Source organism: Klebsiella ornithinolytica, assembly GCF_030505655.1.
GTDB classification, from domain to species: Bacteria; Pseudomonadota; Gammaproteobacteria; order Enterobacterales; family Enterobacteriaceae; genus Klebsiella; species Klebsiella ornithinolytica.
In genome coordinates, this window is the sequence record NZ_CP130153.1 from 1656799 (window position 1) to 1772141 (window position 115343).

Sequence of the window (115343 nt, forward strand, 5' to 3'; positions counted from 1 at the left end):
TGGCGTAAGGGGATAAACAGATGGTTGACCAGGGTCAGCGCCGTATAGCTATGGCTGCGCTCTTTGATCCACAGCCGTAAACGGTGGTAGCTGCCGTCGTGGAGATACCCCAGCAGAATCTCCTGCTGCTCCCGCCAGCCGTCTTCCTCTCCACTCGTGTTGTCGTTAAGCAAGGTTTTGACCTTACTCACCTGAACGCCGGAATCAATCCAGCGCTTAATCTCGCGGATTCGGTCAATTTCCTGCTCGTTAAACAGGCGGTGCCCTCCGTCGGTGCGCTGCGGTTTCAGCAATCCGTAGCGTCGTTGCCAGGCACGAAGCGTTACGGGGTTAATGTCACAGAGCTGAGCCACTTCACCAATCGTATAAAGCGCCATATATCCTCTCCCGCAAAGTCTCCCCTATAACTGTAGAAGCTGTTTACGGAAGAGGAAATATTCGCTCATTTTTTGTTCGTTTAAGTGACGGGAGGCGGGCAAGAAGTGTGATCCTGACCATGATTTGTGATTTTCTTGTAGTGCTTCAAAGAAAGTGATGACCCGGCAGTGTATGTTACGCGCTTTCGAGTGAAGCGTGGTCTGTGGGTATGTACGAGTTTGATCTGGTGTTGCTGCTGCTTCAGCAGATGTGCGTGTTTTTGGTCATTGCGTGGCTGATGAGCAAGACACGGCTGTTCATCCCGCTGATGCAGGTTACCGTTCGTCTACCGCATAAGCTGCTGTGCTACGTGACCTTCTCCATTTTCTGCATTATGGGGACCTATTTCGGTCTGCATATTGAAGACTCGATCGCCAATACCCGCGCCATCGGCGCCGTGATGGGCGGCCTGCTCGGTGGCCCGGTGGTCGGCGGCCTGGTGGGGCTGACCGGCGGGCTGCACCGCTACTCGCTCGGCGGTATGACGGCGTTAAGCTGCATGGTTTCCACTATAGTCGAGGGGCTGCTGGGCGGCCTGGTTCACAGCGTGCTGGTCAAGCGCGGGCGGCCGGATAAGGTCTTCAGCCCGCTCACCGCCGGGGCGATCACCTTCTTTGCCGAGCTGGTGCAGATGATGATCATTTTGCTGATCGCCCGGCCATTTCAGGACGCGCTGCATCTGGTGCAAAGCATCGCCGCGCCGATGATGGTGACCAACACCGTAGGCGCCGCGCTGTTTATGCGTATCCTGCTGGATAAGCGGGCGATGTTTGAGAAGTACACCTCGGCTTTTTCCGCCACCGCCCTCAAGGTGGCGGCCTCGACCGAGGGGATCCTGCGCCAGGGATTCAACGAAGAGAACAGCATGAAGGTGGCGCAGGTGCTTATTCAGGAGCTCGATATCGGCGCGGTGGCCATTACCGATCGCGACAAGCTGCTGGCGTTTACCGGTATCGGCGACGACCACCACCTGCCGGGCAAACCTATCTCTTCATCCTATACGCAAAAAGCGATTGATAGCGGCGAAGTGGTGTATGCCGACGGCAATGAAGTCCCCTACCGCTGTTCCATTCATCCCAACTGCAAGCTGGGGTCGACGCTGGTTATCCCGCTGCGCGGTGAAAATCAACGGGTGATCGGCACCATCAAGCTGTATGAAGCGAAAAACCGCCTGTTCAGCTCCATCAACCGCACGCTCGGAGAGGGGATCGCCCAGCTGCTGTCGGCACAAATCCTCGCCGGGCAGTATGAGCGGCAGAAGGCGCTGCTGACGCAATCGGAGATCAAGCTGCTCCACGCGCAGGTGAATCCCCATTTTCTGTTTAATGCGTTGAATACCCTGAAGGCGGTGATTCGCCGCGACAGCGATCAGGCCGGGCAGCTGGTGCAGTACCTGTCGACCTTTTTCCGCAAGAATCTGAAGCGGCCGTCGGAGTTTGTGACGCTGGCGGATGAGATTGAACACGTGAATGCCTATCTGCAAATTGAGAAAGCGCGTTTCCAGGCCAATTTACAGATTCAGATGCTGGTGCCCGACGCGCTGGCTCACCATCAGCTGCCGGCGTTTACGCTGCAGCCGATTGTTGAAAACGCCATTAAACACGGCACGTCGCAGCATCTCGGGGTAGGGGAAATTACCATTCGCGCCAGCCAGCACGAGCGCTGGCTGCAGTTAGATATTGAGGATAACGCCGGCCTGTACCAGGACAATCCCAACGCCAGCGGGCTGGGAATGAGCCTGGTAGATCGCCGTTTACGGGCGCGCTTCGGCGCCGACTGCGGCATTACCGTGACCTGTGAAGCGGAACGTTTCACCCGCGTCACGCTGCGACTGCCTCTGGAGGAGAACGCGTGTTAAAAGTGTTGATAGTTGATGATGAACCGCTGGCACGAGAAAATCTGCGTGTTTTACTGGAGTCCGCCAGCGATATTGAGATCGTCGGGGAGTGCGCGAACGCGGTTGAAGCGATTGGCGCGGTGCACAAGCTGCGCCCGGACGTGCTGTTTCTCGATATTCAGATGCCGCGGATCAGCGGCCTGGAAATGGTCGGGATGCTCGACCCTGAACACCGGCCTTACATCGTGTTTCTGACCGCTTTTGACGAGTATGCGGTGAAGGCGTTCGAAGAGCATGCGTTTGATTATCTGCTGAAACCCATCGAAGCACCGCGGCTGGAGAAGACGCTGGCGCGTCTGCGCCAGGAGCGTAGCCTGCAGGATATCTCGCTGCTCGACGATACCCAGCAGGCGCTGAAATATATTCCCTGTACCGGCCACAGTCGAATCTGGCTGCTGCAGATGGAGGATGTCGCCTTTGTCAGCAGCCGGATGAGCGGAATTTATGTCACCGATCGTGAGGGGAAGGAGGGGTTTACGGAGCTGACCTTACGCACCCTTGAGAGCCGGACGCCGCTGCTGCGCTGTCATCGGCAGTATCTGGTGAATATGGCCCATCTGAAAGAGATTCGCCTTGAGGAAAACGGCCAGGCGGAGCTGCTGATGCGGGCCGGGCAAACGGTGCCGGTGAGCCGTCGCTACTTAAAAAGTCTGAAAGAGGCGATTGGTCTGTAAAACGACGGAATCATGGTAGACTTAGCGCCAGCATTTTTCATCATGAAGGCATTATGATCAGTAACGATATCTTACGTAGCCTGCGCTACACCCTGAAAACCAATAATAACGACCTGGTGCGCATTTTTGCGCTGGGCGATTCCGTCGTCAGCGCAGAGCAGCTGGTACCGTGGCTGAAAAAGGAGGACGAAGAGGGCTTCCAGCGCTGCCCGGACATTATGTTGTCGATCTTCCTCAACGGCCTGATCTATGACAAACGCGGGAAAGATGAGGCGGCCCCGCCGCTGGCGGTTGAGCGTCGGGTGAATAACAATATCGTGCTGAAAAAGCTGCGCATCGCCTTTTCGCTGAAGAGCGATGACATCCTCGCCATTCTGACTCAGCAAAAGTTTCGCGTTTCGATGCCGGAAATCACCGCCATGATGCGCGCGCCGGATCATAAAAATTTCCGCGAATGCGGTGACCAGTTCCTGCGCTATTTCCTGCGCGGTCTGACCGAGCGCATCCACGGCAAAGCGTAATCTTCCTCTCCTGTTTTGCCCGGTCGGCGCTGTGCCGGCCGGGCAAGTCCTCTGTGCCGCCCCGGATCTGCGAGACCTATTTCACCTCTGTAAAACCCTGTTCGGCGAGGAGCTTCTCGGATACCGACATCGACACCTCCTGCAGCGCGCAGTTGGTCACCATTGAGCCGGGCAGCTTACACAGTTCGCTCATGTTAGCCCGGGTAAAATCCACGCTGAGATGTTCCAGCGCCTCGCTATCTTTGTAATCGATGCTCTGTTCCACGCCTTTAACGTCGAGATAAACGCTTCTCATCGGTTCAATTAACGCCCGCGCCTGCTCCTGATTCGCCGCGCCGATGGTCTGATAGGGAATGGTGTTATTAGATTCCTGACGCAGGACTTTGTCACCGACATAATGGTAGGTAAACACCAGCCCGACGCCGTTTTCCATCCGGGTAAAGGTTTTGCTCTTTTCGTCGGGGTTATCGCAGCCTGCGAGGCCGACAATCACAAGCGAAGCCGCCAGAGCGGTAACCATCCTGCGGTAAATGTTCATCACGGTCCCTTGGTTGATAGTGAATCACGTACCGGTTTTTCAATCGGCAGACAGGTTGATTATTGTCAGGATTGCCGTAGCGCGCAACGCACAGAAAAGGCAGCAGGGGGCTGAATGGTCCGACGGTGGCGGCGCGGAAGAGAGGGCGGAAGGGACAAAAAAAGCGCTGCCGGAGCAGCGCTTGATGCGGGATTATTTTACCTGCTGACCCGGCTGGGCGCCGCTGTCAGGGCTTAACAGGAAGATATCCTTCCCGCCAGGGCCCGCAGCCATCACCATCCCTTCCGAGATGCCGAAACGCATTTTACGCGGCGCCAGGTTGGCCACCATCACCGTCAGGCGACCAATCAACACCTGCGGATCCGGGTAGGCGCTACGAATGCCGGAGAAGACGTTACGTTTCTCGCCGCCCAGATCGAGGCTCAGGCGCAGCAGCTTGTCAGAACCATCAACAAATTCGGCGTTTTCAATCAGCGCGATGCGCATATCCACTTTGGCGAAATCGTCAAAGGTGATGGTGTCCTGAATCGGATCGTCCGCCAGCGGACCGGTAACCGGTGCGGCGGTGGCTTTCACCTCTTCTTTCGACGCGTCGACCAGGGCTTCAACCTGCTTCATCTCGATGCGGTTGTACAGCGCCTTGAAGGTGTTGACCTTATGCGACAGCAGCGGCTGCTGGATAGCATCCCAGTTCAGTTCGCTGTTGAGGAAGGCTTCGGCGCGGGCGGTCAGCTGCGGCAGGACCGGCTTGAGCCAGGTCATCAGCACGCGGAACATATTCAGGCCCATGGTGCAGATAGCCTGCAGATCGGCGTCGCGGCCTTCCTGTCTGGCGACGACCCACGGTGCCTGCTCGTCAACGTAGCGGTTAGCCACGTCGGCCAGCGCCATGATTTCACGGATGGCTTTACCGAACTCGCGGCTGTCCCACGCTTCGCCAATGCTTGCTGCCGCATCGGTGAAGGTTTTGTACAGCGCCGGATCGGCCAGCTCAGCGGACAGCATGCCGTCGAAACGCTTATTGATAAAACCGGCGTTGCGCGAGGCGAGGTTTACCACTTTGTTGACGATGTCGGCGTTCACGCGCTGTACGAAATCTTCCAGGTTCAGGTCGATATCATCGATGCGCGAAGAGAGCTTGGCGGTGTAGTAATAACGCAGGCTGTCGGCGTCAAAATGGTTCAGCCAGGTGCTGGCCTTGATAAAGGTGCCGCGTGATTTGGACATCTTGGCGCCGTTGACGGTGACGTAACCGTGAACGAACAGGTTGGTCGGCTTGCGGAAACCGCTGCCTTCCAGCATCGCCGGCCAGAACAGGCTGTGGAAGTAGACGATATCTTTGCCGATAAAGTGATACAGCTCGGCGTCGGAGTCTTTCTTCCAGTAGGCGTCAAAGCTTTCGCTATCGCCGCGTTTGTCACACAGGTTCTTGAAGGAGCCCATGTAGCCGATCGGCGCATCCAGCCAGACGTAGAAATATTTGCCCGGCGCGTTGGGGATTTCGAAGCCAAAGTACGGCGCGTCGCGGGAAATGTCCCACTGCTGCAGACCGGACTCGAACCACTCCTGCATTTTGTTCGCCACCTGCTCCTGCAGCGCGCCGCTGCGGGTCCACGCCTGCAGCATTTCGCTAAAGGACGGCAGGTCGAAGAAGAAGTGCTCGGATTCACGCATCACCGGGGTCGCCCCGGAAACCACCGATTTCGGGTCGATCAGCTCGGTCGGGCTGTAGGTCGCGCCGCACACTTCGCAGTTATCGCCATACTGATCCGGTGATTTACACTTCGGACAGGTGCCTTTCACGAAACGGTCCGGCAGGAACATCCCTTTTTCCGGATCGTAAAGCTGAGAGATGGTGCGGTTTTTGATAAAACCGTTCTCTTTCAGGCGGCCGTAGATCAGCTCAGACAGCTCGCGGTTCTCGTCGCTGTGCGTCGAGTGGTAGTTGTCGTAGCTAATATCAAAGCCCGCAAAATCGGTCTGATGCTCCTGACTCATTTCGCCAATCATCTGCTCCGGAGAGACGCCAAGCTGCTGAGCTTTCAGCATGATAGGCGTGCCGTGGGCGTCGTCAGCACAGATGAAATTGACCTCGTTGCCGCGCATTCGCTGGTAACGGACCCAGACATCAGCCTGGATGTGCTCCAGCATGTGGCCGAGGTGGATTGAGCCGTTAGCGTACGGCAGCGCGCACGTTACCAGAATTTTCTTCGCGACTTGAGTCATAGTGAGCATTACATCTTCTGTTGTAAAAAGGGCTTTTGATATTACCAAAAGGGCACTGGGTGCGCCATAAATGGCTGACCATATATGGATAATCCTCAGCTGTGATAAACTCAATGATTACTGAAAGCCTCTCATAACAACAAAGGAGTCGGGATGAATTCGCAATCCCAGGCCAAATCCCCCGAACGTCTACGTGCGATGGTCGCCGGAACGTTGGCTAATTTCCAGCACCCCACTTTGAAGCATAATCTCACCGCGCTGAAGGCACTGCACCACGTCGCCTGGCTCGACGATACCGTGCATATCGAGATCCAGATGCCGTTTGTCTGGCACAGTGCTTTTGAAGATTTAAAAGAGCAATGTAGCGCCGACCTGCTGCGCATTACCGGCGCGCAGGCGATTGACTGGAAGCTGTCGCATAACATTGCCACGCTGAAGCGGGTAAAAAATCAGCCGGGCGTCAACGGGGTCAAAAATATTATTGCCGTCAGCTCCGGCAAAGGCGGGGTGGGTAAATCCTCCACGGCGGTGAACCTGGCGCTGGCGCTGGCCGCGGAAGGGGCGAAAGTCGGGATCCTCGATGCCGATATTTATGGTCCGTCGATTCCCACCATGCTCGGTGCGGAAGATCAGCGTCCCACCTCGCCAGATGGCACCCATATGGCGCCGATCATGAAATTTGGCCTCGCCACCAACTCCATCGGCTACCTGGTGACCGACGATAACGCCATGGTATGGCGCGGTCCGATGGCCAGCAAGGCGCTGCTGCAGATGCTGCAGGAGACGCTGTGGCCGGATCTGGATTATCTGGTGCTGGATATGCCGCCAGGCACCGGCGACATTCAGCTGACTCTTGCGCAGAATATCCCGGTCACCGGCGCGGTAGTGGTGACGACGCCGCAGGATATCGCGCTGATCGATGCGAAAAAAGGCATCGTGATGTTTGAGAAGGTGGACGTTCCGGTCCTCGGCATCGTCGAAAACATGAGTATCCATATCTGCAGCAACTGTGGTCACCATGAGCCGATTTTCGGCACCGGCGGCGCCGAAAAGCTGGCGGAGCAATACCACACTCAGCTGCTGGCCCAGCTGCCGCTGCACATCAATTTGCGTGAAGATCTGGATAACGGTAAGCCGACCGTGGTTGCCCGTCCGGAGAGCGAGTTCACCGAAATTTACCGTCAGCTGGCGGGACGCGTGGCGGCCCGGCTCTACTGGCAGGGGGAAGTGATTCCCGGTGAGATTGCCTTCCGCGCGGTGTAGCGTCGGCGGATAGCACAACGCCCTGGACTTTTCTGATCCGCAGCGGACAGCAAAAGGACAGGGCGTTTTTGTTGGTCCGTCAGCCGACGGACCGTCAGCCATTAGTGCTGATAGAAGATTTCGCCGTCGTAAATTTTGACAATTTTACCTTCGGTATCGGTGATCAGCACGTAGCTGCCGCCCATATAGGTGTAGTGAGTACCGGCGTCCGGCGCGGGCAGGTTACGCTGCTGCCACTGTTTAATGGTGTATTCTGGCGTCAGATAAAGCGGCGGCACGGTGTCGCCTACGCGAAACTGCGTGAAGTCTGCGGTGAAACCATCAAGTTCATATTTTTGTACGCCGCTGGTGGATGCTGCCCAGACGGTACTGGTGCTGGCCAACAGTACGCCCAGAAGCATCATTTTTGTTTTACGCATAATTTCCTCATTATTATCCTGGATTACCCTGGACACAAAATCGCAGCCTCGTATCATTCCTGAAGCATGGCCGGGAAGGCAAGCGTTGGTTGCGTTAAAAATGTAAGAAAACGATGGGCCGGTTGCCGGATTTGGCGTCGAGCGGCGGTTTTGAGAACAATCCTGGTAGCAGGATTCGGGAGTCAATATGTTCAGACTGGAAGATCTGACGCTATTTGTTCGTGCGGCGGCGCTGGGGAGTTTTAGCGATGCGGCGCGGGAGGTCGGGCAGCAGCCGGCGCAGGTGAGTGCGGCGATTAAGCGCCTGGAGACCACGCTCAATATTCGTCTTTTTGCGCGCTCTACCCGCAGCTTACGTCTGACGCCCGAAGGGGAAACCTGGCTGCCCTATGCCACCCAGATGCTGGATACGCTGCATGCCGGGCTGCAAAAAATTCAGGTGCCGGACGACGAGGTCCGCGGGACGTTGCAAATTGCGGTACCCTCCGATCTGGGGCGTAATCTGCTGCTGAACGTCTTCCGCGCCTTTCGCCAGCGACACCCGGCGCTGAAGCTGCGCATTCTCTTTTCCGACCATCGGACCGATGTGTTTAAAGATCCGGTCGATGTCGCCTTTCGCTACGGTGACAACGACGATGCTTCGTTTATTTCTCTCCCCGTCGCGCCGGAAAACCGGCGGGTGCTGGTGGCTTCTCCGCAGTGGATTGCCCGGCACGGCGAGCCGCAGACGCCGGAGGCGCTGGCGCAACACCCTGCGCTCCTGTACGTACTGCGCGGCAGGCAGTTCGATCGCTGGACCTTAAGTCTCAACGGCGTGGTTGAACATATGCAGGTTTCCGGCGACATCATCAGCGACGACGCCGAGGTGATTCGCCGCCTGGCCATTGCAGGGGAGGGGTTTGCCTATAAGTCAGCGCTGGATGTCAGCGATGATATTCGCGCAGGACGCCTGCAGATTCTGCTGCCGCACTATCAGGGCGACAGAGTCCCGCTCAATATGATTTGCCCGCACCGCAAGCAGCTTTCTGCGGCGGTGCGGTTACTCTATGAAGAGGTCAAAGCGCACTGTGAAAAGGTGCAGGCCGACGCGCTACGCGGGCCTGTGGACGTTTAGTGCCTCACCAGGGTGGCGAAATAGTAGACCAGCGGAACGGCAAGGATCCATAAACCCAGCGGGATTTCTCGCCACTTTCCGGCGACCGTTTTAATCATGATGTAGAACAGCAGCCCGCCGGCGATACCGGTACCGAAGCTGTTGGCGATCAGGGTGATCATCACCATCATTAATACCGGCAGTCCGTCGGTGAAGCTGGAGAGATCGACTTTGCGCAGGCCGCTAAACATGTTGAGACCAATCAGGATCAGCGCCGGAGCGGTGGCCTCTTTGGGGATCATCAGGGCGATCGGCGTAAACAGCAGCATCAGCAGGAACATAACCGCCGCGGCCAGCGCGGTGAGCCCGGTTTTACCGCCCGCTTCGGCGGCGGCGGAAGACTCAATCAGCGCGGTCGCCGCCGGGATCCCCAGCCACGGGCCGAGGGCTGCCGCAATCGAGTCGACCATAAACGGCCGGTTAATGTGCGGCATATTGCCCTCTTCATCCAGCAGTCCCGCTTCGCCGCCCACCGCCAGCGTGGTCCCCATGGTGGAGAAAAACTCAGAGGCGAAAAAGACAAACAGGAACGGCAGGAAAGCGATATTCAGCGCGCCCAGCATATCGACGTGGCCGAAGACCGGCGCCAGCGAGTGCGGCATCGCGATAAAACTGTCCGGCAGACGGGTGACCCCCGCCGGAATCCCCACCAGGGTGGCAAACAGAATCGCCCATAAAATGGCGCCCGGGATGCGCCGCGCCTGCAGCGCAATCGCCAGAAACAGGCCGCACAGCGCCACCAGCGCGCCGGGAGATAAGAAATCACCCAGCATCAGGGCATTGGTTTTGGCATTCGCCAGCACCAGGCCGGCATTGCGAAAACCGAGCACCGCCACGAACAAACCGATTGAAGCCGTCAGTCCCAGCTTGATGGACTGGGGGACCGAACGGGTGACCACTTCACGCAGGCCGAATTTGGTTAACAGAAAGAACAGAATACCTGACCAGCAGGCGATGCCGAGGCCAATTTGCCAGCCGATCCCTTCGCTACCGGCCAGGGTGACGCCCACCAGCACCGAGCCGCCGATGCCTGGGCCGACGATAAACGGCAGGTTAGCGTAAAACGCCATCAGCAGCGTACCGGCGACGAAGACCAGAATCGTGCCCGTGGTGGCGGCGCCTTTGTCCATGCCGCCCACCGCCAGCAGGCCGGGGATGACCACCAGCAGATAGGCGGCCGCAAGAAAGCCGGTGATCCCCGAGAGGCACTCGGTACGCAGCGTGCTGCCGCGGGAGCGCAGGGCAAAACGGCGCTCCAGCCAGCTTCCTTGTGTTGAGGTATGCAGTGTGTTGTCGGCCATGCTCAGGCTCCCCGGAGATTATTGTTGTGAGGGTCGGTGGCCGGGGTTTCCCGGCAGTCTATCAGCGGTTCGACAATCTGGCGGGTGGTGCCGTCGGTCAAACCTAAATCGGTCAAATGTGGTCCGGCATTGCAGGCGAGGCAGGTGCCTTCGATGGCCTTAAATACCCGGTAGGGCGGCTCCCAGTCGGCGATTTCTGCGCTCAGGTCGCGTAATTCGCGGAACTGCCGCGCGAGTTCTGCCGCCGGCAGATCGGAGAGCATGCCGGCAATCGGCATCGCCACGTGGGCAAGAATATCCCCCTGACGGGAGAGCGCCATCCCGCCGCCGGAGGCAATCAGCCGGTTGGCGGCCAGCGCCATATCCTCAGCGTTACGTCCCAGCACCACCAGGTTGTGTGAATCGTGCGAGTAGCTGGTGGCGATAGCGCCGCGCAGCTCTCCCCAGCCTTCGAGCAGGGCGATTTGCGGCGTCGCCTGATGACGGCCGTGGCGATGCTTCACCCAAATCAGGCTAAATCCAGCGGGCAGCTGAACTTCGCCGTGGCGTACCTGCACCTCGACTTCTCCCCACTGCGTAAAGCGCGCGCCGCGGATATGTCGCAGGCGGGCAACGCCGTGGACAATACCGGGGACCCGCAGCACAAAATCCTCGGTATTCAGCGGCGCCAGCTGCAGCGTATTGCGCGGCGGAGTGACACCCTCTGCGGCTGGAATGGGCTGGAGCAGCGCGCCGTCGCGGGCGACCAGTTTCCCGGCGACGTACACTTTCCGGGCCTCAAGCCTTTCCAGTGAATCAAATACCACCAGGTCGGCGCGGCGGCCGGCGGCAATCAGCCCTGAATCGTGACGCTGCAGGCGAATGGCGGCGTTGAGGGTGGCGAAGCGCAGGACGTCGGTGGCGGCGAGACCGTGTTCAATCAGCAGGTTGAGCAGGGCGATAATGCCGCCTTTTTCCAGCAGCATATCCGGCGGGACATCGTCGGTGCACACCGTGATCTGCGAGGAGAGATGCGGCAGGGTTTTCAGGGCCTTGACGATATCCGGCAGCAGATAGGGGTGCGAGCCGCGAATTTCGAGGGTCAAACCGGCGCGCAGCTTTTCCAGCGCGTCTTCCGCGGAGGTTAGCTCATGATCGGAGGTGACGCCCGCCGCGAGGTAGGCCTGGAGATCGGCGCCGCTCAGGCCGCGGGCGTGGCCTTCAATCAGCTTGCCGCTGTCGAGACCGGCCTGAACAATCTCCTGCATCCGGGCGCTGCCGTTGAGCACGCCGTGCATGTCCATCACTTCCGCCACGCCGCGCACTTCCGGCCATGCCAGCATGGTCGCCATCTCCGCTCCGGCAAAATCGGCGCCGGACATTTCCAGCCCCGGCGTCGAGGGTACGCTGGAGGGGGCGGCGACCATCACCTGCAGCGGCAGATGGCGGCTGGCGGCGACGGCATAGCGCACGCCTTCGACCCCGAGGACGTTGGCCAGCTCATGCGGGTCCCAGAAGACCGCGGTGGTTCCCTGGGCGAGGACAATTTCCGCGTAGCGTTCGGGAGGGAGGTGGGAACTCTCGAGATGGACATGGGTATCCATCAGCCCCGGTGACAGGTAGGCGCCGTCCAGCGCATGGCGTTGGTGGGCATCGGCGCGGCTGCCGCGCGGGTGCACGCTGGCGATCATCTCGCCGGTGATGCCGACATCGGCTTCGCGGACTTCACCGGTGACCATGTCGACTATCTGCGCCCCGGTCAACAACAGGTCAAAAGGTATTTCGCCCCGGGCGGCCATGACGGCGCGGCGGCGGTTTTCAGCATTGCTGGACATAACAACTCCGGCACAAGGATAATGGGGGTACTCTAGGGGCACAGCAAACGTTTGCCCAGATGAATAAATTTATCACCCGATAAGCTCGGGTTATTCTGCCCGATTACCCTTAGCGAAGAATAAGATGACCGAACCGTGGCAGCGCCTGCCTGCGCTTTCTCTTAAACAGCTACAGTACTTTGTTACCCTGGCGGAGCTGCGTCATTTTACCGATACCGCCAACCGTCTGGCTATCAGCCAACCGGCGCTGAGCAGCGCCCTGCGGCAAATCGAAACGGTGCTGGGCGGCAAGCTGGTGAACCGCACCGCCTCGTCGGTCACGCTGACCGAACTGGGCGCCGCCATTCTGCCGCACGCCCGGCGCGTGCTGAGCGTGGCCCAGCTGGCGTTTCATGACATGGAACAGATTGTCGCGGCCGGCGGCGATGGTACCGTGCGTATTGGTCTGGTGCCCTCGGTGAGCTCGCTGCTCTTTCCGCTTCTGCCGCAGGTGCTGGCGCAAACCTTTCCCCGGCTGCGGGTCGAGTTTCACGATCAGACCAATGATGCGCTGGTGCGTGAGCTGCAAAGCGGGCAGATTGATTTCGGTATCGGCGCCATCGACAGCTCGCTACCCGCCGCGCTACAGGTCTACCCGCTGCGTGAAGATCCGTTTGTGGCGGTGCTGCACGGTGACGATCCGCTGGCAGACCAGCCGCACCTGCCGTGGAAACTTCTCGCCGGACGCGATATTGCGGTGTTCTCGAAAGGGAACATTCAGCGACTGGTTGGCGCGCTGGCGGAAAGCCATCGTCTGACGCTGAACACGCGGTTTCAGGTCGACTATATTGAAACGCTGTATGGCCTGGTGCGCTCGCGTCTGGCGATTGCTATTCTGCCCGAGCTGTATACCACCCATCTGCAGGATCCGGTGCTGAAAATCGCGCAGCTCCAGCAGCCGGCGTTGGCGCGGACGGTGGCGATAATGCGTGGGCCGCAGCCGCTGCCGCCGCTGATTGAGCAGTGCTTTACGCTGCTGCTCAATTCGCTACGCGAGTCGTCGGCGCGGCTCAGGGCAGATGCCTGATCAGCACGTCTATCGTCAGATGATTAATATACTCCAGCGAATGAGATGCCATGACTCCCAGCAGGCGGTTGTGATGCCCGGCGATAATCAGGTCAATCCCCCGCTGGTTTACGCAGGCTTCAACATCTTCAAAACGGCGGGTGGTGACCAGCGACAGGGTTTGCACCGGCAGCGAGACGCTGGTCGCCAGCTCATTGAGCAGCACTTTCGCCTGGATCACCTCCTGAGACACATCGTCGTTCAGCAGGCTGTCGGAGACGTAATTCAGCGCCCGATAATCGGTGCTGATATGGGCGAGCGTGATGCGCATAGCGTTCTCTTCCGCCATTCTGGCCGCATGCTGGAGCAGCGGAACGCCGTCCTGGCTGCTGTTAATCAGCACCAGGGCATGGTGATAAACGGGCATAGCCGTACCTCGGATGATTATCTGCGGAAAACAGTATTCCCACGGCTAATCTTGTGCCCGGGGAGCGGGGAAAGCAAATCTATGTGTGCGCAGAGAGGGCGGAGAAATCTGGGCAGGGGGGCGGGGAAGATCTTTATCCAGGCGTAAAGGCTATGGGTGGTGATACCGAGACGTATTGCAACGTTGGAAACTGAATGACCGCGATTTGAGAAGTATCTTACGGATGTCAGGCCTACGGCGCTAAATGGTTTTTGTTGCCTAAAATCAGAGCTTTCCCGGAAAAAAATCTTTCCTCTATCCGATTGTACGGGAGTACGATAAATAACCAGTTCAATTACAGAGTAGAGGGATTTTGAATGCCTGTAAATGAGAGGATTAACGTAACATCGGGAACACCTATTAACCCCGGAGGCGTGAGACTTATCACAATGGGTGAGATCGCGTTAGCAAGATCACTTTATGGCTATGGCCTCAGATACAATCAAATTTGGGTGCATCGGGAAAGCTATTTACCGTTCAACCTACAGCCTGTTGATGTTGCTATGAGCCCAAATGGTGAAATGTGGTTTAGGGAAGACACCTATTCTCACGATTTCTCGATGGAAGCGGACGTACAGAAAAAACATAGATTCATGCACGAGATGATGCACGTATGGCAAGCACAGCACGGAATGTTTGTTCGAACAAGAGGATTATTCTCCCGTTTTGCTGATTACAGCTACAGCTTAGATAAAGCTGATATTCGTCATTACAGTTTAGAACAACAAGCCTCTTTAGTTAGTGATTATTGGTTATTGCAAACTTATGGCTTTAGAAAATACATGTATCTTCCTGCGCTACGAGATTACTCTCCTGAAGAGCCTGATGACTCATTGCTCCAAAGATACAGAAGTGTGATGAAAGGATTTCCAGCATGAAGAGATTAGCTATTCTACCTTTGCTTTTCCTTCTTTCCGGTTGCCCTGGCGGTAATCCTGCACCACACGCAAGAACTACATTTATCAATGGCGAACATCTTTGTTTCAGTGCAGATAATAAAGATGTATTGAACTATTACACTGTTGATACAAGTGAAAACGGTAAAATAGAAACAGTAGTTAGCTCTGGTTATAATAAGTTAAACTCGTCTTATCCGGCTAATTGTATCGATGTTAAATGGAAAAATAATCACACCTATGTGGTCAACTATGGGTTAAATGATAAAAAGTACGTTCACGAATTTTTTATTGACGCCAATGGGAAGTTAATCAAGTAAGGAGATCGAAATGTCATTGCCAGCTTATTTATTCCTTTACGATGAAAATGGAATGCAAATTACAGGTGATTGTCTGGCGTCAGGCCGTGAGGGTGCTATTGAGATCATGAATAGTAGCTACGGTGTAAGACAAGGCGTAGATAGCTGCACGGGAAGCATGACGGGAGCACGACAGCATGATCCCGTGACCATTCATAAGCAGCTGGACAAAGTGAGTCCGTATCTTGCTATTGCTGTATGTGAAGGTAGACGCTTGCAGAAAGCAGTGATCAAATACTATGAAATAATCGAGGCTGGAATAGAAACAGAAATTTATAACATTACTCTTGAAAGCGTTGTTATTTCCTCCGTTGATTTCTCACATGTTTATTATCCTGGCAGTACATCTCCAAACATGCACGAGGTGGTGGGGCTTCGATTTCGTGGGATTGAATGGAATTATGTCAGAGGGAATATTAAATACGATGACGCATGGATGAAAGCAAAGAAAGAAGAGCAGAAGATACAATAAAATAAGCCTGAATGGTGATTCGCTATGTAGTTCTGCAATATCACTCGATAACGGCAATACGCCAGCGTATACGCTGAATCCTATATTCAATCTGAATCTTGGGGCATCCTTGCCGCTCATCATCGTCAGCGATTCAGCGGTCACTTTTCAATACGTGGATGAGATAAAGGTACTTCGGCTCCTTTTTCCAGTTTGGTGAGGGGTCAGATACCTTTTTAAGGTGAAGAAGCGATAACCACAAGGGCGCGCTTGCATCAGCAAGCCACTTCCCCTAATCTGGCAAAAGTATAGATACTCAATCTACATGACTCGGGGTGCCCTTCCTGGTGAAGGCTGAGAAAGACCCGTACCACCTGATCTGGATAATGCCAGCGTAGGGAAGTCAGAGACCAAAGGGTCGTTGCTTCTTCATCGCCTGGCTGGAGCAAACGATGCAAGCTGAGCCTCTCAATCCCGCGCATATTGCGCATCTGCAACATCTTTTTCGCCGTCATTCCCCCCTTGTTCACTGCATGACTAACGATGTGGTACAGACCTTTACTGCCAACGTACTGCTGGCGGTCGGCGCCTCGCCCGCGATGGTGATCGATCCGCAGGAAGCGAGCCAGTTTGCGGCGCTCGCGGATGCGCTGCTGATTAACGTCGGAACCTTAACCGTCGACCGTGCGCAGGCGATGCGCGCCGCGGCACTCAGCGCGCAAAACGCGGGCAAACCGTGGGCGCTGGATCCGGTGGCGGTCGGGGCGTTAACCCTGCGCAGCGCGTTTTGCCATGAATTGTTGAGCCTGCAACCGGCCGCCATTCGCGGCAATGCGTCTGAGATTATGGCGCTGGCCGGAATGAGCGCCGGCGGACGCGGGGTCGATACTACCGATACCGCGGCGGCGGCGCTGCCCGCCGCACAGGCCCTGGCGCGGCAGATCAATACCATTGTCGCGGTGACCGGCGAAGTAGATTACGTCACCGACGGCCAGCGTACGCGTGCGGTCAGCGGCGGCGATCGGTTGATGACCCGGGTCGTGGGGACCGGCTGTGCGCTTTCGGCGGTGGTGGCGGCCAGTACCGCCATGCCTGGCGATCGCCTCGAAAACGTTGCTGCCGCCTGCGGGCTGATGAAACAGGCGGGCGGCGCGGCGGCGCGCGGCAGAGGGCCGGGCAGTTTTACCCCGGCATTTCTTGACGCGCTGTACGGGGAGAACAACGGATGAAACGAATTAATGCGCTGACTATTGCCGGTACTGATCCCAGCGGCGGCGCGGGGATCCAGGCCGACCTGAAAACTTTCTCTGCCCTCGGGGCCTATGGTTGTTCGGTGATCACCGCGCTGGTGGCGCAAAACACCCGCGGCGTGCAGTCGGTCTATCGCATCGACCCGGATTTTGTTGCCGCACAGCTGGATTCGGTATTCAGCGACGTCCGTATCGATACCACGAAAATTGGCATGCTGGCGGAAACGGATATCGTGGAAGCCGTGGCGGAGCGTCTGGCGCGCTATCAGATTGACAACGTTGTCCTGGATACGGTCATGCTGGCGAAAAGCGGCGATCCGCTGCTCTCGGCTTCGGCGGTGGCGACGCTACGCACCCGCCTGCTGCCGCAGGTTTCGCTGATCACGCCGAATCTGCCGGAGGCGGCGGCGCTGCTGGATGCGCCGCACGCGCAGAGCGAGAAAGAGATGCTGGAGCAGGGGCGGGCGCTGCTGGCGATGGGCTGCGGCGCAGTGCTGATGAAAGGCGGTCATCTCGACAACGCGGAAAGCCCGGACTGGCTGTTTACCCGCGATGGCGAGCAGCGCTTCACCGCGCCGCGGGTCCAGACTAAAAATACGCACGGAACCGGCTGTACGCTCTCCGCGGCGCTGGCGGCGCTGCGCCCGCGCTATCGCGACTGGGGAGAGACGGTTGCCGAGGCGAAAGGCTGGCTCTCTGCGGCGCTGGCGCAGGCGGATTCGCTGGAGGTGGGCCACGGTATCGGGCCGGTTCACCATTTCCACGCGTGGTGGTAAGCCTGATATACTGGCGTGAGAATTCTGCCAGGAAAAGATAAATGGAACAGGCGCATACCCGGTTAATTAGCCAGCTTGTTGAACGGATTGCGGCGTCGGATAACGCGCCGCTCTATCTGAAGTTTGCCGACACGATTAAGGATGCCGTGCGCAGCGGCTGGCTGGAAAATGGCAATATTCTTCCCGGTGAACGCGATCTCAGCCAACTGACCGGCGTGTCGCGCATCACCGTCCGCAAAGCGCTCCAGCTGCTGGAAGACGAAGGCGTGGTGACCCGCTCGCGGGGTTACGGGACGCAGATCAACAATATCTTTGAATATTCGCTGAAAGAAGCGCGCGGCTTTACTCAGCAGGTGGTTTTACGCGGCAAGAAGCCGGATACGCTGTGGGTGAATAAACGCGTTGTCAAATGTCCGGAGGAGGTTGCCCGCCAGCTGGCAATCGCGGTGGGCAGCGATGTGTTTATGCTCAAACGCATTCGGTATGTTGATGAGGACGCGGTCTCGCTCGAAGAGTCCTGGGTGCCTGCGCATCTGATCCATGACGTCGATGCGATCAGCGTCTCGCTGTATGACTACTTTCGCAGCCAGCAGATTCTGCCGCAGCGGACCCGCTCGCGCGTCAGCGCCCGGATGCCGGACGCCGAATTTCAGTCGCATATTAAGATGGACAGCGCCATCCCGGTGCTGGTGATCAAGCAGGTTGCCCTCGATCAGTACCAGCACCCCATTGAATACAGCATCAGCTACTGCCGCAGCGATCTATACGTTTTTGTGTGCGAGGAGTAGCGCTTCGCGGTGCGGGGCGCAATCGCCGCCCCGATGGCCCACGACCCAGGCCGCAACGGCATTCCCCAGCGTCACCGCCTCCCCCAGACTCCAGCCGGCGGCCAGCCCGGCAAGCGTACCGCCGGCGTGACTGTCCCCGGCGCCGATCGTATCGACGACCGTGGTCGGGAAAGGGGCGGCGAGACCGCTCTCCTGCGGGCTGAAATAGCAGGCGCCTTCTTTATCCAGACGCACAATCAGCGGTGCGGCATATTTCTTCAGCCAGGCGGCGCCAAATGCGCTGACCTCGGGCGAAAATCCGTGCGCTTCAGCCGCGATGACGGCTTCCTGGCGGTTGACGGAAACCAGTGGCTTCAGGGCCATCAGACGCGTCATCAGCGTTTCGGGAATATCGGCAATCCGCGGGCCAAAGTCGATAAAGGCGCTTACCTGCGGCTGCCGTTCCAGCCAGGAGACCAGTCGTTCGCCGCTGGCGGATGCCAGCTGATAGCCGGAAAGATAGACCAGGCTGCCGGAGGGGGCATGCACGCGTTCGAGCCACGCATCACACCACTGATTTTCCACACCGCTGAAGGACATAAAGGTCCGCTCGCCGTCCGGCTCTACCAGCGCCAGGCACCAGCCATTGTCGCCGTCTGCCTGGCTGATGACGCTGGTTAACCCCTCTTTGGCGAGGCGCTGGCGGATAATTTCCGCCCACACGCCCTGGCCAATCGGCAGCGCATTTTGTGCATCGATCCCCAGCCTTTTTAAGGTCACGGCGATGTTTAACGCGCAGCCGCCGACATTGACGCTCTGTTGCTGCAGTTCGATATCACATCCGCGCCAGGGCAGAGCATAGGCGTCGGCGATCACGTCAATCACCGCGGCGCCGAGGACGGTGACCGGACGTTGCGCCTTCAGCGTGGCCAGTTTATCCGTTAACTGTTGGGCATTCATTCGGCCTCCCGCTGCTGACGATAGTGCATCAGGGCATCGGCGTAGCGCGTGAAGTCCAGCTTATTGACCTCGTCCAGGCGTGCCTTGAAAGCGCTATCGATGGCGGAAACCCCGTGTAACGCGCCGCAAATCGCCGTCGCCATGGCCCCGATGGTATCGGTATCGCCGCCCAGATTGGCGCAGAGAATGGCGCAGCGGTTAGGGTCGGTACCGGCCAGTTCCACCATCGCTATCGCGCACGGGACGGATTCAATGGTGCTGGTTCCGGCGCCAATCAGCTGATAAAGCTGCTCGCTGGCGGACTCGAGGCCATCTGCCTGGCGTACGGTGCGTAACGCCAGCTCAATACGCAGCGCCAGCGAGGCGCTAAAGGTTGTGGTCTTCTGTTCCTGCGCGTGGCGCGCCACGGCCGGCAGGGCGTCAACAATCGCTGGCCAGCCGGCGCCGTCAACGGCGCGGGAGATTGCCCAGGCGATAACCGTCGCGCCGGCGATGGCTAAATCCGATTTATGCGTCGGGCTGGAGGCCGCGGCCACGTCGCTGATAAATGCATCAAGATTGTCGCCCGGCAGCAGGCAGCCCAGCGGCGAGGCGCGCATCGCCGCGCCGTTGGTCACGCCGTTATTGTCCAGTTCGCTTACCGGTTTGCCGTTGCGAATCGCGTTGAGAGCAATTTTCGATGTCGGTCCTAAGACGTTTTTATTAAATGCATCAAAGCCTTCTGCCCAACGCAGAATATGTCGGCCAATGACATCCGGGACGATCTGCCCGTCGCATTCGATAATGGCGTCAGCGAGGCACAGGGCCATCGAGGTGTCATCGGTAAATTCCGCCTCGGCAAAGTAGCAGGCGGCGTTATTCTCCGCCGGGCCCGGCAGGAAGCGGTCGATCCAGCCAAAATGGGCTTTCACCCGCGATCGTGGCCATAGCTCTGACGGCATGCCCATCGCATCCCCTAACGCCTGCCCGTAAAGAGCACCGAGAATACGTTCTGCTTTCATTTCACTTCCCCTTGTTTAAGCTCAGCATTTTCTGTATCGACGTCGATGGTCGTAATTTCTTTGTCCGATTCCCGGAAAAACACCATGAACAGCACGGCGATAATCGCAATCATGATGGCGCCGAACGTCCACATGCCCGCCCAGTTGAAGGTGAGCCCGTTGACGGGTTGCGGGTAGGCGAACATTTTTTCCATCATCACGCCGCCGAGGCGGTAACCGAGCAGGCTGCCAAAGCCCTGGCAGCAGAGCGTAATTAACCCCTGGGCCGCATTACGCATCGATACCGGCGCCTTCTTATCAACGTAGATATAGGCGGTAACGTAGTAAAAATCGTAGCTGACGCCGTGCAGCAGAATGCCGAGGAACATCAGCGTATAGGTGAAATAGTTCTCCGCGCCGCCGAAGACAAAAAAGCCATAGCGAATGGCGGCGGTGATCAGACCAAGTAACAGAACCTTTTTAATACCAAACCGTTTAGTAAAGAACGGCAGAGCCAGCATAAAGAAGATTTCAGAGAACTGGCCGAGGGTCATCCATCCGGTGGCGTGCTTCATGCCGGCTTCGGTGAGGTAGCCGTTGGCGAAGATGTAATAGAAGGCCAGCGGCATGGCAAACAGAAAAGAGCAGAAGAAAAAGACGAGGAAGTTTTTATCGCGCAGCAGGATTAACGCATCCAGCCCCAGCATCACTTTCAGGTCCAGTTTTCCACGGCTTTTCGGCGGCGTGTCCGGCAGGAACAGGGCAAAGACGCCGAGCAGCGCAGAGCTGCCGGCGGCAATCAGCAGCGGGACATTGGTGGGCGAAATGTCGCTCAGACCGAACATCTGCGGTAAAAATCCGCATACCAGCCCGGAGCCGATCCAGCCGATCGTCCCCATCACCCGAATCCGCGGGAAATCGCGCTCAACGTCCGCCACGTTAGAAAAGGCGATGCTGTTGGTCAGCGCAATGGTCGGCATGTAGGTTAGCGAGTAGGCGAGCAGGAGCGGGAAGAAGCCGCCGAAGGTCGTCTGCTGCGCGGCGAAGTACATCAATATCGCCCCGGCGAACATCAGCACCGCCAGCACTCTCTGTGCGGAAAAGAAGCGGTCGGTCAGCGATCCCACCAGGATCGGCGAAAGAATCGCGGCGATGGCGGTACAGGCGTAGGACCAGCCGATTTCACCGGCGCTGAAGCCGCTTTTACTCAGCCACAGCCAGAGAGGGACAAACCAGGCCCCCCAGATAAACCATTCAACGAACATCATGAACGACAGCTTTGCTGTAGTTTTCATCTTTAGATCCTTCATGACAGGTAGGGTACGCCTTTAAGATACCACTTGATAATACCTTTAAAATACCTTTGAGCGGATTGTTTGAGCAGGCTAACACTTTTTGTCCCTGAATCGTGCCAGCTGAAATGGCTGAAAAGTGCGATTCCGGCTGGAAAATATGCTAAGACGGTACCAGGCTTAACCTGCCCAAATAAGTGGGTCAGGATAATACATGCCGGCTGCGGCCGGCACTTACGGGAGCATAGCTATGACTGATATTACGCAGTTGCTTGGCAAAGATGCCGACAGCCTTTTACAGCACCGTTGTATGACCATTCCAGCCGACCAGCTTTATCTGCCGGGGGCGGATTACGTTGACCGGGTCATGGTGGATAACAATCGTCCGCCGGCGGTGCTGCGTAATATGCAGACCCTGTACAATACGGGGCGCCTGGCCGGAACCGGATACCTTTCCATCCTGCCGGTAGACCAGGGCGTGGAACACTCGGCGGGCGCCTCTTTTGCCGCCAACCCGCTCTACTTTGATCCGAAAAATATCGTCGAACTGGCTATCGAAGCCGGTTGTAACTGCGTAGCGTCCACCTATGGCGTACTGGCCTCGGTATCGCGTCGGTATGCGCACCGCATTCCCTTCCTGGTGAAGCTAAATCATAACGAGACGCTGAGTTACCCGAATACCTTCGACCAGACGCTGTACGCCAGCGTTGAGCAGGCCTTTAATATGGGGGCGGTGGCGGTGGGCGCGACGATCTACTTCGGTTCCGAAGAGTCGCGTCGGCAGATTGAAGAGATCTCCGCGGCGTTTGAACGCGCGCATGAACTGGGGCTGGTGACCGTGCTGTGGGCCTATCTGCGTAACCCGGCGTTTAAGAAAGATGGCGTCGATTATCATGTGTCGGCCGATTTAACCGGGCAGGCTAACCATCTGGCGGCCACCATTGGCGCTGATATCGTGAAGCAGAAAATGGCGGAAAATAACGGCGGCTATAAGGCGGTGAACTTTGGTTACACTGACGATCGCGTCTATAGCAAGCTGACCTCGGAGAATCCTATCGATCTGGTCCGTTATCAGCTGGCGAACTGCTATATGGGACGCGCCGGGTTGATTAACTCCGGCGGCGCGGCGGGCGGTGAAACTGACCTGTCGGATGCCGTACGTACGGCGGTCATCAATAAGCGTGCGGGCGGGATGGGGCTGATTCTCGGTCGTAAAGCGTTTAAAAAATCGATGAGCGACGGCGTGAAGCTGATCAACGCCGTACAGGATGTTTACCTCGATGGCAAAGTGACGATCGCCTGATCCTGAATGCGGTAAAAAAATCGCTCTGTCGGGCGTCATGCTGGCCACTTAAGGTGACCAGCATTTTTTTTGCTTTATCACCGGCGAGGACAGCCTCGCCTGCAGACGTGTTGAAAACCTGACAGCGCCGCATAAAAAACCGCCAATCTCTGTGAGGTGACGGATTCTTACACCTTTGCCGGATCGGTCAGCCGACCCGTAAACGATCGGCATTACTCTCTGTCGGGAAGGGGTTTTTATGCTCAGGAGACGCTCGTTTTCAGCGCGACGGCGACGGAGGGGCGGGTCACGCCCGGCTGCTCGACGCGAATATAGGCGCAGAGGAAAAAGGCCAGCACATACAGCGCGGTGTACGCCACCACCACCCCAATCGTACTGAAGTACGGCAGCAGCACCACCGCAATCGCCGGCGCCAGGAAGTTGGACAGCCCCGCCGACAGGTTGTAGACCGAAATGGCCGCCCCTTTATGCTGCGGCTCCAGCGCCGGGAAGACCGCCGCCATCGGCACAAACGCCGCCACGAAAATCCCCAGCGCAATCGCCGGCACCAGCGCCATGGCAAAGTTATGCCCGAAATGCTGCGGGATGTAGTAAAACGCCAGACTCGACAGCGCCATCCCGATACAGCCAAACCAGCGAATCACCTTCATCCAGCCCATCTTCTCCGCCACGATCCCCCAGAAAACGTTAGAGAAAATGGTGGTGAAGAAGAAAGCCGCCCACACCTGGAGCCACTCGGAGGTGGTAAAGCCCAGCTCATCGACAAACATCAATGGCATGATCACCGCAAAGCCAAACAGCGACAGGGTGTTGATGATGCGCACCATGCTGGAAAGCAAAATATTACGGTTGGTGTAGAGCAGGGTGGCGGCGCGCCCCAGCTCGGCAAACTTCTCGCGGGTGGTGAGGTTCTGCATATGGCGCGGCGTCTGAATGTGGCGCAGCGAGACCAGGGCGATAATGCCGCCGGTGATGCAGAACACCAGCGCCAGCCACAGGGTGCCCAGCTCGCCGATATGCGGGATGGTAAAGCTCGGGATATAGCTGCCGAAGACGCCAATGCCGACCGAGTAGACCGCCCAGAACCAGCCCAGCGCCGAGCTGGCGCTGTCGCTTTTCACGTTGTGCACGATGGCGACGATAAAGGAGTAGAGGAACAGCGGGTAGGCAAAGCCGCGAATACCGTAGAACAGCAGGATCAGCGGGTAGTTGGCGTGGCCGAGGCCAAAAATCAGGAACAGCACGTGGAACACGCACCACAGCACAAAGCCGATCAGCATGGTTTTCTGCGGGGTGATGATCTCGGCGACCACGCCGGAGATCCACGCCGACAGGGCGGCGGCGAGGCCGTAGAGGGTAAAGGCGAAAGAAGCCTGGGCCGGGGTGAAACCCAGCTCCTTGATGTAGTGCGAGAGAAAAGCCAGCTCAAAGCCGTCGCCGGTCATAAACACGGCGATGGCGATGTATCCCCAGATCAGATTCAGCGGCAGACCGAACCACTGTTTGCTATTCACGGACATAATGACCTCGTTTTCAGGGTACAGGAAGACACTCCGGTGTCGTCACCGGAGGTTTTTTTATTATTAAAAGAGTGGGGCAGAGCCTCGGGACGCTACTCCCGAATCAGCCGGGCGGCCTGTTGCAACGCCAGGTAAGCTTCGTAGCGACGCTGATGAAGCGCTTGATATTGCGTCGTACAGCGGTAGGTTTTATCTACCCGGGTGAATTGCTTCATCGCTTCCGGCAGCGAGGCGGAAACCCGGCCGGCCACGGCGCCCAGAATGGCCGAACCTAACAGCACCGGTTCGCTGCATTCGGTGCTGACAATCGTCATACCGCAGGCATCGGCCAGCAGCTGGCGCACCAGCGGATGCTGCCCTGCGCCGCCGCTGATGACGATATTCTCGCTGTTAATCCCGCAGGCCTTTTGCGCGTCAACAATCTGCCGCAGGCCGTAGCCGATACCGCATAATCCCGCGACGTAGAGCGCCAGCAGATTATCCAGATCGCGCTCCATGCCCAATCCGGCAATGACCGCTTTGGCATCCGGGTCCGCCAGCGGCGCGCGGTTACCTAAGAACTCCGGCACCACGTGCAGTCCGGCGGCGAGTCCGGCGGCCTCGGAAGGGGTCGCCACCTGGGCCAGCACCCGATCGGCGAGATAGACCGGCAGCGGTACGCCCGCTTCCTGTGCCAGCTCGCGTGCCTGCGCCGCCGCAGGATGGAAACTTAACAGCTGGTCGATGGCGGCGCCTGCCGCGCTTTGCCCGCCTTCGCTCAGCCACAGGCCCGGTACCATGGCAGAGTAGTAAGGCCCCCAGACGCCGGGCACGAAGACGGCGTCTGGGGTGGTAGTCATGGTGCAGGAGGAGGTGCCGAAAACATAGGCCATGTTGCTGACCGCGCCGTTGAGAACCCCCACGGTGCCGATACCGCCGGCGTGGGCATCAATCATGCCCACCGCTACAGGGGTACCGACCGGCAGGCCCATCTCGTGCGCCACTTCTGCGCAAAGGCCCTGACCGCACGGCGTTCCCGGGTCGACAATACGCTGGCCAATGCGCGCAAAGTTATCTTCGGCCAGATCTCCCAGACCAATCTGCCGGAAGTAGCCGGCATCCCAGCGCTGCTCATGGGCCAGGTAGGTCCATTTGCAGGTGACGGTACACACCGAACGAGCTAAGTCGCCGGTGGCGCGCCAGGTCAGGTAATCGGCCAGGTCGAAAAAGTGGCGCGCCTGCTCATAGATATGCGGGCGGTTCTCCTTGAGCCAGAGGATTTTCGGCGTTTCCATCTCCGGCGAAATCCTGCCGCCGACATACTGCAATACGGCATGTCCGGTGGTGTTAATCTGCTCCGCCTGGCCGATGGCGCGGTGATCCATCCAGACGATGATGTTGCGGTCCGGATCGTCGGAAGGCCCGACCGCCAGCGGCTCTCCGTTTTCACCAACCACGACTAACGAACAGGTGGCGTCAAAACCAATCCCGGCGACCGACTCCGGCGGCATGCCGGAGTGCGCCACGGCGGTTTTAATACACTCGCAGACCGCCTGCCAAATCTGGCGGCTGGATTGTTCCACCTGGTTTCCCGCGCTGCGAAACAGGGTGATTTCCCGCGTGGCATGGGCAAGCAGCTTGCCCTGAAGGTTGAAGATGCCGGCGCGCACGCTGCCGGAGCCGACATCAACGCCAATAATGGTTTGGGTATCGTTATTCATAAAGCCGTCCTTAAGCCTCCCGGGTTAAATAATCACAGATCGACGCTGTTAGGCAGGATAACGAGATCGCGTACGGTCACGTTTTTCGAGCGCGTTACCATAAACAGCACCGACTCCGCGACTTCAATCGGCTGCATCAGGCTGCCGTTGGCCAGCGCCTCTTCCATTTTTTCTTTCGGCCAGTCGTCAAGCAGGGCGGTTACTACCGGGCCCGGTAAGACGGCACCGACGCGCACGCCGTGCTGCGAAACCTGGCGGCGGGTGGTGTGTACAAAGGCCTGTACGGCGAATTTTGAGGCGGTGTAAATCGGTTCCCAGATGACCGGCACGACGCCGGCGATGGAGCTGGTAAAGATGATGTCACCGGACTTTTGCGCAATCATGTGCGGGAGTACGCTGCGCACGCAGCGGAAGGCGGCGTTGGTATTGAGATGCAGGACGCGATCCCAGACGTCCGGGTCGCCTTCGGCCACCGGTCCGCCGATGTAGGCGCCGGCATTAGCATGGAAAATATCCAGTCGCCCGGTGAGATTGAGAATGCCGGCCAGAATATTATCGACCTGATCGGCCTGCATTAAATCCACCTGCAGCGCGAAGGCGTTTTCGCCGAGTTCAGCCACAATCTTAGTGAGTTTTTCGCCTTCCCGGTCGATCAGCACCACTTTGGCGCCCGCCGCGAGCAGGGTTCTGGCGCATTCGAGGCCGATACCGGATGCCGCACCGGTGACGGCGGCGACTTTACCATTGAGAGAAGTATTCATAGAGGATACAGAGTGGTTCATTTTATAATCCTTCATTGAGTCTGTTTGGTCAGTCGATCTGGTCCTCGATAAGCATGGGCCAGCGTTGATGTTATGCATGAAAAATTGTTAAGGTGTTGAATCAAAGCGTTATTTATAAATATGCGCTGAAAACTGAGCGATGAATAACGTCATTCGCCATGGAGCATAATGGTTGCTCAATCGATGAAGCTAATGTTGCGCCAGCTTCATCGATTGAGCAAGTGGGGAAATTAACAGCGAAATGAATTTGTGACGCAAGTTGGGAAAATGAAAAAAATCACTATCTACGATCTGGCGGAATTGTCCGGCGTTTCGGCCAGCGCGGTCAGTGCAATCCTCAATGGCAACTGGAAAAAACGGCGTATCAGCGCCAAACTTGCGGAAAAGGTGACGCGGATTGCTGAAGAGCAGGGCTACGCGATAAACCGCCAGGCCAGCATGCTGCGCAGTAAAAAATCGCATGTGATCGGCATGATTGTTCCCAAATACGACAACCGTTACTTCGGCTCCGTTGCGGAAAGCTTTGAAGAGATGGCGCGTGAGCGCGGTCTGCTGCCGATTATCACCTGTACCCGTCGTCGCCCTGAGCTGGAGATCGAAGCGGTGAAGGCGATGCTCTCCTGGCAGGTGGATTGGGTGGTAGCGACCGGGGCGACGAACCCGGATAAAATTACCGAGCTTTGTCAGCAGGCGGGGGTGCCTACCGTGAATCTCGATCTGCCGGGGACGCTTGCGCCGTCGGTCATTTCGGACAACTACGCCGGCGCCCGAGCGTTGACGGATAAGATCCTCGACAACAGCGCCAGGCGTCACGGCAGGCTGGCGCCGCTGACCTTCGTCGGCGGGCGCAGCAGCGACCACAATACCCTCGAACGTCTGCGCGGCTTTCGCGACGCGCACCAGGCGCGGGGCCTGAGCGTTCCCGATGAGAACGTGCTGGCTCCCGGTTATTCAAAGGGCAAAGTCGAGGCCTGTATGCAGGCCCGGTTCAGTACCCCGGAGGAACATCTGCAGGGGCTCTTCGTCAACTCGACGATTTCGCTGGAAGGAGTGGTCAGATGGCTGGCGCAGCTGGGATTAACCGGCACCGAGCAGCCGCCGATGGGCTGCTTCGACTGGGACCCGTTTGTCTATCTTCTCGGTCACGACATCGATATGGTGCAGCAGAATGTCCCGGCGATGCTGGAGGCGGTGTTCAGCATTATTGATGCCGGCGAGGCCCGCCAACAGCTGGTCGAGATCCCGCCGCTGCTGATCGGTAGCCGCGAACACCTCTGAGTCGTTGAGCGCGGCGGCGGCATGGCCTGCCGCTAGCGCGTCAGCAGCCAGCGGGCGGTGTGCTCATCCGTGACCAGGCCATTGATCCAGCCCCCCTTCAGCGCCGCCAGAATCGCCGGACGTTTATATTCTCCGCAGGCCACCGCAATGCGCGGGCACTGATTCTGGCGAATATCGTAGCTGGTGATCATCCGGTTGATATTACTCTCCACCACGCCGCCGTCGGCATCAATGAAGCGGCCGAGAATTTCGCCAATCCCGCCCTGGGCCGTCAGCTCATCCAGCTGCGCCTGGTTGATAAAGCCGTCTTTAAAGATGGGGCTGTTGGTGCCAAGCGGGCCGATGCCGACGAAAATCACGTCCGCCTGCTGCGCCACGCCTGAGACGTTGCGGAACAGGCGGCTGGTGCACCACATTTCATGTTCATCTACGGTTTGCGCGTAGCGCGGCGCGGGCCATTGATAATATTTGGCCTGGATTTTTCGCGCCAGCAGCAGAGGAACATCGTCGTAATAGTTGCACTGGCCGTCGGCGTCCATGGCGCTAATCAGCGCCACGCAGCGCGTATTCAGGCTGTCGAAGTCGATCCGCTGCATGGTCTTTTTCAGCGTCAGCCCGGAGCCGATGCCGATAATTTTCGCTTTATCATCCTGCAGATAGCGGGCCATCAGCTGGTAACAGCCGAAAGAGACGCTGTCCAGCGTGCTCTCTTCGCTCCACGCGGGAACGATATTGCAGTCGACCAGCCGGTATTTCTCCTGCAACAGCTGCGCGTAGTCGAGGCAGTTGGCCACCGGATGGTGAAGGCCGATCGAGACGATTCCCTCTTCTTTAGCGGCGGCGATCATTCGCTGTACCACCGGCCTTGAAGTCCCCAGCTGGCTGGCGATCTCGCTTTGATTCAGACCGGCAATATAGTACATCCATGCGGCGCGGACCTTCTGATCCAGCCTGATATCTTCTTCTTTACCCATGATTCCCTGCCTTAAGCGTATGGTCATAAACAGGCCCGGCCTCATTCGATCCGATAAAGGGTTCCCGCGGTCTCTGGCGTCAGGAGTCTGCATGGCGAATGATTCAGGTGATAGCCGCATTCTCGCCGCGGTTTTTAAATCAGGCAAGCTTTTGCTCTTATTTGGTCATTTGTAATTTTATTGGGTAATTGCTCTTTTGTGATCTATGGCTCTTATTTGGAACAAATGATCATCTACAGTGAGTCCCATCACTCAAGGAGATCAGAATATGAATCAGCAATTCACATGGCTTCACATCGGTCTGGGTTCATTTCATCGTGCGCACCAGGCGTGGTATCTGCATCGTTTGATCGCATCCGGCGATACGCGCTGGCATATCGCGGCGGGCAATATTCGTCAGGATGCCGAGCAGGTGGTTGAGGCGCTTATCGCCCAGAACGGGCGCTACGTTCTGGAAACCGTCAGCCCGGAAGGGGAGCGCGAATATGAAGAGATCGCCTCGATTCAAAAACTGCTGCCGTGGCAGAACGGACTGCAGCCGCTGATTGACGAAGGGGCAAACCCGCAGACCAAAGTTATCGCCTTTACCGTGACGGAAGGGGGGTACTACCTGAATACCAGCCATAAGCTGGAGACCAGCAATGCGGATTTAATTAACGATCTGCAGGGGGGCTGCAAAACCATCTACGGCACCATCGCACGCATTCTGGAAAAACGCATGGCGGATAACGCCGGACCGCTGACGCTGCTCAACTGCGATAACGTTCGCCACAACGGCGAGCGCTTTCACGACGGGCTGGTGGAGTTTCTCCAGTTAACCGGCAAGCGGGCGGTAATAGCATGGCTGGCGGCGAATGCGACCTGCCCGAACACCATGGTGGACCGCATCACGCCGCGGCCAGCGGCCGATCTGCCGGAGCGCATCAAGGCGCAAACCGGTATTGACGATAAAGCGCCGGTGATGGGCGAGACCTTTATTCAGTGGGTGGTCGAAGATAATTTCCGCGCTGAGCGTCCGAACCTGGAGGCCGTCGGCGTGGAGATGGTTGACTCGGTTATCCCTTACGAAGAGGCTAAAATCCGCATTCTGAATGCGTCGCACAGCTGTATCGCGTGGGCCGGTACGTTAATGGGTCAACGCTATATCCACGAAAGCACGTTGACCGATTTTATTTACGCTATTGCCGACCGCTACGTCACCGAAGATGTGATTCCGTGCCTCGGCGACAACGGAATCGATCTGGCGACCTACCGCGACGTGGTCCTTAAGCGCTTCACCAACCCCTATATTCAGGACACCAACCAGCGGGTTGCGGCGGATGGGTTCTCAAAAATCCCGGCGATGATCGCCCCGACCCTACAGGAGTGCTATCAGCGCGGCGCCCGCCCGGAGGCGACGGCCATGCTGCCCGCGCTGTTCTTTGTCTTTATGGAACAGTGGCACAAAGGCACTCTGCCTTACGAATACCAGGATGGCATTCTCGATGCTCAGGCGGTCCATGAAATGTTTGAATCCAGCGACCCGATTGCGCTTTATGCCAAAGATCGGGCGCTGTTTGGTTCCCTGGCTGAACGGGCTGATTTCCTGGCGCTGATGCGCGAGAAGATTGCCGCCGTCTATTCCCTGATTCAGTAGGAGCGGGCTATGTACTTAGGCATCGATCTTGGCACCTCGGAAGTAAAAGCGCTGGTTATTGATGAGAATAATGCGGTTGTCGCCAGCCATAGCGCGCCGTTGACTATTCAGCGGCCTCATCCGCACTGGTCAGAACAGGCGCCGCAGGCGTGGTGGGAAGCCACGGAATATCTGGTCGCCACGCTGCGGGAAAAATGTGGCCATCACTGGTCCGCGATTAAGGCCGTTGGCCTCTCCGGGCAGATGCACGGGGCGGTACTGCTGGATAGCGGCGGGGAGGTGATCCGTCCGGCCATTTTGTGGAACGATACGCGCTGTGCCCAGGAGTGTCGTGAGCTGGAGGAGAGGGCGCCTGAGCTGCATCAGGTCGCCGGAAACCTGGCGATGCCGGGCTTCACCGCACCAAAACTGCTGTGGGTGCGCCGTCACGAGCCGGCAAACTTTCAGCGCACGGCAACGGTGATGCTGCCGAAGGATTATCTGCGCTACAAAATGACCGGTAAAAAAATCTCCGATATGTCGGATGCCGCCGGGACGCTGTGGCTGGACGTGGCGAAACGCGACTGGTCCGATGCGCTGCTGGATAAGTGTGGCCTGTCGCGCAGTCAGATGCCGACGCTGGTTGAAGGTTGCGAGGTGTCCGCCACCCTGGACCCGCAGGTTGCCGCGCGCTGGGGACTGAATCCCTCGGTGGTGGTGGCCGGCGGCGGTGGCGATAACGCGGTCAGCGCGATCGGCGTCGGCGCGGTCTCGCCGGGCGATGCATTTATCTCGCTGGGCACTTCCGGGGTGTTGTTCGTGGTGACCGATGCCTATCGGCCGGCGCCGCAGTCGGCGGTGCACGCCTTCTGCCACGTCTTACCGAACCTGTGGCATCAGATGAGCGTGATGCTCAGCGCCGCCAGCTGCCTGCAGTGGTTCTGCCGTTTAACCAGCACCACCGAAGTGGCGCTGCTGGAAGAGATTGCCCAGTTGAGCGAGGAAGAGAAAGCCAACGCACCGTTCTTTCTGCCCTATCTTTCCGGGGAACGTACGCCGCATAACGATCCGGACGCGCGCGGAATGTTCTGGGGGATGACCCATTCCAGCCTACGTGCCCAGCTGGGTTACGCGGTGCTGGAGGGGGTGAGTTTCGGTATCAACGATGGCTTGCAGGTACTGAAAGAGAGCGGCACGCGGATTGAACAGTGTTCGCTGGTCGGCGGCGGCGCCCGCAGTCCGTTCTGGGCGCAGCTGCTGGCGGATATTCTTGCTATGCCGGTTGTGACCCACAAAGGCGGCGAAACCGGCGGTGCGCTGGGGGCGGCGCGGTTGGCCTGTCTGGCGGCAGGGAAACCGCTGGCTGCCGTCTGCGAAAAACCAGAGGTCTACCAGACCTGGCGCGCCGCGCCTGAACGCCATCACATTCTGATGCAACGCTATGCGCAATTTAAAGCGCTATATCTCAACGACCTGAATTACCGACATCACTGATTTTAATAATAAAAAATCCTCCGGTGGTTGCACCGGAGAGTCTTCCTGCACCCTGAAAACGAGGTCATTATGTCCGTGAATAGCAAACAGTGGTTCGGTCTGCCGCTGAATCTGAGCTGGGGATACATCGCCATCGCCGTGTTTATGACCGGCGACGGCTTTGAGCTGGCTTTTCTCTCGCACTACATCAAGGAGCTGGGTTTCACCCCGGCCCAGGCTTCTTTCGCCTTTACCCTCTACGGCCTCGCCGCCGCCCTGTCGGCGTGGATCTCCGGCGTGGTCGCCGAGATCATCACCCCGCAGAAAACCATGCTGATCGGCTTTGTGCTGTGGTGCGTGTTCCACGTGCTGTTCCTGATTTTTGGCCTCGGCCACGCCAACTACCCGCTGATCCTGCTGTTCTACGGTATTCGCGGCTTTGCCTACCCGCTGTTCCTCTACTCCTTTATCGTCGCCATCGTGCACAACGTGAAAAGCGACGGCGCCAGCTCGGCGCTGGGCTGGTTCTGGGCGGTTTACTCGGTCGGCATTGGCGTGTTCGGCAGCTATATCCCGAGCTTTACCATCCCGCATATCGGCGAGCTGGGCACCCTGTGGCTGGCGCTGGTGTTCTGCATCACCGGCGGCATTATCGCCCTGGTCTCGCTGCGCCATATTCAGACGCCGCGCCATATGCAGAACCTCACCACCCGCGAGAAGTTTGCCGAGCTGGGGCGCGCCGCCACCCTGCTCTACACCAACCGTAATATTTTGCTTTCCAGCATGGTGCGCATCATCAACACCCTGTCGCTGTTTGGCTTTGCGGTGATCATGCCATTGATGTTTGTCGATGAGCTGGGCTTTACCACCTCCGAGTGGCTCCAGGTATGGGCGGCTTTCTTCTTCACCACCATTTTCTCCAACGTACTGTGGGGGATCCTCGGCGAGAAACTGGGCTGGATGAAAGTAGTGCGCTGGTTTGGCTGCATCGGGATGGCGCTGTCGAGTCTGGCGTTTTACTACATCCCGCAGCATTTCGGGCATAACTTTGCCATGGCGCTGGTGCCGGCGATTGCGCTGGGGATTTTCGTGGCGGCGTTTGTGCCGATGGCGGCGGTCTTCCCGGCGCTGGAGCCGCAGCATAAAGGGGCGGCCATTTCGGTCTACAACCTGTCGGCGGGGCTGTCCAACTTCCTGGCGCCGGCGATTGCGGTGGTGCTGCTGCCGTACTTCAGTACGATTGGGGTGGTGGTGGCGTACACCGCGCTGTACGTGCTGGCCTTTTTCCTCTGCGCCTATATTCGCGTCGAGCAGCCGGGCTTTACCCTGAAGCCTGTGCCTGCGCGCAAAAGCGTTGAGTTTTCCTGACACAGTTCCCGGGCTGACAGGCGAGCCCCGTCAGCCCGGTTTGAGGTAGAAGATGAGCATCAAAGCGGTTATTTTTGACATGGATGGGGTGATTATTGATTCAGAAGCCCTGTGGCGGCAGGCGCAACGGGAGGCGCTGGCCAGCTGGGGGGCGACGGTCAGCGAGGAGGAGTGTGAAACGCTGACGAAAGGTAAACGACTGGACGATATTGCCCGCGTGTGGTGTCGGCACTGCCGGCTGGCGATTGCGCCACAGCAGCTGGAAGCGCTCATTTTACAACGCATCGTTGGATTAATTACCGCCAAAGGAGCGGCGATGAGCGGCGTCAACGAGACATTGGCGCATTTTCGTGGCCTGGGTTACCGGATTGCGCTGGCGACCTCCTCATCTCACCAGGTGATTTCCGCGGTACTCGATAAGCTCTCTCTGCGCTCCTGTTTTGATGTGATTTCCAGCGCCGATGATGAGGCGTGGGGCAAACCGCACCCGGCGGTCTACCTCTCGACCCTGGGCAAGCTGGGGCTGAGCGCCGGGGAGTGTCTGGTTATCGAGGACAGTTTTCATGGCTTTTGCGCGGCGCAGGCGGCGGGCATTGCCACGGTCGTGATTGCGCCAGACTGCCAGCATCCGCGTTTTGCCGCCGCCGTCGCCCGCCATCGCTCGTTACCGGAACTGCTGCAGACGTGCTCTGAACCTGCTCTGGCCCTCGGGTAACGACCTTATCGGTGAGCGCAGAAGCCCTGGAGATGTAAACGGTCTTTTAATCTCTTCGTTCTGCGCTCACTTTCCACCTGGTATTATTTCAGCAGCGCGCAGTCCGGCGGCAGGCGGCAGCGCAGGGCGCCCGGGAGAATTTCCATGCGGAAATGCTTACCGCTCAGCGGCTCGCCATCGAGGTTAAAGGTCATCTCGTGCGGCGCGGTGATTTCAAACCACGATGACACGCCGTCCACCAGGTTAGGGGAGTTGTCGGGGTTCGCCAGGGTAGTAAACAGCGCGGGGAGCAGCTCTTCGCCGGTAAAAACCCGCAAATGCAGCAGACCATCGTTAATCAGGGCCTGCGGGCAAAGCTGCTGACCGCCACCGGCCTGACGACCATTACCGATACCAATAACCAGCGCGTTTCCGCTCCAGCTAAAGTTTTCGCCGCGGATTTCGCAGCGGTCGGGTTTCAGGGTGTCCATACGCATCAGGCCATGAATCAGATAGGAGACGCCGCCCAGCGCGGCTTTGAGTTTTTCCGGCGTTTCGGTGGTGATCCGGGTGCCGAAGCCACCGGTTGCCATATTAATAAAGCCGGTTTTGTCATTCACTCGCGCCACGTCTATGGCGATATCACGGCCGACGATCGCCAGTTTCAGGGCGCTGGCGAGATCTTGCGGGATCCCGACGCTGGTGGCGAAATCATTGGCGGTACCCAGCGGCAGAATACCGAGCGGCACCTGGCTCTGACGTTGGACCAGCGCCGTGGCGACCTCATTGATGGTGCCATCGCCGCCGCCGGCAATCACCGTCCCCACCTTAAGCTGCAGCGCTTCATCGACAAAACGGACGGCATCGCCTTTTTCCCAGGTCACACGGACATGGATGTCGACACCTTCCTCGCGCAACAGCGCGATCGCTTCGCGCAACTGCGGCTCGTTAGCTCCTTTGCCATTGAGAATCAGTAAGCTGGCTGGAAACACGGGCATAGTTATGGCTTCCTTTTTGTACGAGATGCAGAAAGTGTACCCCATGAAGGCGAGGATGGACATTTTGTAAAACCGGACGGCGGCGAGAAAAGAAGGCGTAAAAAGCGGGTGACAACTAGTCCTGCTATAGGTTGACAGTTTTTTGTCTGCAAAACGCCTGATGAATATTATCGGGTATGTTGTATTCCGTTTGCTCGCTCAGCCAGCGCATTCTGGTAACAGTCATAACCATCTGTCATTGAACAAGTTATCCCGTTTCTCTCATGTACCGACTGATAAAGCGCTGACAGCACTGCAGCCTGACCTGCTCTCCCTATTGATTAACACACCACGATGTTAGTAATGTCTACATTATCAACGTGAGGATATTCCCTGAAGAAGCGTTTTTCTGACGAACAGATCATCAGTATTCTCCGTGAGGCCGAGACTGGTATTTCCCCCGTGAGTTTTGCCGTAAGTATGCTATTTCTGACGCGACCTTCTACACTTGGCGTAAGAAGTTTTGTGGCATGGAAGTACCTGAAGTAAAACGCCTTAAGTTGCTTGAAGATGAGAACACCCGTTTCAAGAAGTTGCTTACGGAAGCCATGCTGGATAAGGAAGCATTACAGGTGTGTTGGGCTTAAAGTACTGACGACAGATCACCAGCGGGAAGCTGTTGTAGTGATGTGTGAAGCGACGGGGCTGTCGCAGCTTTGGCTGGTTTGTCCCAGTCGACTTGCCGCTATGAGGCGTAGCGCCCGGTGGCTGATGTGTATTTATCCGGGCGCATCACTGAGCTTACTGGAAGCAATTTTGATGGCCATGCTGGATTCTCAGTAGTGGAAACCCGCACTGCAGAGACCGTTGTTTCTAACAGTCCGTTAGTATGCTGCATTATTTTATTATGAGAGAGGTAATCCGTAAAATACATACTCGTAATCAGTCTGAATTAATGCTTCTCATACGGACCATTCATAGTTGATTTATTTTTATCACTCATTCATATGAATGAGTGATAAAATTTTTTCCTCCATTATACTTATCATTATATGGGGGACTGATTTAGGGCCTCGCTGCTTACCTATTAAAATTAATTAATACTGTTTCAGAGAAGAGGTGATTATGTTATTCATTCGCGCAATAATAATAGCATTGTTATTTCTTTCAATAACGTCCTGTACGACGCAAAAAGCAATAAATGAAACCGGTAAAGAAATCGATAATGGTAATTATGGTGTGGCAACCTGGTATGTGGCGACGTTGCCGATTGCAATGCTTTACGATGTTTTTACTCTCGGCGGAACCAGCGATGTTGAGACTGGATATAATACAGTCTCCAGCGTTGCTAATAAAAAACCGGCTTCAGGAGTATCACATTCCAGTACGATCACATCATACAATGCAACTCCCTTATCGGGTTCTGGCAGCGCTTCTTCCACTGATGCCACTTATACGAAAATATCAACCACATCGCAGTCAAGCACCAGGCAACCAACCATTTCGCCAGTGAAATCATATCCAGGAGCAGATCATTGTCTAACTCGTGATTCGATGTCAAATTCTCTGGCTGATTTCTGGATTAATAGCTGCAGCTTTGCTGTTACGGTCATGTGGTTTGACGCGAATAACTGTACTACCGGTTGTATGGCTGGCGTTGGCGCAAATTCGCGAGAGACAGTCACCAAAGGAAAACCGGGAAGTACTTATACCTCGGTCGCCTGTCCGAAGCCTTCATCGCCAAAAGGGCCAGATGGGATTCATCAATGGGCTAACGAGGGACATCATCAGTGTACATTCTGAGTGTACGTATAGTGCATGATTATTAGAGAATACTGAGATTTTATATTCAAAAACATATAGATGGGTGGGATATGAAATATTATTTTCTGTATTTTTTACTATTTGTGTTTTTATTACCAACAAGCTTCGCTAAAGTTAATATCGAAGAAGTGAAATCTGCTTTAATATTATGCAATAATGATGTCATTTTGAAACAACATGATGAAACGGCGAATACGTCTTACATAGAAGGCAATGGCGGGGTTATCGCATTATATCTACAGAAATTTTCTAGTCGCAATGGTAGTAATACGTTTGACTTGAATTATTACACAACAGTATCAGGGATAAAGAAAGTGTCTGTTTCAAAAGATAGTAGTATAAAAAATTCCAGCCTGTATGGGTTTTATTCTGTTAACGTTTTATGTAAAAAGAATCAATGTGTTTCGGAATTGTTTTTTTATGGTTCAGGTAAATTTATACGAGACTATACTCAGGATTCTTATATTGCCGTATGCGATTCGGAGAATAAAGCAAGACGTGTAGCAGATATGCTTTCAAAAGCCTTGCACCTCTGATATCAAAAAATTCACTTGATGAGGTTATTATGAAAAATAAAATAGTAACTGCCTGTTTTGTACTGTTTTCATACAACGCAATAGCTACGGATATTGCTATTTCGGCTACTGGTAATGGAGTTAGTCAGATAGATGCATGTCAGATGGCGAAATCGAATTTGAGACTTCAGACGCGTGGCGTTGTAACCGGGCAAGGGTCATGCTCCTGTGAAAAAAGAGAAGTTGATTGGTTGTGTGGTGTAAATGGAACCGCCAGTGAAAAAGACTAGGTTCCCTGTCATCTAACTCCCATTTCGCCTTGGCTCTCAGGTGATTCTGTCTAATGCCAGCACTTGATTAGCAGCAGTTGAGCGAACAATTGTAAAATTGCTGGCATAACCCACTTTCGAATTAAAGGCATGGGCGGGAGTTCAATCAGGTTCTGACGCTGAGTGGCGCCATTGTCTGGCGAAGCCGGTTACAGTCTGAAGGGGAAGTTCAATGGAACGAAAACGTACGCTAGTGAAGTAACAATCTTATATATAGAAATATAATGGGCATAGAAAAACGCCCTCGAAATAGTACCTTTTTAAACGAATAGTGTTGCCTACTGATTGCTTCTTCAGATAACCACTTCACTCTTAGCGTACATTTTCGTACGGCTGGCCCTTAAATCCCATCATTTAACACCCCGGTAAAAATTCATCATCAATTTTATGGCCCTAAAACGGCCATGGCCGTTGTTGCTGCTATTGGCACTTAAGAATCGTTACTTTTCTGCATAGCCTGGTCTGGTTCCACGCTAGCACGCGAGTGGCACCATGCTGGTGCTGATGAATATGACGAAAAAAGATGACAATCATCTGCGCACTCTTTTTATTCACGGCGCCAGCGCTGTCGTCAGAGTTGCCACGAATAATAATGATGGTTATCTGAATCAGTGGGTTAACCAGTTAAAGGAGCAGCGTGGTTTTAATAAAACGACCATGACGGCCGCTTACAAGAACGAGAGAAAATCTGGTCAATGATGAAAAATGATACCGAGTACCAGGCCGTCCAGTTGTTGAAACGATATGTGTGCGGATTATCCATTTGGGCACAGATTTTCCTGATGCCGGATAGATACGAGCAACAACCAAAAAAATAAGCCCGCGTAAGGGAGATTACGCAGGCTAAGGAGGTGGTTCCTGGTACAGCTAGCATTTATGGGTTATGTTTTTCAGCAGGATGGATGATACCCGCTTCAAACGAAGCGGTGTGTGATCCGTTTCTAATATCCGTGCATCCTGAAAAAATAACCCTGATAAACTAGTTGCTATGCGGATTTCTGGTCGTCTGACCAGTAAAGTTGCGCATCAGCAGAGCATACTGCAGCTCCATCTCTTCCGGCACAGGTAACCATACTGTATAGCCATCGCCAGGGGCGACCGGCATTGCCTCGCCTTTGGCATTCACCATATGTTCAAGGGTGAAGTTAACGTTGCCCTGCGGGGTCATCAGCTCAAGGCTGTCGCCGACGGAAAATTTATTCTTCACCGCCACGGCGGCCAGCTGGCCGTTGCGCTCGCCGGTAAATTCACCGACAAACTGCTGGCGCTCGGAGAGGGAATAACCGTACTCGTAGTTCTGATAGTCGTCATGGGTATGACGACGCAGGAAGCCTTCGGTGTAGCCGCGGTGGGCCAACCCTTCCAGCGTTTCCAGCAGGCTTTCGTCAAACGGTTTACCCGCCGCGGCGTCATCGATAGCCTTGCGGTAAACCTGAGCGGTGCGCGCGCAGTAATAGAACGATTTAGTGCGGCCTTCGATTTTCAGCGAGTGCACGCCCATCTGCGTCAGGCGCTCGACGTGCGCAATGGCGCGCAGGTCTTTGGAGTTCATGATGTAGGTGCCGTGTTCATCTTCGAAGGCGGTCATGTATTCGCCAGGCCGTTTGGCCTCTTCAATCATAAACACCCGGTCGGTTGGCGCGCCGATCCCCAGCGTCGGTTCGACGGTCTTGACCGGAATCGGCTCATGCTGGTGGACGATATTACCGACGTCGTCTTCTTTGCCTTCCTGGACGTTATATTCCCAGCGGCAGGCGTTGGTGCAGGTGCCCTGGTTCGGATCGCGTTTGTTGATATAGCCCGAGAGCAGGCAGCGGCCGGAATAGGCCATGCACAGGGCGCCGTGGACGAAAATCTCGAGTTCCATCTCCGGGACCTGGCTGCGGATTTCGCCGATTTCATCCAGCGACAGTTCGCGGGAAAGAATGACCCGGCTCAGCCCCATCTGCTGCCAGAATTTAACGGTCGCCCAGTTAACGGCGTTGGCCTGGACCGACAGATGAATCTGCATATCGGGGAAGTTTTCCCGTACCAGCATGATCAAACCCGGATCGGACATAATCAGCGCGTCCGGCCCCATATCCACCACCGGCTTCAGATCGCGAATGAAGGTTTTCAGCTTGGCGTTGTGCGGCGCAATGTTGACGACCACGTAGAATTTTTTCCCCAGCTGATGGGCTTCATTGATGCCCAGCTGCAGGTTTTCATGGTTGAATTCGTTGTTGCGCACGCGCAGAGAGTAACGCGGCTGGCCAGCATAAACGGCGTCTGCGCCATAAGCGAAGGCGTAACGCATATTTTTCAGCGTTCCCGCCGGGGAAAGGAGTTCCGGTTTAAACATGATGTTCTCGTTCTGATGACAGGTCAGATTCGCCACACCTGATGCGGCGACTTGGGGAAGCACCGTTATGAACAGTGCCCACACATTAAGGGCGGGCATTGTAGCGCTGTGGGTAAGGAGAGTAAACCTTCCCCTTACCCCAATCTACCCGTGTGAAACGAGGAGGGGACCTACGCCAGGCGACAGGCGTCGGCCTCCCAGCGGTAGCCGACGCCGTAGACGGCGCGGATAAAGGACTGCTCGGCGTCCAGCGACTCCAGCTTACGCCGCAGGTTTTTGATATGGCTGTCGATCGTTCTGTCGGTCACCACCCGATAGTCATCATACAGATGATTGAGCAGCTGCTCGCGGGAGAAAACCTTGCCCGGCTCCTGCGACAGGGTTTTCAGCAGACGAAACTCGGCAGGAGTCAGATCCAGCAGCTTATCGCGCCATGAGGCCTGAAAACGGCCCTCATCGACAATCAGCGGGCTTTCCGCATCCAGCGCCAGCAGATCCCGGCGCGGCCGGCAGCGGCGGAGGATCGTTTTCACCCTGGCGACGACTTCGCGCGGGCTGTAGGGTTTGCAGATATAATCGTCGGCGCCGATCTCCAGCCCAAGCAGGCGATCGATTTCCTCAATTTTCGCCGTCACCATCACCACCGGAACGTCGGAAAAGCGACGGATCTCCCGACACAGCGTCAGGCCATCGGTTCCCGGCAGCATCAGATCTAACAAGATCAAATGCGGCGGGGTCTGGCGAACGTAAGGCAGGACCTTGTCGCCGTGATTAATCAGCGTTGGCGCATAACCTGCTGCGAACAGATAGTCGAGCAGCAACTGACCCAGTTTGGGTTCATCTTCCACGACAAGAATGCGTGGGGTATTTTCATCAACAGGTAATTCACTCATACGTCTCTCGGTGTATCACGTTCCAGAGGTAACTCTACTTTAATGCTAACCCCGCCAAAAGGCGAATGGTCGGCCCGTAAGGTGCCGCCGTGGGCAGCCACGATGTTGACACAAATAGCCAGCCCCAGTCCGGAGCCGCCGCTGGCGCGGTTGCGCGAACCTTCGGCACGATAAAAGCGCTCGCACAGCCGTTCCAGCTGTTGATCGCTGACGCCCGGACCGCTGTCGGCAAAATCAAGGATGATGCGACGGCCTGTCTGGCTGGCGCTGATCAGCAGACGTCCGCCGCTATCGGTATAGCGGAGGCTGTTTTCCAGCAGGTTATTAAAAAGCTGCATCAGGCGATCGCCGTCGCCAAATACCGTCGCGTTTTCCGGAAGCGAAACGGCGATGGTCAGCCCCCGGCTGGCAAAGCGTTCACGGAAAGCGCCCGCCGCGACTTCCAGCAGCGTAATGATATCCACGGAGGTTTTTTGATAGGCCAATGCGCCTTCGTCGGACATCGATAGCTGGTGTAGATCGTCGACCAGTTTGGTCAGGGTGGCGACCTCCGCCTGGAGCGAGGTCACGGAATCCGGAGTGAATTTGCGTACGCCGTCCTGAATCGCTTCCAGTTCGCCGCGCAGCACCGCCAGCGGGGTCCGCAGCTCATGAGAAATATCCGCCATCAGATCGCGACGCATTTGCTGGTTGCGTTCCAGGGTGCTGGCGAGCTGGTTAAAATCCTGCGCCAGGCGGCCGAGTTCATCGCTGCTACTGACCGCCACGCGGGTGGTGAAATCTCCCGCCGCCAGGCGGTGGGTCCCTTCGACCAGACGTTTGACCGGTGCCAGCAGGCCGCGCGCCAGCGGGAAGGTTGCCAGCGCAGCAAGGATCGTCGACAGAGCAACAATCAGCCAGCTGGTGCGCTTTTGCTGACGGTCAAAGTTAATATCGGTATTGCGCGTCAGACGCTCGACCGGTGACGCGATAACCGCGCCCACCGACACGCCGTTAACCACAATGTTGCGACGGCTGCCGTCTTCAGGCACCCGCTCGCGCGGGCCAACCAGCACCCGTCCTTTCTGATCGACAACCCAGAAAAGCGTGCGCCAGCCGTGCGGGGGCATATCCGGGCCGGGGCCGCGTGGACCGTCCGGCGGAGGACCATCCGGCGGAGGACCATCGGTGTCAGGGGGGCCGATATCCAGGCGGCCGTCAGGCGTGCCGCCGGCGTTTGTTTTGCGCCCGCCGGGGAAGCGATCGTCGTTATCGCGATCGAACGACTTTAACAGCTGGAAAATAAACCGATCGTTATTGCGCAGAAATTTCCAGTTGCCGTGCAGGGCATACTGCTCGCTCAGCGCATCGCCCAGCATCGTCAGCCGCTGTTCATTTCCGCGCTTGATATAATCGATAAATCCGCGTTCAAAACTGATGCGCACCGCCCAGTGCATGCTGATCAGCAGCACGATGCAGGTGGCCAAAATCGCCAGGAACAGCTTGCCGGTAATACCGGGACGCCATAGCTTCACGGCTCACTCCTTTTATGTCGGGCGATAGCGGTATTGCTTGCAGTATCATCCGGAACGCGGGAAAAAAGGCATGCCGGCAGCGCGATAATCACCGCCATGCTCAGATAGGTATAGAGAAAGACCTGATGGGTGGTGGCGGCATCGGCGCTGATATGCTGTTGACCAAACAGGCCGAGCAGCATCCCGGCGAGGGTCACGCCAATACTCATCGACAGCTGCATGACCATCGACAGCATGCTGTTGCCGCTGCTGGCGAGATCATCCGGCAAATCTTTCAGCGTCAGGGTGTTCATCGATGAAAAGCGGCTGGAGTTGATCATCCCCTGCACAAACAGCACCACCGGCAGCAGCCAGTACCAACCGGCCAGGGCGACGGCCATAAACAGCAGGCTAACCAGCGCGAGACCCACGGTCGCCACCATTAAGACGCGGCGGTAGCCAAAGCGGTTCACTACCTGCACCACGATACGTTTCATGCCCATGCTGCCAAGCACCATCGGAATCATCATCATCCCGGCGTGAAACGGCGTAAAGCCAAGGCCAATTTGCAGGAATACCGGCGTCATAAAGGGCAACATACCGCTGCCGATGCGCCCGGCAAAGCTGCCGCTGAGCCCGAGGGAGAAGGTGCGGTTGCGAAACAGGTTCAGGCTAAACAGGGCGTTGTCGTTGCCCCGGGCGTACCATAAATAGAGCACAATCGAGGCCACGCCAATGACCACCAGCGCGCTCAGCAGCAGCGGGGATATCCCCAGCCCTTTTTTACCGTCGAGCGCGAGGGTTAAGGTCGCCATCCCCAGCGCCAGCAGGATAAAGCCAAACATATCGAAGCGCCGGGTCTGCAGCGTGTAGTTCGGCATCAGCCACAAGGTGGCGATGGCGCCGATAATGCCCACCGGAATATTGATTAAGAAAATCCAGTGCCAGGAGGCGTATTCCACCAGCAGGCCGCCGAGGGCCGGGCCAAGCAGCGGGCCGACCTGGCCGGGGAGCGTAACAAAGGTCATGGCCGCCATATACTGGGCGCGCGGAACGATTTTCATCACCGTCAGGCGACCGACGGGTACCATCATGGCGCCGCCGACGCCCTGCAGTACGCGGGCCAGCACCAGCTGATCGAGGGTTGCGGCCTGAGCACAAAATAGCGACCCGAGCGTAAACAGAATGATGGCGCTAAAGAAGATATTGCGTACCCCCACCCGGTCCGCCAGCCAGCCGCTGGCCGGCAGCATAATCGCCACCGTCAGGACATAGGAGACGATAACCATATGCATGTGCAGGGGGCTCTCCCCAAGGCTTTTAGCCATCGAGGGGAGGGCGGTATTCACGATGGTGGTGTCCAGCGACTGCATAAAGAAGCCGAAAGCCACTATCCATAATTGCCAGCGGACGCTGGAGGGCAGTTCTGTCATGTTATTCGCTTACCGGTTGGCTGAGTTTTCGCGAAAAACGCAACCGCAGACGGTCAAAGAACAGATAGACCACCGGCGTAGTGTAGAGGGTCAACAGCTGACTCATCACCAGCCCACCGACGATGGTGATCCCCAGCGGCTGACGCAGTTCCGAGCCGTCGCCGCCCGAGAGCACCAGCGGCAGCGCGCCAAACAGCGCCGCTAAGGTGGTCATCATAATCGGGCGGAAACGCAGCAGGCAGGCCTGGAAGATTGCCTCTTCCGGCGGCAGATTGCCGTTGCGCTGCGCCTCGAGGGCAAAGTCGACCATCATGATGGCGTTTTTCTTCACTATCCCAATTAATAGCATGATGCCGATCAGCGCAATCAGGCTAAACGGCGCGCCAAAGAGCTCCAGCGCCAGCAGCGCGCCTACCCCCGCCGAGGGGAGGGTGGAGAGAATCGTTAACGGATGCACATAGCTTTCGTAGAGGATCCCCAGCACGATATAGACCGTCGCAATGGCGGCCAGAATCAAAATAACCTGCGAGTTCATGGTCTGCTGGAAGACCTGCGCGGTGCCGGCATAGGAGCCCCGGACGCTGGAAGGCACTCCAAGCTGAGTCATCGCGCGGTTGATGGCATCGCTGGCTTCCGACAGCGATTTACCGGTCGGCAGGTTAAAGGAGATCGTCGACGCTGCCGACAATCCCTGGTGGTTGACCGACAGCGGCGCGTTAGCCGGCTGCCAGCGGGCGAAATAGGCGAGGGGGATCGGCTTACCTTCGCTGTTGATCACAAACATCTTATCCAGCGCGCTGACGTCCTGGGTATAAACCGGATCGACCTCCATCACCACTTTATACTGGTTCAGCGGCTGGTAAATCGTCGAGATCTGCCGCTGGCCGAAGGCGTTATTCAGCAGATTGTTGGCATCCTGAACGCTGATCCCAAGGCGCGACATGGTATCGCGATCGTAGATGAGGTCCATTTCGGCGCCGTTATCCTGCTGGTCAGAGTTGACGTCCGCCAGTTCCGGCAGCGCGGCCAGCGCTTTACGAATCTTCGGTTCCCATTCGCGCAGCGCCGAAAGATCGTCTGACAGCAGGGTGTACTGATAGCTGGCGTTGGCCTGACGGCCGCCGACGCGAATATCCTGCACCGCCATTAAGAACAGGTTGGCGCCCGGTTCTTTCGCCAGTTTTTTACGCAGCCGGTCGATAATCTGCTGCGCCGTTTCATGTCGCTGGTCGCGAGGTTTAAGGGTGATAAACATCATCCCGCTGTTCACCCGTGAGCCGCCGGTAAAGCCGGTCACGTTATCCACCGCCGGATCTTCGCGAATGATCTGCATAAAGTCCTGCAGTTTGCCGCGCATCGCCTGGAAAGAGATACTCTGGTCAGCCTGAATGCCGCCCATCAGCACGCCGGTATCCTGCTCCGGGAAGAAGGTTTTTGGAATAGAGATATAGAGCCAGACGCTGAGCGCCATGGTCCCCAACAGCACCAGACCGGTCATGCGGCTGTGTCTGAGGACCCATTTCAGCGATTTACCGTAGCCGCCCTGCACGGCGACCAGCAGGCGGCCGAAACCGCGGTTACGCGTGGGTTGAGAAGGTTTACCGCTCTTCAGCAGCCAGCCGCACATCATCGGCGTCAGGGTAAGGGAGACCGCCAGCGAGATGACGATCGCCACCGATAAGGTGACGGCGAATTCGCGTAGCAGCCGCCCCGGCAGGCCGCCCATCAGCAGCAGCGGTAAAAAGACCGCCACCAGCGAGAGACTCATCGACAGCACGGTGAAGCCGACTTCACGGCTCCCCTGCAGCGCCGCCTGCAGCGGTTTCATCCCGGCCTCAAGATGGCGGGAGATATTTTCCAGCACCACGATAGCATCGTCGACGACGAAGCCGGTGGCGATGGTCAGGGCCATCAGCGACAGGTTGTTGAGGCTAAAGTCGCAAAGGTACATGGCCGCAAAGGTACCAATCAGCGAGACCGGCACCGCCACCGCCGGGATCAGCGTGGCTCTGCCGGAGCGCAGAAACAGGAACACCACGAGGATCACCAGCGCCACCGAGATCACCAGCGTCTGCTCGACTTCCTCCAGCGAGGCGCGGATGGTCGGCGAGCGGTCCTGGGCGATTTGCAGGTCGATAGCCGCCGGAATGGTTTTTTGCAGATCCGGCAGGCGGGCGCGAATGCTGTCGACCGTCTGGATGATATTGGCTTCCGGCAGCTTGCGGATCATCAGCAAAATTGCCGGCTTCGCGTTGGTCATCCCGGCGTTACGCACATCCTGCACCGAATCGCTGATCTGCGCGACGTCGCCAAGACGCACCGCCGCGCCGTTGTTGTAGTGTACGATCAGCGGCTGGTATTCCGCGGCGGTTTTGAGCTCATCGTTCGTTTGTACCTGCCAGCGCGAGCTGTGATCTTCCAGCGCCCCCTGCGGTCTACGGACGTTGGCGTTATCGATAGCGGTGCGCACGGCGTCCAGCGACACGCCCTGGTTAAACAGCGCCTGCGGGTTGAGGTCGACGCGCACCGCGGGCAGCGAGCTGCCGCCCACGTCGACGTCGCCAACGCCGTCAATCTGGGCGATGGTTTGCGCCAGTTGAGTCGAGGCAAAATCGTACAGCTCGCCCTGGGAGTAGGTATCCGAGGTGAGCGTGAGGATCATAATCGGCGCATCGGAAGGGTTGGCCTTGCGATAGGTCGGGCGGCTTGGCATGCCGCTCGGCAGCAGGCTTTGCGCGGCGTTGATCGCCGCCTGCACATCGCGGGCGGCGCCGTTAATATCGCGGTCGAAATTGAACTCCATAATAATGCGCGTGCTGCCCAGCGAACTGGTGGAGGTCATTTCCGACACGCCGGCGATCCGGCCGAGCGAGCGTTCAAGCGGCGTGGCCACCGACGAGGCCATGGTTTCCGGCGACGCGCCGGGCAGCGAGGCGCTGATCATGATCACCGGGAAATCCACCTGCGGCAGCGGGGCGACCGGCAGCAGACGGAAACCGAGTACCCCGCACAGGGTGATGGCGAGCGAAATCAGAATCGTCGCCACCGGGCGGTAAATGAAGAGGGCGAAAAACTTCATTTACGCCTCCTCCTCATGCCGTGGGAAGCGGCTCTTGATATACAGCGACAGGCGGTCGAAGAGCAGATAGATAACCGGGGTGGTGAACAGCGTCAGCACCTGGCTTAACATCAGACCGCCCACCATACCGATACCCAGAGGACGCCGTAGCTCGGCGCCGACGCCGGTGCTCAGCATCAGCGGCAGCGCGCCGAGCAGAGCGGCAAGCGTGGTCATCAGAATCGGGCGAAAACGCAGCAGGCAGGCCTGATAAATCGCCTCACGTGGCGGCATGCCCTGTTCGCGTTCGGCGGCCAGCGCAAAGTCGATCATCATGATGGCGTTCTTCTTGACGATACCAATCAGCAGGATAATCCCGATAATGGCGATAACATCCAGCTCGCTGCCTGCCAGCCACAGCGCCAGCAGCGCGCCGACGCCGGCGGTCGGTAAGGTCGACAGAATGGTTATCGGGTGGATAAAGCTTTCATACAGCACGCCGAGCACGATATACATCGCCACGACCGCCGCCACCACCAGCCAGACGGTGTTGCCGAGCGCCGACTGGAAGGCGAGGGTGCTGCCCTGGAACTGGGTGCGGATATCGGTCGGCAAATCCAGCGCCTGTTCGGCGGCGAGGATGGCGTCGACCGCATCGCCCAGCGAGTAGTTATCCGGGACGTTGAACGAAATGGTGGTCACCGGGAACTGATCGAGATGGTTAATCGACAGCGGCGCGAAGCGCTGCTCGACGCTGGCGATGGACTTCAGCGGCACGATGCCGCCCCCGCTGCTGGTCAGGCGAATATTGTCCAGCGCCGCCAGCCCCGGCGTCTCCCGGGTGTCATGCTCCAGCACCACGCGATACTGGTTGGCCTGAGTGTAGATGGTCGAGATCAGCCGCTGGCCGAAGGCGTTATACAGCGCATTATCGACATCGGCCATGCTGATGCCGAGACGGCTGGCGCTGTCGCGATCGACTTTGATATAGGCGGCGAGGCCCTTATCCTGCCAGTCGCTGCTGACGTCGGAGAGCTGCGGAAGCGCCTGGAGACGCGTCAGCAGCTGCGGCACCCAGTTACTGAGGGCATCCAGCGAGTTCGCCTGCAAGGTGAACTGATACTGGGTCCGGCTGACGGTGGTATCGATAGTCAGATCCTGGGTCGGCTGTAGGTAGAGCTCGACGCCGGGGATCCCGTCCACCGATTTTTGCAGGCGGCTAATCACGGCCTGCACACGGTCGTCGCGTTCATCCAGCGGTTTGAGGTTAATCTGCAGGCGGGCGCTATTCAGCGCCGGGTTGGTGCCGTCCACTCCGACGTAGGAGGTCAGGCTCTCGACGGCCGGGTCTTTGAGGATCGCCGCGGAAACCTGCTCCTGGCGCTGCGCCATATTCGCAAACGAAGCGGACTGCGGAGCCTGTAACGTCCCCTGAATAATGCCGTTGTCCTGAATCGGGAAGAAGCCTTTCGGAATGAAGACCCACAGCATGATTGACAGCACCAGCGTGCCTAAGGCCACGCTCAGGGTCAGCCACGGGTGATTCAGCACCCGGCTAAGCATCCGACCATACGCGGCGATGACCCGATCGAAGAAGCGCTCGCTGGCCCGCGAGAAGCGGTTTTGCTTACGCAGCGACTCGTGACTGAGCATGCGCGCGCACATCATTGGCGTCAGCGTCAGCGAGACGACGGCGGAAATTAATATTGCCACCGCGAGGGTAATGGCAAACTCGCGGAACAGCCGGCCGACGATATCGCCCATAAACAGCAGCGGGATCAGCACCGCAATCAGCGAGAAGGTCAACGAGATGATGGTAAAGCCGATCTCTCCGGCACCTTTCAGCGCGGCGGCGAGCGGCTTTTCGCCCTTTTCGATATAGCGCGAGATGTTTTCGATCACCACGATGGCGTCATCGACAACGAAGCCGGTGGCGATAGTGAGCGCCATCAGCGTCAGGTTGTTGATCGAGAAGTCGAGGAACACCATCACCGCGAAGGTGCCCACCAGCGACAGCGGCACGGCGACGCCGGGGATAATGGTCGCCGGTACGTTGCGCAGGAACAGGTAGATGATCATCACCACCAGCGCAATCGCCAGCATCAGCTCAAACTGGGTATCGCTCACCGACGCGCGAATGTTGGTGGTGCGGTCGGAAAGGACCTGCACCTTGACCGACTTCGGCAGGCTCTCGGTCAGCTGCGGCAGCATCTGACGCACGCTATCGGCGGTGGCGATGATGTTCGCTCCCGGCTGGCGTTGAACGTTCATGACGATCGCCTGCTGGTTGTTCGCCCATGCGCCGAGCCAGCTGTTTTCCGCCCCTTGCTCAATGGTAGCGACATCGCCGAGACGAATCGGCGCGCCGTTCTGCCAGGCGACGATCAGGCGGCGATAATCTTCCGCCGACTGCATCTGATCGTTAGCGGAGAGGGTCACGGCGCGGGAAGGGCCGTCAAGGCTGCCTTTGGCCGAGTTGACGTTGGCGCTGGTGATAGCGGTGCGGATGGTTTCGCTGGTCAGCCCCAGCGCGGCAATCGCCTGCGCATTGAGCTTCACGCGGACCGCCGGGCGTTGACCGCCCGCGAGGGTCACCAGCCCGACGCCGGAGACCTGGGAAATTTTCTGCGCCACGCGGGTCTCCACCATATCTTCCACCTGGGTCATCGGAATGGCGGAAGAGGTGACCGCGAGGGTCATGATTGGCGGATCGGCCGGGTTGACTTTACTGTACACCGGCGGGTTCGGCAGGTCGGATGGCAGCAGGTTGGTGGCGGCGTTGATCGCGGCCTGGACCTCCTGTTCGGCCACGTCCAGCGGCAGGGTCAGCTGGAACTGGAGCGTGACCACCGAGGCGCCGCCGGAACTTTGCGACGACATCTGCTTCAGGCCAGACATCTGGCCAAACTGGCGTTCCAGCGGGGCGGTAATCGCCGATGTGACGACGTCCGGACTGGCGCCGGGATAGAGGGTGACTACCTGAATGGTCGGATAATCCACTTCCGGCAAGGCGGAAACCGGCAGGAATCGATAGCCGATGATCCCCGCCAGCATAATCGCCACCATCAGCAGCGTGGTGGCGACCGGGCGCAGAATAAACAGTCGGGAAGGGCCGCCCGTACTGCTCGGGGGTAATACCTGCATCAGGAGCGCGCTCCTTTATGGCCATACTCACGGCTGGTGGCTTTCTCCGCCGCGGCCGCCGGCGCGCTGTGCGGGTCCACCACTTCCACTTTTGCCCCTTCGGTCAGACGATCGATACCGTCAGTAACCACCCGGTCACCCGCCGACAGCCCGGCGGTAATCACCACCTTCAGACTGTCCTGAATACCCGGCGTGACGGTGTGCTTGCTGACTTTATTCTCATCGTTCAATACCCAGACGAAATGGCCTTCATTGCCCATCTGCAGTGCGGCAGTAGGGATGACGATGGCGTTCTGTTCCGTGTCTACCAGCATACGGGCGTTCACGAACTGGTTCGGGAACAGGGTGTCGTCCTGGTTGTTAAAGCGCGCTTTCAGTTTGATGGTCCCGGTGGTGGCGTCAATCTGGTTATCCAGACTCAGCAGCGACCCTTCGCTGATTTTTTGTTTGTTGGTCCGGTCCCAGGCCTCAACCTGCAGCGTTTTCCCGGCTTTCTGCGCCTGGACAACGGTCGCGATATCATTTTCCGGCAGCGTGAAGACCAAATCGATTGGGTGGGTTTGGGTTAACACCACGATGCCGGTGGTATCGCTGCTTGAAATCTGATTGCCGATATCCACCTGTTTTAAGCCAACGCGGCCGTCAATCGGCGCGGTGATGCGGCTCCAGTTCAGCTGCAGCTGGGCGCTGGCCACGGCGGCTTCGTCGGCTTTGATGGTGCCTTCCGTTTCGCTGACCAGCGACTGCTGGGTATCCAGCTCCTGGCGGGAAACAAGATTGCTCTTCACCAGCTGTTGATAGCGGGCGAGATCGCGTCGGGCGTTAGCGAGCGTGGCTTTATCTTTCGCCAACTGGCCCTGGGCCTGCGCCAGCGCGACTTTAAACTGACTGGGGTCGATTTCGGCGAGCAGATCGCCCGCTTTGACCTGCTGGCCTTCCTGGAAGTGGATAGCTAACAGCTGGCCATCCACCCGGCTGCGTACGGTCACCGTGTTGGCTGCCGTCACCGTACCGAGGCCGCTGAGATAGCGAGGCACCGATTCGCTGGTGGCTGTTGCCGCCTGAACCGGTGCCAGGGCCGCGCCGAAGCGGCCATGGCGACCGCCGCCTGGCGCCTGCGGCTGTGAGCCATTTGCCGCCGCAGGCGTAGCGTTTGTCGCTTCACGACTCTGCCAGAACCAGTACCCGGCACCGGCAATGACGATGACCGCCAGCGCGATGCCCCAACGGAGTGTATGACTGCCTTTCATTAATTTGCTATCTCATCCTGAAACGTTTCGCGAAATGATACTAGTTTAGTGACCAAACGCCCCGCAAAAATGGAGGAATTATGAAAAGACTGTTGAGATATGTCTGGATAAAACGCTTTTCGATGAGCTGGTTAGGCTAAAAAAGAGGGCAAAACTGACCCGTCATTCGCCGTAGCCTGCGCGTTTGCTCCAGGTTCTGGCTGGACGAGGCGACTTTTCATGTCTGGTATAACCGCCCTGACGCCATTATTATCAAGATTATAGATCTGTACTGCAGGGACGGGTACGTCGGGTGTCCGGATTTGTCACGCGAATACCGGCATCCACCAGGAGTTGTGCAGAGACGATGAAATTTATCCATAAGACGAAATGGCTGTTGACGGGCGGCGGCATCGCCGTGCTCCTTTCCGTTTTGCTGACCAACGCTGTGATGTTAAATAACCAGCGCGCTCAGCTTGATACGTTGAGCCATGAGCTTCTCGCCCACGCCGAAGATGTGACCACGCAAATCATCTCTTCTATTGATCACGCGCAGAAGCGACATCTTGATGGCTGTAACAAACAGGCGATCGCGGCCTTGCGAGAGGTTATCTGGAAGTATGCCAGCGTGGAAGACATTGGCATCGTGGAGAACGGTAAGCTGGCCTGCACCGCCAACTGGGGCAGGCTGGATAAACCGCTGCCGCTCCCCGCCGAAAAATATGTCGTACCGAATGGCTACCGTATTTACCCGGGCGTAAAAAACTATCTCCCGTACGGGGTGGTTCTCGATATGACCCAGCAAGGCAATATTATTTCCTTTACCTCATCATTTGCCTTTAGCACATTTTCCCGCCAGCACCACGGTTTTAATTTTTCTTTAACCAGCCTGAACGGTGAACATGTTTTTCTTAATAATATAAAATCCGCGATCGGGGCAAGGTCGTCGATAAGCGTTAGCTTATGCAGCAGTAAATTCGATATTTGCACTCATCTGACGGAGCGAAAACAGGGATTTTTGTCCCTCTCTCCGCTCCTTATCGTCCTCATGGTGGGCGCGGCTTTTATTCTCGGCGCCGCGATTGTCTATTCCATTCTGAGCTATCTCAGCGAACGGCGATCGCTGGAGTTTCGCTTAAAAAAAGCGATTATTAATCAGCGCATTTACATGGAATATCAGCCGTTGGTGTGCGCTAAAAATGAACGCATAGTCGGCGTCGAGGCGCTGGTTCGCTGGCATGATCCGCGCTATGGTCACATCTCTCCGGAGCTGTTTATTTCAATGGCCGAACAGCTGAATGTTTACCACGATCTTTCGCAGCTGGTGATGGAGAAGGCCACCAGCGAGTTGAAAACCATTCTGCTCGCCGACGCCCGCTTTACCCTCGCGATTAATATCGGCAAATATGAAATTAATGACCCGCTTTATTTAGATAATCTCCTGCGGGTTTTGCAACATAAAGGTATTCGCCCTCAGCAGATTAAAATTGAGATTACCGAAAGAAGCGGCGAATACTATAAAAAAATCGCCGCCTTTTCTTTACAGGCGATGAACCGCGGATTGCGCATCGCCCTCGATGATTTCGGCACCGGCTCTTCAAACCTGCAGTGGTTAACCGAAGTGTTTTATGATGAGATAAAACTGGATAAATTTTTCGTCAACGGACTTAAGAATGAGTATAAACGAGCTATTTTGACCTCGCTTCTTGATGTCGTTTGCAGGCTGAATAAGCAAATCGTTTTTGAAGGCGTGGAGAGTAAAGCGGATTTTGAGTTCGTCAAATCCTTCGATGAAAATGCGTTAATTCAGGGATGGTATTTTTACCGGTCGATGCCAATCGAAAAACTCACCGCGCTGCTCCTTCCCGTCTCTCCCTCTCATCCGGCGGCAAACGCGCCGCGCTAGCCTTCGGCAAGAGCCCGTCATCCGACAGCGGAATGCGTCGTTTCCCCGGCAATATACAGCGTAAATTGACCTTTGTGGCCGGCTATTCAGCCGGACTGGTGACAACATCTGTTTGATAATCAAGAAAACCCGTTGCTTTACCGGCATGTCGGGAACAACAACGATCACTAGTCACCTGAGGGTTCTCTATGCATTTTAACCAGGCTATCGCCCGCCTGCCGGCCGCAACCTGTGCCGCCGGTCAAACCACCGCCCGGCTCGGCGCGCCGGATATTGCCGGCACCACGCGTCAGTTCCTCGCCTATGTCGAAACCTTGCTGCAGCTCGGCCTGAAAGTGACCGTATTGCCTGCGGCCGCGGATTATCCGGATGCCCACTTTGTTGAGGATACCGCGGTCGTCATGCCGGAACTGGCGGTCATCACTCATCCCGGCGCGCCGAGTCGCCAGGGGGAAGTGGCATCGATAGCGCCGGTGCTTGCCGGTTTTCGTCCACTGGTGCACATGAGCGAGCGGGGTCATATGGATGGCGGCGACGTGCTGCTGGTCGGTAAACAGTTCTTTGTTGGCCAGACGGCGCGTACCGATGAGCAGGGGATCCGCGAGTTTGCCGCTGCCGTTGAGCCGCATGGCTATCAGGTGACGTCCATTGACGTGAGCGCCGGGCTGCACCTGAAGTCCATCGTCAACTATGTCGGACGCAATACGTTGCTGCTGACGGAAGGGTACGCCAATCACCCGGCGTTTAGCGGGTTCAATACCATTGTGATCCCGGAAGAGGAGTCGTACGCCGGGAATACGCTCTGGATCAACGACACATTAATTACGCCTCAGGGGTACCCCTATACCCTGGGCGAGATCAGCAAGCTGGGGATGCCGGTTGTGCAACTCGATACCAGCGAATTTAAGAAAATGGATGGCGGCCTGACCTGCCTTTCACTGCGTTTTTAGCCACGTCGTTGACATCAGGGGTAACAGAATATGAAAACACGCATTACCGCTTTACTGGCCTGTATGGCGCTGAGCGCGCCGCTCGCCGCCCAGCAGTTTGACACCATCAGCTTCGGCGTTGACGGTGGCTATCCGCCCTTTGACGTGCTGGCGCCCAGCGGCGAGATCACCGGCTTTGATATCGACATTGCCAATGCGCTCTGTACGCAGCTAAAAGCGAAGTGCGTCTTCGTCAAGCAGCCGTTTGAGAGCATGATCGCCGCGCTGAATGCGCATAAATTTGATGCAATTATTGCTTCGCTGAATATTACCGACGAACGTAAGAAGGAAGTGGATTTCACCGATCGCTACTATCGCAGCGCGGCGCAGCTGGTGGCGCGCAAGGGGAGTCCGCTGCTGCCGGAGGCCGCCAGTCTTAAGGGCAAGACCGTCGGCGTACAAACCGGCTCAACCCATGAAGCCTACGCCAGAACCCACTGGGCCGGTCAGGGCGTGAAGATCGTCGGTTACGCCAATCAGGACAACGTCTATCTGGATCTGCTCTCCGGGCGTATCGATGCCTCCTTACAGGATAATATCCAGGCGGCGACCAGCTTTGTTGACACGCCGCGTGGGCAAAAATTCGCCTTCGCTGGCCCGGTTATCAGCGACGGCAGCATCTCGTCTGATGTCGGCATTGCGGTCAATAAAGACAATCCGGCATTGCGCGACGCCCTCAACGAGGCCATCAAGCAGATCCGCGCCGACGGCACCTACGCCGCGATTGAGAAAAAGTACTTTAGCTTCGATATCTACGGCAATTAAGCCGTAAAGGGGAGGGCGCGGTCGGCGAGCGGCGCCCCTTTACGCAACGGGTGGAAGACAAAATATGGTTGCAGATTATTTACCGCTACTGTTACGCGGCGCGGGGGTATCGTTGTGCGTGATGCTGGTCTCACTGCTGGTGGCGCTGCTGCTGGGGCTGGTGAATGCGCTGATTAAGCTGTTCGGACCGCGTTGGCTGCGCTGGTTTTCCACCGGCTATACCACGCTGGTGCGCGGCATTCCGGAGCTGGTGATTATGCTGCTGCTGTTTTTTGGCGGCGAGATGCTGGTCAACGCGCTGCTGTCGCTGGCAGGACTTGGGCCGGTGCGTTTTAATACCTTTATTTCCGGCGTGCTGGCGATTGGCTTCGTGTTTGGCGCCTATTACACCGAGACGTTTCGCGGCGCGTTTCTCACCGTCGATCGGGGACAAACCGAAGCGGCTGAAGCCTACGGCATGCGGCCGTGGCTGGTCTTCCGGCGGATTATGCTGCCGCAGATGCTGAGCTTTGCCATTCCGGGCATCAATAATAACTGGTTGGGTTTGATGAAGGCGTCGGCGCTGGTCTCCATTCTCGGTTTAGAAGATATGGTGTGGCTGGCGGAACAGGCCGGGCGCGCCACGCAGAAACCCTTTTTGTTCTACTTCCTGGTCTCGCTGATTTATATGGTCATCACCGCCTTGTCCAGCTGGCTGTTTAGCCTTCTGGCGAAGCGCTACGCGCTGCGTTCGTCAACGGCGGGGGCGACGCAATGAATCTGCAGACCTTTATCGAGGCGGTACCGGGCTATCTGTGGAGTGACGGCAACGGTTCCACGAGCGGGCTGGCGATGACGGCGGAGCTGTTTTTGCTCGCCCTGGCGCCCGGCATGGTGCTGGCGGTGCTGCTGGCGATTGGCCAGGCCTACGGTCCGCGCCTGCTGGCCTGGCCCGTGCGCGGCTTCACCTGGTTTTTCCGCAGCACGCCGCTTTATCTGCAGCTGATGCTGATCTATTACGGGCTGTCTCAGTTCGACATCGTCCAGCTGGGCTGGCAAAACGATCGGCCGTTCTGGCTGCTGTTCCGCGACGCAACCTTCTGCGCCACCCTGGCGCTGGTGCTGAACACCGCGGCGTATGTCGCGGAATTGCTGGCGGGGATGATGGCGACGTTTCCGCGTCAGGAGTGGGTGGCCGGGGAAGCCTATGGCATGACTAAGTGGCAGATTATTCGCCGGCTGGTCCTGCCCGCTACGCTGCGGCGCGGGATCCCGGCGCTGAACAATGAGATGGTGTTTTTACTGCACGCCACTTCGCTCGCCAGTACCGTGACATTGCTGGATATCACCGGCGTGGCGCGCGCCTTTTATGCCATTACCTACTCGCCGTTTATCCCGTTCCTGATGGCCGCCGCGCTCTATTTAGTGTGCACTTTTTTGCTGATTTACCTCTTTTCGCGGGCGGAACGACGCTGGCTGGCGTTTATCAAGCGCCCCTGATCAGGAGCGTTTGATGGACTGCAGTTCCGTCAGGGTGACGATTTTATCGACGCGAAATTTTTTGCTGGTCAGCCAGCTGTCGGCCAGCTGGCAGTAGTGCGCCATGCTGCGACAGCCGATACGCACCAGAAAGTCAAAGCTGCCGCTGACCAGCCAGCAGTCGAGCACCTCCGGCGTCTGGCGCATCTCTTGTTCAAATACCGGCTGTGAGCGGCCGTGGTCGGCCAGCGCAATTTGCGCCTGCACCACGAAGGCATGCTCCGGTTCGGGGAGTTCAATCACCGCGCTGTAGCCACGGATAATGCCGTCACGCTCAAGGCCACGTACGCGTTCCAGGCAGGGACGGGCGGTGAGGTTTACCTGCTCCGAGAGCTTTTGATAAGAAATGCGGCCATCCCGGCGCAGGATTTCAAGGATCTTGTGATCGATACGGTCAAGCCGGGCTTTCTTTTCCACAGATAGGATGTCCAATGAAAATTAAACACTATACCTTACCCGAACATGCGTTGAGTGGGCAGCGGCAATTAACCCATTTTCACTTTGGCGAACCCGGCCGTGGAGAAAAAATCTATCTCCAGGCGGGACTGCACGCCGATGAAATCCCGGGCATGCTGGTTCTGCATTATCTTAAAAGATTACTCAACCAGGCGGAACGGCGCGCCGAGCTGCGCGGTGAAATTATCCTCGTCCCGGTCGCTAACCCGCCGGGCCTGGCTCAGGTGGTGCTCAACGGCGGTATCGGGCGATTTGACCTGGCGAGCGGTCGCAACTTTAACCGAGATTTTCCCGATCTGGCCCCCCTTGCGCAGCGGTATCTCTGCGCCGATGAACCGCTGACCCGTGAAGCATACCTGCAGCAGGTGCGCGAGGCGATGCGTGAGGCGCTGGCCGCCGAACCGCTGCGCAGCGAAGTTCAGGCGCTACGCCACCATCTGCTGAGTCTGGCCTGTGATGCCGACGTGGTGCTGGATCTGCACTGCGACGATCGGGCCATTTTGCACCTGTATGCCGATCCGGCCTGGCAGGCGGAGGCCGGCGTGGTGGCCGCCTTTTTAGGTATTGAAACGGTACTGCTGTCGCAAGAGAGCGGCGGTTACTCGTTTGATGAAGCCTGCGGGTTGCCCTGGCATCGCCTGGCCGCCCGCTTTCCGCAATGGCAGCACGGCCAGCCTGGCTGTATGGCGGTGACCGTGGAGCTGCGCGGTCAGCAGGATGTGAATCACGCGCTGGCCCGTGAGGATGCCGAACGTCTGTACCGTTACTTGCAATACCGCGGCGTGCTGGCGGGCGCATGCCCGCCGGTCCCACAGCAGGAGACGCTGATGCTGCCCTTTTCAGGGGGAGAGATTGTCACCGCGCCGGCGAGCGGGATCCTCGTACCGTTGAAACAGCCCGGCGAGTGGGTCAGCGCCGATGAGGTGGTGGCCGAGATTATCGACCCTCTCACCGATATGATTCAATCGGTCCGTCCGCAGGTCGGCGGGTTGATTTACGCCAGCCGGCGGGCGCCATTTGTCACCTTTGGCGCCGAGGTGATGAAAATAGTCGGCAGGCAGCCTTATGCCGGCGGCGGGGGGCTGGCGATGTAAAACGGGCGGCCGGGAGACCTCAGCCATCGGGCGTCAGAATCCGCGGCGGCGGCCGCGGAGTGGATGAGGATTGATATGCATCAACAGTTTTATCAACTGCAGAGATAAATAACTAAAAAAGAGTTGTAACCCTTGCGTCTTTTATTCAATTTATGTGGTGAATGTTTAATGCATACGGATAAAAAAAACATATGTGCATTAAAATCAATACATTAAATAAATCAGGGGTTCATTGTTGTGGCAAGTGCAAACAAACTCACGCTGTTTATCGTTATTTTCATGCTGTTGGGGATCCTCTCCGGCGCGGTGATTCATGCGTATGCCTCTCCGGGCACAATTACCTCATGGGCAGAAAATATTACGCTCTTTACCGACATGTTTTTGCGGCTGATTAAGATGGTCATTGCGCCATTAGTCTTCAGTACGCTGACGGTGGGGATTATGCGTCTGGGAGAAACCGCGACTATCGGGCGAGTGGGCGGTAAGGCGATGGTGTGGTTCATCACCTCGTCGATCCTCTCTATTCTGGTCGGGCTGGTGATTGTGACTATTGAACATCCCGGCGCAGGCTTAAACCTGGCGATTCCTAAAGAGTCGGTGGATACCGGCCTTGCGGTCAGCGGAATGAGCTTAAAAGGGTTCCTGTCTCACACCATCCCGACCAGTATTACCGAGGCAATGGCGAACAACGAAATTCTGCAAATCGTGGTGTTCTCGATGTTCTTCGGTATCGCCGGGGCCTCGCTGGGGGAGAAATTCAACGCGCCGCTGGTCGCCGCGCTCAACGTCGTCTCTCATATCATGCTGAAGGTCACCGGATATGTGATGTACGTGGCTCCGCTGGCTATTTTTGCCGCCATCTCATCGGTTATCGCCTCGCAGGGGATGGGCATTTTGCTTAACTACGCCTCCTTTATCGGCGGCTACTACATCGCGGTGCTGCTGACCAGCGCGGTGCTGCTGGCGGTAGGTTATATGGTGCTGAAAAAAGAGGTCTTCCGCCTGCTCAACATGCTCAAAGATCCGGTGCTGGTGGCGTTCACCACCAGCAGCTCTGAGGCGGCGTATCCGAAGACCCTGGAGCGGCTGGTCAGTTTTGGCTGCTCGCGCAACATCGTCTCCTTCGTGCTGCCCATTGGCTACTCCTTTAACCTGGTGGGGTCGATGGTCTACTGCTCGTTCGCTTCGATGTTTATTGCCCAGGCTTATAACATCCAGCTGAGTTTTAGCGAAATTACCGTCATGATGCTGACCTTGATGCTGGCATCAAAAGGGATTGCCGGGGTCCCGCGTTCTGCGCTGGTGGTACTGGCCGCCACGATCCCGAGCTTCAATATCCCCGTCGCCGGGATTTTGCTGTTGATGGGCATCGACCATTTCCTTGATATGGGCCGTTCGGCGATCAATGTGCTGGGCAACGGGATTGCCACGGCGATGCTGTCGAAAAACGAAGGGCTGTTGCAGGAAGAGGAGCCGGAAGCGCAACCTCAGCAGGTGCAGGCCTGATTGCTCAACGCCCTCTTCGCGGAGGGCGTTCTCTCGTATAGCGCGGGAAAATGTTGCGGAAAAAGAGGCCCCCAACAGGCACGCAAGGGGCAATGTGACGAAACGAATCCACCCCGATTAACCTATTATTTTCATGGTACAAAAATACGCGGCAGTATCTTTATACCCGGGTGGTGAATAATTTTATCGGTTAGCTACGGTGGATGAGAAGTTATTTCCCGCGGGTAAGCTTGTTTTCAGAACGGATAACCTTAGCAACCCGTTGAATTCCTAATTTTCCCTGTTTCAATTGTGCGTGCAGATGCGCTGATTGATTTTATCCGCGTTCTTTTAACACGCTAATGAACTGAAAGAAGTCATAATGATTATTCAGTCCGTATTTTTCCATGATCTGATTTTTATGATAAATCACGGTCTTCGGGCTGAGCTGATGAAGGGCGGAAATTTTACCAATATCAAAGCCATTCATCAGACCATGGGCAACGACGACCTGCGAAGGCGACAGGCTTTTGTGCGGGCAGTTGGCGCATATTGATGTTGAGTCGAGCGCCCGTTTTGACTCCGGCTCTTCACTCCTGGCGAGCGCCCGGCCAATAATCTCACGCAGGCTGTCAATATTGACCGTTCTCACGGGAACGAAGGTGACATCTTTCAGGCAGTTGACGATCCGCGTCTTTTCCGGCAGCTCATCATAGCGGTGCAAAATGATCACTGAACTGTTTTTCTTACGGTTTTTAATGCTGGTATTACAGAGGTGAATCTCACCCGGGAGAATCTCAGCGATGATGATGTCCTGCGCGGACAACTCGCTGGAGTGACCGCTGAACTCAATCGTCAGGGCGTCGCTGGCCCGGGTGAGATCGTGGATAATTGCCATTAGCGACGCCCTGAGGAAGGTGTTGCGGCTGATAATCGCGATATTTATTTTTCTCATGACGTGACTATCCTGCGGCACTGGCATATAGCCATGCTGCGAGCAACCTTTCGGGCGTTTACGGCAATTGCCGTGTCTCAGGAATATCGTATTTATGAACGGAAGAATAACCTTTCATAACCACGACGGCAGTGGCAGGAGGCTGCCACGATTATTTTCTGCGCATTTTTCTGTTCGCGAAAGGAATACGCTCTTTTCTCCTGTCTTTTATATAAGAAATAAGGCTGTAAACGGAGACAGCGAGGAAAAACAGGCATAGCAATAAGGCCAGCCACGTTTGTAAGGCCATAATGAATAATCCTTAACTGAGTTTTATGCTGTGATAAATACGCCTCGGCGTGAATGCGAATATTATTATTCTGTTATTCCGCGTGAAGCTGCTAGCGTCGCGGCGTCTGCCGCAGAGAATATTCGCGTAACGTCGCCGCCTTGAACGAAACCCTGGCAGGGTTAAACCCCGCCTGTCCGCAGGTTGGCTAGTGCGAAAGGGGGGCGCGTTCCCCTTCCGCAGCATGGCTGATTTCGGTCACAACATTTGCGGCATGAGGTCAATGTAAGAAAATTCTTAATTCACTGTCAGTCTCATTTCTCTCATTTCTCTCAAAAAATAAGAAAAATTAACAACAACAGCAAAATGAATAAATTATGGATAATAAAACTGGCGAAGAGTGCGTCTGCCCGCTGGCACGACGGCGATGAGAAACCTCAGGGAATAAACGCCAGGCCTTTGCCAAAAATGGCCCGGATGGGCAACGTTACCCCGTGCAGTCGCGCTTTGTTGCGCAGTCGGCTGATCACCACGTCAATGCGGTGCAGCTCCGCCTCAACTTCATCGGGGAAAAGATACGCGTGCAGATCGACCTTGCGACAGACCTCGCCTGGATTGCGCATTAAGCGCGCCATCAGCCGATGCTCCTGCTGGGTCAGCGGCAGCGCTATGCCGGACGGCGCCACCAGGTTTTCCGGATGCAGTACCCAGGATGAAGAGGCTAATTTCTCGGCTACGGAGGCCGCGACCGGGGAGCGGGGATGTTGCTGCATCAGCCGGGCGCCCAACGCATGGATGGTCTCTGCCAGAACGGAAAAATTCACCGGCTTGATGAGATAGAAATCTGCGCCAAGATTGAACGCCTGCAGTTTATCCTGCTCATGCCCCCTGGCCGTCATCACAATCAGCCCGTACTCGCCAAGCTCATGCAGATAGTCCAGAACGCTGAAGCCATCTTCGCCAGGCAAGCCAATATCAACCAGTACAATATCCACCGGGTCGCGATGCAGCTGCCGCCAGAAGGCTTCCGCGCTGTGTACCCCCCATGCGTCGAAGCCGCGAAAGCGCAGGAAGGCCAGCAGTTCATCGAGGAGATCGGCGCTATCTTCAATGATGGCCACGCGTAATGTCATGATTTACCCTTCTGCTGTGGTAGGTCATCCTGGGGCAGCGTGAGCGCAAATTCGCATCCCGTCGGACCGTTATTGGCCAGCCAAAGCTCACCGCCGTGAGCTTGTATGATTTGCCGGGCGACATACAGTCCAAGACCGGTGCCGGCGGGCGTCGCGGTGCGGACTGCGCCGCGCCGGTAACGCTCAAAGATCTGGTCGATATGATCGACGGCAATACCCGGTCCCTGGTCACGGATCGCAATTTCACAGCAGTTCGCGTTTGGGCGAATGGCAATCGCAATCTCGCCGGACGGCGTGTACTTCACCGCATTGTCCAGGAGATTGGCCAGCGCAATGCACAGCAGCGCGCTATCGGCAAAGAGGGGGGGCGAACGGGTCGTCGCGTCGACGGTGCGCCCGGCCAGGGTGATCGTCAGAAAATGGTTTGACGAGAGTTCAACCACTGTTGCCGCCATGCGAATGACCGCTAGCAGATCGGCATTTTGCTTATCGACATGCAGCGCGCTGGATGAGAGCCGGGCATCGGCCAGACAGTTATCGGTTAACTGAACCAGACGCGTGGTGGCGCGCTGCATGCGGTCCAGGCGCGGCCGTTGCGCCGGCTCCGGAGAGCACAGGCGCAGGTTCTCCAGCGCGGCCTGGATAACCGAAAGCGGCGTTCTGAACTCGTGCGCCACCATCCCCATAAACTGACGTTGATGAAAGCTTGCTTCGCGTTCGATCTGCAGTTCGCGCGTCAGCTGTTGTTTTTGTACCAGCCTGCGATTTTCGGCCCGTACTCGCAGGACCGCAATGATAAGGACGGTGACAATATGAACAATCAGCGCGTACTGCCAGGCGGAATAGATGGTGTTATGAAAAGGGATCACCCCGTGTATCGAGAGAAGCACCAGCGCGGCGGAGGCCACGTAGACGGGCGGAAGCAGTCCCAACAACAGCGTATTTAAATCGATGGCTTTGCGTCGCCAGAGCAGCCATGAGGTGATCAGCAGAATCGGCGCGGCAATAAAGAACATCGCTGCCTCGATCTGCATGGCCAGCCCATAAAAGCCGAGGGGCACGCTGGCGAGAAGCACAATATTGACGCCAATAGCAACGAGCAGCAGCCGGTGCAGGCGCGGCATATTGTTTTTAAGATCAAAAACCTCGCTATGCAACCACAGCGCGGTGGCGTAGCTGAGCAATGACAGGTAGCTGATCATCGCATCCTGCACGGGGAGAACGGCATCGCCAAAAAACCATTCCGGGTAGCCGTGTAGCGCCGCCACCAGCGGATAGTTGAGGGAAAACAGGCAAATTCCCCACAGCAGGCGGCGACGTAATACTAAGGCAAGCCACAGGGCAATTCCGCTGGCGATCGCCGCCAGGCCAAAATAGAAGCTCCAGAATGCGGTATCCCGGGTTGCGGTACTGACAAACTCCTGTGGTGAAGAGAGCGTCGCCAGCAGAATCAGGGTACTGCTGCTGCGCAGGCGAAAAACCATCTCGTATCCCGCGTCGCCAGGGGGCGGCGGTAAGATCAGAACGCTTTCACGATAGTCCAGGTCGCTATCGCGGGTCGAGGCGTGGTCGCCAAACTCTTTGTGCGTCCACGGAAGATCGCTGCCGGCAGGACGATAGAAAACGCTGAGATGATCGATAAAGGAGGGGCCGAGCTGCAGCCAGCGAGATTCACCGTCAAAATCGGCCGCCGGCAGGCGGCTCTTAAACCAGTACGTTTTCGATGAGTAGCCAAATGAGGGGATGCGCTGCCCCGAATTGAGCTTACTCTCCGGCAGGGCGAGAAACGCCTCCAGCGTCATCGACCCGTCAATATCGGTCACCCACTGCACGGGAATATCAATGCCAATCTGACGACTTTGCGCCGCGACGGGGGAAGAAAACGACAGGCTGGCCGCAATGCTAAAGCCGACCCAGAAGAGCACTCTGTAGCCCCAGACGAACGACGCGGCGAAGCCAGGAACGGCGCGTATACGATTCAAACTCCCCCCTGCGGCATGGATGAATAACGGTGACTGGAATAATCAATCATGTCTGCGACATGCACAGGCGGTCCCCCCGGATGTCGGGAAATAAAAGCGCAGTTTCAGACGGCACAGCATTCTGCAGGGGGCGGGGAGATTGTACCAGCGTTATTTGCAGCAGGTCATACTGGCCAGACCTGTTCGCTACGCCGCGTCAGACAAGGCATGCGCGGTGAGGGTATCTGGCATGACGAGCCCCAAACGGGGTAACATGATGTCGCTCTGGCTATGCTGCGATATAAAACGCTACTGCCGGGAAAGCAGGGCGATGATAAAACCGCAGGGAGCGCATGTTTGCCTGGCGAGAGCCCATTTCCGGGAAGCTGATTTATGCCATGGCGCGATTTTCGGCGGTGGCGTTCCGGGAGGAGAAGCCACAGAGGAAAACGGGGCAGGGCTGCCCCGTGAACGTTAAGCGAAAACGACCTGCGCCCAGCGGGCCAGACCGGCGGTAACGGAGCCAAAATCATCTCCGCCGGCGATCGGAATACCCGGCAGGTGGGCCGCCAGCGCTTTCTTAATCAGCGGTGAGCGGGCGCTCCCCCCGGTCAGGTAGATCACATCCGGCGTTTCGCGGCTGTTGTCCAGCGCCAGCTGAACCTGCTCCATAATACGCGTCAGCGGCTGATTCAACGCCGCTTCCAGTCCCTGCTGGCTGATAGCCGTGGCCAGTTCATTGCCGATAAACGGCAGCCCGGCGGTCACCTGCTCCTGCGCGGAGAGGGCGATTTTACTCTCCTCCGCACTGCGCACCAGGCGATAGCTCAGACGCTGGCGCCAGACTTTCAGCAGCAGCGCCACTTTATCGGCATCGCGGGCATCGCGCAGCAAGTCATTGAGCAAACGACCGTTGGCGCTGCTGTAGAAATCGGTTTGCGCCGGCACATCGTTGATCGCCACGGCGTTCCACCACGGCAGCACCGGTAAGGCGATCCCTTTTTCAGTTTCGCCACCCATCCCCAGCAGCGGCATCAGGCATTTAAAGGCCAGCGCGATGTCGAGATCGTTCCCGCCGACGCGGCAGCCGCTGTGGCCGAGTAAACTTTGCTGACGATCGGCTTTCTGCCGCCACTGCGGCCCCATCAGCAGCAGCGAACAGTCGGTGGTGCCGCCGCCGATATCGACGACCAGTACGCGTTTTTCTTCGCTGAGCGTCGCTTCGAAATCCAGCCCGGCGGCAACCGGTTCAAACTGGAAAACGACGTCACGGAAACCGGCGCGTTTCGCCGCGCGCTCGAGGATCCCCTGCGCCTGGGCATTGGCGTCATCGCCGCCCAGCCCCTGGAAGTTGATCGGCCGGCCAATTACCGCCTGGTCAATCGTCTCCGGAAGCTGGGTCTGCGCCTGCTGTTTAATATGCAGCATCATGGCGCATACCAGGTCTTCAAACAGCGCAACCTGCTGCGGCTTCAGGCCGCTGGCGCCGAGGAACGATTTCGGGGATTTAACGAAGTACACTTCTTCCGGATCGTCGACATATTGATGCAGCGAGGCCAGACCGAACTGGACGCTGTTGCCGAGGACGTCGATGTCTTCATCGCGGTTATAGTTGATGGCGCGACGCAGCAGCGCCTGGTTTTCAGCGCCGTTGGTCGGCACGTCATGATGGCGATAGAGCCATTCGCTGACCGCTTCGCGGGTCGGCGCCGACAGCATTGATGGCAGCAGCTTGCTGCCGTTTTCCAGCGTTAACAATTGCGGAAGGTTATCGCGCATTACGGCAACCGAACAGTTGGCGGTTCCGTAGTCAAAACCAATAAACATGACCTGAAAAATCCCCATGCCAGTGAAGAAGGGGGGCGACTTTAGCGGATTGCCGCCACGGCGACAACTGGAATTTAAAAGCAAGGTATGTCGGACGTGGAGCGTCTATCATTGAGGCAATTAAAGAAGGAGAAATGATGACGCTGTTACCCTGGCACGCCCCCTACGACCCGGAATGGATATTCGGTTTTCTACGCGCCCGTGCGGTGGCGGGTATTGAAACGTTCAGCGCGGGGCGTTACACCCGCAGCTTTTCCCTCGCGGGCCATCGCGGCCTGATCGCGGTTGAGCCCGATATGGCGGCGCAGGGATTACGCGTAACCTTATCTGACGGCCTGCAGCCGGTGGCCGATGCATGCCACGACCGGGTTGCGCGCTTGTTTGATTTAGCCTGTGACCCGCATCGGGTGGCCCAGACGCTGGGCGCGCTGGCCAGCGCGCGTCCTGGGCTGCGCCTGCCGGGATCGCTTGATGCCTTTGAACAAGGAGTGCGCGCGGTGCTGGGGCAGCTGGTCAGCGTGGCGATGGCGGCGAAGCTGACGGCAAAAGTGGCGGCGGCTTACGGGGAAACGCTGGCGGAGGCGCCGGAATACAGGCTCTTTCCTGAACCACAAAGCCTGGCGCGAGCGGATCCGTTAGCGCTTAAAGCGCTGGGGATGTCGCTGCGGCGCGCCGAGGCCCTGATCCATCTGGCGCAGGCGGTGATTGACGGCCAGCTGCCGCTGGCGGCGCCGGACGACATTGAGGCCGGGATGAAACAGCTGCAAACGCTGCCCGGTATCGGCCGCTGGACCGCCAGCTATTTTGCCCTGCGCGGCTGGCAGGCGAAGGACATTTTTCTGCCGGATGATTACCTGATTAAGCAGCGGTTTAGCGGTATGACCCCGGCGCGCATTGCCCGTTACGCCAGCCGCTGGCAGCCGTGGCGTTCCTATGCGTTGTTGCATATCTGGTATAGCGAAGGATGGGCGCCGACTGAGGAATAGCCATGCAGGGTGCATATCACTGGTATCGACGCGCTGAAATCCCTATAATTGCCGCGTTTGACGGTCAAACGTCACCCTTCCAATACATGAAATTATTCGAGATGCGCCTCAAAACTCGTTAGCGTTTTGAACAAACCCCACAGGGGCGAGGCTGCAAGCCGAGTCACGCGGCGGCAGCTCGAAGGGTTATGTGTATATACATCCAGGTTAATCAGGTCGCAAAAAAGTTATGACTGATACGTCTCATCAGTGCGTCATTATAGGTATCGCCGGCGCATCGGCTTCGGGAAAAAGTCTTATCGCCAGCACGCTGTATCGCGAATTGCGTGAACAGGTTGGTGATGAACATATTGGCGTTATTCCGGAAGACAGCTACTACAAAGATCAAAGTCATTTGTCGATGGAAGAGCGTGTTAAAACGAACTATGACCATCCCAGCTCGATGGATCACAGTTTACTGTTTCAACATTTGCAGATGTTGAAAAGCGGCCAGCCGATTGAATTACCGGTTTACAGCTACGTTGAACATACGCGTATGCCGGAAACGATCCACATTGAACCCAAGAAAGTGATCATCCTCGAAGGGATTTTATTGCTGACGGATGTTCGCCTGCGCAATGAGCTGAGCTTCTCGATCTTCGTTGATACGCCGCTGGATATCTGCCTGATGCGCCGCATCAAGCGCGATGTGAATGAACGCGGGCGCTCGATGGACTCGGTGATGGCGCAATATCAGAAAACGGTTCGTCCGATGTTCCTGCAGTTTATTGACCCTTCCAAGCAGTATGCCGACATTATTGTGCCTCGCGGCGGTAAAAACCGCATCGCGATTGATATTCTGAAGGCAAAAATCAGCCAGTTCTTTGAATAACACAGACGAATTGTGTAACGTGCAAAGAGAACCCAAATTGCCCTTAGCCCCGGAAGGTGTAGGGGCGCGATGCCATAAAGGAGAGAGCTCATGCGTCTGTGCGACCGAGATATAGAAGCCTGGTTGGATGAGGGGCGGCTATCTATCAGCCCGCGCCCGCCCATTGAACGTATTAACGGCGCGACCGTAGACGTTCGGCTGGGGAATAAATTCCGCACGTTTCGCGGCCACACGGCGCCCTTTATCGATCTGAGCGGGCCAAAAGCGGAAGTGACCGCGGCGCTGGATCGGGTGATGAGCGAAGAGATCGTGCTGCCGGAAGGCGAAGCCTTCTATCTGCATCCGGGAGAGCTGGCGCTGGCGGTGACCTATGAGTCGGTGACGCTACCGGCCGATCTGGTTGGCTGGCTGGACGGACGCTCCTCTCTGGCGCGTCTGGGGCTGATGGTGCACGTCACCGCTCACCGTATCGATCCCGGCTGGTCTGGCTGCATCGTGCTCGAGTTCTTTAACTCCGGCAAGCTGCCGCTGGCGCTGCGTCCGGGGATGCCGATCGGCGCATTGAGTTTTGAACCGCTGTCAGGCCCTGCGGCACGGCCCTATAACCGCCGTGAAGACGCCAAATATCGCGACCAGCAGGGCGCGGTGGCGAGCCGAATCGACAAGGATTGATAACGTAAGCGGTGTACTGAGGGTGCCATGAGACGAATTCTGACGACGCTGATGATCTTGCTGGCGGTGGTTGTCGCCGGGCTGACCGCGTTGGTATTGCTGGTCAATCCCAACGATTTTCGCGCCTATATGGTGCATAAGGTGGCGGAACGTAGCGGTTATCAGCTCGAACTCGATGGCCCGCTGCGCTGGCACGTCTGGCCGCAGCTGAGTATTCTTTCCGGCCGCATGACGCTGACGGCGCCGGGGGCGGCTGAACCGGTGGTGCGCGCGGACAATATGCGTCTCGATGTCGCCCTTATGCCGCTGATTTCCCATCAGCTGCAGGTCAAACAGGTGATGCTCAAGGGCGCGGTCATTCAGCTGACGCCGAAAACCGAGGCCGTTCGCGGCCAGGATGCGCCGGTAGTTCCTCATGATAATCCGCTGCCGCTGGTGGCGGAAGACAGCGGCTGGTCCTACGACGTGCGGCAGCTGCAGGTGGTGGACAGCGTCCTCTTTTTCCAGCATGAAGATGGCGAACAGGTGACCGTGCGCGATATTCGTCTGCAGATGGATCAAGATGAACATCATCACGCGACCCTCGACTTTGCCGGGCGAATCAACCGCGATCAGCGCGATCTGGCGCTCTCTTTCACCGCTGAGGTTCAGGGCGGTGACTATCCGCATTCTCTGAAGGCTGACATCTCCCGGCTCGACTGGCAGCTGCGCGGCGCCGAGCTGCCGGCTAACGGGGTGAGCGGGCAGGGCAGTATGCAGGCGAACTGGCAGGAGGACGAGAAAAAGCTGAGCTTCGATAACCTCAATCTGACGGCGAACGGCAGCACGATTGCCGGCAACGCCAGCGTGATTTTAGGCGACCGGGCCGACTGGAATCTCAATCTTCACGCCACGACTCTTGACCTCGACAGTCTGCTGACGCACGGTTCACCGGCGACGGACTCTGGCGCCAGCCAGCAGGGACAAAGCCAGCCGAGGCAGCTGCGCCCGGTGATTGCCGACAGCGATATTCAGGAAGATTACGACAGCCTGCGCGGCTTTACCGCCCATATGGCGCTGACGGCCGACCAGCTTCAGTGGCGTGGGATGACCTTTACTCAGGTGAAAAGCGACATCAGTAATCAGCTCGGACTGCTGACCATCAACCAGCTTCAGGGCGAACTGGATGGCGGCCTGATATCGTTGCCCGGCACCCTCGACGCGCGGGGAGAGACCTCGCAAGCCTCTTTCCAGCCCAAACTGGATAACGTTGAGATTGCCACCATCCTGAAAGCCTTTAACTATTCGCTCAATCTGACCGGTAAGCTCTCTTTAAGCGGAGATTTCTCCGGCGAAAGAATTGATGCCGACGATTTCCGTCGTCGCTGGCAAGGGGATGCGCAGATACAGATGGCGAATACCCGCACTGAAGGGCTTAACTTCCAGCAGCTCGTGCAGCAGGCCGTTGAGCGCAGCACCAATGTGCAGGCGCAGGAAAATTACGACAACGCGACCCGCCTCGATGCCATGAGCAGCGAGCTGCAGCTGGCGCAGGGACAGGTCACCTTACATAGCCTGCAGGGGCAATCAGAGATGATGGCGCTGACCGGGCAGGGCGACCTGAATTTGCTGAAAGAAGAGTGTGATATGCGCTTTAACGTGCGCGTGCTGGGCGGCTGGAAAGGCGAAAGCAAGCTTATCGACAAGCTCAAACAGACCGCGATTCCGCTGCGTATCTACGGGAAATGGCAGGCGCTGAGCTACAGTCTGCAGGTTGACCAGGTACTGCGTAAACAGCTGCAGGATGAAGCTAAACAGCGGCTTAATGACTGGATTGAACGTAATAAAAACAGCCAGGACGGGAAAGAAGTGAAGAAGTTGCTTGAGAAACACTAACCGGGATTGACCGGTGGAGCGACTTTACCGCCCGGATAGCGGTGCTAATGCCTTATCCGGGCCACCTGAGCGGACTCTCCCTGTAACCCCGGTAAGCGCAGCGCCACCAGGGAAGCAGACAGATGCAGGTTGAAAGGTTACCACGGTGGTTTTCCCGGATAGCGGCGCGAACACCTTATCCGGGCAACCTGAACGGACTTTCCCTGTAGCCCCGGTAAGCGCAGCGCCACCAGGGAAGCAGACAGATGCAGGTTGAAAGGTTACCACCATGGTTTTCCCGGATGGCGGCGCGAACGTCTTATCCGGGCGACCTGATCGCACTCTTCCTGTAGCCCCGGTAAGCGCAGCGCCACCGGGGAAGCGGACAGATGCAGGTTGAAAGGTTATCACGGTGGTTTTCCCGGATAGCGGCGCTAATGCCTTATCCGGGCAACCTGAGCGGACTCTCCCTGTAGCCCCGGTAAGCGTAGCGCCAGCGGGGCATATCTACCGACTGCGGGGATTACACTTCGTAGCTCAGTTCATCTTCCCGCGGCGGCGGCGGGATAATCTGCACTTTCTGTACCCGGTGGCTCTCGACCTGCAGCGTACGTACGATGTAGTCGCCGATTTTCACCTCTTCTCCCGCTTCGGGGACATGCTGCAGATTTTCCATCAACAGACCGGCAATCGTGTGATACTCGCGCTTATCATCGAGCGGCAGGGGAATGTACTGCACTAAATCTTCCAGCGGCATATGCCCATTGGCGGTCCAGCTACCGTCAGGATTTTTTGCGATATCGTGGCGGGCATCAATCTCTTCAGCCTCGTTGGGTAAATTGCCGGCGATGGTTTCCATCACATCGCTCAGGGTCACTACCCCCTCAACGGAACCAAACTCATCCACCACGAAAGCGAAATGGGTCCTGGCATGGCGGAACTGCTCCAGCGCTGGCAACAGAGGCAGCGTCTCAGGGAACACCAGCGGCTGACGAAGCAGGACGCGCAGGTTGAGCGGTTCATGACGCAGCGATTGCTGTAGCAGGTCGATGACGTGAACCACACCGAGCAGATCTTCATCATCATTTCCGCCGGTGACGACCAGTCGGGTATGCTGGTTTTTCTCCAGCAAGGCGCGAATTTCCTCTTCCGGGGCGCTAAGGTCTATATGCTCGATATCATGGCGCGAGGTCATAATGCTGCTGACGGTGCGCTGGTTGAGATTAAGCACCCGCTCAATCATCCGGCGTTCCTGGGGGTTGAACAGCGGGTTATCGGCCTGGCTGTCGATCAGCGCGGCCGTATCGCTGCTGAGCTCGGCGTGTTCTTTATGCCCGCTAAGTAGATTCATCACCGCTTCGGTTGTGCGTTGGCGGAGCGTGAGATTGGCGGAGAGGAAGCGACGGCGGTTGAACAGCGCCAGCTGGTTCAGCGACTCAATGATGACGGAGAAGCCAATGGCCGCATACAGATAACCTTTCGGGATGGGGAATCCAAACCCTTCGGCAATCAGGCTGAAACCAATCATCAGCAGGAAGCTCAGACAGAGAATAACGATAGTCGGGTGGCTGTTGACAAAACGCGTCAGCGCTTTGCTGGCGAGCAGCATCAAACTCATGGCAATAACTACCGCTGCCATCATCACCGCCAGATGGTCGACCATGCCGACGGCGGTGATCACCGAATCGAGGGAGAAGATGGCATCCAGCACCACAATCTGAGCGACCACTCCCCAGAACTTCGCGCCCTTGCGCTGAACCGGATTATCGCTGTCTTTGCCTTCCAGTCGCTCATTGAGCTCAACAGTCGCTTTAAACAGCAGGAATAACCCGCCAAACAACATAATCAAATCTCGCGCACTAAAGCTGAGATCGTGGTAGGTGAACAGCGGTTTGGTCAGGGTGACTAGCCAGGAGATCGAGGCGAGCAGCAGCAGACGCATCAGCATCGCCAGCAGCAGGCCAATCACCCGCGCGCGGTCACGCTGAGTAGCAGGGAGCTTTTCCGCGAGGATCGCGATAAAAACGAGGTTATCAATACCGAGGACCAGCTCTATAACCACCAGCGTTATGAGACCGGCCCAAATTGAGGGGTCGGCAATCCATTCCATCATTCGCTAAAACCTATACTACCTGAGAGTGCCATCCGACGATCATGGATAAGCGACCGATAAATTGCAATATATTCTCGTCTTATGACGTCAGGCTGGCGCGGGGACGGGAGAAATGCCGCGGCTGGCAATATTAAACTGCATGAATTATAGCCGTGCGCGCTTATTTTTTATGCAAATAAGCTTATTAATAAAAGATATGACTGTGGAAGACTGAATATAAACTTGCAGAGAGTGCACTGGACCAATAATGCCGGTTATTGCCCTTTCTGACCAAACAGAAGTATGAAAATCAGACGGATTCAGAAGCAGAGGTGTAAACACCCGATTCAATCACTCAATCGTAGCGATCCAGGTTTTCATACTACTGAATGTCGTGGCTTGCAAAATATCTTGTTTAATCAGACGATATCAGCAGCTTTTAATCAGGTGTAAAAGTCAGTGCCGATGGATGACATGGATAGCGGGCAACAGGTGAAGGAGGGCATGATGAGCGCAGCGGTGAGCTTTCTGCGCTATTTTCTATTGAAAATAGTGTCTGCAGATTATTTTTATGAATTATGTCCTGGTGTTCATGGGAATAAACCCTCTTTTTTTCTGCATTTTACGCATTATCCAAACGCTTCTTCTACAGTATTCTCTGCCGGGAATACAGCGATAAGTCCTGCGGGTGAAGAAAGTGCAGATGAAAATCCTGAGGCAGCGCGCCATATGACACCTGAGTCATCAGAATTTTCTTAAACCGCTCTGTCGGAGCTAATACTTTGAGTGTATTCTCTGATGAAACATGTAGTTTCGGAATTTTGCTGGAAGTCGGACTGATAGCAAAACGGTAATATCATAGATTGATACCAGGGGAACCTGTAATCAGGCGGGTATCGAAGATTTATCACTATATGGGTGGATATGAGAATGGCAAGTTTGAAAGCAGTTATTCCGGTAGCCGGATTGGGGATGCATATGTTGCCGGCCACCAAGGCGATTCCGAAGGAGATGCTGCCAATCGTTGATAAGCCAATGGTTCAGTATATCGTCGACGAGATTGTGGCGGCAGGCATCAAGGAAATTGTACTGGTTACCCACTCGTCTAAGAATGCCGTGGAAAACCATTTCGATACCTCCTATGAACTGGAAGCGCTGCTTGAGCAGCGTGTTAAACGTCAGCTGCTGGCTGAGGTACAGGCAATCTGTCCGCCGGGCGTGACTATCATGAACGTACGCCAGGCGCAGCCGCTGGGGCTGGGACACTCTATTCTCTGCGCGCGCCCGATCGTCGGAGATAATCCGTTCGTTGTGGTGCTGCCGGACATCGTACTGGACGATGCCAGCGCTGACCCGCTGCGCTATAACCTGGCCGCGATGGTGGCCCGTTTTAATGAAACCGGGCGCAGCCAGGTGCTGGCCAAGAGAATGGACGGCGACCTGTCGGAGTATTCCGTGATCCAGACTAAAGACCCGCTGAACATAGAAGGGCAGATTGGCCGGATCGTCGAGTTTATCGAGAAACCTGACGAGCCGCAGACCCTGGATTCCGATCTGATGGCCGTAGGACGCTATGTGCTTTCCGCCGATGTGTGGGCCGAGCTGGAGCGGACTCAACCTGGCGCATGGGGCCGTATTCAGCTGACCGATGCGATCGCGGAACTGGCGAAGAAGCAGCCCGTTGACGCGATGCTAATGACCGGCGATAGCTACGACTGCGGGAAAAAAATGGGCTATATGCAGGCCTTCGTAAACTACGGGCTGCGTAACCACAAAGAAGGCACGAAATTCCGCGAGAGCATTAAGAAGTTACTCGCGTAAATAGGCTCTGCCGGATTTCAGAAGTGTGAAAATGTAGGGTTTACAGAAGTATGTGGCTTAAGTCCGCGATGTTGCATGCTTCTGTAGACAGCCCTGCGGATTAAATAAGGCTATTTTAGATAAATATTAATCAATATAAATCAGATGGTTATGCTGATTTGCTGAAACACGCTTAATGTGTAAACAAAAAGCGACTTCAGAGACATCTGGTTGCTGTGCTGGCCCTCCTGTGATGGAATGGTCGGAGTAGCATAATTTTATGTGTGCTAATAATGAGTTAGTCGGAATCTTCTTAAAAAAATATGCCTGCCGCTGGCTGTCATAAAAAAATAAAACTTGACTGAGATCATGCTTACGCATTAAACAACAGTGATGCATGCATAAAAATGTGAAGTTATCGGATGTGTATGCCCATACCAACGTCATGGACAAAGGCGCTGCGAACTGGAAAATCGTCAAAGGATGAAAAATAAATGAACTGGCAGTGGGTCTCTTTTTTTGGTGATAGTACCGTGTTGTTACCCAGCGCGGCAGCCGTGTTCATGGTTTTATTTCTGCGCAGGCCTTCCAGACAGATTGCCTGGCAATGGGGATTGCTGTTTGGTATTACCGGCGCCATCGTCAGTGCATCAAAACTGGCGTTTATGGGCTGGGGCATCGGCATCCGCGAGTTAGATTTCACCGGTTTTAGCGGGCATACCGCTTTATCTACCGCCTTCTGGCCTATCTTCTTATGGCTGCTCTGCGCTCGCGGTAGCGTTGCTTTACGCCGGACTGCCATGGTGATGGGGTATCTGCTGGCTGGCCTCGTGGGGTATTCCCGTCTGGCGATTCATGCCCACTCCCCATCAGAAGTGATTGCCGGGCTGCTGCTTGGCGCCTGCGGTAGCGCGCTGTTTCTGCTGCTGCAGCGGAACTCATCACGTGTCGTCGATGCGCAGCTCTCCTGGGGCGGGGTGCTCAGTCTGATTATCATCCCCGTCGTATTGCTAAATATTGGCACTAAAGCGCCGACCCAGTCACTGCTGGGCGAAATTGCCGTCAAGATTGGTCCGCTGGAAAAACCCTTTACCCGGGCGGATATGCATAAGCATTTTTACTGAGTGTGCTGCTGACAATGAATGAGACCAGCGAAAATAATAGAATCACTGCCGGCCTCGCACATTCATATTCATGAAATAAATAGTTGATACTACATTCTGCAGCAATGTTTTGCTGGCACAGGAAATAACGTGGCTGAGAACAATCCTAAATAGACAGCTAGCGCATGATACCTGAAGTTAAATTATCTTTGTCAAGTATAAAAAGTGAATGAAAGGTATTAATTTTTGTAGTTGACGAAAGTGATGACAATTTGAAGGGTTAGTTTATTTTGTCAGTAAAATCCTTAAAAAACATGATGTTAATTTTATGTTGGTGCATGAGTAAGTTTCGCTGGCTGGAACAGCGAGATATTATTAAACAATCTTATTGTGATGTCGTCCGCTTGTCGGAGGAGTAAGATTTGGTTGTTTTTATAAGCGAATAGTTGTCATTTTTACTCCCATTTGCCGGCAGAATCTCGTAAACTTGATGCCGCTAAAATATTGTCAGTGACTAATAATCCGGCGGGCGCTGCGCCAGCAAAAATGTATAAATGAAGTACAGTGCATTGGTAGCTGTTAAGCCAAGGGCGGTAGCGTATCGAAACCGTCAGCGTCAATTCTGCAGTCATCTTCTATATGTTCTAAATTCCTAAAACCGGTTGCGACGGATGATTATCCGCAAGCACCGTATATAATCGGCACTCTTTCTGACTCAACAGCGTTTTATCCCTCTGTCTGACCTGAGATAGCTCATGTCCAGGGTCGGCAGCGATCGGTGTGAGGGGCGTCGCTGGCGTTTTGACTGTGGCACTGATAATTCAAATAGTGCGTGGCTGATTACGTTCGAAGGGACTGCTTATTGCATCATCACTGCTGAACAAACATACTACGACTGGCGTCAGCGTGCGCTCCCTAAACTCATATTCCCCATGACTCGCCAGCTTGCGGAAACGGGGCTAAAAATGGATCTTGTATAATGATGAAAATCGCGCGTCTTGCACTTGCTTTGGGGCTGTTTACATCGATGAGTGCGCAGGTTTATGCCTCTGGTCTGGTACTCAATGATAACGAACTGCGCAACGATCTCTCCTGGCTTTCTGACCGGGGAGTTATCCAGCTTAGCCTTTCGACCTGGCCCTTGAGTCAGGAAGAGATTACCCGGGCGTTAAAAAAGGCCAAACCCTCCTATTCTTCTGAACAGGTGGTGCTGGCGCGTATTAATCAGCGGCTTTCCTCATTAAAGGCTGATTTCCGCGTCAGCGGCTACACCTCTACCGATCAGCCGGGAACACCGCAGGGCTTTGCACAAAGCCAACCGGCAGATAATTCGCTATCGCTGGCCTTTAATAACAGCGGCGACTGGTGGGATGTTCATCTGCAGGGCAATGTTGAAGGCGGTGAGCGTATCAGCAATGGCTCCCGTTTCAATGCCAACGGCGCGTACGGCGCGGTAAAATTCTGGAACCAGTGGCTGTCGTTTGGCCAGATGCCGCAGTGGTGGGGGCCAGGCTATGAAGGGAGCCTGATCCGCGGGGATGCTGCGAGACCAATGACCGGATTTCTGATGCAGCGCGCTGAACAGACCGCCCCGGAAACCTGGTGGCTACGCTGGATTGGCCCCTGGCAGTATCAGATTTCCGCCAGCCAGATGAACCAGTACACGGCGGTACCCCATGCCAAGATTATCGGCGGCCGTTTGACCTTCTCGCCGTTCCAGTCTCTGGAACTGGGGGCTTCGCGAATCATGCAGTGGGGAGGAGAGGGGCGCCCGCAATCGCTGAGTAATTTCTGGGATGGTTTTACCGGGAAAGACAATACAACGGCAAACGATCAGAATGAGCCTGGCAATCAGCTGGCAGGGTTTGACTTTAAGCTGAAACTAGAACCGACTCTCGGTTTGCCAGTTAGCTTATATGGTCAGATGATTGGTGAGGATGAATCAGGTTTCTTGCCATCCGCTAATATGTACCTTGGTGGTGTGGAAGGTCACCATGGCTGGGGGAAAGATGCGGTGAACTGGTATGTGGAAGCCCACGACACGCGCACAAATATGAGCCGAACAAACTACAGCTATACCCACCATATTTATACCGATGGCTATTATCAGCAGGGTTATCCGCTAGGTGATGCTATGGGGGGAGACGGGCAGCTGTTTGCCGGCAAAGTTGAACTGGTTACCGAAGATAATCAGCGTTGGAGTACGCGTCTGGTCTATGCCAAAGTGAACCCGAAGGATCAATCAATTAATAAGGCATTCCCGCACTCCGACACATTGAAAGGTGTACAGTTGGGGTGGAGTGGGGATGTCTATAAGACCGTTCGTCTGAATACGTCGCTGTGGTATACCAATGCGGACCATAGCGATAGCGATGATGTTGGCGCAAGCGCCGGGATCGAGATCCCATTTAGTTTATAGGCTAGATGCTACAGGAAGTCAGGAGAATGGTGTTTAGCCTACCATTCTCTGCGTGCAGCCAGACAGGAACAAACTGGTGGACGATATGTAGCTCAGGCATTGGCAAATTTTAGTTTACTGATGATGTGACATTATGAAGAAAAAAATGGTTAGATTTTCGGCATTGGCATTGGCAATAAGTTTTTTATCGGCTTGTACCATAATTCCTGGTCAGGGATTGAACAGCCTGCGTAAGAATGTGGTTGAACTACCGGATAGCGATTATGACCTGGATAAACTGGTTAACGTCTATCCGATGACGCCAGGGCTGATCGATCAACTACGTATGCCTACTGTGATGGCTCAGCCGAATCCGCAACTAGATAGTTTACTGAAAAACTATGAATATCGCATTGGTGTGGGCGATGTGCTGATGGTAACCGTATGGGATCATCCCGAATTAACGACACCAGCCGGGCAATACCGCAGTGCCAGCGATACCGGCAACTGGGTAAATGCTGATGGAACCATCTTCTATCCTTATATTGGTAAGGTTCAGGTTGCGGGAAAAACATTAGCTGAAGTCAGACAAATCATTGCAAGTCGTCTGACAACCTATATTGAAAGTCCTCAAGTCGATATCAGTGTAGCTGCTTTCCGTTCACAAAAAGCCTATGTTACAGGCGAGGTCATCAAGTCTGGCCAGCAGCCTATTACTAATATTCCGCTAACCGTTATGGATGCCATCAATAATGCAGGTGGGCTGGCACCAGATGCCGACTGGCGAAATGTCGTATTGACCCATAATGGTAAAGATACAAAAATCTCACTTTATGCGTTAATGCAGAAAGGTGATTTAAGCCAGAACCATCTCTTGTATCCTGGCGATATTTTATTTGTACCACGTAACGACGATCTGAAGGTCTTCGTAATGGGAGAGGTCGGGAAACAAAGTACCATGAAGATGGATCGCAGCGGTATGACTTTGGCTGAAGCTATTGGCAATGCTGAAGGGATGTCCCAAGCATTCAGCGATGCTACAGGTGTGTTCGTTGTCCGTCAGTTGAAAGGAGATAAGCAAGGGAAAATTGCTAATATCTATCAGCTAAATGCGCAGGATGCCTCAGCGATGGTTTTGGGTACAGAATTTCAGTTGCAGCCCTATGATATTGTGTATGTCACAACAGCTCCATTGGTCCGTTGGAATCGGGTAATATCTCAATTGGTTCCAACAATTAGCGGTGTGCATGATATGACTGAAACTGCGAAATTTATTCGAACTTGGTGATAGCTATGTTTGATTCAATCCTCGTTATTTGTACTGGAAATATATGTCGCTCACCAATCGGAGAAAGATTGTTACGTGAATTATTACCGTACAAAAAGATAGATTCAGCTGGTGTTGGAGCATTGGTTGATCATCCTGCGGATCCTTCTGCTATTAAAGTAGCTGAAAAGCATGGCTTATCATTAAAAGATCATAAGGGAAGGCAATTCACAGTAAGGTTAGGTCGTGAGTATGACTTGATATTAGTGATGGAATATACCCATCTTGAAGAGGTCACACGTATTTCTCCGGAGATACGTGGAAAAACAATGTTGCTAGGGCATTGGCTTAATGGAAAAGAAATTCCAGATCCTTACAGGAAAAGTGATGAGGCATTTGAATCTGTATTTCAATTAATACATCAAAGCTGCAAGCTTTGGACTCAAAAATTGGGTAGATAATTCAGGGAAATATTGCATGACATCAGAACTAAATAATAAGTCCTCTTCACCTGATTCAGGTGAGATCGATTTAGGACGCCTAATTGGTGAACTGATTGACCATAGGAAATTAGTAATCTCAATAACGGCTGGTTTCACTGTGTTGGCCGTGTTATATGCCTTAATGGCAACTCCAATATATCAAGCTAATGCTCTAATCCAGGTAGAACAGAAGCAAGGCAACGCAATCTTAGAAAGCCTTAGCCAAATGCTTCCGGATAGTCAACCACAGTCAGCGCCTGAAATTGCGTTGCTGCAATCTCGAATGGTATTAGGGAAGACGGTAGATGATTTGAATCTACAAGCAGAGGTACAGGAAAAGTATTTCCCGATTTTAGGACGAGGGATCGCACAAATTAATGGTGATAAATCTGGAGGTCTTAATATCACACACATATTTATATCGGGTGATGAACCTGAAATTACATTAACAGTAAAAGATAAAAATAGCTATAGTGTAGAAACTGATAATGGTGAGTTTAATGGAAAGGTTGGAACATTATTAGATGAGAAAGGTATATCGTTATTCGTTAGCACTATGGATGCAAGACCTGGAACTCGTTTTACTGTAAAATACCTAACACGTCTAAAAGCAATCAGCAATCTACAAGAATTGATCAGTGTTACAGATCAGGGAAAAGATACTGGGATATTAGAGCTAAAATTGACGGGTGATAATCCTGAGCATATAAAAAATATACTTGACTCGATTAGCCAGAATTACCTAGCTCAGAATGTATCACGACAGGCCGCACAAGACGCCAAAAGTTTGGATTTTTTAAATGAACAACTTCCACAAGTCCGGAGTGAGTTAGATATAGCTGAAGACAAACTAAATGCTTATCGCAAACAAAAAGACTCTGTAGATTTAACTATGGAGGCTAAGTCTGTTTTAGAGCAGATAGTTAATGTTGACAATCAACTTAATGGGTTGACATTTCGTGAGGCTGAAATATCGCAGCTATATACCAAAGAGCATCCAACTTATAAAGCTTTAATGGAGAAAAGACAAACGCTGCAAGCGGAGAAAGCGAAGCTTAATAAGAAAGTTAGTGGCATGCCTTCTACTCAGCAAGAGGTATTGAGATTAAGCCGTGATGTAGAATCCGGTAGAGCAGTTTATATGCAACTCTTAAGCCGGCAGCAAGAGTTGAATATAGCAAAATCTAGTGCTATAGGTAATGTCAGAATTATTGATAATGCTGTAACTGAATCAAAACCAGTAAAACCAAAAAAGGTCTTAGTGGTTGCAGTGGGTTTGATTTTTGGTTTGTTCTTTTCTGTAGGTCTCGTTTTACTTAGAGTTTTTCTACGTAGAGGAATTGAATCTCCTGAAGAACTGGAGGAGTTAGGTATAAATGTTTATGCAAGTGTACCTGTATCTGAATGGCTTTCGGGAAATCTTACTAAGAATAAGCGTAGGAGAAATGAATCAGATATCCTCTTGGCAGTAGAAAATCCAGCAGACCTTGCCGTTGAAGCTATTCGAAATCTACGAACAAGCATGCATTTTGCGATGATGGAAGCGAAAAATAATATTTTAATGATTTCTGGTGCAAGTCCAAATGCGGGTAAAACTTTTATAAGTACAAACCTTGCCGCAATAATCGCAATGACAGGGAAAAAAATACTCTTTATCGATGCTGACTTGCGTAAAGGATATGTACATAAGATATTGGGTCAATCACAAGCAAAAGGATTATCAGAAGTATTGTCTGGTCTAGCCTCAGTTGAAGATGTTATTGAAAGAGTACAAAGTTCACCATTTGATTATATTGGCCGAGGGCAAGTTCCACCAAACCCTGCTGAATTATTAATGCATCCGCGATTTGATGGATTACTGAAGTGGGCATCAGAGAAATATGATTTAGTTATCATTGATACACCACCTATTTTAGCTGTAACTGATGCTGCAATCATAGGTCGCTATGTCGGAACCTCTTTACTTGTTGCTAGATTTGAGACAAATACAGCAAAAGAAATTGCCGTCAGTGTAAAACGATTTGAACAAGGTGGTGTTGCTATTAAAGGTTGTATTTTGAATGGAGTAGTGAAGAAAGCTAGTAGCTATTATGGTTATGGTTATAATAACTATGGTTATTCATATACAGATAAGAAATAATAATTCGTTTTATATATAAGCAAGGCCTTTTTAGTCCTTGCTTATATCCCCAAAAATAATCTATATGCTTCACCTTAATAAATTAATAGGTTGAGGGTGTTATGACACATTTTGCAAAAAATGTTCTCAGTAGTGCTGCATTAGCGTTGGCTGATTTTATTAGTTTTGTTTCGTCACTTTATTTATCTTTGGGTATATCCTCGCTTATTTTTGGTGAGTTGAAAAATGAAATGCCAAATGATCAAATTGAAGGATGGGTTGGATTGCATTGGTTGCTAGGATTAGCTTGTATCGGTTGGTATGGGATAAGACTACGGCATTATTTTTATAGGAAAACATTTTGGTATGAATTAAAAGAAATATTACGAACGCTAGTTATTTTTGGCGTTTTCGAAGTTGCAATAATGGCTTTTGCAAAATGGTATTTCCCTAGTTTTCTATGGATTATTACTTGGCTGTTGGCAATTACATTAGTACCATTAGTCAGAATTGCAACAAAGGCAGTTTTAAATAAGTTAGGATTATGGCAGCGGGATACATGGATTATTGGAGATGGGAAAAACGCACAAGATGCTTACAAGGCAATTCTCAGTGAAAAAAATTTGGGATTACGTATTGTAGGTTTTATTTCTGAAAATAAAGATAATGAAAATTATATTTTGGTAGATGGACTACCAGTAATTAGCACAGACGTTAAGTGGCTAGATTCAATAGATAAAAGAACACAATTTATTGTAGCAGTCGAATCGCATCAAAGTGATATACGTAATCGATGGTTAAGGGAATTTATGATAAAGGGTTATCGATTTGTTTCGGTTATCCCGACCTTAAGGGGGATGCCGTTAGATAGCACTGACATGTCATTCATATTTAGCCATGAAGTTATGATTTTTCGTGTTCAACAGAATTTAGCAAAGCTATCATCAAGGATTATCAAACGATCATTTGATATTATAGGTGCAGTTAGTATTATAACAATATTGTCACCGTTACTAATTTACATTGCATTAAAAGTAAAAAAGGATGGGGGGCCTGCAATATACGGACATATGCGTGTAGGTAAAAATGGCAAGTCATTTAAGTGTTTAAAATTTCGTTCAATGGTAATTAATTCGAAAGAGGTATTAGATAATTTAATCTCGACAAATGAGGAAGCACGGAAAGAATGGGATGCAACTTTTAAATTAAAAAACGATCCTAGGATAACTAGTATTGGTGATTTTTTACGTAGAACAAGCTTGGATGAGTTGCCACAACTATTCAATGTTCTTATGGGACAAATGAGTCTTGTTGGTCCTCGGCCAATTATAACAGCCGAGTTGGAACGTTATAATGAAGAAGTAGATTATTATCTCCTAAGTAAACCAGGTATGACAGGTTTGTGGCAAGTCAGTGGGCGTAGTGATGTTGATTATGAAACCCGTGTATATTTAGATGCTTGGTATGTTAAAAATTGGTCAATGTGGAATGATATTGCTATCTTGTTCAAAACAATTCTCGTTGTTTTGAAAAAAGATGGTGCATACTGATTTTACTAATTATATCGGGATAAAATTTAGAAATATGAATGAGTATGAAAGTAGCAATAAATATTGGATACAGGTGTTAGGGGATAAACCTATATTTGTCTTCCCTGTACGAATGTTAGGAGGACATGAGCTTATGGCCTTAGAAATAATTAAGGGGTGTCTTACTGAAAATGCAGATGTTAGAGTTTTAATTGAACCAACGAATCATTCTTTAAAAAAACGATTAATAATAGAATGTTCAATGAGTGTCGATGCTATAGTTGATTTACCGACAAAACAACCAAAGTTGGAGTTTTTTCACTCAATTTTTAATGTGAGGCTCAAACAAAGATTAAATAATTTCTTTAGTACTGCATTGCAAAGAAAATATACTTCTATATTTTTAGTTCAAGGTGATATAGAAATTGGAAGCACAATTGCTGAAGTACTTATAAGTAAGAATATCAATTATATATCATATCTACCGTATCTACATTCTGCAAAGATAATGCATAAGAGATTTTCTAAAATAAGAGATCTATATGCTAGTTATTTATTAAATAGAACAAAGCACATTGTAACAATTTCTGAAGTTTTCAAAGCACAAATAAAAGAAAGAAATGAAATTTGTATAGTCGATGTGTTTAGGAATAGAGTTAGGGATTTGACCCTTTTCAAAGAAAAACGTATTTCTTACCTGAAAAAAAATCGAGAGGGGCCGGGTAAGCTAAAATTGACAATCATAGGGCGTGTGAGTTATAAACAAAAAGGTCACGACATAATGTTGTCAGCATTAAGGCTATTGACCCCTGAACAATTAAGTAGAATAAATCTTAATATTATTGGAGATGGTGAGGATCGTAGTCTTTTCATTAAAACATGTAATGAAGAATTACCAAGTTTAGAATATCACATGCATGGTTGGACACCTGAACCATGGGATTTAGCTTATAACAGCGATTATCTGTTTATCCCATCACGATTTGAAGGTGTACCATTAGTTATGCTAGAAGCAATAGCTCTAGATATACCAGTTATAGCATCAAATAGAGATGGGATGAAAGAGTATTTGACGGAAAGCCATCTATTTAACACCTATCAAGAATGCTCGAAGCTAATCATAAAATGTCTTAATTCAAATAATTAACTAGGGTAGTAGTAATGAAATATATTTTAGCAATACCTACTTATAATGGTGGGGAGAAATGGAAAGAAGTTGCAACTGCAATAAGACTCAATTCACGCGAAGAAGTCATAGTAAAAGTAATTGACTCGGGTAGTACTGATGACACAGTTGCCATTGCACTGGAAAATGGCTTTGATGTAGTTAAAATTAATAAAAGTGACTTTAATCATGGCGGTACAAGAAATTTAGCTTTCGAGAATATAGCTGAAACTGATATTGTTATTTTTTTGACTCAAGATGCGATTCCTTGTGCTGGATTTATAGATGAAATACTCTTATGTTTTGACGATCCAAGTGTGGCTTGTGCGTATGGTAGGCAATTACCACATCGTGAAGCTGATGCAATAGCAATTCATGCACGTAATTTTAATTACGCAAAAGATTCATATAAATACACTCTATCGGACATTGAGAAAAAGGGAATTAAAACAGTATTTATGTCAAACTCTTTTTCTGCGTATAAGGTAAATATTTTCACTCGGTTGGATGGATTCCCAAGCCATACGATCTTATGCGAGGATATGTTTTATGCTGCTAAAGCTATCAAGTCGGGGTATAGCATCTGCTATATGGCAGATGCTAAAGTATATCATTCTCATAATTATACAGCTGTAGATGAGTTTAAACGTTATTTTGATATAGGAGTTTTTCACGAAAAAGAGCCTTGGATAAGAGAGTTGACTGGTGGATTAGGTGGCGAAGGGAAAAAATTTGTAATTAGTGAAATGAAATATTTATATAGAAATAAGCCTGGCCTAATAATTAAAGCATTACTATCAACAGCCATGAAGTTTCTTGGACTAAAAATGGGTGGTCATTATTCATTGTTTCCAGTAGCTCTAGTTAAGAAAATGAGCATGCATAAAGGATATTGGAAATAAAATTAAGGCTGAGCTATGAAAATATTTATTATAATGCTAGGTGCATTTTTCTGGTTTTTTCTATATTTGTATGTTTGTAAAAAGCATAAGAGCGCAATAAATTTTTTCACACCAACTGCATTGACAATGCTACCAAAGTTTTATGTCTTAGAGATAATGTATCTCGGTTATTTTTTAAATCCTTATAGTGATTTTAGCTATTTATATATATATATATGTTATTCAATGGCATTCTTGTCACTAATAATTGGCTTTTTTTTCTCAACATCAGCCAAGTTGAGAATTGAACCATTAAACCCAACTCAGACAAAACTATTATTTTTTGCATTTGCGTTTACAGTCCTAAGTTTTTTATTTTTCTCACCAATATTGTTCGCATTTAAACAATACATCCTATCACCGAGGGTTATTTATGAAAAAACAAGAACAGGATATGGTGTTTATTTTTTTACATCAATTTTATTTAGTCAGTTGGCAATAATTTTTCTTTTTTATACATATAAACAAAATAAATTAATATCTTTTTTTCTAATTTTAGTAAATATTATATTTATATATCTGCATGGAGTGAAATCGCCATTGTTTACACTGGCTGTAAATTATTTTATTTATGGTCGATATGTGGAAAATAAAATAATTTCATTCAGCAAATTTTTCATACTTGCTAGTATTCTTTCAGTTGGTATTATCTTCGTATTTATAATGACATTTAGAGGTGATTTCAATACTGTATTTGCCTCAATGTCATACTATGCTGACTATACAAGAAATTTTGCTCTTTTAATTGATAATAATCAGTCCCCATATTTTGGACGTCTCTTATTTGAGAGCGAAGTCTTTGCAAGGTTACCGAGGGCTCTTTATCCGGATAAACCGCTTGATTTTGGATATTTGATCTTAGATAGGAAATATTTCCCTGATAGTTTTTATGATAATAAAGGTGTTCCATCTTTTGGTATGGGGGAATATTTTGCAGATTTTGGATATTTGTCTGTCTTCTTTATCATGTGTTCATTTTGGTTTAAAGGATTCTTGTTAAGAATTTTTTATAATACATTAAAAGTAAATAAAAATGTTTATGTATATATACCGTTCGCATTTCTTTGCGGTGCAAACCTTTTACCATTAGGTTATGGGTGGATGTTTTGGGAACATTGTGTTGTCGCTATAATGATATACATTATGTTCAAATTAGGATTCAGGAAAAAATACAGAGTATAATATGATATTAAACCTAACGCGCATTGGAAAAAGTGGTACTGGAATGTGGGAGTATTCAAAGAGAGTTGCTGATCTTCTCTCAAAGAAGAGAATGCTGACCGCGATAGTATGTTCGAAAAGTAATGCGGAGTATTTTAAATCGTTTGATGTTGAGGTTATTAAAACACCAGATATTGTTGCTAATTCATCAAAAATATCTAAACTGAGGCCAATCTATTGGTTGCTATATAGCTTTTATCTATCTGCAAAGTTGAAAGCTAAATATAGAGATGAACTAATAATGAGTACAACACATCATTCTTTGCCATTAATTCGTAAGCAAATTATCACTATCCATGATATAAGGCCAAGAAAGTATCCTGATTCAACGATCCAATTTTTAAATTTTAAGTACTTGATCCCTCGGGTTGCCAAAAAAGTTAAACATATTATAACTGTATCAAATGCGGTAAAAGAACAATTAGTATCAGTTTATGGATTGGACAAAAATAAAATCTCAGTAGTATATAATGCAGTAACAGAGAATTTAGGTTTCAATGAGAAACCTACTTCTAAAGAAAGGGACATGAATAAAGTTCTTATGATTGGGGCTAGTTGGAGACATAAAAATGCGCATCTGTTTATCTCTAACTACATGAAATTTGAAAATAAAATAGAACTGATAGTGGTTTCTGGAAAAACTAACTACCAGCAAGAATTAATTGAGCTAGTTAAAAAAGAAAAATTAGAAAAAAGAGTGACTTTTTTAAGTAACCTATCTGATGCAGAAATTGGTGACTTGTATACAAAGTCAACAGTCCTTGTCTATCCCTCTAAAGATGAAGGATTTGGTATCCCTCCGATTGAAGCTATGTCAAAAGGATTGCCAGTAATAGTATCCAATATTCCGGTTTTTAAGGAAATATTGTCAACTTCAGCCATTTATGTAGAGCCAGAATCATATTCAAGTTGGAAAGACAGTTTTGCTTTTTTGAGTGATAACAGAGATTCTTTAATAAATAGTGGTTATGAAACATCAAAAAAATATAATATTTCCTTAATGTCAAGTATGATTGATGATTTTTTAGATGCAATCAAAAGAAAGTGACTTCATAATGAAAAAAAGCATAGTGAAGAATACAATATCATTATACATTCGCATGTTAGTAATTATGGGGGTTACTCTTTATACATCGAGAATAGTATTAAAGGCGTTAGGATTTTATGATTTTGGATTATACAATGTAATTGGTAGTATAATAATAATATTGACATTCATTCAAGGTGTATCATCCCTAGCTACACAAAGATTCATTTCTTTTGCATTAGGGAAAAATGATCTAAATGAAGCTAGGAAATATTTCAATGCTAGTGTTCAAGCTCATTTTATTATTTCATGTATAGTAATTTTACTTGCGGAAATGTTTGGCCGGTGGTTAGTATATGATAAACTAAACTTTCCGTTAGATAGAGTTGATGATATGATGATTGTGTACCATGTTTCAATGGTTACAATTTTTTTCCAAATCATGCAAACTCCATTTATGTCTGCAATGATCGCATGTGAAAAAATGGGAGCATTTGCGAAGATTGGTATTGTGGATGCGGTTTTGCGATTGGTTTTAACGGTGATTTTTTCAGTGGTTATATATCATCAAAAATTGGTGATGTATTCAATTTTCATTTGCTCAGGTTATTTGACAGTATTCTTTATTTATTGGGGATACTCAAAGTATAAATTGTCTGTTTACTATCTTGACTTCAATCTTAAAAAAGATTTTGTATATATAAAAAATGTTTTCGTTTTCTCTTGTTGGTCATTATTCGGTTCACTAAGTTTGGTCTCAGTATCACAAGGGTTCTCGTTACTCACTTATTACTATTTTGGCCCAATAGCGAATGGCGCAGTTGCTCTAACTGAGCAAGTTTTGATGGCCTTAAGTCGAGTGTCTGGAACAATTCAGACAGCATTTAATCCCCAGATAGTACAAAGATATTCGGCAAATGATAAAAAAGAAGTTTGTTCAATGATTGAGATCTCTCATAGTGCAGTTTTTTTTGTTATTGCTATAACAGCAATTCCCTTATTTGCTGAAGCTCATTATGTTTTATCTCTCTGGTTAAAATCATATCCACCATTATTGCCTGATTTGGTAAAAATTATTGCTTTGTATATAATAATTGACTCTCTATCCGGACCTTATGTTAGTGTTGCATATGCTATTGGAGAGTTAAAGAAATATCAGTTGATGATTTCTTTTATTATGCTTGGTTCGTTGGGGGTTGCAGCCTTAATGTATCTCAATGGTTACTCCGTTATACAAACAGCTTTTTTCAGGATTGGATGTTCTGTATGTGTGCTGCTCTATAGAGTTTACTATGTGAAAGATAAACTAGGGAGAACAATTCTAGTTGATTTCTTTAAGAAAGCACCTAAGTATGCGGTGGTGTCTTTTATTGGCATAGCCCTTTCTTGTAGTATTGAAAGATATATTGATGAAGGTTTTTTACGTCTATTTACAGTGGTGGTCGCTAATTTTGTTGTTATTTCTATTCTGACATTTATTATCATTCTTAGGAGTGATGATAAAAGAAAGTTATTTGGCTATTTAAAGTTAAAATACTAAATTGATACTTTGAGGTTGTTATGAATAAATACGGTTTGATTGTTTATGAAAATGAAATTTATAAAAAAAGGAATTGGATAAATTTAGGCGATTATGTGCAAAGCACAGCTGCTAAGCAGTTTCTACCGAAAGTAGACTCTTTCATTTCTAGGGATCATATGAATTCATATGAGGGTGATCTGGCTCGTATGATCATGAATGCTTGGTATATGGATATACCAGAAAATTTCCCTCCAAGTAAAAATATATCACCTCTATATGTTTCAATGCACTTGAATACAACAATTCTTGAGCGCTTCTTTACAGAAGATACTATTAAACATTTGAAAGCACACGAACCCATTGGGTGTCGAGATATACATACCAAAGACATTCTTGAAAGTCATGGAGTTAAGGCCTATTATTCTGGCTGTTTAACGTTAACTCTAGGAAAGACATATAAGCGTGATAATATAACTGACAATATATATATTGTGGATCCTATGTATGATTCAATGACTTTACCTGAGTTAGTTAAAAAGCCGCTGCGCTTTGGAAAGAGAATATTGAACGGACGGGCATTCGAACTAACGCACAGAAAGAAAATCCTTGAAAGATACTTTGATAAGAATATATTGGATTCAGCGCAGTATTTGGATCAAATCATTCCATATATTACTGCGGACGAAGGGTTTAGATTAGCTCATGAATTTCTGACTAAACTTAGTACAGCAAAACTTGTCATTACATCTAGAATTCATACAGCTTTACCTTGTTTGGCAATGGGGACTCCTGTTATTTTTATAAATGGCGGGTTTAAAAATATTCTTGACAATTGTAGATTTAATGGGCTGATAGATTTCTTTAATCGTATAGATGTCGATTCAAGATGTAACTCAAAAATTAACTTTGAAGTCCCAAATGACAAAATTACTTTTTCAAATATCCCACAAAATAAAAATTTGCATGAAAAATATGCTAATGAACTGATTGATACTTGTACATCATTTATGAGTAAATAAAATATGCACTTACCCAAGTAGTTATACTTGGGTATAATTTAGCACAAGGTCATATTCTATGATGTCGAAAGATAGAAGGTTTGTCTTAAAACTATTTTTTCTTTCTTTAGCTTTTCCGAAAAAATTGCTAGCTTCAACTAATCATATTACAGGTAAAAACTATCTTTCATTTTATGGCGCTGATGCAGATGCATTTACGAAATTTTTAACATATGCAAAAATTACATCAGAAGAATGCTATATAGATATTGATGTTGAATTGAAAGAAAAATTAGAGTATGACTTTAATTATTCAACCATAAAATTAGTATTCTTATCCTCGACAATCAAGTGCGATACTCCTTTTTTGATATTTAGTTCTCTGGGCAAAAATTCATATATTAAAAACGCATCATTTACAACAATTAACTCGCCATGGGTTATATCAAGGTGGAAAGATAATAATTGGCTTACTGATCCTGATGAGATCTTGCACACATTAACAAAAACATTCTCTCCCGGTTATTATCAACCGACTATCAATGACCATGATATTTATGATTTATTAACTCAGGAACAGAAAACTCAAAATATCTCATCGGGAATAATAGTTAAAGATTCAAATGACGTTGTAATAATAAATCCCGAAGGTGTTTTCGCTTTATTCGAATTCTATAATTGTAATAATTGTACGGTTGTAAGTCCAAAAATTATGTCTGGGGGAAAAGGGGAGTATGGAACTATTGTCTTTAATAATATTTCATCTCCAACTTATGGATATGGTAATAAAGTAATTGGTGGTGAGATTTCTTATGGCTCTTATTCTGGAATAACTTTTATTCGTAATAAAGGACCCAATGCTGGGGTTTGGGGCGGGGTTAAACTATTTCGATGTGGAGAGTCGGGTGTAAAAACCTATCAAAATGAGATTAATTCTGTCTCAGCGAGGTGTTACAATTTAATTTTTGACTCAATACAATCAGAGCAAACGGTCTATGATGGTTTCGATTTTTCCTCTGATTATGGGCCAATAAGGCCAAGAATGATGGACTTTAGTTTACAACAGTATCCTTGGCATTATCTCCCAGTTGCACATAAGATAAGTAGGCTTACGGCAATAAATTGCAGGGGTACTGGTTTCTTTATTGATGGACAATTCTCTGACATTACAAATTTGAAAGCTGTTAAATGTTTTAAAGACGGATTTTTTATCAATGGCATTAATAACAAAATCTCAACTATAGATATAGTTGACTGCAATTTGCTTAATATTTCAACTGGTGTTCATCAAATCAATATACCAAATGAAAACTCAGTCAATGAGTTAAGCGTTATAACATCAAATAAAATTAATAACGGATACGCAATATATGCACCTCGATCTTCTGTAAAAAACAGAAGTATAAATTCACAATTGAAATCGATGGTTGAGTCTGCAAAATAATCATATATATTGTTGATTAAGGTTTATATTAGGACTAGGAGAATTCATGATCATTCCAATAGTAATGGCTGGTGGTACAGGAAGTCGCTTATGGCCTTTATCTAGAGAGCTATATCCTAAGCAATTCTTAAAGCTATATGGTCAACAGTCGATGCTACAGGAGACTGTCTCACGTTTAGATGGATTGAATATCCAAGAACCACTTGTTATTTGCAATGAACAACATCGCTTCCTTGCTGCAGAGCAACTTCGTCAAATTGGTAAACTTTCAAATAATATCATTCTGGAGCCTGTTGCTAGAAATACTGCACCAGCTATCACTATTGCAGCATTAAATGCTATAAGTAAAGGCGATGACCCTATATTGCTTGTTCTTGCTGCTGATCACGTCATAGAAGACAAAGTCGCCTTTCACAATTCTATATGTAGCGCTTTGCCTTATGCTGAAACTGGAAAACTTGTAACTTTTGGTATTGTACCTACAGGCCCAGAAACAGGGTATGGGTATATCCATCGTGGTGATGCATTAGATATAGAGTCTTCCTCCGTATTTAAAGTTAAACGCTTTGTTGAAAAACCATGCTTGGAAATTGCTAATGAGTATTTTGCTAGCGGTGAGTACTACTGGAATAGTGGTATGTTTCTTTTTAAAGCCAAACGTTTTCTTGAAGAACTATCCATTTTTCGTCCAGATATTTTAAATGCTTGCCAGGATGCAATTGCGGGACTTAACCCTGATTCTTTAGAAAATTTCATTCGAATTGATAAAGATGCGTTTACTGCTTGTCCTGATGAATCAATTGACTATGCCGTTATGGAGAAAACCGAGTCTGCCATTGTAGTTCCGCTTAATGCCGGTTGGAATGACGTGGGTTCTTGGAATGCTCTCTGGGAAGTTGATAGAAAGGATGAAGACGGGAATGCCCTGACCGGTGATATATATACTAAAAATGCACTAGATTGTTATATTAATACTGAGAATCAGTTCGTTGCTGCAGTTGGCGTGAATAATCTTGCTATAGTTAGTACCAAGGATGCTGTTCTTGTAATTGATAAATCTCAGGTTCAAGACGTCAAAAAGATAGTTGAATATTTAAAGAAAAATTCTCGAAGGGAATATAAGCTACACAGAGAGTCATATAATCCTTGGGGCCATCGTGATAATCTCATATTAACTCCTAAATATCATATAAATAAAGTTACAGTTAAACCTGGTGGAAAATTCTCTCTACAAATTCATCATCATCGTACTGAGCATTGGATTATCTTATCTGGGACCGCTCAAGTTACTCTAGGTGATGAAATATTATTTCTAACTGAAAATCAATCGACTTTTATTCCTGTTGGCGTTCAGCACATGCTGGAGAACCCCGGGAAAATCCCTTTGGTTCTTCTCGAAGTGCAGTCTGGTTCTTATTTGGGTGATGATGATATCATTCGTATTAAAGACCACTATGAATTCTGATTATTAAGGATTAGTTATAATGACAAATTTGACTTGTTTTAAAGCCTACGATATCCGCGGAAAATTAGGCGATGAACTTAATGATGATATTGCATATCGTATAGGTCGTGCATTTGGTGAGTATTTGAAACCAAAGAAAGTTGTTGTAGGCGGAGATATTCGTCTTACTAGTGAATCTCTAAAACTTGCCGTGGCTCAGGGTTTACAGGATTCAGGTGTCGATGTATTAGATATTGGCCTTTCAGGCACTGAAGAAATATATTTTGCAACTAGTTTTTTAAAGATTGATGGCGGTGTTGAGATTACAGCGAGCCATAATCCAAAAAATTATAATGGGATGAAGCTGGTTCGTGAAGATTCAAAACCGATCAGTGGGGATACTGGTCTTTTTGAGATTCGACGATTAGCAGAACAAAATATTTTTCCTGTTCCAGTAGCCACCAAAAGAGGTAGTTATAAGGCTATTTCGGTGCTTCATGAGTATGTTGATAAATTATTCGAATTTATTCGGGTAGGTAATTTTGATAAGCATCTAAAACTAGTTGTGAATTCTGGTAACGGTGCTGCTGGACATGTTATTGATGAAATTGAAAAAAGATTTAATGAATTAAATATTCCAGTTAAATTTGTTAAGATACACCATGAGCCTGATGGTAACTTTCCAAATGGCATACCCAATCCTTTACTTCCAGAATGTCGTCAAGATACAGCCAATGCAGTTATTGAATATGGTGCTGATATGGGCATCGCATTTGACGGCGATTTCGATCGTTGTTTTTTGTTTGATGAGAACGGCCGATTTATAGAGGGCTATTATATTGTCGGTTTGCTAGCTGAGGCATTTCTAGAAAAGCAGCCTGGATCACGAATTATTTATGACCCTAGATTGACTTGGAATACAATAGATATTATTGATAAGTCTGGAGGAGTAGGCATTTTATCTAAAACTGGACATGCTTTTATTAAGGAGAGAATGCGCTCGGAGGATGCAATCTATGGAGGGGAAATGAGTGCGCATCATTATTTCCGCGATTTTTCTTATTGCGACAGCGGTATGATTCCTTGGCTACTTGTAGCAGAGTTACTTTGTGTGAAAAAACAGTCGTTAGGACAATTAGTTAATGAAAGATTAACAGCCTACCCTGCCTCTGGCGAGATAAATAGCTCTTTGGTCGATCCTATAAAATCAATCGATCGTATTCTTGAAAAATATTGTTCTGAAGCTGAATATATAGATAAAACAGACGGGATTGGCCTCGAGTTTAAGGATTGGAGGTTTAATCTTAGAACTTCTAATACAGAACCGGTGGTAAGATTAAATGTTGAATCTAGAGCTGATGTAAAACTCATGGAGGAAAAAACTAAGGAAATATTGTTACTTCTTCGGGAGTAATAAATTTGGATGTTCTGTAATTTCGAGCTAAATGTGTTGCTTTATTAGTGTGAATAAATGTTTGTTGCGCTATATTTTTTGAGTTTTTGTTTTGGTGAGTTTTTAAACCTTCTGTGTTCTCCATTAAATATATTTTAATCTTTATGTGTTTTTTGTGTTCAAGATGGTTTTATCGGCTAATAAGAAACTGATGAGATGATTAGAACCCATATCTGTCGTGAACTTACTTTACGCTATGCGACGGATCATCTTTGAGCTAACATAATCATCACATTTAAGCTGCGAGCGTGTCGCAGTGACCACACCAGACAGGAGTATGTAATGTCCAAGCAACAGATCGGGGTTGTCGGTATGGCAGTGATGGGGCGCAACCTTGCGCTCAACATCGAAAGCCGTGGTTATACCGTCTCTGTTTTCAACCGCTCCCGTGATAAGACCGAAGAAGTGATTGCCGAAAATCCAGGCAAGAAACTGGTCCCATATTATACCGTTAAAGAGTTTGTTGAATCCCTTGAAACTCCACGCCGCATCCTGTTGATGGTGAAAGCAGGCGCTGGCACTGATAGCGCGATCGATTCTCTTAAGCCATATCTGGACAAAGGCGACATCATCATTGATGGGGGCAACACCTTCTTCCAGGACACTATCCGTCGTAACCGTGAGCTGTCTGCCGAAGGTTTCAACTTTATCGGTACCGGTGTTTCTGGTGGTGAAGAGGGTGCACTGAAAGGCCCTTCTATCATGCCTGGTGGGCAGAAAGAAGCCTATGAACTGGTAGCGCCAATTCTCGAGCAGATTGCTGCTCGTGCTGAGGATGGTGAACCATGTGTCGCCTATATCGGTGCTGACGGTGCGGGTCACTATGTCAAAATGGTCCACAACGGTATCGAGTATGGCGACATGCAGTTGATTGCTGAAGCCTATGCTTTACTAAAAGGTGGTCTGGCGCTTTCTAATGAAGAACTGGCGGCAACCTTTACCGAATGGAATGTAGGTGAGCTCAGCAGTTATCTGATCGATATCACCAAAGACATCTTCACTAAAAAAGATGAAGAAGGTAAATACCTGGTTGATGTGATCCTTGATGAAGCAGCCAACAAAGGTACCGGTAAATGGACCAGCCAGAGTTCACTGGATCTGGGCGAACCGCTGTCCCTGATTACCGAGTCCGTTTTCGCTCGTTACATCTCTTCTCTGAAAGATCAGCGTGTTGCTGCTTCTAAAGTCCTGACGGGGCCAGAAGCTCAACCAGCAGGTGACAAGGCTGAGTTTGTAGAGAAAGTTCGTCGCGCTCTGTATCTGGGCAAGATCGTTTCTTATGCTCAAGGCTTCTCCCAACTGCGTGCTGCATCGGATGAATACAACTGGGATCTGAACTACGGTGAGATTGCCAAAATCTTCCGTGCAGGTTGTATCATTCGTGCGCAGTTCCTGCAGAAGATCACTGATGCTTACGAGCAGAATGCAAGCATTGCTAACCTGCTGCTGGCACCGTACTTCAAACAGATTGCTGATGAATACCAGCAAGCGCTGCGTGATGTCGTGGCTTATGCTGTTCAGAACGGTATCCCGGTTCCGACATTCTCTGCTGCCATTGCCTACTACGACAGCTATCGCTCTGCAGTCCTGCCGGCTAACCTGATCCAGGCTCAGCGTGACTATTTCGGTGCCCATACGTATAAGCGTACCGATAAAGAAGGTGTTTTCCACACCGAATGGATTGAGTAAAATAATTTCGCAAACCCGGGAATAAACTTCCGGGTTTTTTGTGATTATTGATTTTAATAATTGTCATTTCGAAGAGCTATTTCTATTTTTTCTCTTGTAAATATATCCTCTTTATCATTTTTTATATACGCCTTCTTTAATTGAAGAACATACTTTTCATTTATTACTGATAAGCTGAATTCTTCAGTTGAATATAACATTTAAGGTAAGTCAAATATGAAGATCCTTGTCACTGGCGGCGCGGGGTTTATTGGTTCTGCAGTTGTGCGTCATATTATTGAAAATACCCAGGACGAAGTACGCGTGATGGATTGCCTGACTTATGCGGGGAATCTTGAATCTCTGGCGACGGTTGCCGATAGCGAACGTTACTCCTTTACTCAAACTGATATCACCGATGCTAAATCCGTCTCGGAGCAGTTCAGCGATTTCCACCCGGATATCGTGATGCACTTGGCGGCAGAAAGCCATGTTGACCGCTCAATTGATGGTCCGGCGGCCTTTATTCAGACTAACCTGATCGGCACCTTTACCCTGCTGGAGGCGGCACGTCACTATTATTCTACTCTGGATGCCGCGCAGAAGCAGGCGTTCCGTTTCCACCATATCTCTACTGATGAAGTTTATGGTGACCTGCACGGCACTGATGACCTGTTTACGGAAGAAACGCCGTATGCGCCAAGCAGCCCGTACTCTGCCTCCAAGGCCGGTAGCGATCACCTGGTGCGTGCCTGGAACCGTACCTACGGTCTGCCGGTAGTGGTGACCAACTGCTCCAATAACTATGGCCCGTATCACTTCCCGGAAAAACTGATCCCGCTGACCATTCTCAATGCGCTGGCGGGTAAACCGCTGCCGGTGTATGGCAATGGCGAACAGATTCGTGACTGGCTCTATGTGGAAGATCACGCGCGTGCGCTCTATAAAGTCGCAACACAGGGTGAGAGCGGTGAAACATATAATATCGGCGGTCATAACGAGCGTAAGAATATTGATGTAGTACGTACTATCTGCGCGATTCTCGATAAAGTGGTGGAACAGAAGCCGGGCAACATCAGCCAGTTTGCCGATCTCATCACCTTTGTGAAAGATCGTCCGGGCCATGATCTGCGTTACGCGATCGATGCGGCAAAAATTCAGCGCGACCTGGGCTGGGTTCCGCAAGAAACTTTTGAAAGCGGAATTGAAAAAACGGTTCACTGGTATCTGACCAATCAGAACTGGTGGCAGCGTGTGCTGGACGGCTCCTATGCCGGTGAACGTCTTGGTCTGAATAACTAATTGTCCTGGCTTGGCTCACTCATTAAGGAAACTGACAAATGAAAGGTATTGTTCTGGCCGGTGGCTCCGGTACGCGTCTGTACCCGATTACCCAGGGTGTCTCTAAACAGCTTCTGCCGATTTACGATAAGCCGATGATTTATTATCCGGTGTCTGTGCTGATGTTATCGGGGATCCGCGATATTCTGATCATCACCACGCCGGAAGATATGCCAGCATTTCAGCGCCTGCTGGGCGATGGTTCGCAGTTTGGGGTTAACTTCAGCTATGCTATTCAGCCTTCTCCGGATGGTCTGGCGCAGGCTTTTATTATCGGTGAGAAATTTATCGGCAATGATTCCTGTGCGTTAGTGCTGGGCGACAATATTTATTTCGGTCAGAGTTTTGGTAAAAAGCTGGAAGCAGCAGCCAGCAAAACGTCAGGCGCAACCGTATTTGGTTATCAGGTTCTTGATCCGGAGCGTTTTGGCGTGGTGGAGTTTGATGAGGACTTCCGGGCATTGTCGATTGAAGAAAAGCCGCTAAAACCAAAATCAGACTGGGCAGTCACTGGACTCTATTTCTACGACAACAATGTTGTGGAAATGGCGAAAGAGGTGAAGCCGTCTGAGCGTGGCGAGCTGGAAATCACCACCCTGAACCAGATGTATCTGGATCGTGGCGATCTGCAGGTTGAACTGCTGGGCCGTGGTTTTGCCTGGCTCGATACCGGTACTCATGACAGCCTGATTGAGGCTTCGCAGTTTATTCACACTATTGAGAAGCGCCAGGGCATGAAGGTGGCCTGTCTGGAAGAGATTGCTTACCGCAATGACTGGCTGGGTGCCGAAGGAGTTGCGGCCCAGGCTGAACGGCTGAAGAAAACCGAATATGGCGCTTATCTGAAACGCCTGCTTAACGAACGTTAATCGCCTGCCGATCATATACAAGGTATTTAATAATGAAAATTTTACTGATTGGTAAAAATGGCCAGGTTGGCTGGGAGCTGCAGCGTTCGCTGTCGACGCTGGGTGAGGTGGTCGCCGTTGATTACTTCGATAAAGAATTATGCGGTGATTTAACGAATCTGGAAGGCATTGCACAAACTGTTCGTCAGGTAAAACCGGATGTCATTGTCAATGCGGCGGCCCACACTGCGGTAGATAAAGCTGAAAGCGAGCGTGAGCTATCTGACCTGTTGAACGATAAGGGTGTGGCAGTACTGGCGGAAGAGTCAGCGAAACTGGGGGCCCTGATAGTGCATTACTCCACCGATTATGTGTTCGACGGGGAGGGGAGCCACTATCGTCAGGAAGAGGAGGCCACCGGGCCGCTGAACGTCTATGGCGAGACCAAACGCGCCGGAGAAATTGCGCTGGAGCAGGCAAATCCCCGTCATCTTATTTTCCGCACCAGCTGGGTGTACGCGACCCGTGGGGCGAACTTTGCCAAAACCATGCTGCGTCTGGCGGGTGAGAAAGAGACGCTATCGATCATTAACGATCAGCACGGTGCGCCGACCGGGGCAGAGCTGCTGGCGGACTGCACCGCCATCGCCATCCGCGAAGCGTTGCGTAATAACGCGGTTGCCGGAACCTACCATCTGGTGGCCAGCGGTGAAACCAGCTGGTATGACTATGCCTGCTTTGTCTTTGATGTGGCGCGAGCAAACGGCGTGCAGCTTGCTATCAAAGAGGTTAACGGGATCCCGACAACGGCTTATCCAACGCCGGCAAAACGTCCGCTGAATTCCCGCCTGTCTAATGAAAAATTCCAGCGCGTATTTGGTGTCACGCTCCCGGACTGGCGTCAGGGTGTTAAGCGTGTTGTCGTTGAAGTCTCAGGCAAGTAAGGGCATACAAGATGAATATTATTAAAACAGACATTCCTGACGTACTGATTTTTGAGCCTCGCGTGTTCGGTGATGCGCGTGGTTTTTTCTTTGAAAGCTTCAGTAGTAAGGTGTTTGATGAGGCGGTCGGTCGTCATGTTGAGTTTGTACAGGATAACCATTCGCAGTCGCAGAAGGGAGTGCTGCGGGGCCTGCACTATCAGCTGGATCCGCACTCGCAGGGTAAACTGGTGCGCTGCGTGGAAGGTGAGGTTTTTGATGTGGCGGTGGATATCCGTCGTTCATCTCCAACCTTTGGCAAATGGGTTGGGGCGGTGCTCAGCGCAGAGAATAAACGTCAGTTGTGGATCCCGGAAGGGTTTGCGCATGGTTTTATGGCGCTGAGTGAGACGGTGCAGTTTGTCTATAAAGCGACCAACTACTACGCGCCACAGTCAGAGCGCAGCATTCTCTGGAATGACCCTGACATTGGCATTGAGTGGCCTGAACTGGACGGTTGCACGCTTTCTTTGTCTGAGAAAGATATGCTAGCCCATACTTTGGCGACCGCTGAAGTATATAACTAAATATTCCATTGTTCGTTATTTATGCTTCCTGAAAAGGCCCAATCCGGGCCTTTTTAAGAGCACCATTTTGTACCTTTCTTGACACTTATCTTCTCAAAGAGTACAACCGCCGGAGATGTTGATTACAGGGTGGTTAAGATACCGCCGTCCAGTTAACTGATTAAAGTGTGATCGAATGAAAATTACTATTTCCGGTACCGGTTATGTTGGCTTATCGAATGGCATCCTGATTGCGCAGAACCACGAAGTGGTTGCGCTGGATATCGTACAATCTAAAGTTGATAAGCTGAACCAGAAGATATCACCGATTGTCGATAAAGAGATTCAGGAATACCTGAACGAAAAACCGCTGAATTTTCGTGCGACAACTGACAAACAAGATGCATATCGCAATGCTGACTATGTCATTATCGCCACACCGACTGACTACGATCCGAAAACTAACTACTTCAATACCTCAACGGTTGAAGCCGTTATTCGTGATGTCACTGAGATTAACCCCAACGCCGTCATGATCATTAAATCGACCATTCCGGTCGGTTTCACCCGTGATATCAAAGAGCGTCTGGGCATCGACAATGTCATCTTCTCCCCGGAGTTTCTGCGCGAAGGTCGTGCGCTGTATGACAATCTGCATCCTTCTCGTATCGTCATCGGTGAACGTTCGGAGCGGGCAGAGCGTTTTGCCAGTTTGCTGAAAGAGGGGGCTATCAAGCAGGATATCCCGACGCTGTTTACCGACTCGACCGAAGCGGAGGCGATCAAGCTGTTTGCCAATACCTACCTTGCTCTGCGTGTCGCTTATTTTAATGAGCTGGATAGCTATGCGGAAAGCCAGGGTCTCAACAGCAAGCAGATTATTGAAGGCGTGTGCCTGGACCCGCGGATCGGCAATCACTATAACAACCCGTCATTCGGTTACGGTGGATACTGCCTGCCGAAAGATACTAAACAGCTGCTGGCGAACTACGAATCGGTGCCAAACAATATCATTGGCGCTATTGTAGATGCTAACCGTACCCGTAAAGACTTTATTGCCGACTCTATCCTTGCGCGTAAACCGAAAGTGGTTGGGGTTTATCGTCTGATCATGAAGAGCGGCTCAGATAACTTCCGCGCCTCTTCAATCCAAGGGATTATGAAGCGTATTAAAGCCAAAGGTATCCCGGTTATTATTTACGAACCGGTGATGCAAGAAGATGAATTCTTTAATTCCCGCGTCGTTCGCGATCTGGATGCCTTTAAGCAAGAAGCTGATGTCATCATTTCTAACCGTATGGCGGAAGAGCTGGCTGATGTTGCGGATAAGGTTTATACCCGCGATCTCTTTGGCAACGATTAGCCCTTTCGATCCTGAGTGCCAGCGGTGCTGCCGCTGGTCTGATCTCTCCCTTGCCTCCGCTTTTACAAATTTTCCATAACGACGACCTCGGTAGTGTGATGCAGTCTGTAATTTTATGCTAAAACCATTGCCCGGCTTACGGTGGTCAGATATGTTAAATCATACCTTGTGAAGAGCTACCGTCACTGAGATGTAGATGCCGGAGATAAGCGCCGGAAGGGAAAAGAAGCCTGCTATGCGGGCTTTTTTTGTTTTTGTACTCAGGGCTTGGGCACTAATCAAGCATGAGTTCCGACCAAAGCAGAGGCTCATCAAAGCTTCTGTAAAACGCGGGAACAAAAAAACCGCAACCCTGCGATTGCGGTTCAGAAAGAATCAGGTAACCACTCAGGCGTTGTAATACGCCTTGTACCACTCCACGAATTTCTTCACGCCATCCTTAACGGATGTCTGCGGTTTAAAGCCAACCAGATCATACAGTGGCTTGGTATCGGCGCTGGTTTCCAGGACATCGCCCGGCTGGATCGGCATCATGTTTTTCTCAGCTTCCATCCCCATCGCTTCTTCCAGAGCGGTGATGTAGTCCATCAACTCCACCGGCGAGCTGTTGCCGATATTATAGATTCGATAAGGGGCTGAACTGGTGGCCGGTGAGCCGTTTTCTACGGTCCATTCAGGATCTGCCTGCGGAATGACATCCTGCACGCGGACAATCGCTTCTACGATGTCATCGATGTAGGTGAAATCACGCTTCATCTTGCCGTAGTTGTAGACGTCAATGCTCTTACCTTCCAGCATCGCCTTAGTGAATTTGAACAGGGCCATATCCGGACGCCCCCACGGGCCATACACGGTGAAGAAACGTAAGCCGGTGGTGGGGATGCCATAGAGATGAGAGTAGGTATGCGCCATCAGTTCATTGGCTTTTTTGGTTGCCGCATACAGTGACACCGGGTGATCGACCGAATCATCCGTGGAGAACGGCATCTTGCGGTTCAGGCCATACACTGAACTGGAAGAGGCATACAGCAAATGTTGTACTTTGTTGTGTCGGCAGCCTTCCAGAATGTTCAGATAACCAATCAGGTTAGCATCGGCATAGGCATGCGGATTTTCCAGCGAATAACGCACGCCAGCCTGCGCTGCCAGATGGATCACCCGATCAAACTTCTCAGTAGCAAAAATTTGCGCCATGCCTTCGCGATCGGCAAGATCGATTTTGTAAAAACTGAACCGAGGGGACTGTAAAAGATCCAGGCGAGACTGCTTGAGATTGACATCGTAGTAATCGTTCATGTTGTCGATGCCAACAACCTCATGACCCGCCTCCAGAAGGCGCTGACTTGCATGAAAGCCGATAAATCCTGCGGCTCCAGTGACTAAAAACTTCATATTCATCCTCCGGGTTCGGTGTTCCCCGCTATATATATTTGTCGATTTTACACTGGCTTGCCTTCGGGATCATCTGCTTTACCGTTGCAGGATATAAGCGGGTACCGTAGAAAGCGCAGGGTTGCACACTTCCCGGGTCCAGGTGAGTGCTGAAGATTTTAGGGTAAGTTCGCAAATGATAATCATTATTACATGAAAATAAGTTAGCTGAATAATTGTTACTGCTGTTCTTTGATAGTTACCGTACTCTGTTCGCCTCGCAAGCAAAGCAGCGGAAAGGCTGAGTCTGGTCAATATTGTTTCTTTTTATATATTTTCCGAACAATTCCTCAATAATCAGTCAGTATTACTATTGTAATGATAGTAATGAAATCTATTTTTTCTTTTATAATCATATTGTTAAGTGGGTGCGCTGAAGTGTTCGAATAATGTGCAGTAACTGTGTATTTTTTGGCTGAATGGATTGGTCATGCTTTTTCATTTTTATTCTTCCAGACCAGAGCTATAATGCGCGCGTAATTCACATCCTACGGATGCATTATTGATAATGCGCAACAAACGTACCCTACGACGCTCGGATTTGACCACTTTTGAAGAAAAGTCAAATTCACTTTTATGCAAGAGAGGGTGAGGAAGGACGTTATCCTGGTGGTGTTGCCGCTGCCTGCCCGCGAACTTAATACTCTGCCTGACTCATGTAGAGATGCGGAGCGCCCAGCTACATGGCTGTTGAAGTCATACTGCCGAGAGTGACGCTTTTTGTTGGTTTCAAGGGTGAAATGAGAAAGTCCTGATGGATAGGATGCCATAAACTGAGGAGAGTAGCGGTGCATTTGTTGCGGTGTAGCGATGGATGTGAGTCCGGAGAGGGGCGCTGAGTACAGATATCCGTTGGTTTTTAGCTTTTTTGCCGAACGCTGACTAGGCTGTTTGTGGCTTCATGAATGCTGCGCCGGTAATGCTCGTGGAGCTAACGACGAGCGTATCCTCTTCGTTACGGTAAGACCGGGTAAGACAGACACTTTAGAGAGGGGAGTCCGCATTTTGGTTGCGATAGCCAATGGCGGTAGCGTGTCTGAATTTTAGAATAAACTCATTGTTCGATTTAACATTTTATTTACAATCTTAAAGGATGGTTTATGTGTCTTCCACGAGAATCACATTTTCATTCAGCGGTTACTGAGGTTAGCGATCATCTCCGATTCCGGAGTGCTAATGCTCAGGAAAGATTGTTTACATATTGCTTGTGCAAAATAATGTTACAATTGGTCTTTGTTTATGGGAATAGCTGTTCGTCTCTCGAGCACAGCAGATCTTATCGATAATTCTGTTTGATACATATTACGTACGGAATTTTTTGTAGAATAATTTATGAGTATAAAAATGAAGTATAATATAGGGTATTTGTTTGATCTTCTTGTTGTTATAACAAACAAAGATTTAAAGGTACGTTATAAAAGCAGCGTATTTGGTTACTTATGGTCAATTGCGAATCCACTGCTTTTTGCAATGATATATTATTTCATTTTTAAACTCGTTATGCGAGTGCAGATCCCGAATTATACCCTTTTCTTGATTACCGGTTTATTTCCGTGGCAGTGGTTTGCCAGCTCGGCGACAAATTCCTTGTTTTCGTTTATAGCCAATGCACAAATAATCAAAAAAACAGTTTTTCCGCGCTCAGTTATTCCATTGAGTAATGTCATGATGGAAGGGTTACATTTCTTGTGTACAATTCCTGTGATTATTGCATTCCTGTTCGTGTATGGTATGCGTCCATCGCTCTCATGGCTCTGGGGCGTACCAATTATTGCGCTTGGTCAGGTAATTTTTACATTTGGTATTTCAATCATATTTTCTACGCTCAATCTGTTCTTCAGGGATTTAGAGCGATTTGTCAGCCTTGGTATCATGCTCATGTTTTATTGCACGCCGATATTATATGCGTCAGATATGATTCCTGAAAAATTTAGCTGGATTATTACCTATAATCCTCTGGCAAGCATGATCCTCAGCTGGCGGCAGCTGTTCATGGATGGCGTCTTAAATTATGAATATATTTCAATCCTTTACATTACAGGTTTAGTCCTGACAATTGTGGGCCTGAGTATTTTTAATAAATTAAAATATCGATTTGCAGAGATTTTGTAATGGAACCAGTAATAAACTTTAGTCACGTTACGAAAGAGTATCCTCTTTACCACCATATTGGCTCAGGAATTAAGGATCTCGTATTTCACCCTAAAAGAGCTTTTCAGCTGTTAAAAGGGCGTAAATATCTTGCGATCGAAGACATTACCTTCACCGTGGGTAAAGGCGAGGCCGTAGCGCTGATTGGTCGTAACGGCGCAGGGAAAAGTACCTCCCTCGGGCTGGTGGCCGGCGTCATTAAGCCAACAAAAGGCACTGTTACAACCCAGGGGCGCGTTGCCTCAATGCTTGAGCTAGGCGGCGGTTTTCACCCTGAATTAACCGGGCGAGAAAATATTTATCTCAATGCGACCCTGCTTGGGCTACGCCGCAAAGAGGTTCAGCAACGGATGGATCGGATAATTGAGTTCTCCGAGCTGGGTGATTTCATTGACGAACCTATTCGCGTGTACTCAAGTGGTATGCTTGCGAAGCTTGGATTCTCTGTCATCAGCCAGGTAGAACCCGATATACTTATTATCGATGAGGTACTTGCTGTCGGTGACATTTCGTTCCAGGCCAAATGTATACAAACAATACGAGACTTCAAAAATAAGGGTGTAACGATATTATTCGTTAGCCACAATATGAGTGATGTTGAAAAAATCTGTGACAGAGTTGTTTGGATCGAAAACCATAAACTCCGCGAAATTGGCTCAGCAGAGAGAATCATTGAACTTTACAAGCAAGCAATGGCTTAATAATTGGTAATAAGATGAATAGTATCAAAATTTATACATGTCACCACAAACCCAGTGCTTTTCTAAATGCCTCTATTATTAAACCACTGCATGTCGGGAAGGCTAATACTTATAATGATATTGGCTGTGAAGGGGATGATAGCGGAGACAACATTTCCTTTAAAAACCCCTTCTATTGTGAGCTGACGGCCCACTACTGGGTGTGGAAGAATGAATCTCTGGCTGACTATGTGGGATTCATGCATTACCGCAGACACTTGAACTTTGCAGAACAACAAAATCATCCTGAGGATAACTGGGGGGTGGTCAACTACCCGCTCATCAATGCCGAATACGAAAGCCAGTTTGGATTAAGTGATGAATCCATAAGCACCTGCGTCGATGGATATGATCTGCTGTTACCCAAAAAATGGTCGGTAACATCGGCAGGAAGTAAGAATAACCTTGATCATTATGCAAAAGGTGAGTTTTTACACATTAAAGACTATCAGTCTGCCCTGGATGTCGTTGAAGAGCTGTATCCACAATATAAAGCTGCGATTCAACAATTCAATAATGCAACTGATGGTTATTATACGAACATGTTTGTTATGCGCAAAGACATGTTCCTGGATTATTCTGAATGGCTTTTTGCTATTTTGTCTAATCTTGAAGATCGGATTTCGATGAATAACTACAACGCTCAAGAAAAACGAGTTATAGGACACATTGCTGAGCGTTTATTCAATATCTATATCATCAACTGTCAACAAGATAAACAGCTAAAAATAAAAGAACTACAGCGCACGTTTGTTACTGCTGAAACATTTAATGGTAAATTAAAGCCCGTTTTTGACGAAAGCGTACCGGTGGTTATTAGTTTTGATAATAACTATGCATTAAGTGGCGGGGCATTAATCAATTCAATTGTTCGCCATTCTGATGCGAACAGAAACTATGATATCGTTGTTCTGGAAAATAAGGTCAGTCATTTAAATAAACAACGCCTTATCAAGCTAGTTGCTGGTCATAACAACATATCATTGCGCTTTTTTGATGTGAATTCATTCACTGAGATGAGTGATGTTCATACCCGTGCACATTTTAGTGCGTCGACCTATGCGCGCTTGTTCATCCCGCAACTTTTCCGCGAGTATAAAAAAGTTGTGTTTATCGATTCTGACACCGTGGTGAAGGCTGATTTGGCGACACTTCTGGATGTCGAGATCGGCACTAACCTGGTTGCCGCTGTTAAAGACATCGTCATGGAAGGGTTTGTGAAGTTTGGTACCATGTCAGAATCAGATGATGGCATTATGCCTGCAGAGCAATACCTGAAAAAGACATTAGGAATGACTAATCCTGACGAATATTTTCAGGCCGGGATTATTGTTTTTAATGTCGAACAAATGGTTACAGAGAATACCTTTGCTCAATTGATGTCAGCATTGAAAGCCAAAAAGTATTGGTTCTTAGATCAGGATATCATGAACAAAGTCTTCTTTGGCAGAGTCAAATTCTTACCATTAGAATGGAACGTGTACCATGGTAATGGTAATACCGATGATTTCTTCCCGAATCTTAAGTTTTCAACCTATATGCGCTTTTTACAAGCCAGAAGAAATCCAAAAATGATTCACTATGCGGGTGAAAACAAACCATGGAATACTGAGAAAGTCGATTTCTATGATGATTTTCTTGAGAATGTTTTAAATACGCCATGGGAAAAAGAAATCTACTATCGCCAGTTACCTGTGGCCACGGTAGTACCTAACCAACATACTGAACTGCAGCAAACCGTGTTACTGCAGACAAAGATTAAAAGAGCTTTAATGCCATATGTTAACAAATATGCTCCTGTCGGTTCGCCAAGAAGAAATAAGCTCACCAAATATTATTATAAAGTTCGCCGTTCGATTCTTGGCTAATACAACTGGAGATACATTATGAAGCGTAACAATATTCTCATCGTCGGCGCTGGTTTTTCAGGTGTGGTCATTGCCCGCCAGCTTGCTGAACAAGGTCACAAGGTTAAAATCATCGATCAGCGGGACCACATTGGAGGAAACTCTTATGACACTCGCGATCCTCAGACTGATGTCATGGTTCATGTCTACGGTCCGCATATTTTCCATACGGATAATGAAACCGTCTGGAACTATGTCAATCAGTATGCGGAAATGATGCCCTATGTGAATAGAGTAAAAGCTACTGTTAATGGTCAGGTTTTTTCACTGCCGATTAATCTGCATACTATTAATCAGTTCTTTGCTAAAACCTGTTCTCCTGATGAAGCTCGCGCGCTCATTAGCGAAAAAGGTGATAGTTCCATTCTGGAACCGAAGACTTTTGAAGAGCAGGCCTTGCGCTTCATTGGTAAAGAATTATACGAAGCGTTCTTCAAAGGCTACACCATAAAACAGTGGGGGATGCAGCCTTCCGAGCTTCCGGCATCTATACTCAAACGTTTGCCTGTGCGTTTCAATTATGACGATAATTATTTCAATCATAAATTCCAGGGCATGCCGAAGTTAGGCTATACCCATATGATTGAAGCGATCGCCGATCATGAAAATATCACTCTGCAATTACAGCGTGAGTTTGCGGCTGAAAATCGCGAAAGTTATGATCATGTATTTTATAGCGGGCCGTTAGACGCCTTCTATTCATACCAGCATGGGCGTCTTGGCTACCGTACTCTGGACTTTGAGCGATTTACCTGGCAAGGTGATTACCAGGGCTGCGCGGTCATGAACTATTGCTCAGTTGATGTCCCGTATACGCGCATTACGGAACATAAATATTTTTCCCCGTGGGAAAACCACGAAGGCTCCGTATGTTACAAAGAATATAGTCGCGCCTGCGGTGAAAATGATATTCCTTACTATCCAATCCGCCAGATGGGCGAGATGGCTCTGCTGGATAAATATCTATCACTGGCGGAAGGTGAGAAAAATATTACTTTCGTCGGACGCTTAGGGACTTATCGCTATCTTGATATGGATGTAACGATTGCAGAAGCCTTAAAAACGGCCGATAAATACCTGTCTTCATTGTCCAACGACGAAGCAATGCCTGTATTTGTGGCCGATGTACGATGAAACATACTGCACTAATAGTCACTTTCAACCGTCTTGAGAAGCTTAAAAAGACGGTTGCTGAAACTGTTAAGCTGCACTTTACCTCTATCGTTATTGTCAATAATGGGTCCACGGATGGGACCTCTGACTGGCTGCAGACAATCACTGATCCCCGAGTCATTGTCTTAAATCTGGCCAGTAATAACGGGGGGGCCGGCGGGTTTAAGGCCGGTAGTCAATATATATGCAGTTCTGTTGATAGCGATTGGGTCTTCTTTTATGACGATGATGCTTATCCGCAAAGTGATATTCTTGATAAGTTCGCGACGATAAATAAAGAAGATTGTCGTGTTTTTACGGCTTTAGTTAAAGATTTACAGGGCCGGACATGTGCGATGAATGTTCCATTTGCAAAAGTCCCGACCTCGTTTAGTGATACCTTGCAATATATCAAATATCCCCAACGATATGTACCAGATAATAAGAAAATGCTGGTGCAAACCGTTTCATTTGTTGGCATGATCATTAAGCGTGAAGTCTTGAATGAGCACCTTCATCATATTTATGATGAACTTTTCCTTTATTTTGATGATCTCTATTTTGGTTATCAATTAACTTTAAGTGGCGAGAAAATCACTTATCAACCGGAACTTGTTTTTACTCATGACGTGAGTATTCAGGGAAAGGTTATATCGCCAGAGTGGAAGGTTTATTATCTTTGTCGGAACTTGATTTTGGCTAAGAGAATATTCACGGAAGTGGAAATTTTTAGTAGTTCATCAATCCTTTTGCGCCTGTGTAAGTATATCACCATATTCCCTGTGCAGCGCCGGAAATGGGTATATCTAAAGTTTTTATGCCGTGGGATTGTACATGGTGTAAAAGGAATCAGCGGTAAGTTTCACTAAGTGGACATAGCAATGAAAAAACTGTGTTATTTCATAAATTCGGATTGGTATTTTGATTTGCATTGGACCGATCGTGCAATTGCCGCCCGAGATGCCGGTTATGAGATTCACATTATTAGCCATTTTGTCGATGATAAAATAGCGGAAAAATTCAGGACATTAGGTTTTGTTTGCCATAACATTCCACTTGTCGCCCAATCATTCAACGTTTTGATTTTCTTTCGGGCCTTTTCTAAGGCTCGGAAAATTATTCAAAACATCAATCCAGATTTGTTGCACTGCATTACCATCAAGCCCTGTTTGATCGGCGGTTTTCTGGCTAAAAGTACCCATCGTCCTGTTATTCTGAGTTTTGTCGGTTTGGGCCGAGTATTTTCCGCAGAGTCTGCCTGTCTTAAGCTGCTGCGAAGTTTTACTGTCATGGCATATAAGTATATTGCCAGTAACAAATGCAGCTTGTTTATGTTCGAACATGATAAAGACAGAGCTAAACTTGCCGATCTGGTTGGTATCGATTACAAACAGACTATTGTTATTGATGGCGCGGGTATTAATCCAGAGATTTACAAATACTCTCTGGAGCAGCAGCGTGATGTTCCGGTCGTCCTTTTTGCCAGCCGTATGCTGTGGAGTAAAGGACTGGGTGACCTGATTGAAGCCAAAAAAATACTGAGTAATAAAAATATTCACTTTACGCTGAATGTTGCCGGTATTTTAGTTGAGAATGATAAAGACGCGATTCCGCTGGCGACGATACAGAAGTGGCAAAGCGAAGGCGTGATTAACTGGCTCGGTCATTGCTCTAATGTATTTGATTTAATTGAAGAATCAAATATCGTTGCTTTGCCGTCGGTCTACGCCGAAGGCGTACCGCGTATCTTGCTGGAAGCTTCCTCTGTCGGGCGCGCTTGTATCGCTTATGATGTTGGTGGCTGTGATAGCTTAATTATCAATAACGATAATGGGTTGATTGTAAAAAGTAAATCTGTCGAGGAATTAGCGGAGAAACTCGGTTTCCTGTTGGATAACCCAGAAACACGCGTCGCAATGGGTATCAATGGCAGAAAGCGCATTCAAGATAAATTCTCGAGCGTGATGATCATTAATAAAACATTAAAAACATATCGTGATGTTGTTGAAGAGTAATTTTTGATGAAGCTCAGTCGCTTTCATCTTACCCATTCTTAATAAACTGGCAACCTACAAATTAAACGCTACCCATAAATAAATATAATTGCGTTTATAAGCTAAGCGTCAAGGTGATTGCATGTCTGAAAAAAAGAGTATAGCTGTTTCCGTTATTATCCCTGTACACAATGCGGCGGGATATATTTCCGACACATTGAGCACTATTTTGTCGCAAACATTAAATGATATTGAAATCATTATTGTCAACGATTGTTCTGACGATAATACCTTAGAGATTGTCTCGGCGCTGGCTGAAACTGATTCACGAATTAGAGTCATTAACAACACGACAAATCTTGGTGGGGGAGGCTCAAGAAACATCGGGTTGGATGCTGCTACCGGTGAGTACGTTATTTTTCTTGATGACGACGATTATGCCGATAACATGATGTTGGAGCGCATGTACGCACGTGCTAGCGATATACAAGCGGATGTCGTTATCTGTCGCAGCCAGTCTTTTGATCCCGCCTTGCAGGTTTATGCTCCGATGCCGTGGTCAGTGCGCCAGGAGCTGTTACCTGATCTCAAGTTTTTTTCATCCCAGGATATTCCCTCTGACTTTTTCCGCACCTTTGTCTGGTGGCCATGGGACAAGCTTCTCAGGCGTCAATTTATTACTAGTCATCAGCTTCGCTTTCAGGAAATCAGGACGACCAACGATCTTTTCTTCGTCTGCGCATTTATGCTCATGGCGAACAGAATTTCGGTCTTAAATGAAACGTTAATTTCTCATACCATCAACCGTAGTGAATCCCTATCCGCCACGCGTGCAGAGTCGCACCGCTGTGCTGTTGAAGCATTGGTGGCTCTTAAAGCGTTTATCTGTCAGCAGGGGATGATGGAACACCGTCTCAGAGATTATAAAAACTATGTTGTCGTGTTCCTTGAGTGGCATTTAAACACGATTTCTGGTCCGGCATTTCACCCGTTTTATCAGCAAGTGAAAGAGTTCGTTGTTGCGCTGGATGCAAAGAGTGATGATTTTTATGATGAATTTATCGCCGCCGCCCATCATAGGATCACCACGCTGTCAGCTGAAGAGTACCTATTCTCACTTAAAGATCGGGTTCTGAAGGAACTTGAGTTTTTCCAGGCCAGGAGCTCCGCATTACAGCAAGAAGTTGAGACGCTTACCCACTCATTCGCCGAGCAAAAGGATGAAAATGCGATATTGCATAATCAATTGCATGAGATTGAAGAGCGGGTAACTGAACAGGAACAGAATATTCGTCAGTTAACCGACAAAAATAATGATATGCATCATGAAATGACTATCAAACAGCAAGAGTTCAATGAAATTTATCAGCATCACAAAAATTTAATCTCTTCTTTATCCTGGAAGTTGACTAAGCCGCTACGAGTGGTAAGACGTTTTTTTAAATAATTTCAAAAAGAAGTTAAGCAAGTTTCACTTCTTTGTCAGTGATCTTGTTATTTTCAATAAAGATGTTTTTTCGTTAAATAAAAGAGCTCGTGGTCACATGATTTGCGAGTCTCTATTCCTGTTAGATTAATGATTTATTAGCTAGAGAGTAATAGATTTTTTGTCGAGTTTTACTGGGGGCAGTAAAATTTCGATGTGTGTACTTGTGTTTTTTGTGACTTCCTGCCTTTAAAATTTTTCCTATTGGGCAGCAATCACCTTTGAATATTGATAGCTATTCTTTTTATTACTAATAAATTCTTTCTTCTAAAAGAATGTAGTTTTACTCATTGGAATATGGGGTGTAGATTGTCTGTTAACAGATTTGATGCCATTGATGGCACTCGTGGGATATTGGCGGGTATGGTCATGCTCAGCCATATGTTTGGCAGCTTTATGGGTTGGCCGCAAGTCAGACCATTTAGCGGTGCCTATCTGTGTGTGGTATATTTTTTCATCATGAGCGGCTTTGTTCTAACCTATGCCCACGCATCAGGAAACTTTTTCAAATACGTTCTTACACGATTTGCCCGATTATGGCCGCTTCATTTTCTGTCGACGATGCTGATGGTAGCCATTTATTACTATAATGCGCACCATGGCGGCTACGTTTCCAGCCCGGATGTTTTTTCTATTAGCGTGATATTAAAAAATATATTATTTCTTCATGGTCTTTATTGGCATGACTTCAAGTTGGTCAATGAACCATCGTGGAGTATCAGTATTGAATTCTGGGTATCGCTTTTAATTCCTCTGATCTTTACGCGATTAGGAAATATGACTCGCGCTGTTGTTGCAGGTTTGTTTTTTATTTTCCTGTGGCATAAACATCCATCAGGGATACCCCCATCAATGCTGACAGCAATGCTGTCAATGCTGATTGGTTCATTGTTTTTTTCTTTATCACAGACAGAGTATTTTAAGTGTCTGATGAAAGAAAAATTTATGGCATTTTTTATTACCGCAGCGGCTGTCGTATCGATCGTTGGCGTATATGCTATGAACCATAGCCGACTGGATTACTTTTTATTCGTTGCATTTATCCCGATGCTATTTATCGATCACCTTCCGGATAATCAACTAATAAAGAGAGTTTTCACTTCAAATTTATTCTTATTTCTCGGTTATATTAGTTTCCCTTTATATTTATTGCATGAGCTGGTTATCGTATCCGGATTCATTTTTGACGCTGAGAATGCCTGGGTATCGATATCATTAGCGGCATTTGCCTCAATATTCATTGCCTATATTTATGCCCGATTTATCGATTATCCTCTCTATCGGGCATTAAAGCGTCAGATTGCCAAAATAAGTTGATTATGGTTTGGATTTTATTGAACGGTAGTTGACTGATTAGTGCGCTGTCGCCGGAGTAGCGTTGCGACCCTTAAAAGGGGAGGGGGAATCCCCTCCCTTCATCGATTTATTTATGCCGGCTACGCAGGTTCTCGACCACTGCCGTCAAATCCAGCCCCTGATCCTGCAGCAGTACCAGCAGGTGATACATCAGATCCGACGCTTCGTTCTTCAGTTCGAACTGGTCATGCACCGTCGCGGCCAGCGCGGTTTCCACGCCTTCTTCCCCGACTTTTTGCGCAATACGCTTGGTACCGCTGGCGTACAGCTTCGCGGTATATGAGCTTTGCGGATCCGCATGCTTACGCTCGGCCAGCAGTTGCTCCAGCTGATACAGGAACAGCCACTGGTGGCCGGCGTCACCGAAGCAGCTTGATGTGCCTTTATGGCAGGTCGGACCGATTGGGTTAACCAGCACCAGCAGGGTATCGTTGTCGCAATCCGGCGTAATGCTCACCACGTTGAGAAAGTTGCCGGAGGTTTCCCCTTTGGTCCACAGACGCTGTTTGGTCCGCGAATAAAAGGTCACTTTACCGCTCTCTTCGGTCTTCGCCAGCGCATCCTGATTCATATAGCCCAACATCAGGACTTCGCCGGAGATGGCGTGCTGTACGATGGCCGGCATCATGCCGTCGGTTTTTTCCCAGTCCAGCTGTTCAGTTAACATACCCTAATCTCCACGCCCTGTGCTGCCAGGTACGTTTTTAGTTCACCAATATTAATAATCTGCTTGTGGAACACCGACGCCGCCAGCGCACCGTCGACGTTGGCGTCGCGGAAGGCTTCAAGGAAGTGCTCCATGGTGCCGGCGCCGCCGGAGGCGATAAGCGGTACGTGGCAGACGGCGCGGACTTTGCGCAACTGTTCAAGATCGTAGCCGTTACGCACGCCGTCCTGATTCATCATGTTCAGCACGATCTCGCCGGCGCCACGTTTCTGGACTTCCTGCACCCAGTCGAGAGTCTCCCACTGAGTCACGCGCGTGCGGCTCTCATCGCCGGTGTACTGGTTGACGTGATATTTACCGCTCTCGGCATCAAACCAGGTGTCGATACCCACCACAATACACTGCACGCCAAAACGATCGGCCAGACGGGTAATCAGCGTCGGATCGGCCAGCGCCGGGGAGTTAATCGAAATCTTGTCGGCGCCGAAGGAGAGAATCTGCGCCGCATCGTCGAGGGATTTAATTCCGCCCGCGACGCAGAAAGGAATATCGATCACTTCCGCTACCCGCGACACCCAGCTTTTATCGACGACGCGGCCGTCGCTGGAGGCGGTGATATCGTAGAACACCAGCTCATCAGCGCCTTCGTCGGCATAGCGTTTCGCCAGCGGGACGATATCGCCGATGATTTCGTGATTACGGAACTGCACGCCTTTCACTACCTGGCCGTCACGAACGTCGAGGCAGGGGATTATCCGTTTTGCCAGCATTGAATGGCCTCCGTTACATTAAATTTACCTTCCAGCAGCGCGCGACCGACAATCACGCCGCGCACACCGGTTCCGCGCAGCGCGGCAATATCCTGCAGATCGCCGATACCGCCAGAAGACTGAAAGGCCACCTGCGGATAGCGGGCGCACACTTCTTCATACAGCGCGACGTTGGACCCCGCCAGAGTGCCATCGCGAGAGATATCGGTGCACAGGACGTGCTGCAGCCCGACGGATTGATAGCTCTCCACCAGCTCTTCCAGCGTCACGCCGGAGTTTTCCTGCCAGCCGCTGACTGCCACCTGCTTGTTGCCTTCCGCGTCGATACGTACGTCCAGCGCCAGCACCAGATGCTGCGGGCCAAAACGCTTAAACCAGCCTTTTACCACTTCCGGCGATTTCACCGCCGTCGAACCCACCACCACGCGCGCCACGCCTGCGGCAAGCAGGGCCGCCACATCTTCTTCCGTCCGCACGCCGCCGCCAACCTGCACCGGTACGTTCACGCCGGCCACCAGCGTTTTCAGCAGCGGGATCTGGCGCCTGGCCGGGTCTTTCGCGCCGGTCAGGTCGACCAGATGCAGCACTTCGGCCCCTTGCGCCGCGTACGACTGCAGGCGCGGCAGCGGATCGTTGCCGTAGTCGCGCTGCTGACCGTAATCGCCCTGATGGAGACGGACAACCGTGCCGTCAATTAAATCTAAAGCAGGAATGATCATCACATCTCCAGGAAGTTTTTCAGCAGCTGCGCGCCGGCGCTGCCCGAGCGTTCCGGGTGGAACTGGACGCCAAAAAAGTTATCTTTCTGTACCGCCGCGGTGAACGGC

97 protein-coding genes, 2 pseudogenes and 1 riboswitch (2 of these 100 only partly in view) are annotated in these 115343 nt (G+C 51.5%); of the genes and pseudogenes, 65 read left to right on the plus strand and 34 right to left on the minus strand.

Annotation, left to right across the window (positions count from 1 at the left end):
- Positions 1 to 377 carry the 5' portion of a MerR family transcriptional regulator gene (locus Q1L34_RS07805; protein ID WP_004864715.1) on the minus strand. Its footprint begins 355 nt before the window's first position, so only the first 377 of its 732 coding nucleotides appear in the window; its start codon is at positions 375 to 377; the stop codon falls past the left edge of the window.
- Positions 378 to 586: 209 nt separating this feature from the next.
- Between Q1L34_RS07805 and Q1L34_RS07810 the strand changes: the two genes are divergently transcribed.
- The 3 genes from Q1L34_RS07810 to Q1L34_RS07820 are packed head-to-tail and all read left to right on the plus strand — an operon-like array spanning position 587 to position 3509.
- Positions 587 to 2275, plus strand: a complete 1689-nt coding sequence (locus Q1L34_RS07810; RefSeq protein ID WP_004864713.1) for a sensor histidine kinase — start codon at positions 587 to 589, stop codon at positions 2273 to 2275.
- The gene (gene btsR, locus Q1L34_RS07815) at positions 2269 to 2988 is read left to right on the plus strand and encodes a two-component system response regulator BtsR (protein WP_004864711.1); all 720 of its coding nucleotides are present in this window, start codon (positions 2269 to 2271) and stop codon (positions 2986 to 2988) included. Before Q1L34_RS07810 ends, btsR begins: the two co-directional genes overlap by 7 nt.
- A gap of 53 nt (positions 2989 to 3041) precedes the next feature.
- Entirely contained in the window at positions 3042 to 3509 is a 468-nt protein-coding gene (locus Q1L34_RS07820; protein ID WP_004864709.1) for a YehS family protein, read from the plus strand.
- A 76-nt stretch (positions 3510 to 3585) separates the two neighbouring features.
- Here Q1L34_RS07820 and Q1L34_RS07825 read toward each other — a convergent pair whose 3' ends face one another.
- Positions 3586 to 4047: a YehR family lipoprotein gene (locus Q1L34_RS07825; RefSeq protein WP_327204440.1), complete on the minus strand. Its 462-nt coding sequence runs from the start codon at positions 4045 to 4047 to the stop codon at positions 3586 to 3588.
- A 192-nt stretch (positions 4048 to 4239) separates the two neighbouring features.
- Positions 4240 to 6273 (minus strand): methionine--tRNA ligase, encoded by a 2034-nt coding sequence (gene metG, locus Q1L34_RS07830; RefSeq protein WP_015583855.1) that lies wholly within the window; start codon positions 6271 to 6273, stop codon positions 4240 to 4242.
- Between the two features lie 153 nt (positions 6274 to 6426).
- On the opposite strand from metG, the gene apbC reads away from it, so the two are divergent.
- Positions 6427 to 7536, plus strand: a complete 1110-nt coding sequence (apbC, locus tag Q1L34_RS07835) for an iron-sulfur cluster carrier protein ApbC (protein ID WP_015583856.1) — start codon at positions 6427 to 6429, stop codon at positions 7534 to 7536.
- 101 nt (positions 7537 to 7637) lie between these two features.
- On the opposite strand, the gene Q1L34_RS07840 is transcribed toward apbC, so the two are convergent.
- A complete protein-coding gene (locus Q1L34_RS07840; protein ID WP_004864698.1) occupies positions 7638 to 7955 on the minus strand; it encodes an RcnB family protein in 318 nt (105 codons plus the stop codon).
- 187 nt (positions 7956 to 8142) lie between these two features.
- On the opposite strand from Q1L34_RS07840, the gene Q1L34_RS07845 reads away from it, so the two are divergent.
- Complete coding sequence (locus tag Q1L34_RS07845) at positions 8143 to 9069, plus strand: LysR family transcriptional regulator (protein ID WP_048023181.1); 927 nt, start codon at positions 8143 to 8145, stop codon at positions 9067 to 9069.
- On the opposite strand, the gene Q1L34_RS07850 is transcribed toward Q1L34_RS07845, so the two are convergent.
- Positions 9066 to 10409, minus strand: a complete 1344-nt coding sequence (locus tag Q1L34_RS07850) for an NCS2 family permease (protein ID WP_015583857.1) — start codon at positions 10407 to 10409, stop codon at positions 9066 to 9068. The two genes, Q1L34_RS07845 and Q1L34_RS07850, sit on opposite strands and share 4 nt — an antisense overlap.
- Before the next feature lie 2 nt (positions 10410 to 10411).
- On the minus strand, positions 10412 to 12223 hold the full coding sequence (locus Q1L34_RS07855) for an adenine deaminase (protein ID WP_004864692.1): 1812 nt from the start codon (positions 12221 to 12223) through the stop codon (positions 10412 to 10414).
- Between the two features lie 124 nt (positions 12224 to 12347).
- Here Q1L34_RS07855 and Q1L34_RS07860 point away from each other — a divergent pair, with 124 nt between their 5' ends.
- Positions 12348 to 13289, plus strand: a complete 942-nt coding sequence (locus Q1L34_RS07860; protein ID WP_015583858.1) for a LysR family transcriptional regulator — start codon at positions 12348 to 12350, stop codon at positions 13287 to 13289.
- On the opposite strand, the gene Q1L34_RS07865 is transcribed toward Q1L34_RS07860, so the two are convergent.
- Positions 13273 to 13695 (minus strand): universal stress protein, encoded by a 423-nt coding sequence (locus tag Q1L34_RS07865; RefSeq protein ID WP_032724796.1) that lies wholly within the window; start codon positions 13693 to 13695, stop codon positions 13273 to 13275. The two genes, Q1L34_RS07860 and Q1L34_RS07865, sit on opposite strands and share 17 nt — an antisense overlap.
- A gap of 356 nt (positions 13696 to 14051) precedes the next feature.
- On the opposite strand from Q1L34_RS07865, the gene Q1L34_RS07870 reads away from it, so the two are divergent.
- The 6 genes from Q1L34_RS07870 to Q1L34_RS07895 all read left to right on the plus strand — a co-directional run bounded on the left by Q1L34_RS07870 (position 14052) and on the right by Q1L34_RS07895 (position 18254).
- A complete protein-coding gene (locus Q1L34_RS07870; RefSeq protein WP_064356842.1) occupies positions 14052 to 14612 on the plus strand; it encodes a hypothetical protein in 561 nt (186 codons plus the stop codon).
- A complete protein-coding gene (locus Q1L34_RS07875; protein ID WP_064356843.1) occupies positions 14609 to 14950 on the plus strand; it encodes a putative T6SS immunity periplasmic lipoprotein in 342 nt (113 codons plus the stop codon). Before Q1L34_RS07870 ends, Q1L34_RS07875 begins: the two co-directional genes overlap by 4 nt.
- A 10-nt stretch (positions 14951 to 14960) precedes the next feature.
- Positions 14961 to 15461, plus strand: a complete 501-nt coding sequence (locus Q1L34_RS07880) for an Hcp family type VI secretion system effector (protein ID WP_032717945.1) — start codon at positions 14961 to 14963, stop codon at positions 15459 to 15461.
- Between the two features lie 300 nt (positions 15462 to 15761).
- Positions 15762 to 15858, plus strand: a riboswitch (TPP riboswitch).
- A gap of 34 nt (positions 15859 to 15892) precedes the next feature.
- On the plus strand, positions 15893 to 16669 hold the full coding sequence (thiM, locus tag Q1L34_RS07885; RefSeq protein WP_044350880.1) for a hydroxyethylthiazole kinase: 777 nt from the start codon (positions 15893 to 15895) through the stop codon (positions 16667 to 16669).
- Positions 16666 to 17466 (plus strand): bifunctional hydroxymethylpyrimidine kinase/phosphomethylpyrimidine kinase, encoded by an 801-nt coding sequence (thiD, locus tag Q1L34_RS07890; RefSeq protein ID WP_015583862.1) that lies wholly within the window; start codon positions 16666 to 16668, stop codon positions 17464 to 17466. Before thiM ends, thiD begins: the two co-directional genes overlap by 4 nt.
- Positions 17467 to 17507: 41 nt before the next feature.
- On the plus strand, positions 17508 to 18254 hold the full coding sequence (locus tag Q1L34_RS07895; protein WP_015583863.1) for a GntR family transcriptional regulator: 747 nt from the start codon (positions 17508 to 17510) through the stop codon (positions 18252 to 18254).
- Here Q1L34_RS07895 and Q1L34_RS07900 read toward each other — a convergent pair.
- Genes Q1L34_RS07900 through Q1L34_RS07910 form a run of 3 tightly spaced genes read right to left on the minus strand, consistent with a single transcriptional unit; the run spans position 18228 to position 21468 of the window.
- Positions 18228 to 19193 (minus strand): PfkB family carbohydrate kinase, encoded by a 966-nt coding sequence (locus tag Q1L34_RS07900; protein ID WP_032717943.1) that lies wholly within the window; start codon positions 19191 to 19193, stop codon positions 18228 to 18230. The two genes, Q1L34_RS07895 and Q1L34_RS07900, sit on opposite strands and share 27 nt — an antisense overlap.
- Entirely contained in the window at positions 19190 to 20194 is a 1005-nt protein-coding gene (locus Q1L34_RS07905; RefSeq protein ID WP_015583865.1) for an ADP-ribosylglycohydrolase family protein, read from the minus strand. Before Q1L34_RS07905 ends, Q1L34_RS07900 begins: the two co-directional genes overlap by 4 nt.
- A complete protein-coding gene (locus tag Q1L34_RS07910) occupies positions 20191 to 21468 on the minus strand; it encodes a nucleoside permease (protein ID WP_015583866.1) in 1278 nt (425 codons plus the stop codon). The genes Q1L34_RS07905 and Q1L34_RS07910 overlap by 4 nt, the downstream gene beginning before the upstream one ends.
- A 247-nt stretch (positions 21469 to 21715) precedes the next feature.
- On the opposite strand from Q1L34_RS07910, the gene fbaB reads away from it, so the two are divergent.
- Positions 21716 to 22768, plus strand: coding sequence for a class I fructose-bisphosphate aldolase (gene fbaB / locus Q1L34_RS07915; protein ID WP_015583867.1), 1053 nt, complete (start codon positions 21716 to 21718; stop codon positions 22766 to 22768).
- A gap of 242 nt (positions 22769 to 23010) precedes the next feature.
- On the opposite strand, the gene Q1L34_RS07920 is transcribed toward fbaB, so the two are convergent.
- From Q1L34_RS07920 to Q1L34_RS07930, 3 genes are all read right to left on the minus strand, one after another.
- Positions 23011 to 24288 (minus strand): RbtT/DalT/CsbX family MFS transporter, encoded by a 1278-nt coding sequence (locus Q1L34_RS07920; RefSeq protein WP_015583868.1) that lies wholly within the window; start codon positions 24286 to 24288, stop codon positions 23011 to 23013.
- A gap of 92 nt (positions 24289 to 24380) precedes the next feature.
- Positions 24381 to 25988, minus strand: coding sequence for an FGGY-family carbohydrate kinase (locus Q1L34_RS07925; protein ID WP_015583869.1), 1608 nt, complete (start codon positions 25986 to 25988; stop codon positions 24381 to 24383).
- 32 nt (positions 25989 to 26020) lie between these two features.
- Complete coding sequence (locus Q1L34_RS07930) at positions 26021 to 26770, minus strand: SDR family oxidoreductase (protein WP_004864656.1); 750 nt, start codon at positions 26768 to 26770, stop codon at positions 26021 to 26023.
- Positions 26771 to 27037: 267 nt separating this feature from the next.
- On the opposite strand from Q1L34_RS07930, the gene Q1L34_RS07935 reads away from it, so the two are divergent.
- A complete protein-coding gene (locus Q1L34_RS07935; protein ID WP_004864654.1) occupies positions 27038 to 28048 on the plus strand; it encodes a LacI family DNA-binding transcriptional regulator in 1011 nt (336 codons plus the stop codon).
- A 32-nt stretch (positions 28049 to 28080) separates the two neighbouring features.
- On the opposite strand, the gene Q1L34_RS07940 is transcribed toward Q1L34_RS07935, so the two are convergent.
- On the minus strand, positions 28081 to 29022 hold the full coding sequence (locus Q1L34_RS07940) for a sugar-binding transcriptional regulator (protein WP_032717927.1): 942 nt from the start codon (positions 29020 to 29022) through the stop codon (positions 28081 to 28083).
- A gap of 268 nt (positions 29023 to 29290) precedes the next feature.
- Here Q1L34_RS07940 and dalD point away from each other — a divergent pair, with 268 nt between their 5' ends.
- From dalD to Q1L34_RS07960, 4 genes are all read left to right on the plus strand, one after another.
- Positions 29291 to 30658 (plus strand): D-arabinitol 4-dehydrogenase, encoded by a 1368-nt coding sequence (gene dalD / locus Q1L34_RS07945; protein WP_327204441.1) that lies wholly within the window; start codon positions 29291 to 29293, stop codon positions 30656 to 30658.
- A gap of 9 nt (positions 30659 to 30667) precedes the next feature.
- Positions 30668 to 32131 carry a xylulokinase gene (gene xylB / locus Q1L34_RS07950; protein ID WP_015583873.1) on the plus strand — a complete coding sequence of 488 codons (1464 nt, stop codon included), beginning with the start codon at positions 30668 to 30670 and terminating at the stop codon, positions 32129 to 32131.
- A 69-nt stretch (positions 32132 to 32200) separates the two neighbouring features.
- Positions 32201 to 33478: an RbtT/DalT/CsbX family MFS transporter gene (locus Q1L34_RS07955; protein ID WP_327204442.1), complete on the plus strand. Its 1278-nt coding sequence runs from the start codon at positions 32201 to 32203 to the stop codon at positions 33476 to 33478.
- A 52-nt stretch (positions 33479 to 33530) separates the two neighbouring features.
- Complete coding sequence (locus Q1L34_RS07960; RefSeq protein ID WP_182952300.1) at positions 33531 to 34193, plus strand: HAD family hydrolase; 663 nt, start codon at positions 33531 to 33533, stop codon at positions 34191 to 34193.
- Between the two features lie 83 nt (positions 34194 to 34276).
- On the opposite strand, the gene yegS is transcribed toward Q1L34_RS07960, so the two are convergent.
- On the minus strand, positions 34277 to 35170 hold the full coding sequence (gene yegS / locus Q1L34_RS07965) for a lipid kinase YegS (RefSeq protein WP_015583876.1): 894 nt from the start codon (positions 35168 to 35170) through the stop codon (positions 34277 to 34279).
- A 372-nt stretch (positions 35171 to 35542) separates the two neighbouring features.
- On the opposite strand from yegS, the pseudogene Q1L34_RS07970 reads away from it, so the two are divergent.
- From Q1L34_RS07970 to Q1L34_RS07990, 5 genes and pseudogenes are all read left to right on the plus strand, one after another.
- Positions 35543 to 35904, plus strand: a pseudogene (locus Q1L34_RS07970) (transposase); the annotation flags it as partial.
- Positions 35905 to 36274: 370 nt separating this feature from the next.
- A complete protein-coding gene (locus Q1L34_RS07975; protein WP_327204443.1) occupies positions 36275 to 36952 on the plus strand; it encodes a hypothetical protein in 678 nt (225 codons plus the stop codon).
- A 71-nt stretch (positions 36953 to 37023) separates the two neighbouring features.
- Entirely contained in the window at positions 37024 to 37509 is a 486-nt protein-coding gene (locus tag Q1L34_RS07980) for a hypothetical protein (protein WP_327204444.1), read from the plus strand.
- Between the two features lie 29 nt (positions 37510 to 37538).
- Positions 37539 to 37778 (plus strand): hypothetical protein, encoded by a 240-nt coding sequence (locus tag Q1L34_RS07985; protein ID WP_128620987.1) that lies wholly within the window; start codon positions 37539 to 37541, stop codon positions 37776 to 37778.
- Positions 37779 to 38206: 428 nt separating this feature from the next.
- Positions 38207 to 38545 (plus strand): annotated as a pseudogene (locus Q1L34_RS07990) (transposase); the annotation flags it as partial.
- Between the two features lie 251 nt (positions 38546 to 38796).
- On the opposite strand, the gene trhP reads toward Q1L34_RS07990, so the two are convergent.
- The 7 genes from trhP to Q1L34_RS08025 all read right to left on the minus strand — a co-directional run bounded on the left by trhP (position 38797) and on the right by Q1L34_RS08025 (position 51429).
- A complete protein-coding gene (trhP, locus tag Q1L34_RS07995) occupies positions 38797 to 40158 on the minus strand; it encodes a prephenate-dependent tRNA uridine(34) hydroxylase TrhP (RefSeq protein ID WP_015583880.1) in 1362 nt (453 codons plus the stop codon).
- Positions 40159 to 40328: 170 nt separating this feature from the next.
- Positions 40329 to 41051, minus strand: coding sequence for an envelope stress response regulator BaeR (gene baeR / locus Q1L34_RS08000; RefSeq protein ID WP_004864635.1), 723 nt, complete (start codon positions 41049 to 41051; stop codon positions 40329 to 40331).
- Complete coding sequence (baeS, locus tag Q1L34_RS08005) at positions 41048 to 42565, minus strand: envelope stress sensor histidine kinase BaeS (protein WP_015583881.1); 1518 nt, start codon at positions 42563 to 42565, stop codon at positions 41048 to 41050. The genes baeR and baeS overlap by 4 nt, the downstream gene beginning before the upstream one ends.
- Positions 42562 to 43977, minus strand: a complete 1416-nt coding sequence (locus tag Q1L34_RS08010) for an MFS transporter (RefSeq protein WP_032717919.1) — start codon at positions 43975 to 43977, stop codon at positions 42562 to 42564. Before Q1L34_RS08010 ends, baeS begins: the two co-directional genes overlap by 4 nt.
- Before the next feature lies 1 nt (position 43978).
- Positions 43979 to 47056, minus strand: coding sequence for a multidrug efflux RND transporter permease subunit MdtC (gene mdtC, locus Q1L34_RS08015; RefSeq protein WP_048023774.1), 3078 nt, complete (start codon positions 47054 to 47056; stop codon positions 43979 to 43981).
- Entirely contained in the window at positions 47057 to 50179 is a 3123-nt protein-coding gene (locus Q1L34_RS08020; RefSeq protein WP_015583884.1) for an MdtB/MuxB family multidrug efflux RND transporter permease subunit, read from the minus strand.
- Positions 50179 to 51429 (minus strand): MdtA/MuxA family multidrug efflux RND transporter periplasmic adaptor subunit, encoded by a 1251-nt coding sequence (locus Q1L34_RS08025; RefSeq protein ID WP_015583885.1) that lies wholly within the window; start codon positions 51427 to 51429, stop codon positions 50179 to 50181. The genes Q1L34_RS08020 and Q1L34_RS08025 overlap by 1 nt, the downstream gene beginning before the upstream one ends.
- 346 nt (positions 51430 to 51775) lie before the next feature.
- Here Q1L34_RS08025 and Q1L34_RS08030 point away from each other — a divergent pair, with 346 nt between their 5' ends.
- The 5 genes from Q1L34_RS08030 to Q1L34_RS08050 all read left to right on the plus strand — a co-directional run bounded on the left by Q1L34_RS08030 (position 51776) and on the right by Q1L34_RS08050 (position 56547).
- Positions 51776 to 53314 carry an EAL domain-containing protein gene (locus tag Q1L34_RS08030; RefSeq protein ID WP_071359665.1) on the plus strand — a complete coding sequence of 513 codons (1539 nt, stop codon included), beginning with the start codon at positions 51776 to 51778 and terminating at the stop codon, positions 53312 to 53314.
- 188 nt (positions 53315 to 53502) lie between these two features.
- Positions 53503 to 54264, plus strand: a complete 762-nt coding sequence (locus tag Q1L34_RS08035; RefSeq protein WP_015583887.1) for a dimethylarginine dimethylaminohydrolase family protein — start codon at positions 53503 to 53505, stop codon at positions 54262 to 54264.
- Between the two features lie 30 nt (positions 54265 to 54294).
- The gene (locus Q1L34_RS08040) at positions 54295 to 55068 is read left to right on the plus strand and encodes an ABC transporter substrate-binding protein (RefSeq protein WP_015583888.1); all 774 of its coding nucleotides are present in this window, start codon (positions 54295 to 54297) and stop codon (positions 55066 to 55068) included.
- A gap of 64 nt (positions 55069 to 55132) precedes the next feature.
- On the plus strand, positions 55133 to 55825 hold the full coding sequence (locus tag Q1L34_RS08045; RefSeq protein WP_015583889.1) for an ABC transporter permease: 693 nt from the start codon (positions 55133 to 55135) through the stop codon (positions 55823 to 55825).
- Positions 55822 to 56547: an ABC transporter permease gene (locus Q1L34_RS08050; RefSeq protein WP_015583890.1), complete on the plus strand. Its 726-nt coding sequence runs from the start codon at positions 55822 to 55824 to the stop codon at positions 56545 to 56547. The genes Q1L34_RS08045 and Q1L34_RS08050 overlap by 4 nt, the downstream gene beginning before the upstream one ends.
- Here the strand turns inward: Q1L34_RS08050 and Q1L34_RS08055 are convergent, their stop codons facing one another.
- The gene (locus Q1L34_RS08055; protein ID WP_004864612.1) at positions 56548 to 57003 is read right to left on the minus strand and encodes an Lrp/AsnC family transcriptional regulator; all 456 of its coding nucleotides are present in this window, start codon (positions 57001 to 57003) and stop codon (positions 56548 to 56550) included.
- 14 nt (positions 57004 to 57017) lie between these two features.
- Between Q1L34_RS08055 and Q1L34_RS08060 the strand changes: the two genes are divergently transcribed.
- Positions 57018 to 58136 (plus strand): succinylglutamate desuccinylase/aspartoacylase family protein, encoded by a 1119-nt coding sequence (locus Q1L34_RS08060; RefSeq protein WP_071359664.1) that lies wholly within the window; start codon positions 57018 to 57020, stop codon positions 58134 to 58136.
- A gap of 279 nt (positions 58137 to 58415) precedes the next feature.
- Positions 58416 to 59642, plus strand: coding sequence for a dicarboxylate/amino acid:cation symporter (locus tag Q1L34_RS08065; protein ID WP_155075235.1), 1227 nt, complete (start codon positions 58416 to 58418; stop codon positions 59640 to 59642).
- A gap of 316 nt (positions 59643 to 59958) precedes the next feature.
- Here the strand turns inward: Q1L34_RS08065 and Q1L34_RS08070 are convergent, their stop codons facing one another.
- The 5 genes from Q1L34_RS08070 to yegD form a co-directional block, all read right to left on the minus strand.
- A complete protein-coding gene (locus Q1L34_RS08070) occupies positions 59959 to 60576 on the minus strand; it encodes a helix-turn-helix transcriptional regulator (protein ID WP_015583893.1) in 618 nt (205 codons plus the stop codon).
- A gap of 151 nt (positions 60577 to 60727) precedes the next feature.
- Entirely contained in the window at positions 60728 to 60865 is a 138-nt protein-coding gene (locus tag Q1L34_RS08075) for a small membrane protein (RefSeq protein WP_054829388.1), read from the minus strand.
- A 416-nt stretch (positions 60866 to 61281) separates the two neighbouring features.
- Positions 61282 to 61977, minus strand: coding sequence for a response regulator transcription factor (locus Q1L34_RS08080; RefSeq protein ID WP_327204445.1), 696 nt, complete (start codon positions 61975 to 61977; stop codon positions 61282 to 61284).
- Positions 61974 to 63902: a sensor histidine kinase gene (locus Q1L34_RS08085; protein WP_075808354.1), complete on the minus strand. Its 1929-nt coding sequence runs from the start codon at positions 63900 to 63902 to the stop codon at positions 61974 to 61976. Before Q1L34_RS08085 ends, Q1L34_RS08080 begins: the two co-directional genes overlap by 4 nt.
- Positions 63903 to 64412: 510 nt before the next feature.
- A complete protein-coding gene (yegD, locus tag Q1L34_RS08090; protein ID WP_032717933.1) occupies positions 64413 to 65765 on the minus strand; it encodes a molecular chaperone in 1353 nt (450 codons plus the stop codon).
- A 137-nt stretch (positions 65766 to 65902) separates the two neighbouring features.
- Between yegD and alkA the strand changes: the two genes are divergently transcribed.
- The 4 genes from alkA to asmA all read left to right on the plus strand — a co-directional run bounded on the left by alkA (position 65903) and on the right by asmA (position 70169).
- Positions 65903 to 66751: a DNA-3-methyladenine glycosylase 2 gene (alkA, locus tag Q1L34_RS08095; protein WP_015583898.1), complete on the plus strand. Its 849-nt coding sequence runs from the start codon at positions 65903 to 65905 to the stop codon at positions 66749 to 66751.
- 229 nt (positions 66752 to 66980) lie between these two features.
- Complete coding sequence (gene udk / locus Q1L34_RS08100; RefSeq protein WP_004864593.1) at positions 66981 to 67622, plus strand: uridine kinase; 642 nt, start codon at positions 66981 to 66983, stop codon at positions 67620 to 67622.
- Between the two features lie 90 nt (positions 67623 to 67712).
- Entirely contained in the window at positions 67713 to 68294 is a 582-nt protein-coding gene (gene dcd, locus Q1L34_RS08105) for a dCTP deaminase (RefSeq protein ID WP_004864592.1), read from the plus strand.
- Between the two features lie 27 nt (positions 68295 to 68321).
- Positions 68322 to 70169: an outer membrane assembly protein AsmA gene (asmA, locus tag Q1L34_RS08110; protein ID WP_048023780.1), complete on the plus strand. Its 1848-nt coding sequence runs from the start codon at positions 68322 to 68324 to the stop codon at positions 70167 to 70169.
- 502 nt (positions 70170 to 70671) lie between these two features.
- Here asmA and Q1L34_RS08115 read toward each other — a convergent pair.
- Positions 70672 to 72258, minus strand: coding sequence for a TerC family protein (locus tag Q1L34_RS08115; protein ID WP_134936998.1), 1587 nt, complete (start codon positions 72256 to 72258; stop codon positions 70672 to 70674).
- Positions 72259 to 72699: 441 nt separating this feature from the next.
- Here Q1L34_RS08115 and Q1L34_RS08120 point away from each other — a divergent pair, with 441 nt between their 5' ends.
- The 23 genes from Q1L34_RS08120 (at position 72700) to ugd (ending at position 100862) form a co-directional block, all read left to right on the plus strand.
- Positions 72700 to 72999: a hypothetical protein gene (locus Q1L34_RS08120; protein ID WP_123629593.1), complete on the plus strand. Its 300-nt coding sequence runs from the start codon at positions 72700 to 72702 to the stop codon at positions 72997 to 72999.
- A gap of 165 nt (positions 73000 to 73164) precedes the next feature.
- On the plus strand, positions 73165 to 74061 hold the full coding sequence (galF, locus tag Q1L34_RS08125; RefSeq protein WP_072003726.1) for a UTP--glucose-1-phosphate uridylyltransferase GalF: 897 nt from the start codon (positions 73165 to 73167) through the stop codon (positions 74059 to 74061).
- Between the two features lie 473 nt (positions 74062 to 74534).
- Positions 74535 to 75164, plus strand: coding sequence for a phosphatase PAP2 family protein (locus Q1L34_RS08130; RefSeq protein WP_180862520.1), 630 nt, complete (start codon positions 74535 to 74537; stop codon positions 75162 to 75164).
- A 958-nt stretch (positions 75165 to 76122) separates the two neighbouring features.
- The gene (locus tag Q1L34_RS08135; RefSeq protein ID WP_327204446.1) at positions 76123 to 77562 is read left to right on the plus strand and encodes a capsule assembly Wzi family protein; all 1440 of its coding nucleotides are present in this window, start codon (positions 76123 to 76125) and stop codon (positions 77560 to 77562) included.
- A gap of 133 nt (positions 77563 to 77695) precedes the next feature.
- Entirely contained in the window at positions 77696 to 78829 is a 1134-nt protein-coding gene (locus tag Q1L34_RS08140) for a polysaccharide export protein (RefSeq protein ID WP_180862522.1), read from the plus strand.
- 5 nt (positions 78830 to 78834) lie between these two features.
- Positions 78835 to 79269, plus strand: coding sequence for an arsenate reductase/protein-tyrosine-phosphatase family protein (locus tag Q1L34_RS08145; protein ID WP_180862523.1), 435 nt, complete (start codon positions 78835 to 78837; stop codon positions 79267 to 79269).
- Positions 79270 to 79285: 16 nt separating this feature from the next.
- On the plus strand, positions 79286 to 81430 hold the full coding sequence (locus Q1L34_RS08150; RefSeq protein ID WP_327204447.1) for a polysaccharide biosynthesis tyrosine autokinase: 2145 nt from the start codon (positions 79286 to 79288) through the stop codon (positions 81428 to 81430).
- A gap of 101 nt (positions 81431 to 81531) precedes the next feature.
- Entirely contained in the window at positions 81532 to 82959 is a 1428-nt protein-coding gene (gene wbaP, locus Q1L34_RS08155; RefSeq protein ID WP_180862525.1) for an undecaprenyl-phosphate galactose phosphotransferase WbaP, read from the plus strand.
- A 34-nt stretch (positions 82960 to 82993) separates the two neighbouring features.
- Positions 82994 to 84085, plus strand: a complete 1092-nt coding sequence (locus Q1L34_RS08160) for a glycosyltransferase (RefSeq protein WP_180862526.1) — start codon at positions 82994 to 82996, stop codon at positions 84083 to 84085.
- 14 nt (positions 84086 to 84099) lie between these two features.
- Positions 84100 to 85005 carry a glycosyltransferase family 2 protein gene (locus Q1L34_RS08165; RefSeq protein WP_180862527.1) on the plus strand — a complete coding sequence of 302 codons (906 nt, stop codon included), beginning with the start codon at positions 84100 to 84102 and terminating at the stop codon, positions 85003 to 85005.
- A gap of 15 nt (positions 85006 to 85020) precedes the next feature.
- Entirely contained in the window at positions 85021 to 86226 is a 1206-nt protein-coding gene (locus Q1L34_RS08170; protein WP_180862528.1) for an O-antigen polymerase, read from the plus strand.
- A gap of 1 nt (position 86227) precedes the next feature.
- A complete protein-coding gene (locus tag Q1L34_RS08175; RefSeq protein ID WP_180862529.1) occupies positions 86228 to 87313 on the plus strand; it encodes a glycosyltransferase family 4 protein in 1086 nt (361 codons plus the stop codon).
- Positions 87294 to 88832: a lipopolysaccharide biosynthesis protein gene (locus Q1L34_RS08180; RefSeq protein ID WP_180862530.1), complete on the plus strand. Its 1539-nt coding sequence runs from the start codon at positions 87294 to 87296 to the stop codon at positions 88830 to 88832. Before Q1L34_RS08175 ends, Q1L34_RS08180 begins: the two co-directional genes overlap by 20 nt.
- 20 nt (positions 88833 to 88852) lie before the next feature.
- Positions 88853 to 89833, plus strand: a complete 981-nt coding sequence (locus tag Q1L34_RS08185; RefSeq protein WP_180862531.1) for a polysaccharide pyruvyl transferase family protein — start codon at positions 88853 to 88855, stop codon at positions 89831 to 89833.
- A 58-nt stretch (positions 89834 to 89891) separates the two neighbouring features.
- A complete protein-coding gene (locus tag Q1L34_RS08190) occupies positions 89892 to 91256 on the plus strand; it encodes a tail spike protein (RefSeq protein WP_180862532.1) in 1365 nt (454 codons plus the stop codon).
- A 46-nt stretch (positions 91257 to 91302) separates the two neighbouring features.
- Positions 91303 to 92721: a mannose-1-phosphate guanylyltransferase/mannose-6-phosphate isomerase gene (locus Q1L34_RS08195; RefSeq protein ID WP_180862533.1), complete on the plus strand. Its 1419-nt coding sequence runs from the start codon at positions 91303 to 91305 to the stop codon at positions 92719 to 92721.
- Between the two features lie 19 nt (positions 92722 to 92740).
- A complete protein-coding gene (gene cpsG, locus Q1L34_RS08200) occupies positions 92741 to 94114 on the plus strand; it encodes a phosphomannomutase CpsG (RefSeq protein WP_180862534.1) in 1374 nt (457 codons plus the stop codon).
- Between the two features lie 321 nt (positions 94115 to 94435).
- A complete protein-coding gene (gene gnd / locus Q1L34_RS08205) occupies positions 94436 to 95842 on the plus strand; it encodes an NADP-dependent phosphogluconate dehydrogenase (RefSeq protein WP_180862535.1) in 1407 nt (468 codons plus the stop codon).
- A 216-nt stretch (positions 95843 to 96058) separates the two neighbouring features.
- On the plus strand, positions 96059 to 97123 hold the full coding sequence (gene rfbB, locus Q1L34_RS08210) for a dTDP-glucose 4,6-dehydratase (RefSeq protein ID WP_180862536.1): 1065 nt from the start codon (positions 96059 to 96061) through the stop codon (positions 97121 to 97123).
- A 38-nt stretch (positions 97124 to 97161) separates the two neighbouring features.
- Positions 97162 to 98031 (plus strand): glucose-1-phosphate thymidylyltransferase RfbA, encoded by an 870-nt coding sequence (gene rfbA / locus Q1L34_RS08215; protein WP_180862537.1) that lies wholly within the window; start codon positions 97162 to 97164, stop codon positions 98029 to 98031.
- 32 nt (positions 98032 to 98063) lie between these two features.
- Positions 98064 to 98954: a dTDP-4-dehydrorhamnose reductase gene (gene rfbD / locus Q1L34_RS08220; protein WP_104895834.1), complete on the plus strand. Its 891-nt coding sequence runs from the start codon at positions 98064 to 98066 to the stop codon at positions 98952 to 98954.
- Between the two features lie 11 nt (positions 98955 to 98965).
- Entirely contained in the window at positions 98966 to 99520 is a 555-nt protein-coding gene (gene rfbC / locus Q1L34_RS08225) for a dTDP-4-dehydrorhamnose 3,5-epimerase (protein WP_104895833.1), read from the plus strand.
- 175 nt (positions 99521 to 99695) lie between these two features.
- Complete coding sequence (ugd, locus tag Q1L34_RS08230; RefSeq protein ID WP_192226439.1) at positions 99696 to 100862, plus strand: UDP-glucose 6-dehydrogenase; 1167 nt, start codon at positions 99696 to 99698, stop codon at positions 100860 to 100862.
- Between the two features lie 387 nt (positions 100863 to 101249).
- On the opposite strand, the gene Q1L34_RS08235 is transcribed toward ugd, so the two are convergent.
- Positions 101250 to 102254 (minus strand): NAD-dependent epimerase, encoded by a 1005-nt coding sequence (locus tag Q1L34_RS08235; protein ID WP_015583926.1) that lies wholly within the window; start codon positions 102252 to 102254, stop codon positions 101250 to 101252.
- Positions 102255 to 103637: 1383 nt separating this feature from the next.
- On the opposite strand from Q1L34_RS08235, the gene Q1L34_RS08240 reads away from it, so the two are divergent.
- The 8 genes from Q1L34_RS08240 to Q1L34_RS08275 all read left to right on the plus strand — a co-directional run bounded on the left by Q1L34_RS08240 (position 103638) and on the right by Q1L34_RS08275 (position 113040).
- On the plus strand, positions 103638 to 104405 hold the full coding sequence (locus Q1L34_RS08240) for an ABC transporter permease (protein WP_015583927.1): 768 nt from the start codon (positions 103638 to 103640) through the stop codon (positions 104403 to 104405).
- Positions 104405 to 105145, plus strand: a complete 741-nt coding sequence (gene rfbB / locus Q1L34_RS08245) for an O-antigen export ABC transporter ATP-binding protein RfbB (protein ID WP_000433876.1) — start codon at positions 104405 to 104407, stop codon at positions 105143 to 105145. The genes Q1L34_RS08240 and rfbB (Q1L34_RS08245) overlap by 1 nt, the downstream gene beginning before the upstream one ends.
- Positions 105146 to 105159: 14 nt before the next feature.
- Positions 105160 to 107052, plus strand: coding sequence for a DUF4422 domain-containing protein (locus tag Q1L34_RS08250; protein WP_327204448.1), 1893 nt, complete (start codon positions 105160 to 105162; stop codon positions 107050 to 107052).
- Positions 107053 to 107070: 18 nt separating this feature from the next.
- Positions 107071 to 108225, plus strand: a complete 1155-nt coding sequence (gene glf, locus Q1L34_RS08255; RefSeq protein ID WP_044352105.1) for a UDP-galactopyranose mutase — start codon at positions 107071 to 107073, stop codon at positions 108223 to 108225.
- A complete protein-coding gene (locus Q1L34_RS08260; RefSeq protein ID WP_204111652.1) occupies positions 108222 to 109112 on the plus strand; it encodes a glycosyltransferase in 891 nt (296 codons plus the stop codon). The genes glf and Q1L34_RS08260 overlap by 4 nt, the downstream gene beginning before the upstream one ends.
- Positions 109113 to 110258, plus strand: a complete 1146-nt coding sequence (locus tag Q1L34_RS08265) for a glycosyltransferase family 4 protein (RefSeq protein ID WP_023157139.1) — start codon at positions 109113 to 109115, stop codon at positions 110256 to 110258.
- Positions 110259 to 110379: 121 nt separating this feature from the next.
- Complete coding sequence (locus Q1L34_RS08270) at positions 110380 to 111684, plus strand: glycosyltransferase family 2 protein (RefSeq protein ID WP_327204449.1); 1305 nt, start codon at positions 110380 to 110382, stop codon at positions 111682 to 111684.
- Positions 111685 to 112032: 348 nt separating this feature from the next.
- Positions 112033 to 113040 (plus strand): acyltransferase family protein, encoded by a 1008-nt coding sequence (locus tag Q1L34_RS08275; protein WP_044023510.1) that lies wholly within the window; start codon positions 112033 to 112035, stop codon positions 113038 to 113040.
- A gap of 106 nt (positions 113041 to 113146) precedes the next feature.
- Here Q1L34_RS08275 and hisIE read toward each other — a convergent pair whose 3' ends face one another.
- The 4 genes in view from hisIE to hisH are tightly spaced (each overlapping or abutting the next) and all read right to left on the minus strand, a layout consistent with a single transcriptional unit that may run on beyond the window.
- Entirely contained in the window at positions 113147 to 113746 is a 600-nt protein-coding gene (gene hisIE, locus Q1L34_RS08280; protein ID WP_015583934.1) for a bifunctional phosphoribosyl-AMP cyclohydrolase/phosphoribosyl-ATP diphosphatase HisIE, read from the minus strand.
- Positions 113740 to 114516, minus strand: coding sequence for an imidazole glycerol phosphate synthase subunit HisF (hisF, locus tag Q1L34_RS08285; RefSeq protein WP_004864530.1), 777 nt, complete (start codon positions 114514 to 114516; stop codon positions 113740 to 113742). The genes hisIE and hisF overlap by 7 nt, the downstream gene beginning before the upstream one ends.
- Entirely contained in the window at positions 114498 to 115235 is a 738-nt protein-coding gene (hisA, locus tag Q1L34_RS08290; RefSeq protein WP_044348427.1) for a 1-(5-phosphoribosyl)-5-[(5-phosphoribosylamino)methylideneamino]imidazole-4-carboxamide isomerase, read from the minus strand. The genes hisF and hisA overlap by 19 nt, the downstream gene beginning before the upstream one ends.
- Positions 115235 to 115343 carry the 3' end of an imidazole glycerol phosphate synthase subunit HisH gene (gene hisH / locus Q1L34_RS08295; protein WP_266280178.1) on the minus strand. Its footprint extends 482 nt past the window's final position, so only the last 109 of its 591 coding nucleotides appear in the window; its start codon lies beyond the right edge, outside the window — the gene reads right to left on this strand; its stop codon occupies positions 115235 to 115237. Before hisH ends, hisA begins: the two co-directional genes overlap by 1 nt.

Excerpts from the sequence above, each read along its gene's own strand:
- Q1L34_RS07810 (WP_004864713.1), top strand. The coding sequence starts at position 587 with ATGTACGAGTTTGATCTGGTGTTGCTGCTGCTTCAGCAGATGTGCGTG.
- Q1L34_RS07820 (WP_004864709.1), top strand. The coding sequence starts at position 3,042 with ATGATCAGTAACGATATCTTACGTAGCCTGCGCTACACCCTGAAAACC.
- Q1L34_RS07825 (WP_327204440.1), bottom strand. The coding sequence starts at position 4,047 with ATGAACATTTACCGCAGGATGGTTACCGCTCTGGCGGCTTCGCTTGTG.
- metG (WP_015583855.1), bottom strand. The coding sequence starts at position 6,273 with ATGACTCAAGTCGCGAAGAAAATTCTGGTAACGTGCGCGCTGCCGTAC.
- apbC (WP_015583856.1), top strand. The coding sequence starts at position 6,427 with ATGAATTCGCAATCCCAGGCCAAATCCCCCGAACGTCTACGTGCGATG.
- Q1L34_RS07840 (WP_004864698.1), bottom strand. The coding sequence starts at position 7,955 with ATGCGTAAAACAAAAATGATGCTTCTGGGCGTACTGTTGGCCAGCACC.
- Q1L34_RS07845 (WP_048023181.1), top strand. The coding sequence starts at position 8,143 with ATGTTCAGACTGGAAGATCTGACGCTATTTGTTCGTGCGGCGGCGCTG.
- Q1L34_RS07850 (WP_015583857.1), bottom strand. The coding sequence starts at position 10,409 with ATGGCCGACAACACACTGCATACCTCAACACAAGGAAGCTGGCTGGAG.
- Q1L34_RS07855 (WP_004864692.1), bottom strand. The coding sequence starts at position 12,223 with ATGTCCAGCAATGCTGAAAACCGCCGCCGCGCCGTCATGGCCGCCCGG.
- Q1L34_RS07860 (WP_015583858.1), top strand. The coding sequence starts at position 12,348 with ATGACCGAACCGTGGCAGCGCCTGCCTGCGCTTTCTCTTAAACAGCTA.
- Q1L34_RS07865 (WP_032724796.1), bottom strand. The coding sequence starts at position 13,695 with ATGCCCGTTTATCACCATGCCCTGGTGCTGATTAACAGCAGCCAGGAC.
- Q1L34_RS07870 (WP_064356842.1), top strand. The coding sequence starts at position 14,052 with ATGCCTGTAAATGAGAGGATTAACGTAACATCGGGAACACCTATTAAC.
- Q1L34_RS07875 (WP_064356843.1), top strand. The coding sequence starts at position 14,609 with ATGAAGAGATTAGCTATTCTACCTTTGCTTTTCCTTCTTTCCGGTTGC.
- Q1L34_RS07880 (WP_032717945.1), top strand. The coding sequence starts at position 14,961 with ATGTCATTGCCAGCTTATTTATTCCTTTACGATGAAAATGGAATGCAA.
- thiM (WP_044350880.1), top strand. The coding sequence starts at position 15,893 with ATGCAAGCTGAGCCTCTCAATCCCGCGCATATTGCGCATCTGCAACAT.
- thiD (WP_015583862.1), top strand. The coding sequence starts at position 16,666 with ATGAAACGAATTAATGCGCTGACTATTGCCGGTACTGATCCCAGCGGC.
- Q1L34_RS07895 (WP_015583863.1), top strand. The coding sequence starts at position 17,508 with ATGGAACAGGCGCATACCCGGTTAATTAGCCAGCTTGTTGAACGGATT.
- Q1L34_RS07900 (WP_032717943.1), bottom strand. The coding sequence starts at position 19,193 with ATGAATGCCCAACAGTTAACGGATAAACTGGCCACGCTGAAGGCGCAA.
- Q1L34_RS07905 (WP_015583865.1), bottom strand. The coding sequence starts at position 20,194 with ATGAAAGCAGAACGTATTCTCGGTGCTCTTTACGGGCAGGCGTTAGGG.
- Q1L34_RS07910 (WP_015583866.1), bottom strand. The coding sequence starts at position 21,468 with ATGAAAACTACAGCAAAGCTGTCGTTCATGATGTTCGTTGAATGGTTT.
- fbaB (WP_015583867.1), top strand. The coding sequence starts at position 21,716 with ATGACTGATATTACGCAGTTGCTTGGCAAAGATGCCGACAGCCTTTTA.
- Q1L34_RS07920 (WP_015583868.1), bottom strand. The coding sequence starts at position 24,288 with ATGTCCGTGAATAGCAAACAGTGGTTCGGTCTGCCGCTGAATCTGATC.
- Q1L34_RS07925 (WP_015583869.1), bottom strand. The coding sequence starts at position 25,988 with ATGAATAACGATACCCAAACCATTATTGGCGTTGATGTCGGCTCCGGC.
- Q1L34_RS07930 (WP_004864656.1), bottom strand. The coding sequence starts at position 26,770 with ATGAACCACTCTGTATCCTCTATGAATACTTCTCTCAATGGTAAAGTC.
- Q1L34_RS07935 (WP_004864654.1), top strand. The coding sequence starts at position 27,038 with ATGAAAAAAATCACTATCTACGATCTGGCGGAATTGTCCGGCGTTTCG.
- Q1L34_RS07940 (WP_032717927.1), bottom strand. The coding sequence starts at position 29,022 with ATGGGTAAAGAAGAAGATATCAGGCTGGATCAGAAGGTCCGCGCCGCA.
- dalD (WP_327204441.1), top strand. The coding sequence starts at position 29,291 with ATGAATCAGCAATTCACATGGCTTCACATCGGTCTGGGTTCATTTCAT.
- xylB (WP_015583873.1), top strand. The coding sequence starts at position 30,668 with ATGTACTTAGGCATCGATCTTGGCACCTCGGAAGTAAAAGCGCTGGTT.
- Q1L34_RS07955 (WP_327204442.1), top strand. The coding sequence starts at position 32,201 with ATGTCCGTGAATAGCAAACAGTGGTTCGGTCTGCCGCTGAATCTGAGC.
- Q1L34_RS07960 (WP_182952300.1), top strand. The coding sequence starts at position 33,531 with ATGAGCATCAAAGCGGTTATTTTTGACATGGATGGGGTGATTATTGAT.
- yegS (WP_015583876.1), bottom strand. The coding sequence starts at position 35,170 with ATGCCCGTGTTTCCAGCCAGCTTACTGATTCTCAATGGCAAAGGAGCT.
- Q1L34_RS07975 (WP_327204443.1), top strand. The coding sequence starts at position 36,275 with ATGTTATTCATTCGCGCAATAATAATAGCATTGTTATTTCTTTCAATA.
- Q1L34_RS07980 (WP_327204444.1), top strand. The coding sequence starts at position 37,024 with ATGAAATATTATTTTCTGTATTTTTTACTATTTGTGTTTTTATTACCA.
- Q1L34_RS07985 (WP_128620987.1), top strand. The coding sequence starts at position 37,539 with ATGAAAAATAAAATAGTAACTGCCTGTTTTGTACTGTTTTCATACAAC.
- trhP (WP_015583880.1), bottom strand. The coding sequence starts at position 40,158 with ATGTTTAAACCGGAACTCCTTTCCCCGGCGGGAACGCTGAAAAATATG.
- baeR (WP_004864635.1), bottom strand. The coding sequence starts at position 41,051 with ATGAGTGAATTACCTGTTGATGAAAATACCCCACGCATTCTTGTCGTG.
- Q1L34_RS08010 (WP_032717919.1), bottom strand. The coding sequence starts at position 43,977 with ATGACAGAACTGCCCTCCAGCGTCCGCTGGCAATTATGGATAGTGGCT.
- mdtC (WP_048023774.1), bottom strand. The coding sequence starts at position 47,056 with ATGAAGTTTTTCGCCCTCTTCATTTACCGCCCGGTGGCGACGATTCTG.
- Q1L34_RS08020 (WP_015583884.1), bottom strand. The coding sequence starts at position 50,179 with ATGCAGGTATTACCCCCGAGCAGTACGGGCGGCCCTTCCCGACTGTTT.
- Q1L34_RS08025 (WP_015583885.1), bottom strand. The coding sequence starts at position 51,429 with ATGAAAGGCAGTCATACACTCCGTTGGGGCATCGCGCTGGCGGTCATC.
- Q1L34_RS08030 (WP_071359665.1), top strand. The coding sequence starts at position 51,776 with ATGAAATTTATCCATAAGACGAAATGGCTGTTGACGGGCGGCGGCATC.
- Q1L34_RS08035 (WP_015583887.1), top strand. The coding sequence starts at position 53,503 with ATGCATTTTAACCAGGCTATCGCCCGCCTGCCGGCCGCAACCTGTGCC.
- Q1L34_RS08040 (WP_015583888.1), top strand. The coding sequence starts at position 54,295 with ATGAAAACACGCATTACCGCTTTACTGGCCTGTATGGCGCTGAGCGCG.
- Q1L34_RS08045 (WP_015583889.1), top strand. The coding sequence starts at position 55,133 with ATGGTTGCAGATTATTTACCGCTACTGTTACGCGGCGCGGGGGTATCG.
- Q1L34_RS08050 (WP_015583890.1), top strand. The coding sequence starts at position 55,822 with ATGAATCTGCAGACCTTTATCGAGGCGGTACCGGGCTATCTGTGGAGT.
- Q1L34_RS08060 (WP_071359664.1), top strand. The coding sequence starts at position 57,018 with ATGAAAATTAAACACTATACCTTACCCGAACATGCGTTGAGTGGGCAG.
- Q1L34_RS08065 (WP_155075235.1), top strand. The coding sequence starts at position 58,416 with ATGCTGTTGGGGATCCTCTCCGGCGCGGTGATTCATGCGTATGCCTCT.
- Q1L34_RS08070 (WP_015583893.1), bottom strand. The coding sequence starts at position 60,576 with ATGAGAAAAATAAATATCGCGATTATCAGCCGCAACACCTTCCTCAGG.
- Q1L34_RS08075 (WP_054829388.1), bottom strand. The coding sequence starts at position 60,865 with ATGGCCTTACAAACGTGGCTGGCCTTATTGCTATGCCTGTTTTTCCTC.
- Q1L34_RS08080 (WP_327204445.1), bottom strand. The coding sequence starts at position 61,977 with ATGACATTACGCGTGGCCATCATTGAAGATAGCGCCGATCTCCTCGAT.
- yegD (WP_032717933.1), bottom strand. The coding sequence starts at position 65,765 with ATGTTTATTGGTTTTGACTACGGAACCGCCAACTGTTCGGTTGCCGTA.
- alkA (WP_015583898.1), top strand. The coding sequence starts at position 65,903 with ATGACGCTGTTACCCTGGCACGCCCCCTACGACCCGGAATGGATATTC.
- udk (WP_004864593.1), top strand. The coding sequence starts at position 66,981 with ATGACTGATACGTCTCATCAGTGCGTCATTATAGGTATCGCCGGCGCA.
- dcd (WP_004864592.1), top strand. The coding sequence starts at position 67,713 with ATGCGTCTGTGCGACCGAGATATAGAAGCCTGGTTGGATGAGGGGCGG.
- asmA (WP_048023780.1), top strand. The coding sequence starts at position 68,322 with ATGAGACGAATTCTGACGACGCTGATGATCTTGCTGGCGGTGGTTGTC.
- Q1L34_RS08115 (WP_134936998.1), bottom strand. The coding sequence starts at position 72,258 with ATGGAATGGATTGCCGACCCCTCAATTTGGGCCGGTCTCATAACGCTG.
- galF (WP_072003726.1), top strand. The coding sequence starts at position 73,165 with ATGAGAATGGCAAGTTTGAAAGCAGTTATTCCGGTAGCCGGATTGGGG.
- Q1L34_RS08130 (WP_180862520.1), top strand. The coding sequence starts at position 74,535 with ATGAACTGGCAGTGGGTCTCTTTTTTTGGTGATAGTACCGTGTTGTTA.
- Q1L34_RS08135 (WP_327204446.1), top strand. The coding sequence starts at position 76,123 with ATGATGAAAATCGCGCGTCTTGCACTTGCTTTGGGGCTGTTTACATCG.
- Q1L34_RS08140 (WP_180862522.1), top strand. The coding sequence starts at position 77,696 with ATGAAGAAAAAAATGGTTAGATTTTCGGCATTGGCATTGGCAATAAGT.
- Q1L34_RS08145 (WP_180862523.1), top strand. The coding sequence starts at position 78,835 with ATGTTTGATTCAATCCTCGTTATTTGTACTGGAAATATATGTCGCTCA.
- Q1L34_RS08150 (WP_327204447.1), top strand. The coding sequence starts at position 79,286 with ATGACATCAGAACTAAATAATAAGTCCTCTTCACCTGATTCAGGTGAG.
- wbaP (WP_180862525.1), top strand. The coding sequence starts at position 81,532 with ATGACACATTTTGCAAAAAATGTTCTCAGTAGTGCTGCATTAGCGTTG.
- Q1L34_RS08160 (WP_180862526.1), top strand. The coding sequence starts at position 82,994 with ATGAATGAGTATGAAAGTAGCAATAAATATTGGATACAGGTGTTAGGG.
- Q1L34_RS08165 (WP_180862527.1), top strand. The coding sequence starts at position 84,100 with ATGAAATATATTTTAGCAATACCTACTTATAATGGTGGGGAGAAATGG.
- Q1L34_RS08170 (WP_180862528.1), top strand. The coding sequence starts at position 85,021 with ATGAAAATATTTATTATAATGCTAGGTGCATTTTTCTGGTTTTTTCTA.
- Q1L34_RS08175 (WP_180862529.1), top strand. The coding sequence starts at position 86,228 with ATGATATTAAACCTAACGCGCATTGGAAAAAGTGGTACTGGAATGTGG.
- Q1L34_RS08180 (WP_180862530.1), top strand. The coding sequence starts at position 87,294 with ATGCAATCAAAAGAAAGTGACTTCATAATGAAAAAAAGCATAGTGAAG.
- Q1L34_RS08185 (WP_180862531.1), top strand. The coding sequence starts at position 88,853 with ATGAATAAATACGGTTTGATTGTTTATGAAAATGAAATTTATAAAAAA.
- Q1L34_RS08190 (WP_180862532.1), top strand. The coding sequence starts at position 89,892 with ATGATGTCGAAAGATAGAAGGTTTGTCTTAAAACTATTTTTTCTTTCT.
- Q1L34_RS08195 (WP_180862533.1), top strand. The coding sequence starts at position 91,303 with ATGATCATTCCAATAGTAATGGCTGGTGGTACAGGAAGTCGCTTATGG.
- cpsG (WP_180862534.1), top strand. The coding sequence starts at position 92,741 with ATGACAAATTTGACTTGTTTTAAAGCCTACGATATCCGCGGAAAATTA.
- gnd (WP_180862535.1), top strand. The coding sequence starts at position 94,436 with ATGTCCAAGCAACAGATCGGGGTTGTCGGTATGGCAGTGATGGGGCGC.
- rfbB (WP_180862536.1), top strand. The coding sequence starts at position 96,059 with ATGAAGATCCTTGTCACTGGCGGCGCGGGGTTTATTGGTTCTGCAGTT.
- rfbA (WP_180862537.1), top strand. The coding sequence starts at position 97,162 with ATGAAAGGTATTGTTCTGGCCGGTGGCTCCGGTACGCGTCTGTACCCG.
- rfbD (WP_104895834.1), top strand. The coding sequence starts at position 98,064 with ATGAAAATTTTACTGATTGGTAAAAATGGCCAGGTTGGCTGGGAGCTG.
- rfbC (WP_104895833.1), top strand. The coding sequence starts at position 98,966 with ATGAATATTATTAAAACAGACATTCCTGACGTACTGATTTTTGAGCCT.
- ugd (WP_192226439.1), top strand. The coding sequence starts at position 99,696 with ATGAAAATTACTATTTCCGGTACCGGTTATGTTGGCTTATCGAATGGC.
- Q1L34_RS08235 (WP_015583926.1), bottom strand. The coding sequence starts at position 102,254 with ATGAAGTTTTTAGTCACTGGAGCCGCAGGATTTATCGGCTTTCATGCA.
- Q1L34_RS08240 (WP_015583927.1), top strand. The coding sequence starts at position 103,638 with ATGAAGTATAATATAGGGTATTTGTTTGATCTTCTTGTTGTTATAACA.
- rfbB (WP_000433876.1), top strand. The coding sequence starts at position 104,405 with ATGGAACCAGTAATAAACTTTAGTCACGTTACGAAAGAGTATCCTCTT.
- Q1L34_RS08250 (WP_327204448.1), top strand. The coding sequence starts at position 105,160 with ATGAATAGTATCAAAATTTATACATGTCACCACAAACCCAGTGCTTTT.
- glf (WP_044352105.1), top strand. The coding sequence starts at position 107,071 with ATGAAGCGTAACAATATTCTCATCGTCGGCGCTGGTTTTTCAGGTGTG.
- Q1L34_RS08260 (WP_204111652.1), top strand. The coding sequence starts at position 108,222 with ATGAAACATACTGCACTAATAGTCACTTTCAACCGTCTTGAGAAGCTT.
- Q1L34_RS08270 (WP_327204449.1), top strand. The coding sequence starts at position 110,380 with ATGTCTGAAAAAAAGAGTATAGCTGTTTCCGTTATTATCCCTGTACAC.
- hisIE (WP_015583934.1), bottom strand. The coding sequence starts at position 113,746 with ATGTTAACTGAACAGCTGGACTGGGAAAAAACCGACGGCATGATGCCG.
- hisF (WP_004864530.1), bottom strand. The coding sequence starts at position 114,516 with ATGCTGGCAAAACGGATAATCCCCTGCCTCGACGTTCGTGACGGCCAG.
- hisA (WP_044348427.1), bottom strand. The coding sequence starts at position 115,235 with ATGATCATTCCTGCTTTAGATTTAATTGACGGCACGGTTGTCCGTCTC.